This window comes from Streptomyces sp. NPDC002795, from assembly GCF_042888725.1.
GTDB lineage: Bacteria > Actinomycetota > Actinomycetes > Streptomycetales > Streptomycetaceae > Streptomyces.
The window spans coordinates 115344-230686 of sequence record NZ_JBIAQB010000004.1; the positions used below are offsets into that span (position 1 = coordinate 115344).

At 70.2% G+C, this 115343-nt stretch carries 91 protein-coding genes and 1 pseudogene (2 of these 92 cut by a window edge); 63 read left to right on the forward strand and 29 right to left on the reverse strand.

Annotated features, from left to right (window positions below; all coding sequences use genetic code 11):
* Positions 1 to 683, forward strand: partial view of a GntR family transcriptional regulator gene (locus ACFYWS_RS13720; protein ID WP_389274405.1) — the 3' portion only. The gene continues 4 nt to the left of window position 1, outside the view; the window shows 683 of its 687 coding nt (coding positions 5-687); its start codon lies off the left edge, out of view; its stop codon occupies positions 681 to 683.
* A gap of 207 nt (positions 684 to 890) precedes the next feature.
* Here the strand turns inward: ACFYWS_RS13720 and ACFYWS_RS13725 are convergent, their stop codons facing one another.
* Positions 891 to 1172, reverse strand: coding sequence for an HPr family phosphocarrier protein (locus tag ACFYWS_RS13725; protein WP_389274407.1), 282 nt, complete (start codon positions 1170 to 1172; stop codon positions 891 to 893).
* A gap of 188 nt (positions 1173 to 1360) precedes the next feature.
* On the opposite strand from ACFYWS_RS13725, the gene ACFYWS_RS13730 reads away from it, so the two are divergent.
* The 4 genes from ACFYWS_RS13730 (at position 1361) to ACFYWS_RS13745 (ending at position 6773) form a co-directional block, all read left to right on the forward strand.
* Positions 1361 to 4192, forward strand: coding sequence for a GNAT family N-acetyltransferase (locus tag ACFYWS_RS13730; RefSeq protein ID WP_389274410.1), 2832 nt, complete (start codon positions 1361 to 1363; stop codon positions 4190 to 4192).
* Positions 4193 to 4271: 79 nt separating this feature from the next.
* Positions 4272 to 4862 carry a DUF5998 family protein gene (locus ACFYWS_RS13735; protein ID WP_389274413.1) on the forward strand — a complete coding sequence of 197 codons (591 nt, stop codon included), beginning with the start codon at positions 4272 to 4274 and terminating at the stop codon, positions 4860 to 4862.
* Positions 4859 to 6046 (forward strand): alkaline phosphatase family protein, encoded by a 1188-nt coding sequence (locus ACFYWS_RS13740; protein ID WP_389274416.1) that lies wholly within the window; start codon positions 4859 to 4861, stop codon positions 6044 to 6046. Before ACFYWS_RS13735 ends, ACFYWS_RS13740 begins: the two co-directional genes overlap by 4 nt.
* Positions 6047 to 6122: 76 nt before the next feature.
* Positions 6123 to 6773 carry a thymidine kinase gene (locus ACFYWS_RS13745; protein WP_389274419.1) on the forward strand — a complete coding sequence of 217 codons (651 nt, stop codon included), beginning with the start codon at positions 6123 to 6125 and terminating at the stop codon, positions 6771 to 6773.
* Positions 6774 to 6802: 29 nt separating this feature from the next.
* Here the strand turns inward: ACFYWS_RS13745 and ACFYWS_RS13750 are convergent, their stop codons facing one another.
* Positions 6803 to 7579 (reverse strand): VOC family protein, encoded by a 777-nt coding sequence (locus ACFYWS_RS13750; RefSeq protein WP_389274422.1) that lies wholly within the window; start codon positions 7577 to 7579, stop codon positions 6803 to 6805.
* 272 nt (positions 7580 to 7851) lie between these two features.
* Here ACFYWS_RS13750 and ACFYWS_RS13755 point away from each other — a divergent pair, with 272 nt between their 5' ends.
* Complete coding sequence (locus tag ACFYWS_RS13755; RefSeq protein ID WP_389274424.1) at positions 7852 to 8709, forward strand: sulfurtransferase; 858 nt, start codon at positions 7852 to 7854, stop codon at positions 8707 to 8709.
* Positions 8710 to 8776: 67 nt separating this feature from the next.
* On the opposite strand, the gene sepH is transcribed toward ACFYWS_RS13755, so the two are convergent.
* Entirely contained in the window at positions 8777 to 9859 is a 1083-nt protein-coding gene (sepH, locus tag ACFYWS_RS13760) for a septation protein SepH (RefSeq protein WP_389274427.1), read from the reverse strand.
* 520 nt (positions 9860 to 10379) lie between these two features.
* On the opposite strand from sepH, the gene ACFYWS_RS13765 reads away from it, so the two are divergent.
* The gene (locus tag ACFYWS_RS13765) at positions 10380 to 11687 is read left to right on the forward strand and encodes a hypothetical protein (RefSeq protein WP_389274429.1); all 1308 of its coding nucleotides are present in this window, start codon (positions 10380 to 10382) and stop codon (positions 11685 to 11687) included.
* Positions 11688 to 11718: 31 nt separating this feature from the next.
* Here ACFYWS_RS13765 and ACFYWS_RS13770 read toward each other — a convergent pair whose 3' ends face one another.
* Positions 11719 to 13086, reverse strand: coding sequence for a D-arabinono-1,4-lactone oxidase (locus ACFYWS_RS13770; RefSeq protein WP_389274432.1), 1368 nt, complete (start codon positions 13084 to 13086; stop codon positions 11719 to 11721).
* Positions 13007 to 14290, reverse strand: a complete 1284-nt coding sequence (locus ACFYWS_RS13775) for an MFS transporter (protein WP_389274434.1) — start codon at positions 14288 to 14290, stop codon at positions 13007 to 13009. The genes ACFYWS_RS13770 and ACFYWS_RS13775 overlap by 80 nt, the downstream gene beginning before the upstream one ends.
* 105 nt (positions 14291 to 14395) lie before the next feature.
* Here ACFYWS_RS13775 and ACFYWS_RS13780 point away from each other — a divergent pair, with 105 nt between their 5' ends.
* The gene (locus tag ACFYWS_RS13780) at positions 14396 to 15535 is read left to right on the forward strand and encodes a ferrochelatase (RefSeq protein WP_389274437.1); all 1140 of its coding nucleotides are present in this window, start codon (positions 14396 to 14398) and stop codon (positions 15533 to 15535) included.
* A 43-nt stretch (positions 15536 to 15578) separates the two neighbouring features.
* A complete protein-coding gene (locus tag ACFYWS_RS13785; protein WP_389275660.1) occupies positions 15579 to 16388 on the forward strand; it encodes an inositol monophosphatase family protein in 810 nt (269 codons plus the stop codon).
* 101 nt (positions 16389 to 16489) lie between these two features.
* On the opposite strand, the gene ACFYWS_RS13790 is transcribed toward ACFYWS_RS13785, so the two are convergent.
* Entirely contained in the window at positions 16490 to 16663 is a 174-nt protein-coding gene (locus ACFYWS_RS13790; RefSeq protein WP_385765791.1) for a hypothetical protein, read from the reverse strand.
* A 339-nt stretch (positions 16664 to 17002) separates the two neighbouring features.
* Here ACFYWS_RS13790 and ACFYWS_RS13795 point away from each other — a divergent pair, with 339 nt between their 5' ends.
* From ACFYWS_RS13795 to ACFYWS_RS13810, 4 genes are all read left to right on the forward strand, one after another.
* Positions 17003 to 17656 carry a response regulator transcription factor gene (locus tag ACFYWS_RS13795; RefSeq protein WP_266714992.1) on the forward strand — a complete coding sequence of 218 codons (654 nt, stop codon included), beginning with the start codon at positions 17003 to 17005 and terminating at the stop codon, positions 17654 to 17656.
* Positions 17657 to 17663: 7 nt separating this feature from the next.
* The gene (locus ACFYWS_RS13800) at positions 17664 to 18905 is read left to right on the forward strand and encodes a sensor histidine kinase (protein ID WP_389274442.1); all 1242 of its coding nucleotides are present in this window, start codon (positions 17664 to 17666) and stop codon (positions 18903 to 18905) included.
* Between the two features lie 427 nt (positions 18906 to 19332).
* Positions 19333 to 19629, forward strand: coding sequence for a DUF4193 domain-containing protein (locus ACFYWS_RS13805; protein WP_018535993.1), 297 nt, complete (start codon positions 19333 to 19335; stop codon positions 19627 to 19629).
* Between the two features lie 13 nt (positions 19630 to 19642).
* Positions 19643 to 20578: a hypothetical protein gene (locus tag ACFYWS_RS13810; RefSeq protein ID WP_389274447.1), complete on the forward strand. Its 936-nt coding sequence runs from the start codon at positions 19643 to 19645 to the stop codon at positions 20576 to 20578.
* A gap of 12 nt (positions 20579 to 20590) precedes the next feature.
* Here the strand turns inward: ACFYWS_RS13810 and ACFYWS_RS13815 are convergent, their stop codons facing one another.
* Positions 20591 to 21040 (reverse strand): DUF3093 domain-containing protein, encoded by a 450-nt coding sequence (locus ACFYWS_RS13815; protein WP_389274450.1) that lies wholly within the window; start codon positions 21038 to 21040, stop codon positions 20591 to 20593.
* A gap of 58 nt (positions 21041 to 21098) precedes the next feature.
* Here ACFYWS_RS13815 and ACFYWS_RS13820 point away from each other — a divergent pair, with 58 nt between their 5' ends.
* The 7 genes from ACFYWS_RS13820 to ACFYWS_RS13850 all read left to right on the forward strand — a co-directional run bounded on the left by ACFYWS_RS13820 (position 21099) and on the right by ACFYWS_RS13850 (position 27694).
* On the forward strand, positions 21099 to 21683 hold the full coding sequence (locus tag ACFYWS_RS13820) for a PaaI family thioesterase (RefSeq protein ID WP_389274453.1): 585 nt from the start codon (positions 21099 to 21101) through the stop codon (positions 21681 to 21683).
* A 5-nt stretch (positions 21684 to 21688) separates the two neighbouring features.
* Entirely contained in the window at positions 21689 to 22234 is a 546-nt protein-coding gene (gene dut, locus ACFYWS_RS13825; protein ID WP_389275663.1) for a dUTP diphosphatase, read from the forward strand.
* Between the two features lies 1 nt (position 22235).
* Positions 22236 to 22988: a DUF3710 domain-containing protein gene (locus ACFYWS_RS13830; RefSeq protein ID WP_389274456.1), complete on the forward strand. Its 753-nt coding sequence runs from the start codon at positions 22236 to 22238 to the stop codon at positions 22986 to 22988.
* 178 nt (positions 22989 to 23166) lie between these two features.
* Complete coding sequence (locus tag ACFYWS_RS13835) at positions 23167 to 25761, forward strand: ATP-binding protein (protein ID WP_389274459.1); 2595 nt, start codon at positions 23167 to 23169, stop codon at positions 25759 to 25761.
* Positions 25758 to 26441, forward strand: a complete 684-nt coding sequence (locus tag ACFYWS_RS13840) for a response regulator (RefSeq protein ID WP_389274462.1) — start codon at positions 25758 to 25760, stop codon at positions 26439 to 26441. Before ACFYWS_RS13835 ends, ACFYWS_RS13840 begins: the two co-directional genes overlap by 4 nt.
* A 65-nt stretch (positions 26442 to 26506) precedes the next feature.
* Positions 26507 to 26917: an OB-fold nucleic acid binding domain-containing protein gene (locus tag ACFYWS_RS13845; protein ID WP_389274465.1), complete on the forward strand. Its 411-nt coding sequence runs from the start codon at positions 26507 to 26509 to the stop codon at positions 26915 to 26917.
* Between the two features lie 3 nt (positions 26918 to 26920).
* The gene (locus ACFYWS_RS13850) at positions 26921 to 27694 is read left to right on the forward strand and encodes a DUF3159 domain-containing protein (RefSeq protein ID WP_389274468.1); all 774 of its coding nucleotides are present in this window, start codon (positions 26921 to 26923) and stop codon (positions 27692 to 27694) included.
* Between the two features lie 91 nt (positions 27695 to 27785).
* Here ACFYWS_RS13850 and ACFYWS_RS13855 read toward each other — a convergent pair whose 3' ends face one another.
* Both ACFYWS_RS13855 and ACFYWS_RS13860 read right to left on the reverse strand, forming a co-directional pair.
* A complete protein-coding gene (locus tag ACFYWS_RS13855; RefSeq protein WP_389274471.1) occupies positions 27786 to 28457 on the reverse strand; it encodes a potassium channel family protein in 672 nt (223 codons plus the stop codon).
* On the reverse strand, positions 28457 to 29125 hold the full coding sequence (locus ACFYWS_RS13860) for a potassium channel family protein (RefSeq protein WP_389274474.1): 669 nt from the start codon (positions 29123 to 29125) through the stop codon (positions 28457 to 28459). The genes ACFYWS_RS13855 and ACFYWS_RS13860 overlap by 1 nt, the downstream gene beginning before the upstream one ends.
* A gap of 270 nt (positions 29126 to 29395) precedes the next feature.
* Here ACFYWS_RS13860 and ACFYWS_RS13865 point away from each other — a divergent pair, with 270 nt between their 5' ends.
* A complete protein-coding gene (locus tag ACFYWS_RS13865) occupies positions 29396 to 31441 on the forward strand; it encodes an APC family permease (protein ID WP_389274477.1) in 2046 nt (681 codons plus the stop codon).
* A gap of 121 nt (positions 31442 to 31562) precedes the next feature.
* The gene (locus ACFYWS_RS13870; RefSeq protein WP_389274480.1) at positions 31563 to 32891 is read left to right on the forward strand and encodes a class I SAM-dependent RNA methyltransferase; all 1329 of its coding nucleotides are present in this window, start codon (positions 31563 to 31565) and stop codon (positions 32889 to 32891) included.
* Here the strand turns inward: ACFYWS_RS13870 and ACFYWS_RS13875 are convergent.
* Together ACFYWS_RS13875 and ACFYWS_RS13880 are read right to left on the reverse strand one after the other, a co-directional pair.
* On the reverse strand, positions 32782 to 33318 hold the full coding sequence (locus tag ACFYWS_RS13875) for an STAS domain-containing protein (protein WP_389274483.1): 537 nt from the start codon (positions 33316 to 33318) through the stop codon (positions 32782 to 32784). The genes ACFYWS_RS13870 and ACFYWS_RS13875 overlap by 110 nt on opposite strands.
* A 22-nt stretch (positions 33319 to 33340) precedes the next feature.
* Complete coding sequence (locus ACFYWS_RS13880) at positions 33341 to 33895, reverse strand: ATP-binding protein (protein ID WP_389274486.1); 555 nt, start codon at positions 33893 to 33895, stop codon at positions 33341 to 33343.
* A 331-nt stretch (positions 33896 to 34226) separates the two neighbouring features.
* Here ACFYWS_RS13880 and ACFYWS_RS13885 point away from each other — a divergent pair, with 331 nt between their 5' ends.
* The 3 genes from ACFYWS_RS13885 (at position 34227) to ACFYWS_RS13895 (ending at position 40512) form a co-directional block, all read left to right on the forward strand.
* Positions 34227 to 35357, forward strand: coding sequence for an acetyl-CoA carboxylase biotin carboxylase subunit family protein (locus tag ACFYWS_RS13885; RefSeq protein ID WP_389274489.1), 1131 nt, complete (start codon positions 34227 to 34229; stop codon positions 35355 to 35357).
* A 40-nt stretch (positions 35358 to 35397) separates the two neighbouring features.
* Positions 35398 to 37440, forward strand: coding sequence for a hypothetical protein (locus ACFYWS_RS13890; RefSeq protein WP_389274492.1), 2043 nt, complete (start codon positions 35398 to 35400; stop codon positions 37438 to 37440).
* 291 nt (positions 37441 to 37731) lie between these two features.
* A complete protein-coding gene (locus tag ACFYWS_RS13895; protein ID WP_389274495.1) occupies positions 37732 to 40512 on the forward strand; it encodes a hypothetical protein in 2781 nt (926 codons plus the stop codon).
* 82 nt (positions 40513 to 40594) lie between these two features.
* Here ACFYWS_RS13895 and ACFYWS_RS13900 read toward each other — a convergent pair whose 3' ends face one another.
* Genes ACFYWS_RS13900 through ACFYWS_RS13915 form a run of 4 tightly spaced genes read right to left on the reverse strand, consistent with a single transcriptional unit; the run spans position 40595 to position 44644 of the window.
* On the reverse strand, positions 40595 to 42154 hold the full coding sequence (locus tag ACFYWS_RS13900; RefSeq protein WP_389274498.1) for an AbgT family transporter: 1560 nt from the start codon (positions 42152 to 42154) through the stop codon (positions 40595 to 40597).
* A 14-nt stretch (positions 42155 to 42168) separates the two neighbouring features.
* Positions 42169 to 43119 (reverse strand): alpha/beta hydrolase family esterase, encoded by a 951-nt coding sequence (locus ACFYWS_RS13905; protein WP_389274501.1) that lies wholly within the window; start codon positions 43117 to 43119, stop codon positions 42169 to 42171.
* Between the two features lie 56 nt (positions 43120 to 43175).
* A complete protein-coding gene (locus ACFYWS_RS13910; protein WP_389274504.1) occupies positions 43176 to 43949 on the reverse strand; it encodes a creatininase family protein in 774 nt (257 codons plus the stop codon).
* Positions 43946 to 44644 carry a FadR/GntR family transcriptional regulator gene (locus tag ACFYWS_RS13915; RefSeq protein ID WP_389274507.1) on the reverse strand — a complete coding sequence of 233 codons (699 nt, stop codon included), beginning with the start codon at positions 44642 to 44644 and terminating at the stop codon, positions 43946 to 43948. Before ACFYWS_RS13915 ends, ACFYWS_RS13910 begins: the two co-directional genes overlap by 4 nt.
* A gap of 199 nt (positions 44645 to 44843) precedes the next feature.
* On the opposite strand from ACFYWS_RS13915, the gene ACFYWS_RS13920 reads away from it, so the two are divergent.
* From ACFYWS_RS13920 to ACFYWS_RS13940, 5 genes are all read left to right on the forward strand, one after another.
* Positions 44844 to 45602: an ABC transporter ATP-binding protein gene (locus tag ACFYWS_RS13920; RefSeq protein WP_389275666.1), complete on the forward strand. Its 759-nt coding sequence runs from the start codon at positions 44844 to 44846 to the stop codon at positions 45600 to 45602.
* Between the two features lie 120 nt (positions 45603 to 45722).
* On the forward strand, positions 45723 to 46103 hold the full coding sequence (locus tag ACFYWS_RS13925) for a cell division protein SepF (protein WP_389274510.1): 381 nt from the start codon (positions 45723 to 45725) through the stop codon (positions 46101 to 46103).
* A 115-nt stretch (positions 46104 to 46218) separates the two neighbouring features.
* A complete protein-coding gene (locus ACFYWS_RS13930) occupies positions 46219 to 47385 on the forward strand; it encodes an ATP-binding protein (RefSeq protein ID WP_389274513.1) in 1167 nt (388 codons plus the stop codon).
* 116 nt (positions 47386 to 47501) lie between these two features.
* Complete coding sequence (locus ACFYWS_RS13935; protein ID WP_389274516.1) at positions 47502 to 47825, forward strand: nucleotide pyrophosphohydrolase; 324 nt, start codon at positions 47502 to 47504, stop codon at positions 47823 to 47825.
* Positions 47826 to 48008: 183 nt separating this feature from the next.
* Entirely contained in the window at positions 48009 to 48512 is a 504-nt protein-coding gene (locus tag ACFYWS_RS13940; RefSeq protein ID WP_389274519.1) for a DUF6099 family protein, read from the forward strand.
* 84 nt (positions 48513 to 48596) lie between these two features.
* Here ACFYWS_RS13940 and ACFYWS_RS13945 read toward each other — a convergent pair whose 3' ends face one another.
* Positions 48597 to 48830, reverse strand: coding sequence for a hypothetical protein (locus tag ACFYWS_RS13945; RefSeq protein ID WP_389274522.1), 234 nt, complete (start codon positions 48828 to 48830; stop codon positions 48597 to 48599).
* Between the two features lie 201 nt (positions 48831 to 49031).
* The gene (locus ACFYWS_RS13950) at positions 49032 to 49955 is read right to left on the reverse strand and encodes an LLM class F420-dependent oxidoreductase (RefSeq protein ID WP_389274526.1); all 924 of its coding nucleotides are present in this window, start codon (positions 49953 to 49955) and stop codon (positions 49032 to 49034) included.
* A gap of 105 nt (positions 49956 to 50060) precedes the next feature.
* On the opposite strand from ACFYWS_RS13950, the gene ACFYWS_RS13955 reads away from it, so the two are divergent.
* The 5 genes from ACFYWS_RS13955 to ACFYWS_RS13975 all read left to right on the forward strand — a co-directional run bounded on the left by ACFYWS_RS13955 (position 50061) and on the right by ACFYWS_RS13975 (position 58113).
* Positions 50061 to 51554, forward strand: a complete 1494-nt coding sequence (locus ACFYWS_RS13955; protein ID WP_389274529.1) for a 3' terminal RNA ribose 2'-O-methyltransferase Hen1 — start codon at positions 50061 to 50063, stop codon at positions 51552 to 51554.
* A complete protein-coding gene (locus ACFYWS_RS13960) occupies positions 51551 to 54118 on the forward strand; it encodes a polynucleotide kinase-phosphatase (protein WP_389274532.1) in 2568 nt (855 codons plus the stop codon). The genes ACFYWS_RS13955 and ACFYWS_RS13960 overlap by 4 nt, the downstream gene beginning before the upstream one ends.
* A gap of 141 nt (positions 54119 to 54259) precedes the next feature.
* Positions 54260 to 55507 carry an arginine deiminase gene (locus tag ACFYWS_RS13965; RefSeq protein ID WP_389274535.1) on the forward strand — a complete coding sequence of 416 codons (1248 nt, stop codon included), beginning with the start codon at positions 54260 to 54262 and terminating at the stop codon, positions 55505 to 55507.
* A gap of 73 nt (positions 55508 to 55580) precedes the next feature.
* Positions 55581 to 56576 carry an ornithine carbamoyltransferase gene (argF, locus tag ACFYWS_RS13970; RefSeq protein WP_389274538.1) on the forward strand — a complete coding sequence of 332 codons (996 nt, stop codon included), beginning with the start codon at positions 55581 to 55583 and terminating at the stop codon, positions 56574 to 56576.
* Positions 56577 to 56697: 121 nt separating this feature from the next.
* Positions 56698 to 58113 (forward strand): amino acid permease, encoded by a 1416-nt coding sequence (locus ACFYWS_RS13975; RefSeq protein ID WP_389274541.1) that lies wholly within the window; start codon positions 56698 to 56700, stop codon positions 58111 to 58113.
* An 11-nt stretch (positions 58114 to 58124) separates the two neighbouring features.
* On the opposite strand, the gene ACFYWS_RS13980 is transcribed toward ACFYWS_RS13975, so the two are convergent.
* Positions 58125 to 58583, reverse strand: coding sequence for an ATP-binding protein (locus tag ACFYWS_RS13980; RefSeq protein ID WP_389274544.1), 459 nt, complete (start codon positions 58581 to 58583; stop codon positions 58125 to 58127).
* A 263-nt stretch (positions 58584 to 58846) separates the two neighbouring features.
* Between ACFYWS_RS13980 and ACFYWS_RS13985 the strand changes: the two genes are divergently transcribed.
* Entirely contained in the window at positions 58847 to 59677 is an 831-nt protein-coding gene (locus tag ACFYWS_RS13985) for an enoyl-CoA hydratase family protein (RefSeq protein ID WP_389274547.1), read from the forward strand.
* Between the two features lie 7 nt (positions 59678 to 59684).
* Positions 59685 to 61973, forward strand: coding sequence for a bifunctional salicylyl-CoA 5-hydroxylase/oxidoreductase (locus ACFYWS_RS13990; protein ID WP_389274550.1), 2289 nt, complete (start codon positions 59685 to 59687; stop codon positions 61971 to 61973).
* 36 nt (positions 61974 to 62009) lie between these two features.
* On the opposite strand, the gene ACFYWS_RS13995 is transcribed toward ACFYWS_RS13990, so the two are convergent.
* The gene (locus tag ACFYWS_RS13995) at positions 62010 to 62837 is read right to left on the reverse strand and encodes a PaaX family transcriptional regulator C-terminal domain-containing protein (RefSeq protein WP_389274553.1); all 828 of its coding nucleotides are present in this window, start codon (positions 62835 to 62837) and stop codon (positions 62010 to 62012) included.
* A 4-nt stretch (positions 62838 to 62841) separates the two neighbouring features.
* Complete coding sequence (locus tag ACFYWS_RS14000; protein ID WP_389274556.1) at positions 62842 to 64473, reverse strand: AMP-binding protein; 1632 nt, start codon at positions 64471 to 64473, stop codon at positions 62842 to 62844.
* A gap of 150 nt (positions 64474 to 64623) precedes the next feature.
* Between ACFYWS_RS14000 and ACFYWS_RS14005 the strand changes: the two genes are divergently transcribed.
* Genes ACFYWS_RS14005 through ACFYWS_RS14015 form a run of 3 tightly spaced genes read left to right on the forward strand, consistent with a single transcriptional unit; the run spans position 64624 to position 67079 of the window.
* The gene (locus ACFYWS_RS14005) at positions 64624 to 65772 is read left to right on the forward strand and encodes an acyl-CoA dehydrogenase family protein (protein ID WP_389274559.1); all 1149 of its coding nucleotides are present in this window, start codon (positions 64624 to 64626) and stop codon (positions 65770 to 65772) included.
* Positions 65769 to 66188 carry a RidA family protein gene (locus ACFYWS_RS14010; protein ID WP_389274562.1) on the forward strand — a complete coding sequence of 140 codons (420 nt, stop codon included), beginning with the start codon at positions 65769 to 65771 and terminating at the stop codon, positions 66186 to 66188. Before ACFYWS_RS14005 ends, ACFYWS_RS14010 begins: the two co-directional genes overlap by 4 nt.
* Before the next feature lie 27 nt (positions 66189 to 66215).
* Positions 66216 to 67079 (forward strand): alpha/beta fold hydrolase, encoded by an 864-nt coding sequence (locus ACFYWS_RS14015; protein ID WP_389274565.1) that lies wholly within the window; start codon positions 66216 to 66218, stop codon positions 67077 to 67079.
* Here ACFYWS_RS14015 and ACFYWS_RS14020 read toward each other — a convergent pair.
* The 3 genes from ACFYWS_RS14020 to ACFYWS_RS14030 form a co-directional block, all read right to left on the reverse strand.
* The gene (locus ACFYWS_RS14020; RefSeq protein ID WP_389274568.1) at positions 67076 to 68530 is read right to left on the reverse strand and encodes an FG-GAP repeat domain-containing protein; all 1455 of its coding nucleotides are present in this window, start codon (positions 68528 to 68530) and stop codon (positions 67076 to 67078) included. The genes ACFYWS_RS14015 and ACFYWS_RS14020 overlap by 4 nt on opposite strands.
* A 68-nt stretch (positions 68531 to 68598) precedes the next feature.
* Positions 68599 to 70128 (reverse strand): UDP-N-acetylglucosamine 1-carboxyvinyltransferase, encoded by a 1530-nt coding sequence (locus ACFYWS_RS14025; protein ID WP_389274571.1) that lies wholly within the window; start codon positions 70126 to 70128, stop codon positions 68599 to 68601.
* Between the two features lie 72 nt (positions 70129 to 70200).
* Entirely contained in the window at positions 70201 to 70398 is a 198-nt protein-coding gene (locus tag ACFYWS_RS14030; protein WP_389274574.1) for a DUF4236 domain-containing protein, read from the reverse strand.
* A 329-nt stretch (positions 70399 to 70727) separates the two neighbouring features.
* On the opposite strand from ACFYWS_RS14030, the gene acnA reads away from it, so the two are divergent.
* Positions 70728 to 73457, forward strand: coding sequence for an aconitate hydratase AcnA (gene acnA / locus ACFYWS_RS14035; protein WP_389274577.1), 2730 nt, complete (start codon positions 70728 to 70730; stop codon positions 73455 to 73457).
* Positions 73458 to 73521: 64 nt separating this feature from the next.
* Here acnA and ACFYWS_RS14040 read toward each other — a convergent pair whose 3' ends face one another.
* From ACFYWS_RS14040 to ACFYWS_RS14050, 3 genes are read right to left on the reverse strand one after another with little or no spacing between them, the layout of a single operon-like run.
* A complete protein-coding gene (locus ACFYWS_RS14040; RefSeq protein ID WP_389274580.1) occupies positions 73522 to 74553 on the reverse strand; it encodes a phosphotransferase in 1032 nt (343 codons plus the stop codon).
* Positions 74520 to 74762 (reverse strand): DUF397 domain-containing protein, encoded by a 243-nt coding sequence (locus ACFYWS_RS14045; protein WP_389274583.1) that lies wholly within the window; start codon positions 74760 to 74762, stop codon positions 74520 to 74522. Before ACFYWS_RS14045 ends, ACFYWS_RS14040 begins: the two co-directional genes overlap by 34 nt.
* Complete coding sequence (locus ACFYWS_RS14050) at positions 74759 to 75583, reverse strand: Scr1 family TA system antitoxin-like transcriptional regulator (RefSeq protein WP_389274586.1); 825 nt, start codon at positions 75581 to 75583, stop codon at positions 74759 to 74761. Before ACFYWS_RS14050 ends, ACFYWS_RS14045 begins: the two co-directional genes overlap by 4 nt.
* Positions 75584 to 75695: 112 nt before the next feature.
* On the opposite strand from ACFYWS_RS14050, the pseudogene ACFYWS_RS14055 reads away from it, so the two are divergent.
* The 4 genes and pseudogenes from ACFYWS_RS14055 to ACFYWS_RS14070 form a co-directional block, all read left to right on the forward strand.
* Positions 75696 to 76067, forward strand: a pseudogene (locus ACFYWS_RS14055) (ATP-binding protein); the annotation flags it as partial.
* A gap of 61 nt (positions 76068 to 76128) precedes the next feature.
* Positions 76129 to 79332 (forward strand): NACHT domain-containing protein, encoded by a 3204-nt coding sequence (locus ACFYWS_RS14060; protein ID WP_389274589.1) that lies wholly within the window; start codon positions 76129 to 76131, stop codon positions 79330 to 79332.
* Positions 79333 to 79438: 106 nt separating this feature from the next.
* Entirely contained in the window at positions 79439 to 81598 is a 2160-nt protein-coding gene (locus ACFYWS_RS14065; RefSeq protein WP_389274592.1) for an ATP-binding protein, read from the forward strand.
* Complete coding sequence (locus tag ACFYWS_RS14070; protein WP_389274595.1) at positions 81598 to 83118, forward strand: ABC transporter substrate-binding protein; 1521 nt, start codon at positions 81598 to 81600, stop codon at positions 83116 to 83118. Before ACFYWS_RS14065 ends, ACFYWS_RS14070 begins: the two co-directional genes overlap by 1 nt.
* A gap of 33 nt (positions 83119 to 83151) precedes the next feature.
* Here the strand turns inward: ACFYWS_RS14070 and ACFYWS_RS14075 are convergent, their stop codons facing one another.
* Positions 83152 to 87021 carry a GH92 family glycosyl hydrolase gene (locus tag ACFYWS_RS14075; protein WP_389274598.1) on the reverse strand — a complete coding sequence of 1290 codons (3870 nt, stop codon included), beginning with the start codon at positions 87019 to 87021 and terminating at the stop codon, positions 83152 to 83154.
* A 258-nt stretch (positions 87022 to 87279) separates the two neighbouring features.
* Here ACFYWS_RS14075 and ACFYWS_RS14080 point away from each other — a divergent pair, with 258 nt between their 5' ends.
* The gene (locus ACFYWS_RS14080) at positions 87280 to 88344 is read left to right on the forward strand and encodes a PP2C family protein-serine/threonine phosphatase (protein WP_389274601.1); all 1065 of its coding nucleotides are present in this window, start codon (positions 87280 to 87282) and stop codon (positions 88342 to 88344) included.
* A gap of 37 nt (positions 88345 to 88381) precedes the next feature.
* Here ACFYWS_RS14080 and ACFYWS_RS14085 read toward each other — a convergent pair whose 3' ends face one another.
* Positions 88382 to 89233, reverse strand: coding sequence for an SDR family oxidoreductase (locus tag ACFYWS_RS14085; protein WP_389274604.1), 852 nt, complete (start codon positions 89231 to 89233; stop codon positions 88382 to 88384).
* Positions 89234 to 89325: 92 nt separating this feature from the next.
* Here ACFYWS_RS14085 and ACFYWS_RS14090 point away from each other — a divergent pair, with 92 nt between their 5' ends.
* The 11 genes from ACFYWS_RS14090 to ACFYWS_RS14140 all read left to right on the forward strand — a co-directional run bounded on the left by ACFYWS_RS14090 (position 89326) and on the right by ACFYWS_RS14140 (position 103923).
* Positions 89326 to 89697 (forward strand): winged helix-turn-helix transcriptional regulator, encoded by a 372-nt coding sequence (locus tag ACFYWS_RS14090; protein WP_389274607.1) that lies wholly within the window; start codon positions 89326 to 89328, stop codon positions 89695 to 89697.
* 459 nt (positions 89698 to 90156) lie between these two features.
* Positions 90157 to 91566: an N-acetylglucosamine/diacetylchitobiose ABC transporter substrate-binding protein gene (gene ngcE / locus ACFYWS_RS14095; protein ID WP_389274610.1), complete on the forward strand. Its 1410-nt coding sequence runs from the start codon at positions 90157 to 90159 to the stop codon at positions 91564 to 91566.
* A 7-nt stretch (positions 91567 to 91573) separates the two neighbouring features.
* Positions 91574 to 92635 (forward strand): carbohydrate ABC transporter permease, encoded by a 1062-nt coding sequence (locus ACFYWS_RS14100; RefSeq protein WP_389274613.1) that lies wholly within the window; start codon positions 91574 to 91576, stop codon positions 92633 to 92635.
* On the forward strand, positions 92632 to 93522 hold the full coding sequence (locus ACFYWS_RS14105; RefSeq protein WP_389274616.1) for a carbohydrate ABC transporter permease: 891 nt from the start codon (positions 92632 to 92634) through the stop codon (positions 93520 to 93522). Before ACFYWS_RS14100 ends, ACFYWS_RS14105 begins: the two co-directional genes overlap by 4 nt.
* 199 nt (positions 93523 to 93721) lie before the next feature.
* A complete protein-coding gene (locus ACFYWS_RS14110; RefSeq protein WP_389274619.1) occupies positions 93722 to 94933 on the forward strand; it encodes an ROK family protein in 1212 nt (403 codons plus the stop codon).
* A 121-nt stretch (positions 94934 to 95054) separates the two neighbouring features.
* Positions 95055 to 96173 carry a sugar ABC transporter substrate-binding protein gene (locus ACFYWS_RS14115; protein WP_389274622.1) on the forward strand — a complete coding sequence of 373 codons (1119 nt, stop codon included), beginning with the start codon at positions 95055 to 95057 and terminating at the stop codon, positions 96171 to 96173.
* Between the two features lie 183 nt (positions 96174 to 96356).
* Positions 96357 to 97148, forward strand: a complete 792-nt coding sequence (locus ACFYWS_RS14120; RefSeq protein ID WP_389274625.1) for an ATP-binding cassette domain-containing protein — start codon at positions 96357 to 96359, stop codon at positions 97146 to 97148.
* Positions 97145 to 98425 carry a sugar ABC transporter permease gene (locus tag ACFYWS_RS14125; protein ID WP_389274628.1) on the forward strand — a complete coding sequence of 427 codons (1281 nt, stop codon included), beginning with the start codon at positions 97145 to 97147 and terminating at the stop codon, positions 98423 to 98425. Before ACFYWS_RS14120 ends, ACFYWS_RS14125 begins: the two co-directional genes overlap by 4 nt.
* A gap of 237 nt (positions 98426 to 98662) precedes the next feature.
* On the forward strand, positions 98663 to 100585 hold the full coding sequence (gene dxs, locus ACFYWS_RS14130) for a 1-deoxy-D-xylulose-5-phosphate synthase (RefSeq protein WP_389274631.1): 1923 nt from the start codon (positions 98663 to 98665) through the stop codon (positions 100583 to 100585).
* Between the two features lie 242 nt (positions 100586 to 100827).
* Entirely contained in the window at positions 100828 to 102345 is a 1518-nt protein-coding gene (locus ACFYWS_RS14135) for an amino acid permease (RefSeq protein WP_389274634.1), read from the forward strand.
* 84 nt (positions 102346 to 102429) lie between these two features.
* The gene (locus ACFYWS_RS14140) at positions 102430 to 103923 is read left to right on the forward strand and encodes an ArnT family glycosyltransferase (RefSeq protein WP_389274637.1); all 1494 of its coding nucleotides are present in this window, start codon (positions 102430 to 102432) and stop codon (positions 103921 to 103923) included.
* Here ACFYWS_RS14140 and ACFYWS_RS14145 read toward each other — a convergent pair whose 3' ends face one another.
* Positions 103924 to 105018 carry an LCP family protein gene (locus tag ACFYWS_RS14145; RefSeq protein ID WP_389274640.1) on the reverse strand — a complete coding sequence of 365 codons (1095 nt, stop codon included), beginning with the start codon at positions 105016 to 105018 and terminating at the stop codon, positions 103924 to 103926.
* Between the two features lie 192 nt (positions 105019 to 105210).
* Between ACFYWS_RS14145 and galE the strand changes: the two genes are divergently transcribed.
* From galE to ACFYWS_RS14175, 6 genes are all read left to right on the forward strand, one after another.
* Positions 105211 to 106197, forward strand: a complete 987-nt coding sequence (gene galE / locus ACFYWS_RS14150) for a UDP-glucose 4-epimerase GalE (RefSeq protein WP_389274643.1) — start codon at positions 105211 to 105213, stop codon at positions 106195 to 106197.
* Positions 106194 to 107318 carry a hypothetical protein gene (locus ACFYWS_RS14155; RefSeq protein WP_389274646.1) on the forward strand — a complete coding sequence of 375 codons (1125 nt, stop codon included), beginning with the start codon at positions 106194 to 106196 and terminating at the stop codon, positions 107316 to 107318. The genes galE and ACFYWS_RS14155 overlap by 4 nt, the downstream gene beginning before the upstream one ends.
* Before the next feature lie 40 nt (positions 107319 to 107358).
* Complete coding sequence (locus tag ACFYWS_RS14160; RefSeq protein ID WP_389274649.1) at positions 107359 to 108960, forward strand: hypothetical protein; 1602 nt, start codon at positions 107359 to 107361, stop codon at positions 108958 to 108960.
* Positions 108961 to 109142: 182 nt separating this feature from the next.
* Positions 109143 to 110324 (forward strand): CDP-alcohol phosphatidyltransferase family protein, encoded by a 1182-nt coding sequence (locus ACFYWS_RS14165; RefSeq protein ID WP_389274652.1) that lies wholly within the window; start codon positions 109143 to 109145, stop codon positions 110322 to 110324.
* The gene (locus ACFYWS_RS14170; protein WP_389274655.1) at positions 110321 to 114832 is read left to right on the forward strand and encodes a glycosyltransferase; all 4512 of its coding nucleotides are present in this window, start codon (positions 110321 to 110323) and stop codon (positions 114830 to 114832) included. Before ACFYWS_RS14165 ends, ACFYWS_RS14170 begins: the two co-directional genes overlap by 4 nt.
* A protein-coding gene (locus tag ACFYWS_RS14175; protein WP_389274658.1) for a rhamnogalacturonan acetylesterase crosses the window boundary here: on the forward strand, positions 114822 to 115343 show its 5' portion. Its footprint extends 285 nt past the window's final position; the window shows 522 of its 807 coding nt (coding positions 1-522); the start codon lies at positions 114822 to 114824; its stop codon lies off the right edge, out of view. The genes ACFYWS_RS14170 and ACFYWS_RS14175 overlap by 11 nt, the downstream gene beginning before the upstream one ends.

Sequence of the window (115343 nt, forward strand, 5' to 3'; positions counted from 1 at the left end):
GCATTCCCGCGCAGTCGGTATGCACAGCGATCCGCGACGACATCGTCGCCGGGGTCTACGAGCGCGGCGGCAGGCTCACCGAGGAACTGCTCGCGCGTCGCTACGGGGTCTCGCGCGTGCCCGTTCGCGAGGCGCTGCGCACCCTGGAGGCGGAGGGGTTCGTCGTCACGCGCAGGCACGCGGGCGCGTGCGTGGCCGAACCCACCGAGCGGGAGGCGGCCGACCTCCTGGAGATCCGCATGCTGCTCGAACCCATGGGCGCCGCCCGCGCCGCGCAGCGCCGCACCGAGGCCCACCTCAAGGTGCTGCGCGGCCTGGTCAGGCTGGGACAGGAGCGCTGTCGGCGGGGTCAGAGCGAGGATCTGCGCTCCCTCGGCAGCTGGTTCCACGAGACGCTCGCCCAGGCCTCAGGCAGTCCCGGCCTGATCACCCTGCTCACCCAACTCCGCCACAAGATCGCCTGGATGTACGCCGTGGAGAGCCCCGCCCGGCCGGCCGAGTCCTGGGCCGAACACGGCGCCATCGTCGACGCGGTGGCGCGGGGCGACGCGGAGCGGGCCCGCGCGCTGGCCACCCTGCACGCGGAGCGCGCGACGGCCGCCCACAGACTGCGCGTCCCCCGCGCGGGCGGGCGTGTGAGGACTTCGCAACATGCAGTCAACACGGTGGGGCGCCAGGTTTAACAACGGCGCCGTATACAAAGAGGTGCACTATTCGGCGAATGGGTTGAACGCGGGCGCGGATGAATTTCTGCTGCCTATTTCCTGTCGCCCAATTTGCTCCGCGGTGGTTCTGTAATGGGTTCCGCAATGGTTCCGCGATGGTGAACGAAAAAGCCGCGCGACCCGTCAGGGAACGCGCGGCTCAGCCGTACTGCTTTTGTCTTTATGTCAGACGGTCTCGGGAAGCTCCTCGAGCCCCTCGGCGACCAGCCTCGCCAGACGGTCCAGCGCGGCGTCCGCGCCCTCTCCGTCGGAGGCCAGCACGATCTCCTCGCCGCCCTGCGCGCCCAGGCCGAGCACGGCCAGCATGGAGGCGGCGTTGACGGGGTTGCCGTCAGCCTTGGCGATCGTCACGGGAACGCCGGCCGCCGTGGCAGCGCGGACGAAGATGGAAGCGGGGCGGGCGTGGAGGCCCTCGGCCCAGCCGACGTTGACGCGGCGCTCAGCCATGTGATGCTGCCCTTCAGGTGTCTCACGGTTGTCTAGACCAGTGTTCCATATCGGGAGGCGGGCGTGGCGCGGACCCAGGTCCTCACCGGCACGGCCCTTCGGTCCTCCATAGGGTGCCTTCCGTACGCACGGGCCGCGACCCGTACGACCGACGGTCTTCTGTCAGTGCCCGGCCCTACTCTTGCGACATGGAGACCCCGTCGGACCGGCATGCGTACCCCGCCCACTGGGAGGCCGACGTGGTGCTGCGCGACGGCGGCACCGCGCGGATCAGGCCCATCACCACCGCGGACGCCGAGCATCTGACCAGCTTCTACGAGCAGGTCTCGGACGAGTCGAAGTACTACCGCTTCTTCGCGCCCTACCCCCGCCTGTCGGCCAAGGACGTGCACCGTTTCACCCATCACGACTACGTGGACCGGGTCGGTCTCGCGGTCACGGTGGGCGGCGAGTTCATCGCCACCGTGCGCTACGACCGGATCAACGCGCAGGGCAGGCCGGCGACCTCGCCCGCCGATGAGGCGGAGGTCGCCTTCCTCGTGCAGGACGCCCACCAGGGCCGAGGCGTCGCCTCCGCCCTCCTGGAGCACATCGCGGCCGTCGCCCGTGAGCGTGGCATCCGCCGGTTCGCCGCCGAGGTGCTGCCCGCCAACAGCAAGATGATCAAGGTGTTCCGGGACGCCGGATACACACAGAAGCGCAGCTTCGAGGACGGCGTCGTCCGCCTGGAGTTCGACATCGAGCCCACGGAGGCGTCGCTCGCGGTGCAGCACGCGCGCGAGCAGCGCGCCGAGGCCCGCTCGGTGCAGCGCGTGCTCGCGCCCGGCTCCGTCGCCGTGATCGGAGTGGGACGCGCGCCCGGAGGAGTGGGCCGCAGCGTTCTCGACAACCTGAAGGACGCGGGTTTCACCGGGCGCCTGTACGCGGTGAACCAGGCGTTCGACGGCGACGTCACCGAGATCGACGGTGTGCCCGCCCACCGCTCCGTACGCGACATCGACGCCGCCGACCCGGTCGACCTGGCCGTCGTCGCCGTGCCCGCCCCTGACGTCCCCGAGGTCGTCGCCGAGTGCGGCGAGCGCGGCGTGCAGGGCCTCGTCGTGGTCTCCGCCGGCTACGCGGAGAGCGGGGAGGCGGGCCGCGAGCGCCAGCGCGCCTTGGTCCGCCAGGCCCGGAGCTACGGGATGCGCATCGTCGGGCCGAACGCCTTCGGGGTCGTCAACACGTCACCGGAGGTACGGCTCAACGCCTCGCTCGCCCCCGAGATGCCGCGCCCCGGACGCATCGGCCTGTTCGCCCAGTCCGGCGCCATCGGCATCGCGCTCCTGTCCCGCCTGCACCGCAGGGGCGGCGGAGTCACCGGGGCCAGCGGTGTCTCCACGTTCGTCTCCGCGGGCAACCGCGCGGACGTCTCCGGGAACGACGTCCTTCAGTACTGGTACGACGACGCGGACACCGACGTCGCCCTCATGTACCTCGAATCGATCGGCAACCCCCGCAAGTTCACCCGCCTCGCCCGCCGCACCGCCGCCGCCAAGCCCTTGGTGGTCGTGCAGGGCGCCCGGCACAGCGGCATCGCGCCCACGGGGCACGCGGTGCGGGCCACCCGCCTTCCGTACGCCACCGTTTCCGCGCTGCTGCGCCAGGCGGGGGTCATCCGGGTCGACACGATCACCGAACTCGTGGACACCGGCCTCCTGTTGGCCCGCCAGCCGCTGCCCGAGGGGCCGCGCGTCGCCATCCTGGGCAACTCGGAATCGCTCGGCCTCCTTACGTACGACGTGTGCCTCTCCGAAGGGCTGCGTCCCAAGCCGCCGCTGGACCTGACGACAGCCGCGTCCGCCGCCGACTTCCGGACTGCGCTGGAGCAGGCACTGGCCGACGAGAAGACGGACGCCGTCGTGGTCACCGCGATCCCCGCCGTGGGGGAGGGGCCATCGGAGGACACGGAACTCGCGGCCGCCCTGAGCGCGGCAGCCGCCACCGGCCCCACGAAGCCGGTGCTCGTCGTCCATGTCGAACTCGGAGGCCTCGCGGAAGCACTCTCGGCCGCGGCCAGCACGGGGCCCAACGCGCCCGACACCCCGCCCCGGCGCCCCACCGCAGGGCCCCCCGAAGACCCCCCGCCCCCCGTGGACCCCACCCCGCGCCTCATCCCCGCCTACCCGGCCGCCGAGCGCGCCGTCCGCGCGCTCTCCCAGGCGGCCAGGTACGCCCAGTGGCGACGCGACGCCGCCGCGCCCGGCAAGGTGCCCGAGTACGACGCCGTCGACGAGCAGGGGGCCGCCGAGCTGATCACGGAACTGCTCGCCAAGGAGGGCGACCCGCGAGGCGCCGACCTCGCCCCGGAGGACGCCCGCGCCCTGCTGTCCCGCTACGGCATCGAGGTGCGCAGCACACTGCCCGCTCCCGGCCCGGACGAGGCCGCGGCGGCGGCGCACACACTCGGCTACCCGGTGGCCCTGAAGACGACCGCCCCGCATCTGCGGCACCGCCCCGACCTCGGCGGCGTACGCCTGGACCTGTCCAGTGAGGGAGAGCTGCGGCGCGCCTACGAAGACCTGACCCAGCGGCTCGGCAAGCCCACCGAACTGCGGCCGGTCGTGCAGGCGATGGCGCCGCGCGGAGTCGACACCGTCGTACGCGCCGTCATAGATCCGGCCGCGGGCGCCGTGCTCTCCTTCGGGCTCGCCGGAGCCGCTTCCGAACTGCTCGGTGACACCGCGCACCGGCTGATCCCGGTGACCGACAAGGACGCGCAGGCGACCGTGCGGTCCATCAAGACGTCCCCGATCCTGTTCGGCTGGCGCGGCGCGGCCCCCGTGGACACCCCCGCGCTCGAAGAGCTGCTGCAGCGCGTGTCGCGCCTGGTCGACGACCACCCCGAGGTCGTCGGCGTCGCCCTCGAACCGGTCGTCGTGGCGGAACGCGGGCTGACCGTCCTCGGCGCCTCCGTCCGGCTCGCGCCGCCGCCCGCCCGCGACGATCTCGGCCCGCGCACCCTGCCCGCCGCGTACTGAACCACCTCCTACGAGCCCCTCACGGAGAGTTATCCACAGGGGCACCGGCAGTCTCTTTGCGGGCCTTAGGATGGACCCCATGGCCAAGACCAGTACGACGACCCAAGGGCTGCGAGCGGCGATCGAGCGCAGCGGCTACTACCCGGCTCTCGTGGCCGAAGCGGTGGAGGCCGCGGTCGGCGGAGAGCCGATCTCGTCGTATCTGGTGCACCAGGAGACCACGTTCGATGCGAACGAGGTCCGTCGTCATGTCACCGTCCTGGTGCTGACCGACAGCCGCTTCATCGTCAGCCACACCGACGAGCAGGCGGCCGACAGCACGTCCCCGACGTCGTACGCGACGACGTCGACGGAGTCCGTGCAGATCGGCCGGATTTCGTCGGTGGTGCTCAGCCGCGTCGTCGCCAATCCGGAGAAGTACGTCCCGGGGTCGCTGCCCCGCGAGGTCGTCCTCACCATCGGCTGGGGCGCCGTGTCCCGCATCGACCTGGAGCCCGCGACCTGCGGCGACCCCAACTGCGAGGCGGACCACGGATACACGGGCAGCACGACAGCGGACGACCTGAGCCTGCGCGTCAGCGAGGCCGGGGACGGCCCGGAGACCGTGCGCCAGGCCCTCACCTTCGCCCAGTCCCTCTCCGAGGCCATCGCGGACGCGGGCCGCCGATGACGCAGGCCGCCTGGGACGACGTAGAGCCGCTGCCCGTCCACTCCGCTCCCGTCCCGGCGTACGGCACCGGATCCCTCGCCGATCTGCTGCCCACCATCGGCGCCCACCTGGGCGTGCCCGGCTGTACCGCCGCCATCTCAGAGCTGCAGCCGGTCGACCGTGCCTGCGTGTTCCTGATCGACGGTCTGGGCTGGGAGCAGCTCAGGGCGCACCCGGACGAGGCGCCGTTCCTCAGCTCGCTCATATCGTCCTCGCGCGGCGGCACCGGCCGCCCGATCACCGCGGGCTACCCGGCGACCACCGCGACCTCCCTCGCCTCCGTGGGCACCGGCCTGCCCCCTGGCGCGCACGGCCTGCCCGGCTACACCGTGCGCAACCCGGCGACCGGCGAGCTGATGAACCAGCTCCGCTGGAACCCGTGGACGAAGCCGCGGACCTGGCAGCCGTACCCCACGATCTTCCAGCGCGCGCACGAGGCGGGCGTTCGCACGGCACAGGTCTCCGCGCCGCACTTCGAGACGACGCCGCTCACCAAGATCGCCCTCAGCGGCGGCTCGTTCTACGGTCGCCTCTCCGGCGAGGACCGCATGGACCTGGCCGCCGAGCAGCTGGCCGCGGGGGACCGCTCGCTGGTCTACACGTACTACAGCGAGGTCGACGGCAAGGGGCACCGCTTCGGTGTCGACTCCGATGCCTGGCGCGGCCAGCTCATGTACGTCGACCGCCTCGCGCAGCGCCTCGCCGAGCAACTGCCGCCGCGCAGCGCCCTGTACGTCACCGCCGACCACGGCATGGTCGACATCGCCTTCGACGAGCAGTCCCGCATCGACTTCGACGACGACTGGGAACTGGGCGCGGGCGTCGCCCTGTTGGGCGGCGAGGGGCGCGCCCGTCATGTGTACGCGGTGCCGGGCGCCGCGGGCGACGTGCTCACGGTGTGGCGCGAGGTCCTCGGCGAGCAGTTCTGGATCGCCTCGCGCGACGAGGCGATCGCGGCCGGCTGGTTCGGTCCACAGGTTGATCAACGTGTGTACGACCGGCTCGGCGACGTCATCGCCGCGGCCCGTGACGACGTGGTCCTCATCGCCTCGCGCAACGAGCCGAAGGAATCCCTGATGGTCGGCAACCACGGCTCGATGACCCCGGCGGAGCAGCTCGTACCGCTGCTGGAAGTGCGCTCCTGACCTCTCCGGTTCCCCCGGTCACGCCGGCCCCACGTCGGCACCCCCCTCACGCAACGCGAAAGGCGCTCAACTTCCCATGCCCGAGCTGGTGTTCTTCTCCGGAACGATGGACTGTGGGAAGTCGACCCTCGCTCTCCAGATCGAGCACAACCGCTCGGCGCGCGGCCTCCAGGGCCTCATCTTCACCCGCGACGACCGGGCGGGGGAGGGCAAGCTCTCCTCCCGCCTCGGCCTGGTCACGGACGCCGTGGAGGTCGCGGACGACCTGGATGTCTACGCGTACGTGGTCGAGCATCTCTCGCAGGGCGGCAGGGTGGACTACCTGATCGCGGACGAGGCGCAGTTCCTCGCGCCCGACAAGATCGACCAGCTCGCCCGCGTCGTCGACGAGCTCGAACTCGACGTCTTCGCCTTCGGTATCACGACCGACTTCCGCTCCAAGCTGTTCCCCGGCTCGCAGCGCCTGGTCGAACTCGCCGACCGCGTAGAGGTGCTGCAGGTGGAGGCGCTGTGCTGGTGCGGCGCCCGCGCCACGCACAACGCCCGCACGGTCAACGGCGCGATGGTCGTCGAAGGCGCCCAGGTCGTCGTCGGCGACGTGGACCAGTTGGCGGACGAGATCGGCTACGAGGTGCTGTGCCGACGGCACCATCGGCGGCGTATGACGAGCGCCACGGCACACGCGGCGGCGCTCTCCCCGGACGTACTGCCGGTCGGGTCGGCCTGAGCGAAACGCAGGCCCCGGGAAACTCCCGCCTACACGACCGGAGACGCCACGACCGAGAACTCGGCCCCCTCCGGATCCGCCACCGTGGCCACCCGCCCGTGTGCGCCCTCGCGGGCGGCGGACACCACGTGGCCGCCCAGTTCGGCGACTCGTTCCACGGCCTCGTCCACGTCCTCGACCTTGAAGTACGTCATCCAGCGCGGGCCCTGGTCGCGGGGCAGGGCGTGGCCGACGCCGTGCACGGAGGCCACGGGACGGCCCGCCAGGTGCAGGGTCAGGAAGTCGAAGTCGGCGGAGACAACGGCCTCTTCGGTGTATCCGAAGACCCCTTGGTAGAACTTCGCGACGCTCGCGGTCTCCCGCGTCACCAGCTCGTTCCACACCATCGCGCCCGGCACCCCGGTCACCGCGGAGCCCGCGTGCTCGGCGGCCTGCCAGATCCCGAACACCGCGCCCGCGGGGTCGGAGCCGATCGCCAGCCGGCCGGCTTCCCCGGCGTCCAGCGGGCCCACGCCCACCGTGCCGCCGGAGTGCCGCACCGTCTCGGCCGTCGCATCCACGTCGTCCGAGGCCAGGTAGGGGGTCCAGGCGATCGGCAGCCGGCGGCCGGGTGGCAGCTGGCCGATCCCGGCGACCTCCTTGCCGTCGAGGAGAGCCCGCACGTACGGGCCGAGTTGTTGTGGGCCGGGCCTGAACTCCCAGCCGAACAGCGCCCCGTAGAACTCCTGGGTCGCGGCCATGCCGTGCACCATCAGGCTCACCCAGCACGGGGTGCCCGGTGCGCGCCGGGCTGCTGCCTCGGTCATCGTCTCTCTCCTCGGAACGGAACCCTCGGGGCCCGCGGCTCGGGATCCCGCATGTCAGGTGGCGCCGGTGCCGATGTTGGCACTCGGTGCCGCGCGACGCTCTTCGGCCGCGCCGAAACCATCGGACTCCCGCTGAGGATGCCCGAAACGGTGTTTCGCATACGTTTCGGCGCTGCGACCCTGCCATGTCCGGTCAATAAACGCTCGGTAGTCGATCGAGCACGCTATACGACCAGGAGCGCGCGGGCCAGAGCATGAGCAAGGATGGGCCCATGAATGCCATCATCTCCGCATCCGAACTCGCGAGCGAGTTGGCGGGCGAGCGGCCCCCCGTGCTGCTCGACGTCCGCTGGCAGCTCAGCCTCGCCAAGGCCGCGGGGGCGCCCGCGTTCGACGGCCGTGCCGAGTATGCGGCGGGCCATGTGCCGGGCGCGGTCTACGTCGATCTCGACACGGAACTCGCCGGCCACGCGGGCCCGGGTGACGGTCGGCACCCCTTGCCTGAGCTGTCCGGATTCGGCGCGGCGATGCGCGCCGCCGGCGTCTCGGCGGACCGCGACGTCGTTGTATACGACGGCGGTCAGGGCTGGGCCGCGGCGCGGGCCTGGTGGCTGCTGGGCTGGACGGGTCACCCGTCCGTGCGGGTTCTCGACGGCGGACTCGCCGCCTGGGACGGCCCCCTGGAGACCACGACCCCGGCGCCGCAGCCGGGCACCTTCGAGCCTGCACCCGGTGCCACAGGACTGCTCGATGCGGACGCCGCCGCGGCCCTGGCCCGCTCCGGTCTGCTCCTGGACGCCCGCGCCGCCGAGCGCTACCGCGGTGACGTGGAGCCCATCGACCGCGTCGGCGGGCACATCCCCGGTGCGGTGTCCGCCCCGACCACGGAGAACGTCGGCGACGACGGCCGTTTCCGCCCCGCCGCCGAGCTCGCCCAGCGCTTCAAGTCCCTTGGCGTGAACGGCGATCCGGGCCAGGTCGGCGTCTACTGCGGCTCAGGAGTCTCGGCCGCGCACGAGATCCTGGCGCTCGCCGTGGCGGGCATCGACGCCCAGCTGTATGTCGGTTCCTGGTCCCAGTGGTCCGGCGACGAGGCCCGCCCGGTGGCTACGGGGCCGGACCCGCAGTAGCCGCCCTGCGCAGAGGGGGCCCGCGTCGACTGAACGGCGCGGGCCCCCTCTGCGTACAAGAGGTGGGCTACTCCTGCTTCTTGCGGCGCGTACCGAAGACGATCTCGTCCCAGCTCGGCACGGCGGCGCGGCGGCCTGGGCGTACGCCGTCGGCCTCCGCCTGGCGGTCGGTCGTGCCGGTGAGGCGGTCACGGTGGCCGGCGACGGCGCGCGGCATCAGGATGTCCGCGTACGCCGATCCGGCCCCGGCCGAGGCCGCGGGCGCCGCGGGCTCCTCCACCTCGGCAGCCGCGGGCGGCTCGGGCTCCTCCTGCGGCGGCTCGGGGGCCACGGCGGGGCGCTCGGGCACCGCGAGGTCGCCGCGGTAGCTGGGCACGGCCTCCAGGAGGCTGGTCAGAGAGTCGCGCTCCGGCGGGGCGGACGAGGCGATCGCCGGCAGCTCGGTCTCCTCGGGCTCCGGCTCCGCGGGCGGCATCGGCCGCTCGAGCTGCCGGTCCAGGGCGCGGTCGAGGGGGCGGTCCCTGGGCAGCCGGGCGATGCGCGGCACGAACGGGAACGTGGGTTCGGGCGTGCCGATGTCGTCGGACTCGCCGATCAGCGAGCGCGCCTCGTCGTCGACGGCCTGGACCAGCCTGCGGGGCGGGTCGTACGTCCAGCTCGCCGAGTGCGGTTCGCCCGCGACACGGTAGACGAGCAGGACTTCCCAGGTGCCGTCGTCCCGGCGCCAGGAGTCCCACTGGACGGAGTCCTTGTCGGCGCCGCGCAGTACGAGACGCTCCTGTACGGCCTCGCCCAGCTGGGGCCCGGCGTTCTCGCCGGGGCGGCGCACGGGGGTCTTCCTGGCGCGCTCGGCCATGAACGCGCGCTCCGCGAGCACGGGGCCCTCGAAGCGGCGCACCCGGTCGACCGGGATGCCGGCGAACTGCGCGACCTCCTCGGCGGTCGCGCCTGCCCGTATGCGCGCCTGAATGTCGCGTGGGCGGAGGTGGCTCTCCACCTCGATCTCGATCTGGCCGAGGCGCGGACGGTCGCCACGTACGGCGGCCCGGAGGCGCTCGTCGATCGGCAGCGTGTACTCCGTGCTGTCCGCAGCCTTCAGCACCAGCCGTGTGCCGTCGTTAGAGACGGCCACGACACGCAGTTCGGGCATGGGGACCTCCCGGGTGGTGCCTGCCGACGTCACGTGCGTCGCTGCTTCCGCTAGTCGAGTGTGGCCTGCCCGGGTGCAGCCTGCCACAACCTTGCCGAGTTGCCCGGCGTGTCGGGCATGGGCCCGGGGTCGCCGTTATGGCACGGTTACCTATTCGCAACGCTAAGTGACGGAACTCCGTCACCCTGTGCAGCGAACCCCCTCCCCACGGTCCTGGCAGGACCCGAGCACCCTGGCGGGAGACCGGACCCAGGGCTCGCAACAGTACTCCATTCGGGCCACTTGCGTGGATCGGCACGCCGCCGAAGTTCTCTCGGGGGGCGGGAGTTGGGGCCGCGATCCCTGGATTCTGGCGGGTGATGTGTGGGGCCCGCGTGTCCTGCTTCACGAAATCTCCGGAACCGGAACTGATTCCTCCTCCGATACGTCCTTTCTCTTGTGTCCTAGGGAGTTCGCTTACTCTTGGGAGCTTCGCTTGGGCATGGGTGGTTTTGTCGAGAAAGGCAGGCAAGTTCCAACAATGGGCAAGAAGCCGGAGATCTCCGAGGACATATCCGAGGACATGGAGGAAGAGCCCAAGGGGAAGCGGCTGGATCTGAGCGTCCCGCAGGTGGCGGGCAGTGCGGTCGCCGCCGTCGTGGCCGCGAAGCTCGCCTCCGGCCTCGGTGTCTACGGGACGATCCTCGGCGCCGGTGTGGTCAGCGCCCTCGCCACCTGTGGAGGCACGCTCTTCCAGCACTTCTTCAGGCGTACCGGTGAGCAGATACGCGACGTCAAAGTGGTGAAGCCGAAGACCCGGAAGGTGCCGGTCACGGAGGGGGGCGCCCCCGTGCCCCGTACGTTCCGCTCGGACTCCTCCATGGACGCCACCAGTTCCATGGTCACGGGAGCCGAGCCGCCCCCGGCGCGGCCGGCCGTGACGGCGCTGCCGACCACCACGACCTGGGGGACACGGAGGACGCCGACTGTGGACGCCGAAGAGATGTCGGCGCTCCCGCAGGTCTCCCCGCTCGAGCAGGCCACCGCCATGGAGCGGATCCCCGCCTCGGCCACCGAGGGGACTCAGCTGCTCGACACGGGCGCCGTGGCCGACCTGCTGCCCGACGAGGACACCGACAAGACGCAACTGCTGGGCGCTGTGGGTACGACCGCCGCGAGCGACCCCGAGAAGACCCAGCTGCTCAGGCCCGAGACGATCGACCAGGCGACGCGGATGCTGCGCGTCCCGGACGATGAGTCGACCGACGACGGCGCGGACCTCGACGACGAGTTCACCGAGGGCACCGTGCACCGCTCGCGCATCAAGAGCTGGAAGCGGCCGCTGATCGCCGCGGCCCTCGTGTTCGGCGTCACCATGGGCGGCATCACCACGTACGAACTGGTGTCGGGCCACACCTTCGGTGGTGGTGGCGGCGGCACCACCATCGGCGACGCCTTCAAGGGGCGGAACTCCTCGTCCGGCGGCGACACCACTCCGGACCCCACCCAGACGCCGTCCGACGGCAGCAGCACCGGCTCGGACACCGGTACGCAGCAGAACGACGACTCCGGCACCACCGCCCCGGACCCGAGTGCCACGCCGACGACGGGCGACACCAGCGGCTCCGACAGTGGCTCGGACTCCGGTTCGGACAGCGGGTCCTCCGACTCGGGTTCGGACTCGGGCTCCGATTCGGGTTCGGACTCCGGTTCGGACAGCGGGTCCTCCGACTCCGGTTCGGACTCGGGTTCCGACAGTGGCTCGGACTCCGGTTCGGACAGCGGCAGCACCACCAACCCGACCACCGCTCCCACGCGGGGCCCGGACGTCCAGCAGCAGTCGGAGTGACCCGGTGCATGCCCCTCAGAGGGCTGCCGGGTCAGTCGCCGAGGATCCGCCGCAGGTAGGCGTTGCCGAACACGCGGTCCGGGTCCAGGCGGTCGCGCAGCGCCGTGAACTCGCCGAAGCGCGGGTACACGCGCGCGAAGTACTCCGCGTCGCGCGTGTGCATCTTGCCCCAGTGCGGGCGCCCCTCGTGGGCGGTGAGGATCTGCTCGGCCGCCGTGAAGTACCGGTGGTACGGCGTCCCCTTGTACATGTGCACGGCTACGTAGGCGGTGTCGCGGTCGGACGCAGTGGACAGCGCGATGTCGTCGGCCGGGGCGGTGCGGACCTCCACGGGGAAGCTGATCCGCAGGCGTGAGCGGTCGACCATGGACTTCAACTCGCGCAAGGTGTCCACGAGGGCCGCGCGCGGGACCGCGTACTCCATCTCCACGAAGCGCACGCGGCGCGGCGATGTGAAGACCTTGTAGGGAATGTCCGTGTACGTCCGGGAGGACAGTGCCCGGCTGGAGACCTTGGCGATCGCCGGGATGGTGCCGGGCACGGCGCGGCCGATCGAATTGGCCACCTGGAACAGACCGTTGGAGAGCAGCTCGTCCTCGACGAAGCCGCTGAGCTTCGGGACGGGCGCCTCCGGGCCCGCGCTGCGGTTGTTGCGCTTGGTGTTGCAGCTGTCCGTGTGCGGGAACCAGTAGAACTCGAAGTGCTCGTTCTCGGCGTGCAGCTCCTCGAAGTCCGTGAGCACCCGGTCGAGGGGCATCGGCTCCTCTCGCGCGGAGAGCAGGAAGATCGGCTCCACGGCGAAGGTGATCGCCGTGACGATGCCGAGGGCGCCGAGACCGATGCGGGCGGCCGCGAAGAGCGCGCGTTCGTCGTCGGTGCCCTTCTCCGAGCAGGTGAGGAGTTCCCCACTCGCGGTGACCAGCTCAAGTCCCTTGATCTGCGCGGCGATCGACGCGGAGTCGCGACCCGTGCCGTGCGTGCCGGTGCTGGTGGCGCCGGAGACCGTCTGCTCCATGATGTCGCCCATGTTCGTGAGCGACAGGCCCTCGCGCGCCAGGGCCATGTTGAGTCGCTTGAGCGGGGTACCCGCCTCGACCGTGACGGTCCCGTTCGTCCGGTCAATGCTGCGGATTCCGGTCAACAGTTGAGGGCGTATCAATACTCCGTCGGTCGCGGCCGCCGCCGTGAAGGAGTGGCCCGAGCCGACGGCCTTCACCTTCAGGCCGTCCTCCGCGGCACTGCGCACCGCCGCTGTCAGCTCCTCGACGGACGCGGGCGTCACCTCGCGCACGGGGCGTGCGGTGACGTTCCCCGCCCAGTTACGCCAGGCTTCGGTGCTCTTCCGGCTGCCCGTCTGCGCGCCCCTCGTGCCCCGCGTGCTCCTCGGTGGCCTGCTCATCGGTGCTTCCTCCCCGCTGCGGAACCGGCCGCTTCAGCCGGCGGTAGCCCAGGAGCCCGACGAGGACCGCGACGGCACCGGATACCCCCGGCACCGCGTACCCGGCACCCGCCCCGGCCGCGTCGATCACCCAGCCGGCCACGGAGGAGCCGAGCGCGACGCCGACCATGAGTCCGGTACTCACCCAGGTCATGCCCTCGGTCAGCTTCGCGCGTGGTACGTGCTGCTCGACGAGGGCCATCGTCGTGATCATCGTCGGTGCGACGGACAGGCCCGCGACGAAGAGCGCCACGGCCAGGATTGGCAGGTTCCCGACCAGTTGGAGGGGGATCATACTCACGGCCATCGTGAGGACACCCACCAGCCACCTGGGAGCGGGCGCTCCCTTGAAGTGCAGCAGGCCGAACAGCGCGCCCGCGAGGCAGGAGCCGGTCGCGTAAATGGCGAGCACCACGCTGGCCATCGACTTGTGGCCGAGGTCCTCGGCGTAGGCCACCGTGACGACGTCGATCGAACCGAAGATCGCCCCCGTCGCGACGAAGGTCGCCACCAGAACCTGCAAGCCACGCGCGCGGAGCGCCGATCCGCGGCTGTGCTGTTCACGCGGGTGCGGGATCGGTTCGGTGGCCCGCTGCGATGTCAGCCAGAAGACACCGACCGCGAGGAAACAGCCCGCCAGAAGCGGCCCCGCCTCCGGGAACCACACCGTGGACAGACCGATCGAGATGATCGGCCCGAACACGAAGCACACCTCGTCAAGCACCGACTCGAAGGAGTACGCGGTGTGCAGCTGACGCGGGACGTCTCCGTAGAGGGCCGCCCACCGTGACCGGATCATGGAGCCGACGCTCGGGACGCAGCCGACGAGCGCCGCGAAGGCGAAGAGGGTCCAGTCCGGCGCCGTGTACTTCGCGCACAGCAGGAGACCGGTGACGGCGACGAGCGAGACCAGCGTGGCCGGCCGAAGCACTCGACGCTGTCCGTGCCGGTCGACGAGCCGGGAGATCTGTGGCCCGATCAGCGCGGCGGACAGCGCCACCGTCGCGGACAGGGCCCCCGCGAGCCCGTAGCGCCCGGTCAGCTGGGAGACCATCGTGACGATGCCGATGCCCATCATGGACAGGGGCATTCGGCCCAGGAGCCCGGCCGCGGAGAAGCTCTTGGTTCCGGGCGGGGCGAATATGGCGCGGTAGGGGCTGGGCAACGTGACTCCGGTAAGGCGTAAAAGCAGTGGATACAGCTTACGCGTGCCACGGCCGGGGTACACGCGGTTTTCCGCCTGTCAGTGCCGGGTGGCAGGATCGAAGACATGCCAGACGCGCACGCTGCCAGCCTCGATGCCCGCCCCTACGACGCCCTGCTGTTGCTCTCGTTCGGCGGCCCTGAGGGCCCCGACGACGTCGTCCCGTTCCTGGAGAACGTGACGCGCGGCCGAGGCATCCCCAAGGAGCGGCTCAAAGAGGTCGGGCAGCACTACTTCCTGTTCGGCGGGGTCAGCCCGATCAACGACCAGAACAGGGCCCTGCTCGACGCCCTGCGCAAGGACTTCGCCGACCACGGCCTGGACCTGCCGGTCTACTGGGGCAACCGGAACTGGGCGCCGTACCTGACGGACACGCTGCGCGAGATGGTCACCGACGGCCACCGCCGCATCCTCGTCCTCGCCACCAGCGCCTACGCCTCGTACTCGGGCTGCCGCCAGTACCGCGAGAACCTCGCGGAGGCGCTCGCCGCCCTTGGGGCCGAGGGGCTGGAGCTGCCGAAGATCGACAAGCTGCGGCACTACTTCAACCACCCCGGCTTTGTGCGCCCCATGGTCGAGGGCGTCCTGAAGTCCCTCGCCGACCTCCCCGAGGACGTCCGCGCGGGCGCCCACATCGCCTTCACCACGCACTCCATCCCGACCGCGGCGGCCGACACCTCAGGGCGGGCGGAGGAGCACGGCGACGGGGGCGCGTACGTGAAGCAGCACCTGGACGTCGCGCAGCTCATCGCCGACGCGGTGCGCGAGGAGACCGGCATCGCCCACCCCTGGAAGCTCGTCTACCAGTCGCGTTCCGGCGCCCCACACATCCCGTGGCTGGAACCCGACATCTGCGACCACCTGGAGGAGCGCCACGCGGCGGGCGTCCCGGCCGTCGTCATGGCGCCCATCGGCTTCGTCTCCGACCACATGGAGGTCCTCTACGACCTCGACACAGAGGCCGAGGCGAAGGCCGCGGAGCTCGGTCTTCCGGTGCGCCGCTCCGCCACCGTGGGAGCCGACCCGCGCTTCGCCGCCGCCGTACGGGAGTTGACCCTGGAGCGGGCCGCCACCGAGCGGGACGAGGTCGTCACACCCTGCGCCCTGGGCGCGCTCGGCGCGAGCCACGACCTGTGTCCCGTGGGCTGCTGCCCCGCCCGCGCCCCCAAGCCGGCCGCCGCCGGCGCCGACAGCCCGTACGCGTAAGGACAGTGACGTGACCGACCCCAAGGCCGCCGAGGCCGCCCACATCGCCGACGACCTCACGTCCCTCAAGGCGGAGCTGCTCGAGATCGCCCTGGAGGCGGCGGCCCGGGCCGGTGCGTTCCTGCGCGACGGCAGGCCCGAGGACCTCGGCGTCGCCGCGACCAAGACAAGCGCCGTCGACGTCGTCACCGAGATGGACATCGCCTCCGAGAAGCTGATCACGGACTACCTGGCCGAGCGTCGCCCCGACGACGGGGTGCTCGGCGAGGAAGGCTCCTCCACGGAGGGCACCAGCGGCATCCTGTGGGTGATCGACCCCATCGACGGAACCGTCAACTACCTTTACGGGCGCCCCGATTGGTCCGTCTCCATCGCGGCACGCAAGGACGGCGAGACGCTCGTCGGCGTCGTCGCCGCCCCGATGCGCGCCGAGACCTACCGCGCCGTCCTCGGCGGGGGCGCCTTCGTGAACGACCGCCCCGCGCACACGCGCGTGGCGCCGCCCCTCGCACAGGCCCTGGTCGGTACCGGCTTCGGCTACCTGGAGTCGCGCCGTGCCCGCCAGGCCGAGGTGCTGGGGCACCTCGTGCCGCGTGTGCGCGACATCCGGCGCGGCGGCTCGGCCGCCATCGACCTGTGCGACGTGGCGCTCGGCCGCATGGACGCGTACTACGAACGCGGCCTGAACCCCTGGGACTTCGCGGCCGGCGACCTCATCGCGCGCGAGGCGGGTGCCCTCACCGGCGGCCGCCCCGGGGAGCCGCTCTCCCCGGAGCTGACCGTCGCGGCGCCCCCCGGCGTCTTCGAGCCGCTTCAGAAATGGCTGGAAGAACTCGGCGCCTGGCACGACTGAGCGTCCGGCTCTCGGACTCGCGCCACGCACGACTGAACGGCACACGAAAGGGCCCCGGCGCCCGCCTGGATCAACCAGGCGCCGGGGCCCTCGTACGTGCGTCAGACGCTCGAGGCGTGAACCTCCACACCGTGCTCGGCGGCGAGGCGGCGGAGGTCGTCCAGCTCGCCCTGCTCGACCTCGGCGAGGAAGTCGTCACCGGTCTCGCGCGCCCGCGACAGGTCGGTCTCGGCCGCCCTAATGCGCTGCAGAAGTCCTGCGGTGAATGCGTCCATGGTTGCGCCCCCTCGTCCTGGGTCGTGGGTCGATGGCACGGGGGTGTGCCCTTGGGAGGGGCGATCACGTCCCGAGCTGCCCCTGGCGGAGAGCGGTCTCGACAGCGGCTCGTGGCATGCCACATACAAAGCGTGATCGCGGATGTACAGCCGTCCTCCCCAAGGTCCCTTCCGGAGAAACCTCGACCCACGCAGAAAATCCCGCATTCGCCGGGGCGCCCGTCCGTCTTACAGCCGGTTTATGGCCGAAAGGGGCAGGATGGTGGCCACAGCCCCACACCTGACCTGCCGGCGTGCCCGAGAAACCGCCGGTGGGCGACCAGAGGAAGGACAAGCGACGTGCGCGTACTCGTCGTCGAGGACGAGCAACTGCTCGCCGATGCGGTGGCCACCGGACTCCGCCGGGAGGCCATGGCCGTCGACGTCGTGTACGACGGTGCGGCCGCCCTGGAACGCATCGGCGTGAACGACTACGACGTGGTCGTCCTCGACCGGGACCTCCCGCTCGTGCACGGCGACGACGTCGCCCGCAAGCTCGTCGAGCTGGGCATGCCCACCCGCATCCTCATGCTGACCGCCTCCGGCGACGTCAGCGATCGCGTGGAGGGCCTGGAGATCGGGGCGGACGACTACCTCCCCAAGCCCTTCGCGTTCAGCGAGCTGACGGCCCGTGTACGGGCCCTCGGGCGGCGGACGAGCATGCCGCTGCCGCCCGTTCTTGAGCGCGCGGGGATCAAGCTCGACCCGAACCGCCGTGAGGTGTTCCGGGACGGCAAGGAGATCCAGCTCGCTCCCAAGGAGTTCGCCGTCCTCGAGGTGCTGCTGCGCAGCGAGGGCGCCGTCGTCTCGGCCGAGCAGCTCCTGGAGAAGGCCTGGGACGAGAACACGGACCCGTTCACGAACGTCGTGCGGGTCACCGTGATGACCCTGCGCCGCAAGCTGGGCGAGCCCGCCGTCATCGTCACCGTGCCCGGCTCGGGCTACCGGATCTGATCCCTAGATGGCCGCCGCACCCGCGCCACCCTCCCAGGCGCCACCGAAACCGACATGGAAGCCCGGGACGAAGGCGGAGCCGCCCTTCCCGTGGCTCCGCCCGACCATCCGCATACGGCTCACGCTGCTCTACGGCGGCATGTTCCTCATCGCGGGCATCCTGCTGCTCTCGATCATCTACCTCCTGGCCGCGCAGGCCCTCGACGTGGGCGGCGATCTGCCGTTCAAGGTCACCGACGGGCATGTCATCAGCACCAGTTGCAACTTCCCGCCGGGGAACATCTCGGCGAGCGAGCTGAACGATCTGATGAACGACTGCGTCAACAAGCAGCGTCAGCACGCTCTCGACGTGCTCCTCAGCCGCTCCCTGATGGCCCTGATGGGGCTCGCCGTCATCGCCTTCGCCTTCGGCTACGCCATGGCGGGCCGCGTCCTGTCCCCGCTCGGCCGGATCACGCGCACCGCGCGCCGGGTCGCCGGCACGGACCTGACGCGCCGCATCGAGCTGGACGGCCCGGACGACGAGCTGAAGGAGCTTTCGGACACCTTCGACGAGATGCTGGACCGCCTGGAGCGCGCGTTCACCGCGCAGCAGCGCTTCGTCGGTAACGCCTCCCACGAGCTGCGTACACCGCTCGCGATCAACCGCACCCTCCTGGAGGTGCACCTCTCCGATCCGGGCGCCCCAGTGGAGCTCCAGCAGCTCGGCAAGACGCTGCTCGCCACGAACGAGCGCAGTGAGCAACTCGTGGAGGGCCTGCTGCTGCTCGCCCGCAGCGACAACCAGATCGTCGAGCGCAAGCCCGTGGACCTGGCGGAGGTCGCCTCGCGGGCGATCGACCAGGCCAGGGCCGAGGCCGACGAGAAGAGCGTGGAGATCCGCGGAGAGTGCAAGGAAGCGGTGATCCAGGGCAACGGCGTGCTCCTGGAGCGCATCGCCCTGAACCTCGTGCAGAACGCCGTCCGCTACAACATCCCCGAAGGGGGATGGGTGGAGGTGGACACGGAGGCCCAGCACGGCCAGGCGGTCCTGGTGGTGGCGAACACGGGTCCGGTGGTCCCCGCGTACGAGATCGACAACCTCTTCGAACCGTTCAGGCGGCTGCGTACCGAGCGCACCGGCAGTGACAAGGGTGTGGGCCTCGGGCTCTCCATCGCCCGGTCCGTCGCGCGCGCCCATGGCGGCCGCATCACCGCCGAGCCGCGTGAGGGGGGTGGGCTCGTGATGCGGGTCACCCTGCCGATCTAGGTCGGTTCGACGTGCGTGCGGCGCATGGATCTGACATGCTTCCGCCGACGCGCTGGGGACGTTCGCTTTTGGCTGAATTTTCCGGACCTGCGCCGGAGATCGGCCTGTGTGATCGATCACATGGACATTTTTTCGGCCGTCCACTCTCCGTGATCGCAAAAGCCGCGTGAAAGCCGGGAAAGTCCGGGTTTTCGGGCGCCTTGATCACGGGAAGTACACGGGGTGGCGCCTGTGCAGTGCGGCAATCGGACCGTGTACGGTCCCGTTCGCCACCCAAGACGATCACTCGTGAGGGGTCCAGTTGGGTGTCGATTGAGTAACAGACCTTGATGTGAGGCAAAATCTCCGCCTCAGGTCGGGCACAAGTCCGGCCTCTCATGCGTTACGGCGCATGAGACACCGCAGACACCCAGAGGGGGAGAGCGACATGGCAACGGATTACGACACCCCACGTAAGACCGATGACGACCTCAACGAAGACAGCATTGAGGAACTGAAGTCTCGGCGGAACGACAAGTCGGCTTCGAACGTCGACGTGGACGAGTTCGAGGCGGCGGAGGGCCTGGAACTTCCGGGCGCCGACCTTTCGAACGAGGAGCTGGCCGTCCGTGTCCTGCCCAAGCAGCAGGACGAGTTCACCTGCATGAGCTGCTTCCTGGTGCACCACCGCAGCCAGCTCGCGCGGGAGAAGAACGGGCAGCCCATCTGCCGCGACTGCGACTGAGAGGGGGTCGGGCATGACCAGCTCGACCCCGCCCTGGAAGCGCCGATCCCGCAACAAGAAGGCGCGCGGGACGGCTCAAGGCCCGTCAGAGGCCGTGCGTGACGACGAGCGAGGCTCTTTCCCAGGAGCACCTGGTGCAGCACCTGGTGCCCCCGGAGAAGAAGCCTCGCTCGAATCGGCGGACGGCCACGAGTCGACGGGCGACCTGCCGGTGGCCCCGGTGGCCGGCAGTGACGGTGCGCGCAAGCGTGGCGCCGTCGCGCGAGGCGCCAGAACAGCCAGAACGGGGCTGGCCAAGGGCGGCGCTGCCGCCAAGGCCTCGATCGGCTATCTCGCCGATCGCATCATCGAGAGCGCGCCGCGGGTTCCCGTGCGGGACCTGGCGACCCTCCGCAAGCAGTTCCCCGGTCTCGACCCCGAGCAGCTCGCGGACAAGCTGGTCACGGGCGCGGCCGCCGCCACATCCACCGTGGGCGCGGGCGTCGGCGCCGCCGCCATGCTGCCCGTTCCGCCCGCGATGCCGACCGAACTGGCCGCGGAGGTGACCGGCGTGGCCGCGATCGAGCTCAAGCTGATCGCCGAGCTGCACGAGGTCTACGGACTGCGGCCGCCAGGGTCTCTGAAGGCCCGCAGCAGCGCCTATCTGACCGCGTGGACGGAAGAGCGCGGCATCGACGTGGCGAAGCCGACGACGATCAACGCGGCGCTCGGCGGACAGATGAAGCGCGAGCTGCGACAGCAGATCATGAAGCGGATGGTGCGGAACCTTCCGAGCCTGACCCCGTTCATGATCGGCGCGGCCGTGGGCGCGTTCATGAACCGGCGCGACACCAGGAAGCTGGCCGACCGGGTACGACAGGACCTGCGGCGGCTCCAGGTGCCCTGGGAGACGCTGAACGACCTGCCGCCCCTGGAGGAGCCGCCCGACGCGCTGGAGATCGGGGCCTGACCCCGCCCTCGTTCAGGCGCGGCGCAGAGCCTTTGCCAAAGCTTCAGGTTCGCGCGTCGACACGTAGACGTACGGCGTCGGGTCCGACGGATCGGTGATCTCGGCCCGCACCGCGGTCGTGACGTAGCTGCGCAGCAGCATGAAGGCGCGCGGGTCGGACTTGTAGGTGCGCCACGCGCGGGCCTCCTCCGCGTCCAGGACGTGCACCTCGCCGAGGGCGGACAGCGGGATCTTCGCGTCGCCCGCGACCAGCGAGTCGGCCACGACACGGACCCGCGCCGAGCCGTACGCGCTGGTGATCACGGCCGCGATGAGCAGGCCGCCGACGAAGCCGCCGAGCAGCGGCAACGGGCCGAAGGGCAGCAGGATGATGGCCCCGACGACCCCCACCATGAACGTGATCAGCCACCACGAACGAGGCGCGTTGAGTCGTTCGTCGTAAGGCGTCGTCGAGAGCTCCATGGGGTCAAGCTTGGCACGATGCGTGCACTGATAGGACGCGCGGGTAAGGTCTGCGGCTGTGAGTGGTACTTCTGCAGCTCTGACGCCCCCCGCCGACGCCATAGCCCCGGTGCGGCACCCCGACGCGCCCGCCCCCGGCGAGCTCCTCGGCGCGCACTACAGCAACTGTTTCGGCTGTGGCGGCGAGCAGCCGCACGGGCTGCACCTGGAGGCGCGGGCCGGTGAAGGCGCCACCGTCACCGCCGAGTTCACCGTGCGCCCCGCGCATCAGGGCGCGCCGGGTCTCGCACACGGCGGGGTCCTCGCGACCGCGCTCGACGAGACGCTCGGCTCCCTGAACTGGCTGCTTCAGGCCATCGCCGTGACCGGCCGCCTGGAGACCGACTTCGTGCGGCCCGTTCCCGTGGACACGGTGCTGTATCTGTCCGCCGAGGTGACAGCCGTCGCCGGTCGCAAGATCTACTCGACCGCGACCGGCCGGATCGGCGCCCCCGACGGGCCAGTGGCCGTGCGCGCCGACGCCCTCTTCATCGAGGTCAAGGTCGACCACTTCATCGAGAACGGCCGCGAGGAAGAGATCCGGGCGGCCATGAGCGACCCCGACCAGGTCAGGCGCACCCGCGCCTTCGAGGTGAACCCGTGAGCCCTGTGAACGGCAACGAACTCGGCGTGCTCGTGCGGCGCGTCGACCCCGACGTGCCGCTGCCCTCGTACGCGCACCCCGGTGACGCCGGAGCCGATCTGCGGACCACCGAGGCGTGCGAGCTCGCGCCCGGTGAGCGGGTCGTCCTGCCCACCGGTGTGTCGGTCGCCCTGCCCGAGGGGTACGCGGCCTTTGTGCACCCCAGATCCGGCCTCGCAGCGCGCTGTGGCGTGGCTCTGGTGAATGCCCCAGGGACGGTGGATGCCGGGTACCGTGGGGAGATCAAGGTGATCGTGGTGAATCTCGACCCGCGCGAGAGCGTGCGGTTCGAGCGCTTCGACCGGATTGCCCAACTGGTGGTCCAGCAGGTCGAGAGGGTCCGCTTCCAGGAGGTCGCGGAGCTTCCCGATTCGGTGCGGGCCCAAGGGGGCTTCGGGTCCACCGGCGGGCACGCTGCCGTGGGTGGCCCGACCGTTGCCGGCAGTGGCGCGGACGGTCAAAAGGGTGGGAATCGATACGCTTCGGTCGTATCCGACCGGGAAGGACAGTGACGTGTTCGGACGTCGTAACAAGAACGGCGCCGCCGAGGATGCGGCCGACGAGGCCGAGCAGGTCGTCGACGGTGCCGACACGGACGAGGAGGCGGAGCGCGTGCGGCTCGAGCCCGAGCCCCGTCCCGACGGTCCCTGGGACGCCTCCGAGGTCCGCGAGCCCGGCGAGGGCCGGGTGGACCTGGGCGGGGTCTTCGTCCCCGGCGTAGAGGGCATGGAGCTGCGTGTGGAGGTCGCGGGCGACGCGATCGTCGCGGCGACCGTGGTCCTCCAGGACAGCGCGATCCAGCTGCAGGCCTTCGCCGCCCCCAAGAAGGAGGGCATCTGGGGCGAGGTCCGCGAGGAGATCGCCTCGGGCATCACCCAGCAGGGCGGTGTGATCGACGAGATCGAGGGTTCGCTCGGCTGGGAGCTGCGGGCGCAGGTGCCGGTGCAGCTGCCGGACGGCACGGGCGGTTTCCAGGTCGTGCGGTTCATCGGCGTGGACGGTCCGCGCTGGTTCCTGCGCGGCGTGATCTCGGGCCAGGGCGCCGTGCAGCCGCAGGCGGCCGGCCTCCTGGAGCAGATCTTCCGCGACACCGTCGTGGTGCGCGGCGAGGGCCCGATGGCCCCGCGCGACCCGATCGTCCTGAAGCTCCCCGACGACGCGCAGATGGTCGCCGAGAGCTCCCAGAGCGACAGCCAGGAGGCCTCGCGCTTCTCCGGCGGTATGGGCCAGCTGGCCCGCGGCCCGGAGATCACCGAGGTCCGCTGAGGCGCTCACCAACGTCGTACGAGGCCGGGGCCGCGCATCCTTAAGGGTGCGCGGCCCCGGTTTCGCGCATCAGGGTTGCGTCAAGGCCACTCTCCCGGCCGTCATCCGCCCCATTTGCGCAGATCGCAGGCCGTAGGCTCGACGCTGCGTGGGGCAGTCACGGGAAGACAATGAGGCCATGGGACGCGGGACGCGCGGCAAACTACGTATCTACCTCGGTTCGGCGCCGGGCGTCGGCAAGACGTACGCGATGCTGTCGGAGGCACACCGCCGGGTGGAGCGGGGCACGGACTGTGTAGTGGCGTTCGTCGAACACCACGACCGGCCGCGTACCGAGGTGATGCTGCACGGCCTGGAGCAGATCCCGCGCCGGGAGCTCGCCTACCGGGGGACGGTCTTCCACGAGATGGACGTGGACGCCGTACTGCGGCGCGCCCCCGCCGTCGCCCTTGTCGACGAACTGGCCCACACGAACGTGCCGGGCTCGCGCAACGCCAAGCGCTGGCAGGACGTCGAGGAACTGCTTGGTGCGGGCATCGACGTCATATCGACCGTCAACATCCAGCATCTTGAGTCGCTGGGCGATGTGGTTGATTCGATCACTGGTGTACGTCAACGGGAGACGGTCCCCGACGAGGTCGTCCGCCGTGCCGACCAGATCGAGCTCGTCGACATGTCGCCCCAGTCGCTGCGCCGCCGCATGGCCCACGGCAACATCTACAAGCCCGACAAGGTCGACGCGGCGCTCTCCAACTACTTCCGCCCCGGAAACCTCACCGCACTGCGGGAACTGGCGCTCCTGTGGGTCGCCGACCGGGCCGACGAGTACCTCCAGGAGTACCGGGGCGAGCACAACATCCGCTCCACATGGCAGGCCCGCGAGCGCATCGTCGTCGGCCTGACCGGAGGACCCGAGGGCCGTACGTTGATCAGGCGCGCGGCGCGGCTCGCGGAGAAGGGCGCGGGCGGCGAGGTGCTCGCGGTCTACATCGCCCGCAGCGACGGCCTCACCGCCGCATCGCCCAAGGAGCTCGCCGTCCAGCGCACCCTGGTCGAAGACCTGGGCGGCACGTTCCACCACGTCATCGGCGACGACATCCCCGCCGCCCTTCTGGAGTTCGCCCGCGGCGTCAACGCCACCCAGATCGTCCTCGGCTCCTCGCGGCGCAAGACCTGGCAGTACATGTTCGGACCCGGCGTCGGCGCGACCGTCGCCCGCGAGTCAGGGACCGACCTCGACGTGCACATCGTCACGCACGACGAGGTCGCCAAGGGACGCGGCCTTCCCGTCGCCCGTGGCGCCCGGCTCGGCCGGTCCCGGATCGTGTGGGGCTGGCTCACCGGCGTCGGCGGCCCCGCGCTGCTCGCGCTGGCCCTCACGCACACCAACAGCGACCTCGGCCTCGCCAACGACATGCTGCTGTTCCTGTCGCTGACGGTCGCCGCCGCCCTGGTCGGCGGACTGCTACCGGCGCTGGCCTCGGCGGCCTTCGGCTCACTGCTGCTCAACTACTTCTTCACGCCGCCTCTGCACCTGTGGACCGTCGCCGACCCCCGCAACATCGTCGCCATCGTGATCTTCGTAGGCGTCGCCGTGTCCGTGGCCTCGGTCGTGGACACCGCGGCGCGGCGCACCCACCAGGCGGCCCGGTTGCGCGCCGAGTCCGAGATCCTCTCCTTCCTGGCGGGCAGCGTGCTGCGCGGCGACACCAGCCTGGAGGCGCTTCTCGAACGCGTACGGGAGACCTTCGCGATGGAGTCCGTGGCGCTCCTGGAGCGGGAGGGCGACACCGCGCCGTGGACCTGCGCCGCGAGCGTCGGAGCGCAGTCCCTCGTCCGGCCCGAGGACGCCGACGTCGACATGCCGGTCGGGGACCACCTGGCGCTCGCCCTGACCGGGCGCGTGCTGCCCGCGGAGGACCGGCGCGTGCTCGCCGCCTTCGCCGCGCAGGCCGCCGTCGTGCTCGACCGCCAGCGCCTGCAGTCCGAGGCCGACCAGGCGCGCACGCTCGCCGAGGGCAACCGCATCCGTACGGCACTGCTGGCCGCCGTCTCGCACGATCTGCGTACGCCGCTGGCGGGCATCAAGGCGTCGGTGTCGTCGCTGCGCTCCGAGGACGTCGACTGGTCGCCCGAGGACCAGGCGGAACTGCTCGCCGGGATCGAGGAGGGCGCCGACCGGCTCGACCACCTCGTCGGGAACCTGCTCGACATGTCGCGCCTCCAGACCGGCACCGTCACCCCGCTCATCCGCGAGATCGACCTCGACGAGGTCGTGCCGATGGCGCTGGTCGGCGTGCCGGACCCGGATCTCAACGTCGACCTGGACGTCCCCGAGACGCTGCCCATGGTCAGCGTCGACAAAGGGCTCCTGGAGCGGGCCGTCGCCAACGTCGTCGAGAACGCGGTCAAGTACAGCCCGCCCGACAAACCCGTCCTCGTCTCCGCGAGCACGCTCGGCGACCGCGTCGAGCTGCGCGTCGTGGACCGCGGGCCCGGGGTGCCGGACGAGGCCAAGGACCGGATTTTCGCGCCCTTCCAGCGCTACGGTGACGCTCCGCGCGGCGCCGGTGTGGGCCTGGGGCTCGCCGTGGCGCGCGGCTTCACGGAGGCCATGGGAGGCACGCTCGGCGCGGAGGACACGCCAGGAGGCGGGCTCACCATGGTCCTGACCCTGCGGGCCGCGACCCGCACCATCACCCCGGACGCGGCCCCGGAGGCCGTACAGACAACCGCGCAAGCAGCTGGACCCCAGAGAGGCAGGCACGCATGACCCGGGTGCTCGTGGTCGACGACGAGCCGCAGATCGTGCGCGCCCTCGTCATCAACCTGAAGGCGCGCAAGTACGAGGTGGACGCCGCCGCGGACGGGGCGCAGGCACTTCAGCTCGCCGCCGCCCGCCACCCCGACGTGATCGTCCTCGACCTGGGCCTGCCCGACATGGACGGCGTCGAGGTGATCAAGGGACTGCGCGGCTGGACCCGCGTACCGATCCTCGTGCTGTCCGCGCGGCACTCGTCCGACGAGAAGGTGGAGGCGCTCGACGCGGGCGCGGACGACTACGTAACGAAGCCCTTCGGCATGGACGAGCTCCTCGCCCGGCTGCGGGCGGCCGTGCGGCGGGCCGAACCCACGGGTGGCTCCGAGGACGAGGGGATCGTCGAGACCGCGGACTTCACGGTCGACATGGCCGCGAAAAAGGTCAACCGGGGCGGGCACGACGTACGGCTGACCCCCACCGAATGGCACCTCCTGGAGGTCCTGGTGCGCAATACGGGCCGCCTGGTCAGCCAGAAGCAGCTGTTGCAGGAGGTGTGGGGGCCCTCGTACGGGACGGAGACCAACTATCTGCGGGTCTACATGGCGCAGTTGCGGCGCAAGTTGGAGACCGATCCCTCACATCCGCGGCACTTCGTCACGGAACCGGGGATGGGGTACCGGTTCGAGCGGTGAGGCCAGGGAAAGCCGGGTACACCAGCGGGTACGGCCCTGTCACAGGGCCCAGGTACGCTTCGAGTATGAGTGCTGTTCCGCGTTCCGACAGGGCGACCGAGAAGCCGGCGGGCCGGTTCCGGCGCATGCTCGACCGGCTGTCCAGTTCCCAGGAGGACCTGGAGTCGGAGGAGCTGCGCGAGGACTCGGAGACGACGGGCTGCACGCGCATCGGCGATTGTGCGGACCGACAGATGGTCACCGTTACTGGTACGTTGCGCACGGTAACCCTGCGGCCACGCGCCGGAGTTCCCGCGCTGGAGGCGGAGTTGTTCGACGGCTCGGCCGCCGTGGACGTGGTGTGGCTAGGCAGGCGCTCGATCGTCGGGATCGAGCCGGGGCGCAAACTCATAGCTTCGGGACGGATCTCGATGAGTCGGGGCCGTAGGGTGCTGTTCAATCCGAAGTACGAACTCAGACCGCTCGGACGGGAGTAGCCGGTGACGTCCCTCGACAAGCCGACCGACCGCGAACCCACAGGCCAGGATGGTCAGGACGTCACGGACAAGTCCGTGACCGAGGCCGCCCTTTTCGAGGCCTTCGGCGGCGTGCGGGGCATGGTGGAGACGGTCCTGCCCGGCCTCCTCTTCGTGAGCATCTTCACGGTCAACAAGGACCTGCACATGTCGGCCATCGCGGCCCTCGCGGTGTCCCTGGTCCTCGTCGCCGTGCGCCTCGTCATGAAGGGCACCATCAAGCACGCCTTCAGCGGCGTCTTCGGCGTCGCCTTCGGTGTTGTCTTCGCGATGATGACGGGCAACGCCAAGGACTTCTATCTGCCGGGCATGCTCTACACGTTGGGGCTCGCGCTCGCGTACATCGTCACGACGCTGTGCGGGGTGCCCTTGATCGGCCTGATCCTCGGGCCCGTGTTCAAGGAGAACCTCTCCTGGCGCACCCGCAACCCCGGCCGCAAGAAGGCGTACGGGAAGGCGAGTTGGGCCTGGGGGCTCATTCTCCTGGCCAAGTGCGCGATCCTGTTCCCGCTGTACTGGTGGGGGGACACGACGCAATTCGGCTGGGTGCTCGTCGCGTTGAAGATCCCGCCGTTCCTGCTGGCCGTGTGGCTCACATGGGTGTTCCTGGCGAAGGCGCCCGCACCCATCGACGTGTTCGCGGAGATGGAAGAGGCCGAGCGCCAGAAGGAGGCCGACCGCGAGCAGGCGGAGGCCGCGCGGGCCGAAGGTGGTGCGCGGCACCGCCGCGAGGCCTGAGCCCCGTCCGGCCGAGGACGACACAAGGAGGCGGCCCCGAGCCAAGAGCTCGGGGCCGCCTCCTTGTGTCGCTCGCCTGGCGCGGCGGCGCCTACGCGTCCTCGCGTCGCACCGACAGCAGGTCCTCCAGCTGTTCCTCCCGCGCCTGCGCCGCGACGAACAGCAGCTCGTCGCCCGCCTCGATGGAGTCCTCGGGGCTGGGGGCCAGCACGCGCGTGCCGCGGATGATCGTCACCAGGGACGTGTCCTGCGGCCACTGGACGTCGCCGACCCGCGTGCCGGCCAGGGCCGACTCCTCCGGGAGCGTCAGCTCGACCAGGTTCGCGTCGCCGTGGCTGAAGCGGAGCAGACGGACGAGATCGCCCACGCTGACCGCCTCTTCGACGAGCGCCGACATGAGACGCGGCGTCGAGACGGCCACGTCCACGCCCCACGACTCGTTGAACAGCCACTCGTTCTTCGGGTTGTTGACGCGGGCGACGACCCGCGGGACCCCGTACTCGGTCTTCGCGAGCAGCGAGACGACCAGGTTGACCTTGTCGTCGCCGGTGGCCGCGATGACCACGTTGCAGCGCTGCAGCGCCGCCTCGTCCAGGGACGTGATCTCGCAGGCGTCGGCGAGCAGCCACTCCGCCTGCGGCACGCGCTCGACCGAGATGGCCGTCGGCGCCTTGTCGACGAGGAGCACCTCGTGACCGTTCTCAAGGAGCTCGCCCGCGATCGAACGACCGACCGCCCCGGCTCCGGCAATGGCGACCCTCATCAGTGACCGCCTTCCTCAGGGCCCTCGGCGAACGCCGCCTCGACCTTTTCGACGTCGTCCGTGCGCATCATCACGTGCACGAGGTCGCCCTCCTGCAGCACCGTCTGCGACGTCGGCAGGATCGCCTCGCCGAGCCGGGTCAGGAACGCGACGCGCACGCCCGTCTCCTCCTGGAGGCGGCTGATCTTCTGGCCGATCCAGGACTCCGACGTGTGCACCTCGGCGAGCTGGACGCCCCCGGTGGGATCGCGCCACAGCGGCTCGGCGCCGGACGGCAGGAGGCGCCGCAGCATCTGGTCGGCGGTCCAGCGGACCGTCGCGACCGTCGGGATGCCGAGGCGCTGGTAGACCTCCGCACGGCGGGGGTCGTAGATGCGCGCCGCCACGTTCTCGATGTCGAACATCTCGCGCGCGACGCGCGCGGCGATGATGTTCGAGTTGTCACCACTGGAGACGGCGGCGAAGGCGCCGGCCTCCTCGATGCCCGCTTCGCGCAGGGTGTCCTGGTCGAAACCGACTCCGGTGACACGACGGCCGCCGAAACCCGAACCCAGGCGACGGAACGCCGTCGGGTCCTGATCGACCACGGCCACCGTGTGCCCCTGCTGTTCCAGGGTCTGGGCGAGTTGGGACCCTACTCGGCCACAGCCCATGATCACGATATGCACGGCCCTACCCCGCACTCCTCATAGCCATTTTGACCTGCGTAAACGTCCTGCTCATGGCTCTCTCTCGCGGCATGGTCCAGCCGGTGCGGCTCGATCTCGGGCACGATGCGGGCTGCTGTGCGGCTCGCGCTCTGGACCACCGTATCGGCTCTGTAAGCGAACTCGTCCTCCGCGTCGGCGGCGAGATCGCCGAAGGCGTGGCGCAGAGCACGAAGCTGAATGGGGGTGGTGGGTGGGCGGGCCCCCTTTCGAACGCTTACGATCCTCTCCGTGTCCAAACTGACCGACGTGCCCAAACGGATCTTGATCGGGCGCGCACTGCGCAGTGACCGGCTTGGGGAAACGCTCCTGCCGAAGCGCATCGCACTCCCCGTTTTCGCCTCCGACCCGCTGTCCTCCGTGGCCTACGCGCCCGGCGAGGTCCTGCTGGTCCTCTCCATCGCGGGCGTGTCGGCGTACCACTTCAGCCCCTGGATCGCGGTCGCGGTCGTCGTGCTGATGTTCACGGTCGTCGCCTCCTACCGCCAGAACGTCCACGCCTATCCGAGCGGCGGCGGCGACTACGAGGTGGCGAACACCAACCTCGGGCCGAAGGCCGGGCTCACCGTCGCGAGCGCGCTGCTCGTCGACTACGTCCTGACGGTGGCCGTGTCGATCTCGTCCGGCATCGAGAACCTCGGCTCCGCGATCCCGTTCGTGGTCGAGCACAAGGTGCTGTGCGCGGTCGTCGTGATCGTGCTGCTCACCCTGATGAATCTGCGCGGCGTGAAGGAGTCGGGGAAGCTTTTCGCGATTCCCACGTACGTCTTCGTGGCCGGCGTCTTCATCATGATCGTCTGGGGTGCGTTCCGCGGGCTCGTCCTCGGCGACGCCATGCACGCGCCCACCGCCGACTTCCACATCAAGGCGGAGCACCAGGGCCTCGCGGGCTTCGCGCTCGTCTTCCTGCTGCTGCGCGCCTTCTCCTCCGGGTGTGCGGCGCTCACCGGCGTCGAGGCGATCTCCAACGGCGTGCCGGCGTTCCGCAAGCCCAAGTCGAAGAACGCGGCGAGCACCCTCGCGCTGATGGGCGGCCTCGCCGTCACCATGTTCTGCGGCATCATCGTGCTCGCCCTCGCCACCGACGTACGGATGGCCGAGAACCCGGCCAAGGACCTGATCCACAACGGTGCCGCGGTCGGCGCGGGCTTCGTCCAGGACCCCGTGATCTCCCAGGTCGCCGAGGCCGTCTTCGGCGGCGGCAGCTTCATGTTCCTGGTCCTCGCGGCCGCCACCGCCCTCGTCCTCTTCCTCGCCGCCAACACCGCGTACAACGGCTTCCCGCTGCTCGGCTCGATCCTCGCCCAGGACCGCTACCTGCCGCGCCAGCTGCACACCCGCGGCGACCGCCTCGCCTTCTCCAACGGCATCGTGCTGCTCGCGGGCGCGGCGGCCCTGCTGGTCGTCATCTACGGGGCCGACTCGACCCGGCTGATCCAGCTGTACATCGTGGGCGTCTTCGTGTCGTTCACGCTCAGCCAGATCGGCATGGTCCGGCACTGGAACCGGCACCTGGCCGCCGAGCACGACCAGGCCAAGCGCCGCCGCATGATGCGCTCCCGCGCGATCAACACGTTCGGCGCGTTCTTCACCGGCCTCGTCCTCGTGGTCGTCCTCCTGACGAAGTTCACGCACGGCGCCTGGGTCGCGCTGCTCGGCATGGTCATCTTCTTCGTGACGATGTCCGCGATCCGCAAGCACTACGACCGGGTCGCCGAGGAGATCGCCGCTCCGGAGACCCCGACCGACGACAGCGTGCGCCCCTCGCGGGTCCATTCGCTCGTCCTCGTGTCGAAGATCCACCGGCCGACGCTGCGCGCGATCGCGTACGCGAAGTTGATGCGTTCGGACACCCTTGAGGCACTGAGCGTCAATGTTGATCCGGCGGAGACGAAGGCATTGAGGGACGAGTGGGAGCGTCGAGGTATTGACGTGCCGCTCAAGGTTCTTGACTCGCCGTACCGGGAAATCACCCGGCCGATCATCGAGTACGTCAAGAACCTCCGTAAGGAGTCCCCGCGCGACGCGGTCAGTGTGATCATCCCCGAGTACGTGGTCGGCCACTGGTACGAGCACCTGCTGCACAACCAGAGCGCGCTGCGCCTGAAGGGCCGGCTGCTCTTCACGCCCGGCATCATGGTGACGTCCGTCCCGTACCAGCTGGAGTCCTCCGAGGCCGCGAAGAAGCGGGCCCGCAGGCGGTCCGAGTGGAACGCGCCGGGCGCCGTGCGACGCGGTCCGGTCGAGAAGCGCCCGAAGGAGCCCAGCTCGAAGTAGCCCGGTGGCCTGCCTTGGTAAGCGGCCGGACGACAGCCACGTAAACTGGTGGGCTGCTGTCCGGCCGCTTTTCCGTGGCCGCGACGCCGAAGAACTTCCCCTTACGTACTGGAGCCCCGCCATGCAGGCAGAACCGACGAAGTCACTGGTGGGGGAGGAGTACGAGGTCGAGGTCGGCCCCGTCGCGCACGGCGGTCACTGCATCGCGCGCACGGCCGAGGGCCAGGTCCTGTTCGTCCGGCACACGCTGCCCGGCGAGCGGGTCGTGGCGCGGGTGACCGAGGGCGAGGAAGGCGCGCGCTTCCTGCGGGCCGACGCCGTCCAGGTCATCGAGGCGTCCAAGGACCGCGTCGAGGCGCCCTGCCCGTACTCGGGCCCCGGCCGCTGCGGCGGCTGCGACTGGCAGCACGCCAAGCCCGGCGCGCAGCGCCGCCTCAAGGGCGAGGTCGTCGCCGAGCAGCTGCTGCGCCTCGCGGGCCTCACGCCCGAGCAGGCCGGCTGGGACGGCACGGTCATGCCGGCCGAGGGCGACAAGCTCCCGTCGGGCGAGGTCCCGCAGTGGCGCACCCGCGTCCAGTACGCGGTCGACGCCGACGGCAACGCGGGCCTGCGCCGCCACCGCTCGCACGAGGTCGAGCCGGTCGAGCACTGCATGATCGCCGCCGCGGGCGTGTCCGAGCTGGGCATCGAGAAGCACGACTGGTCCGGCATGGAGTCCGTCGAGGCGATCGCGGCGAGCGGGTCGCAGGACCGCATGGTGATCCTGGAGCCCAAGCCCGGCGCCCGGCTGCCCCTCGTCGAACTCGACAAGCCGGCCTCCGTCATGCGTGTCGAGGAGAAGGACGGCGGGATCCACCGCGTCCACGGCCGCGCCTTCGTGCGCGAGCGCGCCGACGGCCGTACCTACCGCGTCGGCAGCGGCGGATTCTGGCAGGTGCACCCGCAGGCCGCCGAGACGCTGATGCGTGCCGTCATGCAGGGCCTGCTGCCCCGCAAGGGCGAGATGGCGCTCGACCTGTACTGCGGCGTCGGCCTGTTCGCGGGCGCGCTCGCGGACCGGATCGGCGACAAGGGTGCGGTGCTCGGCATCGAGTCCGGCAAGCGCGCGGTCGAGGACGCCCGGCACAACCTCGCCTCCTTCGACCGGGTCCGTATCGAACAGGGCAAGGTCGAGGCGGTCCTGCCGCGCACCGGCATCTCCGAGGTCGACCTCATCGTCCTGGACCCGCCGCGCGCGGGCGCGGGCAAGAAGACGGTCGCCCACCTCACGACGCTGGGCGCGCGCCGCATCGCGTACGTCGCCTGTGACCCGGCGGCGCTGGCCCGGGACCTGGCGTACTTCAAGGAAGGCGGGTACAAGGTGCGGATGCTTCGGGCGTTCGATCTGTTCCCGATGACGCACCACGTGGAGTGCGTGGCGATCCTTGAGCCGGTGAAGAAGGAAGCCTGACCTGCGGGGTTGTGTGTGCGCAGCCCACAGACGACAGCCCTCCGGGGGGCCACGCGGGGCGATGTTCCTGGGGGAGGGCCTTCAGCGACTGGCTCACGGTGGGGTGGGAGGGCAGGAGTTCGCTGCTGCCGGTCTGCTTGAGCAGATCGATCAGGCGGTGCCCGGGGCCGGCCAGTAGGAGCAGGCCTTCGCGGCGCTGCAACAGCCAGCGGGCGGCCAGCAGGCAGTTGAGGCCGCGCGAGTCGCAGAACGTGAGCGCCGTGACGTCCAGCACCAGGTGCCGGTGCCCGGCCAGGACGCTCGTCCCGATCGTCCGGAGGAAGAACTGCTCGCAGTCCTGGTCGAGTTCACCGCTCACGCGCAGCACCGCGCAGTGCTCACAGCGCGTCAGCTCGGTGATGGACAGGCGGCTGGTCTGCGGGGACATCTCGGCTCCCTCGGCCGGTTGATCACGATGTGTGCGGTGAGGCCGGCGCGGCCTCACCGAACGCTGCCCCCTTCCGGTTGCCCCGACGGTTTCCTCGTACGCGCCGGATTTCGCCAACAGGCCCCATGTGCGGTCCAGTTGGGTGAAGAGGGCCACCCTCGCCGCCGCGGGGCAAGGTCGCGCGGATCGTCTTGCCGCCGGGGTCGGTGGTCACCGCGACCGACCGGGCGAGGTGGCGGATCATCGGCCAGCCGAAGCCACCGGTGGCGTTCATGACGTCGGGGGCCCGTTCGCGGGGAGGCCGGCGGTCGGCGTCGGCCACCGTGACCACGATGCTGTCCGGCCGGGCCTGCAGTCGCAGGGAGCAACGGCTGCCGCGTGCGTGGCGGACGGTGTTGGTGACGAGTTCGGAGACGACGAGTTCGACACTGGCGGCGTCCTGTTCGGGCACGGCCGGCCGCTGTCGGTTCAGGAAGCGGCGTGCCATCAGTCGAGCGTCGGCGGCGGCCTCCGGCCGCTTGCGCAGCGCCGTCCGTTCATCAGTGCCGGTGTCCGTGTGTGTCTGCTGCGTGTGCACTCTTGGACCCTCCTTGTGTGTGGGGGACGAGGCTCAGGAGATGAGGGCGGCCTGCCGTCCGCCTACCACCCGCACACCGGTCTCACGCGTCCAACAATGCGGCTCGCACCGTCGTCGGGGGGCGGGTCGCGTTCAGCGTTTGTGCATCGGATCGTCGGGAAGGGGTGTCAGCCAGCCACACCGTCGATGGGCGCACGCGCGCCGAAGGAGAAACCGGTCTATGACACAGGGCGAAACAGCCACCAGGAACCCGGACAAGGGCTACGTAGCACTTCTTGGCTGGAGTCTCAATGCAGTGGAAGCCCTGGACCGATTCGATCGGAGATATGTCGTGGTGGCCCCGGAGTGGGCCGAGGAGTATTGCGTCGAGCACGATATTCCCTACGTACCGTGGAATTTCGAGCGGCTCAACGACCGCTCCATGGAGATCGCCGAGACTCTTCAGAGTGAGGGCGTCGACGTCGCGATCCCGTTGTACGAGGAAACGGTCGAATGGGCGGGGGCGATCAACTCCGTCCTCCTCGGCAACCCGCGTCTGTACGGCCAGGCCATGCTGCTGCGCGACAAGGCGCTGATGAAGCGCCGCGCGCAGCTCGGCGGCATCCGGGTCGGAATCTTCGAGGAGGCCCACGACCGGGACGACGTGACCCGCTTCCTCAAGCGCGTCAATCAGACCCTGCTCAAGCTGGACGGGGACCCGAACGACCCGATCCACCTCAAGGCGTTCGACAAGGCGGGATGCCTCGGGCACCGCGTCATCCGCACTCCGGACGAAGTCGACACGATTCCGGACGAGGAGTTCCCGGTCCTCATGGAATCCCACCTCGACGGCTGGGAGTTCGCGGTCGAGGCATGGGTGCACAACGGGAAGATCAAGTTCCTCAACATCTCCGAATACGTCACGCTGGGATATTCGGTGTTCGTCCCCGCGACTCCGGAACTGGAGCGGTACCGCCCGCAGATCACGGCGCAGATCGAGAAACTCATCAAGACGTTCGACATCGAGTTCGGCTTCGTGCACCCGGAGTATTTCGTCACCAGTGACGGCGAGATGTACTTCGGTGAAGTCGCCTACCGGCCGCCGGGCTTCAAGGTGTTCGAACTGCTGGAACGGGCATACGGGTTCAACGCCTACCATGCGCTGGTTCTGGCTTTCGACCCGAAGACGACCGAGGAGGAGATCGACGCCTTCTTCCCGCGCGAGGTCGTCGACGCGTCCGGGGTCGCCGGCTGCTTCGGTGTCTACCCGCGCCGCCGCGTCGTCAGCGAACTGGAGATCCCGGAGGAGACCGAGGACGACGACTACTACGAGTCGCACGACCTCTCGACACCACTTGAGGAGACCGTCACCAAGAGGACCGCGTTCGGCACCCATTGGGGTCTGGTGTACTTCTTCGGTGATGACCCCTACCGCATGCGCGACCTGTTGAAGAAGCAGGAAGAGCTCGACTTCTACGTCTGACGACCGCGTGGACGCAGGAGGCCAACCCGAGGGAAACCCTTTGAAACCGACCGTCGACGTCAGCGGTGAGGCCACGACGCTGGACAAGCGTGCGGCCTCACTCGACGATGCCATCCAGGCCATGGCCGAAACCCGCGAGTTCGGCAAGCACACCAAGCTGCGGCGGGTCCTGGAAGCCTTGCGGCGGGTGCTCATGCAGCCGGGCGGCGCCGCGGCGGTCCAGGCCAGGGCCCAGGCGCTGGAAGAAGCCGGCGTCTTCCAGGGAACGGACTGGGCGTCACCGGAGATCCTCGTCCCGGCGCTGGTCGGTCCGGGCCTGCACAGCGGAGACGCGGACACCGTCGTCATGGAGGCGACCAGCGAGCTGCGGATGCTCGCCGTCGCCCGCGGCGACTTCGTGCACCCGACGCTGCCCGCCGAGGACGCCCGCCAGTTCCTCTCCCAGGTGCTGGCGGCCAACCTGGAGCTGTTGTTCAGCGCGCCCAGCGAGGCGGAGCGGGTCCAGCAGGGCCGGACCGCGCAGCTCGTCCGGGACCTGTTCCGCCACCTCGCCGACGAGGTCGGTTACGACAGCGTCCTGGACAACCTGGTCGACGAGATCTGGCGGATCCTGCGCCAGCGTCCGATCCAGGTCGAGGCGGTGCAGGCCCTGATCACCCGGATCTCCGTCTACCGCAACGACCCGGACGTCGCTCTCGGCGTCTCGTCGGGGCAGGGCATCGACCGGCTCATCACGAGCCTGTTCGGGACCACCGAGGCGTGCCGGGACGACCCGGGCGTCGACGTCTTCCGTTCCCGTCTCGAAGCGTTGGACGCCGGCGGCCTGCAGTACGAGGCGACGGGGTTCGCGCGGGCGATGCACGACACCGGCCTGGTGTCGCCGTACCACGCGGAACTGCTCCGCTTCCTGCTGCACGAGAGCGAGCACCTCTACCTCGTCGGTGAGGCGCTCGGCCTCTCCGACACCGGCCGGAACTGCCTGCTGCGCTACAGCCAGTTGGTGCACCGGCTGATCGAGGTGGCCGTGCACCCGCAGACCGCGCAATGCATCTACGGTCTCGCGCTGCTGCTCGACCGCGGCATCCTCTACGAGCCGCCGGTGGTGCCCGCGCTGTGGCGCCAACTGGCGCTCGAACTCTCCCCGGTCGCGAGCGAGCGGCTGACGGCGGCTTTCGGCGAGACGCCGGGGCCGCGGGCACGGCTCGTCGCGGGGGTGCTCTCGATGCTGGGACTGCCGCTCGGCGTCGGTCAGGGCGACAACCCCACCTGCCAGTCGGCCCGAGCGCTGTCGATGTGGGCCTACAACGACCCGGACTACCTGCTGCAAGTGCTGGTCTGGGCCGCCCGCGACGACGAGATCCTCATGCACTTCGAGGGTCAGCCGATCTCGTCGAAGGACAGCGGGACAGGAGTGGCGAGCACGCTGCCGACGGACCTGGACCCCGTATCGCTGCTCGTGGTGCCCCACTTGGACCGGATCTACGCCGAGATGGGGCGGCGCTGCGTCGGGCGGCCGGGGGACCCGCACCGGTGGGTCAACCCCGAGTTCCACGGCTGGTGGACGGCCCGCGGGTTCCACATCAACGTCGATGTCGCGACCGGGAACCTGGTCGAACTCGACGAGTTCCTGCGGCAGTTCCACGCGAGCTACCACCCGACGTACAACGGCGAGCAGCCGCTGATCCATCCGCAGCCGGCCGGCGTCGCCGTCACCGACAGCGCGGCCCGCTACATCGGCTGGCACGCGATCACGATCCTGCGGGTCGCGCCGGACCCGCACGACGTCATGCGCGTGTACTTCTTCAACCCGAACAACGACAGCGGCCAGGACTGGGGCGACGGCGTCGTCGTCTCCACGGCGGGCAACGGCGAGCGGTTCGGCGAGGCGTCACTGCCGTTCGACCAGTTCGCCTCGCGGCTCTACATCTTCCACGCCGACCCGCTCGAACACGGCGAACCGGAGCGGGTGCCCGCCGAGGACGTCGCGGGGATCATCGGCTACATCGAGCGCAGCTGGGGCAACGACCGGCTGCCCGGGGGGACGCTGCAGGCCCTCGAAGGACCGACGGGGCTGGGGACGTAGCGTTCGTCGAGTTCGGTCGGAAATTTGTCCGGTCTCCGGACGTCGGGTGCCGGAGGCCGTGCGTCCAGGGACAGGTTCGGTCGGCTTCGGTCACAGGTGGGTGGGGGCGGGTGCCGACGAGAAGTGTGGGTCGGGTCCGGGCCCGTGGTGTCGCGTCGGGTGTCCGCTGAACGGCGCCCGGGGCGGGGCGGGTTGGCCGGTAGCGGGTCTGGGGGAATGGGTGCCTCGGTGCTGAGGTGAGGGCCCGGCGTCGCGTGTGTGAAGCCGCGACCTTCCAGAGAGGGGATGCCCATGGCATTCCTCAGGCCCAAGTCCACGGGATTCCGCTGCGCGGTGGCGTGCCCGACCGAGCAGGGGTGGTCTGCGATGTTCCTGCGGCCCAACAGGGCCGCGGGCATCAGCGACGCATCGCTGCTCTTCGAGGAGGCCACCCCGGACGCGTACGGGGGACAGTTCGGCGACCTGCGGCAGTACCAGTACCAGGACTTCGCTCTGTTTCCTGACGCGGTGTTACAACTGCCCGCGCACACGGACGGGGCGAAGCAGTACCTGTTCATCACCGGCACGGACAGCCTGACCTACCGCGTGGGTACCGGCGTCGTCCAGCACAACCAGCTGGACATGCTGTTCTGGCTGCCGGCCGAGTGGCGGTCCAACGTGGACGTCCTGCTCCAGGCGCCCGACTCGGCGGCGAACGAGCCGCGCACCTACCTGTTCAAGGGAAATCGCGTCATCACCTACAACGGGACCACCGTCTGGGCGCCCGTCGAGCGGAACGCGCTGATCACCGAAGGGCCCGACGCGGACGCACCGGGCTGGTCCCGGCTCCCGGCCGACTTCCGCTCAGACCTCGACCACATCGTCGCGCTGCCGCCCGCGTCCGGCGACGTCCGCCGCTCCCTGCTGATCAAGGGGGACCAGGGGCTCATCCTCAACTGGCGTACCGGCGTGGAGAAATCGGGCGCGCTCACCTCACTGACCACCGGCCTGGGCAAGCTCCCCGCGTCCTACGCGACGCCGTACCTGCCGGTGTCCGGGACCTACCGGGCCACCAACGCCGACCAGACCGTCGACGTACGGGTCGACGTCGACAGCGTCGGCACGTTGTCCACGATCAGCGGCGACCTCTTCACGGTGGCGGGCGGCACCACGGCCTACGCCAACTCCTTCCGCTCCACCAGCGTGGCGGTGCGGTGGTCCGACACGTACGTGATGGTCACGGGCAAGGACCTCGCGTGGGCCACCCCGTCGCCCGAACTCACCCAGCTCCGGATCCTGCTCCCCCTCACCCCGGTCGGTCAGTCGGCGCCTTCGGCCCATTGGCTGATCGTGGAGAACGCGGACTCCACCCGGTACGCCCTCTGGTACAGCCTGCCCAAGACGTCCGCGTACTTCCGCAGCGTCGACTACGAGGTCGACACCGTCATCGGGCAGACGGAGCTCGCCAGTTACGACACGTCCAAGGGCACCACGCCGCCCGGCTACGCCCACCGCGTCATCACCGTGCCGTCCGCGTTCGCCGAGGCCGGCGTCGAACTGCGCAGCGCCGGGACCCGTAACGTGCTCGACACCAGTGGGGCCGGTACCGGCGTGCTGTGGTCCGACGCCGAGCTGCATGCGGCGATGGTGGCGAACTTCAGCGGGTACCGCGACGTACCGCAGTGGAAGCTGTGGGCCCTGGTCGCGGGCAAGTACGAGGGGAGCGCGGGCACGATCGGGATCATGTTCGACTACGTGTCCGGCCTGCACCGGCAGGGCCTGGCCGTGTTCGAGCAGTCCATCAAGGAGGCCGGCATAGCCGGGGCGGCCTGGGACATGCACACCTACGTCCACGAGATCGGCCACGCCTTCAACCTGCTGCACTCGTGGGAGAAACACCTCGCGAACCCGCCCGCGCCGCTGGGCCCCCGGAGCGGTTACGGCGACGTGTCGTGGATGAACTACCCGCACCTCTACAAGGGGGGCACCGCCGACGGTATCGAGGCGTTCTGGGGCTCCTTCCCGTTCCGGTTCAGCGACAACGAGATCCGGCACCTGCGCCACGGCTTCTACCGGCACGTGATCCCGGGAGGCAGCAACTGGGCCGCCAACGCCGCGATGGACATCTCGGCGGCGGAGATGTTCGCGCTGCCGCTGACCGACGAGTCGGGCCTCGCACTGGAACTGGAGGGCCAGGAGGCGTTCGAGTACGGCGAACCCGTCGTCACCCAGATCAAGTTGAGCCGCACCGGCAGCCGCGGAGACGTCCTCGTCTCACCGGACCTGCAGCCGGCGGCGGGCCACGTGATCGTCGCGATCACCGACCCGTACGGCCGCTCCCGGATGTTCCAGCCCCTCACCCGCATCTGCGGAGGCCACGACGCCACGGCGGACACCGTCACGCTCACGGAGGCGGCGCCCGCCGTCTACACGAGCGCGTACATCGGCTATGGCGCCGAAGGGCTCCTCTTCAGCGAGCCCGGCCTGTACAAGGTGACCGCCACCTACCAGGCCCCGTCCGGAGCCCGGGTGGTCTCCGCCGCGCGCACGGTGCGGGTCCGCCAGCCGCTCGCGCGCGACGAGCAGCGCATCGGCGAACTGATGATGGGCGACGCCCAAGGCCAGCTCCTGACGTTCCTCGGCTCCGACGCACCGCAGCTCCAGACCGGCAACGACGCTCTCCAGGAGGTCATCGAGCGCTACAGCAACCACCCGCTGGCCGCGCACGCGCGACTGGCCCGGGGCGCCAACGCCGGACGTCACTTCCAGCACATCCGCGGCGGCCGCCTCGTCGTCCGCGAACCCGACATCAAGGAGAGCGTCCAGCAGCTCAGCGCCGCCATCAACGCCTCCACCGGAGACGAGGGACTCGACAACATCACCCTCAACAGGGCCATGCGCCGCCTGGCCCGCGTCCACGCCAAGGACGGAAACCTCGTGGAAGCGGACGCCGTACTCGACAAGATGGTCACCACGTTCCGCGGCAAGGGCCTGCCCGCCCCGGTCCAGAAGACCATCAAGGCGCAGGCCGATGAGACCCGCGCGACCATCCACCAGGGCAAGTCCAAGTCGACCCAGCGCAAGAAGAGGTAAGCCCTCCCGGGGCTCTGGCGGGGGCGCTCGGCCGGGGGATTCCCGGCCGAGCGCTTGTCGCCAGGATCGCGCGCATGTCCGTTCAGCGCACCGGAGCCCCCGGCCCCAGCGGAATCCCGAGCGCCCACCACGCGAGGAACAACAGCGTCCACGCCGCCGTCATCGCGATCGCCAGCGGCAGGGTGTACGCGGCGAGCGTGCCGATGCCCGCGTCCTTGCGGTAGCGCTGGAGGAAGCCGAGGGCCATCACGAAGTACGGGCTCATCGGGGTGATCGCGGTCGACCCGGAGTCCGCGATGCGGAACAGGGCCTGGGTCGTCTCGGCCGGCACGTGCGCCAGCATCAGCATCGGTACGAGGACGGGCGCGGCCAGCGCCCACATCGCGGAGCCGCTGGTCACCATGACGTTGACGACGGTCAGCAGAAGCAGGATCAGCAGGAACACCACGACGATCGGCATCCCGCTGTGCTCCAGAAGTTCCGCCGCCCGCACCGCCAGGACGTCGCCGATGTGCGTCCAGTCGAAGTAGGCGAGGAACTGGGCGATCGCGAAGAACAGCACCAGCACCGGAGCCATCTGCTTCACGCCCGCCGCCATCAGCTTCGGTACGTCGCCGGGCTTCGCGATCGACCCGGAGCGCGCCCCGTACACGATGCCGGTGAGGGCGAACAGAACGGCCACGACCGCCGCGATGCCGTCGATGAACGGCGACTGGACGATGCTGCCGCCGTCCCCGCGCAGGGGGGATGACGTGGGGGCGAGCACCGCCACGACCAGCACCAGGCCGCCGCCGAGCGCGAGCAGCGCCCGCCGCAGCGCGGACCGTTCGCGCTCGCTGAGGTCCAGGGTGCCCAGGTCCTCGACGTCGGCGTCGGGATCCGGGTCGAGATCGGGCCGCTTGGCGAGCACCCAGCGCGTGACCAGCGTGATGACCGTGGCCAGCAGGATCGAGGAGGCGATGTTGAAGAACCAGTTGGACAGGGGTGACACATACGCGTCGTCACCGCCCGCGATCTTCGCGGCGGCCGTCGTGATGCCCGCGAAGATCGCGTCGTTCGGCGTGGGCACCGGGCTCGCGTCGTAGCCGGAGGCGATCGACGTGTACGCCACGACGATGCCGAGGATCGGGGAGCGACCCACGGCACGGAAGGCGAGCCCGCCGAGCGGCACCAGGATGATGTACGCGGCGGCGGACGCGACGTGCGCCACCGTCCCGGCGAACGCGACGGCGAACACCACCCACGACGCGGGCACCCGCGCGACCCCGACCTTCATCGCGGCGGACAGGAACCCGCTGCGCTCGGCGACGGCGACGCCCATGATGACGACCACGATCGTCGCCATCGGCGGGAACTCGGCGAAGTTCGACACCATCGTCGACACCGCCATGGCGAGCCCGTCGCCGCTGAGCAGGTTCTGCACGACGACCGTCTTGTGGTCGGCGGGCGACACCACGGACACGTCGAACCCGGCGAGCACGGCACTGACGACGGCGAGCACCGCCGACAGGATCCAGAACAGCCAGAACGGGTGCGGCAGCGCGTTCCCCGCCCGCTCGACGACGCCGAGGGCGCGGATGACGAAGGGCAGCCGTGCTGCCTCGGCCCCCGCGGGCGAGGGCGCCTCTCTCTGTACGGTCATGGCTGCGGCTCCAACTAGCGCTGATGGGTTGGGAGTTGGTGGTTCCGGAAGAACGCCCACATCACCTTGTGGGCCTGGATCGTCTGCGTCGTATAGCCGCCGCCGCTGTAGCCGTCGGCGCCCGGCCAGGTGTGCCCGCCGTCGGCGACCGCGACGTGCGCCACCTCCGCGCCGTCCGCGCAGCCGGTCCACCGCGACGTCGTGATGTCGGGTTCGGTGACCTCGTCGGGCGTACGGGTGCGGCAGCCGTCCCGGTCGGCCCACTCGCGCACCCAGTCCTGGATCGCGGGCAGCCCGCGGTCGGCGTCGCCCGCGTACGGGATGGTGGTGTCGCCGGTGCCGTGGAAGTCGAGGACGGGCACCGGGCGCTCCGGCGCGCAGCCGCCCTCGCGGGTACCGGGGTAGAAGGCGCCGGCGACCGGGGCGACGGCAGCGAAGCGGTCGGACATCCGGCAGGCGAGCAGGCCGGTGAACCCGGCGCCGTTCGACTTTCCGGTGGCGTACACCCGCCGCTCGTTCACGCACAGCGAGCCTTCGAGCGAGTCGAGGAGATCCCCCGTGAACGCGACGTCGTCCACGCCGGCCGCCGCGTACGGAGCGCCCTGCCAGGCCTGCCGCTCCCCGTCGCCGGTGCCGACGACGCCGTTCGGGTAGGCGACGATCGCCGGCAGCGTGGACAGGCGCGAGAACGTCTCCGTCCCGGCGCCGGTGTTGCCGCGCCCGTGGTAGGCGACGATCAGCGGCCAACTGCGGTCCGACGTATAGCCGTTGGGGAGGTGCAGCTGGTACGTGCGCTCGCGGCCGCCGCTGGTCAGGGTGTGCGCGACGCTGGTGCCGGGCCGCTGCGGGGCGGGGGCGCCGCAGCCGGTGGGGTCGTGGGCGGCCGGGGAGGCGTGGGCGGGGGCGAACGGTACGGCGACGAGTGCGGCGGCCAGTACGCAGGCACGCCGAAGTAGACCCTTCATTGCGGCTCCTAAATGAGGGTTGCTCAGGGGGGTCGTGTCAGGGGCGGGGGGGGGGCTTACACGTCGAGCCATTCCTCGATGAACGCGGATACGCGCTCGACGGCGGCGTCCACGATGGCCCGGCCGTCCTCGGCCGTGACCGAAGTGGGGTCGCCGAGTACCCCGTTGGCGCTCAGCTCGTCGTACGGCAGGGTCAGCGTCGGCTGCGAGAAGGAACGGGCCAGGCGGGCCTCGGGCCCCAGCCCGTCGACAGCGACGGACCCCGGCTTCAGGCGGTCGCTGTGCACCAAGTCCGGTGCCAGGTGCAGCATTTGGGCGGTCTCGGCCTCCCCGCTGTGCCCGCTGACCTCGCTCACGCCCATCTCCGCGATCACGCTGGACGCGAGCGAGGTGACCGGCGTCCAGGCGAACCGCACGTCGGGATGGGACACCAGCAGGTCCTGCGCCACCGTGGTGAGCGTCGCGTTGTTGCCGCCGTGTCCGGTGAGGACCAGGAACCGTCGCCAGCCGTGCCGCCGCAGGCTCTCCACGTACTCGCGCACGACGGCGGCGAACGTGGTCGTCGTCAGCGTCACCGTCCCGGCGAACGCCATGTGGTGCGGAGAGACGCCGACCGGGAGCGGCGGGCCGATCACCACGCGTCCGGCGAGCCGGGCCCCGACGAGGTCGGCGATCCGCTCGGCGCGGATGGTGTCCGTGGCGATCGGCATGCCGGGGCCGTGCTGCTCGTAGGCGCCGGCGGGGATGATGACGATGGGGGCGCGGGTGACGGCCTCGGCGGCCTCCTCGGTCGTCAACTCGGCGAGCCGCAGCGGCTGTTGGGTGCTCACGCGAGCTCACCTCCGTCGGGGAACTCGGCGTCGAGCACGGTGTCCCGGATCGCGGTCAGATGCTCGCGGGTGATCCGCTCGGCGGCCGCCGCGTCGCCTTCGCGTACCGCGTCGACGATCTGGAGATGCTCGGCGTGGTCGCGTTCCCGGTCGTTATAGCGGTGCCGGATCTCGACCTGGTCGCGGGCGCGGACCTGGAGCAGCGCCTCGACGGTCTCCTTCAGCAGCGCGTTCCCGCTGGCCGTCGCGAGCGCCACATGGAAGTGCACGGAGCGGCGCAGCGACTCCTCGGGCGGGAACAGGGCGTTGGCGGCCGCGTGCTCCAACTGCTCGACTCCTTGCGGGAGTCGGATGCGGGCCGCCTCGGCCGCCACCGCCGGTTCGACGACGAGGCGCGCCTCGACGAGTTCGAGCACGGACCGCCGGGAGGTGCGCGGCCGGTGCGGATTGGCGAGCAGCCGCCGCTCGATGCCGGGCCCTACATACGTCCCCGACCCGTGCCGGAACTCCACGACCTGCATGGCCTCCAGGCGCCGCAGCGCCTCCCGCACGGTCGGCGTCGTCACCTCGAACCGCTTGGCCAGCTCGCGCGAGGAGGTCAGGGCGTCGCCGGGGGAGAGCCGCTCGGTGCGGATGATCTCGACTATGTCGTCCGCGAGGCGCTCGGACAGCGAGGGTTGATCGACGTAACTCATAAAGTGAATAGATCACTTGCTCCGTGAGGGTGTCAACGGTCGTGACGCGACCGCCCCGTCCACGAAATGGACACCCACCGGGATGAATGCAACATGCAGCTACCCTCCGACGCGTACGCGATGAGGGATGAGGTAGGAGGCAGGAGGCGCCGTGAACGAGAACCAGGGCCGTGCAGTGGCCGCCCTCGACGGCGTGGGCATGCGCCGTCACACCACCGGCCAGGTCATCCTCGACGGCATCGACTGGACCGTACGGTCCGGTGAGCACTGGGCGCTGCTCGGGCCGAACGGCGCGGGCAAGACCAGTATCCTTCGGCTCGTCGGCGCCACGAACCACCCCACCACCGGCACCGTCGAGGTCCTCGGCCACCGGCTCGGCCGGGTCGACGTCCGTGAGCTGCGCGCGCTCATCGGGCACGTCTCCACCTCGCAGCGCGTCCCGCTGGACCTGCCGGGACACACCGTCGTCCTCACCGGCCACAGCGGCACCGTCCAGCCGCTCTGGAAGACGTACGGCGACGAGGTGCGCGAGCGGGCCCACGCGCTGCTTGCCGAACTCCAGATCAAGGAGCTCGCCGACCGCCCCTACGGTGTCTGTTCCGGCGGCCAGCGTGCCCGGCTCCTCATCGCCCGCGCCCTCATGGCGGACCCGGCGTTGCTCCTGCTCGACGAGCCGTTCAACGCGCTCGACCTGCCCTCGCGCGAGGACCTGATCGACACGATGCGTCAACTCGCGCTCGGACGACCCGAGTTGGCGACCGTGACCGTCACGCATCACCTGGAAGAGCTCTCCCCGGCCATCAGCCACGCCCTCCTGCTGCGCGAGGGCCGCGTCCTCGCGCGCGGCACCGTGGACGACGTACTCACCAAGGACCTGATGACGTCCTGCTTCGGCCGCCCCATCGAGGTCACGCGGCACGCGGGGCGGTGGTTGGCCCGCGCGGTCGACCAGGTGTGAGTGACCAGGTGTGACCGGACGCACGGACTCCGGACCGTGTCGGTGTTGGGCCGAACGGGTTACATCGCGTAAGAATTGGGCGGTGCAGACATCAGTGCGAGCCCATACGGGGTGGGGCCAGTGAACAGCCACGACGTCACCGACGAACAGTGGGAGGGGCTCGCCCAGGTCGTGCCGCTGCGCAGCCGCAACGAGTGGCCGTCAGCCGTCGACCACCGGGCGATGCCGGAAGCCGAGACCGAACCGCGACGGCGCTTCGTCGTGCTGCGCGTCAACGTCTTCGGCGACGCGCGCGAGGTCGCCGAAACCGTCATGTCCGGCATCCCGGTGCTGCTCGATCTGACCGGCGCCGAGACCGACGTGGCCAAGCGGGTCCTGGACTTCAGCAGTGGCGTCGTCCTCGGCCTCGGCTGCGGCATGCACCGCGTCGACCGCAACGTCTTCCTGCTGGCCCCTCCCGGTACCGAGGTCCAGGGTTTGGTGCAAGGGGCGGTCTCGTAGCCGCGTTCCAGTCGGTCATCCGTCCGGGCAAGCCCGACAGGCATAGTCCGCTCGATCGTAGGAAGGCCTCCCCGCGCAAACGGTTCTGCGCGCCCGGCCCGCATACGTTCACCCCATGACCGTGCTCCGGCCGGACGCACCCCCGCTCCCCGGCGCTTCCCCCGACCGCCCGCGCGTGACCCGGCTCAGGCTCGCCGCCTTCGCCCGGCACCGCGGCACCATCGTCCCCCTCGGCCCGTTCACCGCCCTCTCGGGCCCCAGCGGCAGCGGCAAGAGCGGCGTGCTGCACGCCTTCGCGGCGCTCGCCGGACTCGGCGGCGGAGCTCACCTGGCGGACGTGTTCCCCGACCCCCGCGCCTACGTTCCCGAACGCGCACGGCCCGACGCGGGGCGGCGCCGCGGGTTCCACATCGGCTGCACCGTCGAGGGCCCGGTGGGACCCGTACGGCTCGACCTGGCCGTCCAGGCCGAACCCGAACTCCGCGTCGTCGGCGAACGGTTGACCGGCCCCGACATCACCTACCTGGAGACCGCCCTGCGCGACCCCGGCCGGCGCGACGTCCAGGCCGCCTGGCACACCGCGGGCTCGGTGCCCGTGACCCGCGGGCCGCTCCCCGACGATCTGCTCGGCACGGCGATGCTTCCGCTGCGCGTCGCCGGCCGCACCGAAGGGCAGCGCAAGGTGCTCGCCGCGGCCGAACAGGTCGTCGTCGGCCTGCGCTCCACCTTCGCCTGCGACCCCGACCCCACGCGGATGCGCACCCCGGCTCCCGCGGCGGCCGACCGGCTGCACGGCGGCTGCGACAACCTCGCCGCGGTACTGCGCCGCACCGGAGCCGAGTGCGGGACCCGGCACGCGCTGCTCGTCGCGGCGGCCCGCGCGGGTCTCGTGGGGCCGGTGGCCGACGTGCGCGCCGAGACCGCGCCCGACGGGTCCGTGCGCGCCGTCGTGGATCGCGGCGACGGGGTGACCAGCCCCGTCGAGCGGCTAGCGGACGGCGAGTTGAGGTACCTCGCCCTCGCGCTCGTCCTGCTCACCGGGCCCCGCGTGCTCGCCGTCGACGCGGCGGCCGAGGTCCCGGAGGCGTACCAGAGCCTGACCGTCCTCGCCGACGGCTTCGACCGGGGCCTCGACCGCGCCCAGTGCGCCGAACTCACCGCGCTGGCCGCCCGTATGTGCGCCCGCGGCCACATCCGGCTCGTCGCCGCGGTGGGCGAGGGCTCAGAGGCGGAGCGGGGAGCGCGGGCGGCGGGAGCCGCGATGGTAGACCTGGGGCGATGACGAACGAGGAACGTGAAGAACCCTGCCGTACGGGAGACCGTGAAGATCCCTGCCGTACGGGAGACCGTGAAGAACCCTGCCGCGCGGCCGATGGTGAAGAGCGCCGTCCGCTCGACGTGGCGGCCTTGCAGGCGCGTCTGGCCCGGTTCGCGGTCGCCCGCGACTGGCAGCCCTTCCACACCCCGAAGAACCTGGCAGCCGCGCTGAGCGTCGAGGCGTCCGAACTGGTCGAGATCTTCCAGTGGTTGACCCCCGAGCAGTCGGCCCGCGTGATGGACAGCCCGGATTCGGCGCACCGTGTCGAGGACGAGGTCGCCGACGTCCTCGCGTATCTGCTGCAACTGTGCGAGGTGCTGGGCATCGACGCGCTGGCCGCGCTGTCGGCGAAGATCGACCGCAACGAGCGGCGGTTCCCGGCGCGGGGCGAGGGCGCCGGGTAGAGCGGACGCCGCGCCTCCGGCAACTGCCCGCCCAGAGACGGATTGTCACTCTCCGGAGTCATCGACTTATCCACATCGAACCTTGTGTCCACAGATTTCGGGCTTCCCCTGGCTTTTCGTCGCTCATGCCTTCACTCTGGGTAGTGGACGAAGGAGTTCGGGCGGGAGACGGACGGGGACGCGATGGATGCGGTGCGGCTCATCGGGGTCGGCCGACGGGCCCTGGCGGAGAGTCAGGATCCGCGGGACATCATGAGGGAGGCGTGGCAGGCACAGGCCTTGGCGCAGGCGATAGGGAGTCGCCTCGTGATGCAGGGGCCGCGGGAGTTACGAGGCGAGGCGCTGGGGCTGAGCGAGGCGGGCGCGCGCGGCAGCGGGGGTTCGGCGACGCCGATCGTGGGGGCCGGCGGAATACGGGCGGCGCAGCTGACCGAACTGGGCGATGTGCACCGGGCGTTGATGGACCTCGGCGTACTGCTCGGTGACGTGGGCATCGCGCTCGTCGGAGTGGCGAGCGAGTCGTTCGAGGAAGGAGCCTATTGGCAGTGCATGGAGGCGATCGACGCGGCCGACGAGTCGCGGGACAGAATCCTCGAGATATTGAGGCGGCTCCCGGAGGACTGCCGCGCGCTGCCCTTCGCCGGCCGGGAGCCCGCGCCGGAGCCGGACTCGGACTCGGCGGCCTGAACCCGGCGGGCGGGCCGGGCGCCTGACGCGGGGCTGTCCCGTTCAGCGGTAGGCGTCCCGTTCGTTCAGTGGGGGGCGTCCCGTTCAGCCGTCTTCGCCGGTCGGTGGCGAAGTCCTGGGCGGCTGTTGGAGGTCGGCGTCGAGCTGCGTCAGGTCGGCGTTGAGCGCGGCCATCAGCTCTTCCATCTGCTGCAGCAGCCCCTTGGGCGCGCCCTCTTGGTCCGGAGCGGACGTGTCGTGCAGGGCCCCATCGTGCAGGGCTCCATCGTGCAGGGCCTCATCGGGCACGGCCTCACCGGGCACGGCTTCCTGGGACATGGCGGCCTCCTCGGCCCTCGCCCTCCCGCGCGGGAAGGCAGTTGACGCAGTCGTGACGCCCGGCAGCGACCGCCGGTGCGGGTGCCGGGCGGTCCGGCTCCGCCCGGGTCAACGAACACGACCGGGGCCGGGTCACTGCGCGCCCCTGCCGCCACGCGCCGGGTTGACGCGATGTCACCCGGCCGTGGCGAGGGGCCCGGTTCAGCTGAGTTGGGGAGCCACCTCGGAGGCGATCAGGTCCAGGTGGTCCAGGTCGTCGAGGTCGAGCATCTGGAGGTACATCCGTTGGGAACCCACGGCTTGGTATGCGGCGAGGCGTTCGACGACCTCGGCGGGGGAGCCGGCGAGACCGTTGGCCTTGAGCTCGTCGACATCGCGGCCGATGGCGTCGGCGCGGCGCTTGACCTCGGCGTCGGTGCGGCCGACGCAGGCGATGAGGGCGTTGGAGTAGGTGAGCGCGTCCTGGGCGCGCCCGTGCTCGCCGGCCGCGGCCTTCACGCGCTTGAACTGCTGCTCCGTGTCGGCGATCGAGGCGAAGGGGATGTTGAACTCGGTGGCGTACTTCGCGGCGAGCGCCGGGGTCTTCTTGGCGCCGTGGCCGCCGATGAGGATCGGGACGCGCGGCTGCGTGGGCTTGGGCAGGGCGGGGGAGTCCTTCAACTGGTAGAAGGTTCCGTCGTAGTTGAAGCGCTGCCCAAGCGGCGTCTCCCACAGGCCCGTCACGATGGCGAGCTGCTCCTCCAGGCGCCCGAACTTCTCCTTCGGGAACGGGATGCCGTACGCGGAGTGCTCCTCCTCGTACCAGCCGGAGCCGAGCCCCAGCTCGACGCGGCCGCCGGACATCTGGTCGACCTGAGCGACCTGGATGGCGAGCACGCCGGGCAGCCGGAAGGTGCCGGCCGTCATCAGCGTGCCGAGCCGGATCCGCCGGGTTTCGCGGGCGAGCCCGGCGAGCGTCGTCCAGGCGTCCGTGGGCCCCGGCAGGCCGTCGACGGGGCCCATGTGGAGGTAGTGGTCGGACCGGAAAAAGGCTCCGTAGTTCAAGTCCTCGGCGGCCTTGGCGACGCGGAGCAGCGTCTCGTAGGTCGCGCCCTGCTGCGGTTCGGTGAATACGCGAAGATCCATGTACCCATCATGCAGGTCAGGGGTGCGCGCTTCGATGATGCGGACACCGTCGAGTGGGCGAAAACCCATGGTGGGGAGCGCGCGGCGGGAGCCATACTCGGCCGTGTGCTTCTGACGATCTCGACCACGGGCAATGCCGCGAATCCGGCCACCGACCTGGGCTTTCTGCTGCACAAGCATCCAGCGAACGCGCAGGCCTTCAGCACGGCGCACGGCACCGCGCACGTCCTCTACCCCGAGGCGGGCGACGAGCGGTGCACGGCCGCGCTGCTGCTGGAGGTGGACCCCGTGGCGCTGGCCCGGCGGGGCCGGGGCAAGGGGCGGGGCGGCGCGCCCGACGCGGCGCTCGCGCAGTACGTCAATGACCGGCCCTACGCCGCGTCGTCGCTGCTCGCCGTCGCGCTGAGCAATGTCTTCTCCAGTGCGCTGCGCGGCGTGTGCAAGGCCCGTCCGGAGCGCGCGGAGCAGGCGCTGCCGCTGCGCATCGAGGTGCCGGCGCTCCCCGCGCGCGGTGGGGCCGACCTCGTACGGAAGCTGTTCGAGCCGCTCGGGTGGGCGGTCGAGGTGACGGCCGTCCCGCTGGACGAGCAGTTCCCCGAGTGGGGCGACTCGCGCTACGTGCGGCTCGTCCTGGAGGGCGAGTTGCGGCTCGCGCACGCGCTGCGGCACCTGTACGTGCTGCTGCCGGTGCTCGACGACGCCAAGCACTACTGGGTCTCGGCCGACGAGGTCGACAAGCTGCTGCGCGCGGGGGACGGCTGGCTGGCCGAGCACCCCGAGCAGAAGCTGATCGTCGGCCGGTATCTGGCGCGGCGCTGGTCACTGACGCGGGAGGCCATGGAGCGCCTTGAACTGGCCCGGCTCGCGGACGCCGACGACACGGACGTCGACGAGATCGACAACGCCGTGGACGAGGAGAGCGACACCGAGGAGCGTCCCGTGCCGCTGGCGGTGCGGCGCAGGGAGGCGGTCCTCGCCGCGCTCCGGGAGTCCGGCGCGGTCCGGGTGCTCGATCTGGGGTGTGGGCAGGGGCAGTTGGTGGGCGAGCTGCTGAAGGACGTGCGGTTCACCGAGATCGTGGGTGTCGATGTGTCCGTGCGGGCGCTCACCGTGGCTTCCCGCCGGCTCAGGCTGGACCGGTTGAGCGAGCGGCAGGCCGCGCGCGTACGGCTCGTGCAGGGCTCGCTCGCGTACACCGACAAGCGGCTCAAGGGGTACGACGCCGCGGTGCTCAGCGAGGTCATCGAGCACCTCGACCTGCCGCGGCTGCCCGCGCTCGAGTACGCGGTGTTCGGTTCGGCGCGGCCCCGGACGGTCGTCGTGACCACGCCGAACGTCGAGTACAACGTCCGCTGGGAGGCCCTGCCCGCCGGGCAGGTGCGGCACGGCGACCACCGGTTCGAGTGGACGCGGGCCGAGTTCCGCGACTGGGCGGAGCGGGTGGCGGTGCGGCACGGGTACGCGGTGCGGTACGTGCCGGTGGGGGACGACGACCCCGAGGTGGGGCCGCCGACACAGATGGCCGTGTTCACGACGACCGGGGCCGCGGACACCACAGCCGGGAATGCCAGGAACGAGAAGGAGGCGAAGGCCGTATGAGCCGTACGAGTACCACCGACACCGCAGGGCGCGTGCTGCCCGTCACCGACCTCGCCCTCGTCGTGCTGGTCGGCGCGTCCGGTTCGGGCAAGTCCACGTTCGCGCGCACCCACTTCAAGCCGACGGAGGTGATCTCCAGCGACTTCTGCCGCGGCCTGGTGGCCGACGACGAGAACGACCAGAGCGCCAGCCGTGACGCCTTCGACGTGCTGCACTACATCGCGGGCAAGCGGCTCGCGGCCGGGCGCCTGACCGTCGTCGACGCGACCAACGTGCAGCAGGAGGCCCGGCGCCAACTCGTGGAGCTGGCACGGAAACACGACGTGCTGCCCATCGCCATCGTGCTCGACGTGCCGGAGGACGTGTGCGCCGCGCGGAACGCCGGGCGGACCGACCGCGCCGACATGCCGCGTCGCGTCATCACCCGGCACACCCGCGAACTGCGCCGCTCCCTCAAGCACTTGGAGCGCGAGGGGTTCCGCAAGGTGCACATCCTGCGCGGTGCCGCGGAGGCCGAGGGCGCGGGCGTCGTACGCGAGAAGCGGTTCAACGACCTGACGCACCTCACCGGACCGTTCGACATCATCGGCGACATCCACGGATGCGCGAGCGAACTCGACACCCTGCTCGGCAAGTTGGGGTACGTGGACGGGGCGCACCCCGAGGGCCGGACCGCCGTCTTCGTCGGCGACCTCGTCGACCGCGGCCCCGACACACCCGGCGTGCTGCGCCGGGTGATGGGCATGGTGGAGGCCGGTACGGCGCTGTGCGTCCCCGGCAACCACGAGAACAAGCTGGGCCGTTGGATGAAGGGGCGCAACGTCCAGCACACGCACGGCCTCGCCGAGACGGTCGAGCAGCTGGGCCAGGAGAGCGAGGAGTTCCGCACACAGGTGCGGACGTTCGTGGACGGCCTGGTCAGCCACTACGTCCTCGACGGCGGGCAGCTCGTCGTGTGTCACGCCGGGCTGCCCGAGAAGTACCACGGCCGCACGTCCGGCCGGGTCCGCTCGCACGCGCTGTACGGGGACACGACCGGCGAGACCGACGAGTTCGGGCTGCCGGTGCGCTACCCGTGGGCGGAGGAGTACCGCGGCAAGGCCGCGGTGGTCTACGGCCACACCCCGGTGCCGACCGCTACGTGGGTCAACAACACCATCTGCCTCGACACCGGCGCCGTGTTCGGCGGGAAGCTCACCGCGCTGCGCTGGCCGGAGCGCGAGCTGGTCGACGTACCGGCCGAGCAGGTCTGGTACGAGCCGGCCAGGCCGCTGGTGACCGAGGCGCCGGGCGGGCACGAGGGGCGTCCGCTGGACCTCGCCGATGTGCAGGGCAGGCGGGTCGTCGAGACCCGGCACAGTGGGCGCGTCACGGTGCGCGAGGAGAACGCGGCGGCGGCTCTGGAGGTCATGAGCCGGTTCGCGGTCGACCCGCGGCTTGTGCCGTATCTGCCGCCGACGATGGCGCCGACCGCGACCTCCGAGGTGGACGGCTACCTGGAACACCCGGCGGAGGCCTTCGCCCAGTACGCGGCGGACGGCGTGGAGCGGGTCGTGTGCGAGGAGAAGCACATGGGCTCGCGGGCCGTGGTGCTGGTGTGCCGGGACGCGGAGGCGGCGCGGGAGCGGTTCGGGGTCGCGGAGGAGGGCGGCAAGCCGGTCACCGGTTCGGTCTACACGCGGACCGGGCGGCCGTTCTTCGACGACACGGGGACCACCGAGACGGTCCTCGGGCGGGTGCGGGACGCTGTCTCCGCCGCGGGCCTGTGGGAGGAGCTCGACACTGACTGGGTGCTGCTGGACGCCGAGTTGATGCCGTGGTCGCTCAAGGCGTCCGGGCTGCTGCGCGCGCAGTACGCGGCGGTGGGCGCGGCGTCCGGTGCGGCGTTCCCGAGCGTGCTCGGGGCGCTGGAGGCGGCGGCCGGGCGGGGCGTCGACGTGGGCGATCTGCTGGAGCGTCAGCGTGGCCGGGCGGCCGATGCGGCGGCGTTCACGGACGCGTACCGCCGCTACTGCTGGAGTACGGACGGCCTCGACGGGGTGCAGCTCGCGCCGTTCCAGATCCTCGCGGTGCAGGGCCGGTCGCTCGCCGCGCTGCCGCACGACGAGCAGCTCGCGCTCATCGACCGGGTCGTCGCGCACGACACGACCGGGCTGCTGCGGACGACGCGGCGGCTGTACGTCGACACGGGTGACGCCGCGTCGGTGCGGGCCGGGGTCGACTGGTGGCTGGAGATGACCGGGCGGGGTGGCGAGGGCATGGTCGTCAAGCCGGTCGGGGCGCTGGTGCGGGACGCGAAGGGGCGGCTCGTGCAGCCGGGGGTGAAGTGCCGTGGGCGGGAGTACCTGCGGATCATCTACGGGCCGGAGTACACGCGGCCGGAGAATCTGGCGAAGCTGCGGCAGCGGTTTCTCGGGCACAAGAGGTCGTTGGCGATCCGTGAGTACGGGTTGGGCCTGGAGGCCCTGGATCGGTTGGGGGAGGGGGAGCCGTTGTGGCGGGTGCATGAGGCGGTGTTCGCGGTCCTGGCGCTGGAGTCGGAGCCGGTCGATCCTCGGCTCTGACGTGATGGTGCGGTCGTCCGGGGTTACGACCTCGGGGCTCCGCCCCGGACCCCGCTCCTCAATCGCCGGAGGGGCTTGAAAAACTCAAGCCCCTGCGGCGATTGAGCAGCGGGGTCTGGGGCGGAGCCCCAGGATGGGCATATGGGATTCCACGTCGACTCCGAGGCCGGTCGCTTGCGCAGAGTGATTCTGCACAGGCCCGATCTCGAGCTGAAGCGGCTCACGCCGAGCAATAAGGACCAGTTGCTCTTCGATGACGTGCTGTGGGTGCGCCGCGCCCGGCAGGAGCACGACGGGTTCGCCGACGTGCTGCGTGACCGGGGCGTCAGCGTGCACCTCTTCGGCGACCTGCTCACCGAGGCACTGGACGTCGACGCCGCCCGCGGCCTCGTCCTGGACCGGGTCTTCGACGAGAAGGAGTACGGCCCGCTGGCCACCGCCCATCTGCGCGAGGCCTTCGAGGCGCTGCCGTCCACGGAGCTGGCCGAGGCGCTCATCGGCGGGATGACGAAGCGCGAGTTCCTTGAGGCGCACGGGGAGCCGACCTCCGTGCGCTTCCACGTCATGGAGCTCGACGACTTCCTGCTCGGCCCGCTGCCCAACCACCTGTTCACGCGCGACACTTCGGCCTGGATCTACGACGGGGTGTCCATCAACGCGATGCGCTGGCCGGCCCGGCAGCGCGAGACCGTCCACTTCGAGGCGATCTATCGGCATCATCCGTTGTTCCGCGACGCCGACGACTTCCCTCTCTGGTCCGAGGGGCAGGCCGACTACCCGTCGACCATCGAGGGCGGCGACGTCCTCGTCATCGGGCAGGGCGCCGTGCTCATCGGGATGAGCGAGCGGACCACGCCGCAGGCCGTCGAGATGCTCGCGCACAAGCTGTTCGCCGCGGGTTCGGCGCACACGATCGTCGCCCTCGACATGCCGAAGCGGAGGGCCTTTATGCACCTCGACACGGTCATGACGATGGTCGACGGCGATACGTTCACGCAGTACGCGGGGCTCGGCATGCTGCGCTCGTACACCATCGAACCGGGCACGTCCGGCGCGGAGTTGAAGGTCACCGACCATCCGCCCGAGCACATGCACCGGGCGATCGCCGCCGCGCTCGGGCTCCCCGGGGTCCGGGTGCTGACCGCGACGCAGGACGTGCACGCCGCCGAGCGCGAGCAGTGGGACGACGGCTGCAACGTGCTCGCCGTCGAACCGGGCGTCGTCGTCGCGTACGAGCGCAACGCCACGACGAACACGTTCCTGCGCAAGCAGGGGATCGAGGTCATCGAGATCCCGGGCAGCGAGCTGGGGCGCGGGCGGGGCGGCCCGCGGTGCATGAGCTGTCCGGTGGAGCGGGACCCCGTCGACTCCTTCCAGAAACAGTCATGAATAGAAATGTGGAACATCGTATAGACTTCCACTGTCCCGACCCCGTCCCCGAGTCACGCGCAGGAGCCCCTGAATGAACCTCACCGGCCGCCACTTCCTCAAGGAGCTGGATTTCACCGCAGAGGAGTTCCGAGGCCTGGTCGACCTGGCCGCGGAGCTGAAGGCGGCCAAGAAGGCGGGCGCCGAGACGCAGCACCTCAAGGGTAAGAACGTCGCGCTGATCTTCGAGAAGGCGTCCACGCGTACGCGCTGCTCCTTCGAGGTCGCGGCCGCGGACCAGGGCGCGTCGACGACGTACATCGACCCGGCCGGCTCGCACATCGGCAAGAAGGAGTCGAGCAAGGACACCGCCCGCGTCCTCGGCCGGATGTTCGACGCCATCGAGTTCCGCGGTGACGAGCAGTCCATCGTCGAGACGCTCGCCGAGTTCGCGGGCGTGCCGGTCTACAACGGCCTGACCGACGACTGGCACCCCACGCAGATGCTCGCCGACGTGCTCACGATGACGGAGCACAGCGCCAAGCCGCTCACCGAGATGTCCTTCGCCTACCTCGGCGACGCCCGGTTCAACATGGGCAACTCGTACCTCGTCACCGGCGCCCTGCTCGGCATGGACGTCCGCATCGTCGCGCCGAAGGCCTACTGGCCGGCCGAGGACGTCGTCGCCAAGGCCCGCGAGCTGGCCTCCGCCAGCGGCGCCCGCATCACGCTCACCGAGGCCGTCGACGAGGGCGTCGCCGGCGCCGACTTCGTGGTCACCGACGTATGGGTGTCGATGGGCGAGCCGGAGGAGATCTGGGACGAGCGGATCAAGTCGCTCGCGCCGTACGCGGTGACGATGGATGTGCTGCGCGCGACGGGGAACGCGGACGTGAAGTTCCTGCACTGCCTCCCCGCCTTCCACGACTTGGGCACCAAGGTCGGCCGCGAGATCCACGCCAAGTACGGCCTGGAGTCCCTTGAGGTCACCGACGAGGTCTTCGAGTCGGCGCACTCCGTCGTCTTCGACGAGGCCGAGAACCGGATGCACACCATCAAGGCCGTCATGGTCGCGACGCTCGGCCGGTAGCCACAAACCACACATTCACTCAGCAACCGTTCAAACTGGTGGGGCCGGAACACCCTCTCCGGCCCCACCGGCATGCGGCCACCCCCACCGCACCGCACCACCAGAAAAGAGCACCACCCCCATGTCGCCGACCCCCTCCGGCCTGCGCGTCAAGTCGCCCGAGTCCCTCATCGCCGAATCGGGCGCCGACCTCGAAGGCCACGGCCTCAGGCGCACCATGGGGCTCTTCCAGCTCGTGTGCTTCGGTGTCGGAGCGATCGTCGGCACCGGCATCTTCGTCGGCCTGTCCGACACGGTCGCCGAGGCCGGACCCGCCGTCATCCTCTCCTTCGTCCTCGCCGCGATCACCTGCATCTTCACGGCGTTCTCCTTCGCCGAGCTGGGCAGCGCGATCCCGGTCTCCGGATCCTCGTACTCCTTCGCCTACGCGACCCTCGGCGAGCGCGTCGCGTTCCTCGTGGGCTGGTGTCTGCTCCTGGAGTACGGCGTCTCGGTGTCGGCCGTCGCGGTCGGCTGGAGCCAGTACCTCAACGAGCTGCTCGACAGCGTCTTCGGATGGCAGCTGCCCGAGGCCCTCTCTGCCGGGCCCGCCGACGGCGGTGTGATCAACCTGCCCGCGGTGCTGGTGATCCTGATGGCCGCCGCCCTGCTGGTGCGGGGTATCCGGGAGAGCGCGGGGGCGACCGCCGCGATGGCCGTGCTCAAGATCGGCATCCTGATCGTGTTCTGCGCGATCGCGTACTCCGCCTTCGAGGCCGGCAATCTGACCCCGTTCCTGAAGGACGGCATGGCCGGTGTCACCTCCGGTGCCTCGCTCGCCTTCTTCTCGTACATCGGCTTCGACGCGATCACCACGGCAGGCGAGGAGGTCAGGAACCCGCGGCGCAACATCCCGCTCGCGATCCTGATCTGCATCGGCATCGTCACGCTGCTCTACGTCGCCGTGGCCGTCGCCGCCATCGGCGCGCTCGGCGCGGACGCCGTCGGGGACAAGCCGGCCGCGCTCTCCCTCGTCGTCGACCAGGTCACCGGGTCGGCCGTCGGCGGCGGCGTCATCGCCTTCGGCGCGGTCGTCGCCATCGCCTCGGTCGTGCTCGCGGTGATGTACGGGCAGACCCGGATCCTGATGTCGATGTCCCGCGACGGGCTCATCCCGCGGGTCTTCGAGCGGGTGTCCCCGAAGACGCACACGCCGGTCGCCAACACGTGGATCGTCGCGACCGTCTTCGCGATCCCGGCGGCGTTCTCCTCGCTCGACGCCATCGTCAACCTGACCACCATCGGCACGCTCGCCACCATGGTCGTCGTGAACATCGCGGTGATCGCGCTGCGCCGCTCGCACTCCGGCCTGAAGCGCTCGTTCCGGGTGCCGCTGTACCCGGTCAGCCCGGTCCTGGGCGTCGGCTTCTGCCTCTACCTGATCTGGGGCACGGGCTGGACGACATGGGTCCAGTTCGCGGTGTTCCTCGTCGTCGGCGCGCTCGTGTACGCGCTGTACGGCCGCCGCAACTCGCGGCTCGGCGCGGGCGAGGGCTGAGCCGACCGGGCCTACGCCTCGGACGCCGGGCGCTGCGCCGGCACCGTGGACGGAAGGGTGAACCACACCGCCTTGCCGGAATCGGTGGGGCGGTGCCCGCACGACGAGCTGAGCGTGCGGATGAGGAGCAGGCCGCGGCCGTGCTCCTGCCAGGGGTCGGGCGGCCCGTCGTCCTCGGGGTTGGTGAGGTCGGTGGGCGGCGCCGGGTCCGTGTCGTGCACCTCGACCTGACAGCCGGAGTCGAGCAGCTCCACGACCAGCTCGATCGGTTGGTCCCCCGTCGTGTGCTCCACCGCGTTCGCCACCAGCTCCGCCGTCAGCAGCTCCGCCGTGTCCGCGTCCGCGGCCGGTGAGTCGATCTCGGACAGCGCGGTCCGCACGAGGGCGCGCGCGACCGGCACGGCCGCGGTCGTGTGCGGCAGGGCTATGCGCCACGACGTGGGCGTATGTGGACCGGAGAAGGGAGTCACGGCGGAATCCTGGGGGCGGAGGGCGCGTATGCGGCTCGGAGGGGCGGGCTCGGAGGAACGGGATCAAGGGGGACTGTCCTGCGTTCAACCTTATGAATGGTACGGCGTGGGGCGAAAGAGTCTCCCGTCGGTGCGGGACGGGACGTCCGGCCCTTTCCGCCTTCCCGCTTATCGCGCACTCGTGACGGCAGTCACGATGCGGTGATACGGTCGACAGGTCTCGCCCCCTCCACGGCACGCCCGCAACCCGCCGGAGGCACCGCATGAGTCCCTTCACCGGATCCACCCCCCGCACCGACTCCTGGCAGCACCTGACGTACGCCGTGGACGAGAGCGGCGTCGCCACCGTCACGCTCGCCCGCCCCGAGAAGCTCAACGCGCTCACCTTCGGCGCCTACGCCGACCTGCGCGACCTCCTCGCCGAACTGTCCAGGACGAAGTCCGTGCGCGCCCTCGTCCTCACCGGCGAGGGCCGCGGCTTCTGCTCCGGCGGCGACGTCGACGAGATCATCGGCGCCACGCTCTCCATGGACACCGCGCAGATCCTCGACTTCAACCGCATGACCGGGCAGGTCGTCCGGGCCGTGCGCGAGGCCCCGTTCCCGGTGATCGCCGCCGTGCACGGGGTCGCGGCCGGGGCGGGCGCGGTCCTGGCGCTCGCCGCGGACTTCCGCGTCGCCGACCCGAGCGCCCGCTTCGCGTTCCTGTTCACGAAGGTCGGCCTGTCCGGCGGCGACATGGGCGCGGCCTATCTGCTGCCCCGCGTCGTCGGCCTCGGCCACGCCACCCGCCTCCTGATGCTCGGCGACGCCGTCCGCGCGCCCGAGGCCGAGCGCATCGGCCTGATCAGCGAGCTGACCGACGAGGGCAGGGCCGACGAGGCCGCGCTCGCCCTCGGCCGCCGCCTCGCCGAGGGCCCCGCCCTCGCCTACGCGCAGACGAAGGCGCTCCTCACGGCGGAACTCGACATGCCCCTCGCCGGGGCCATCGAGATGGACGCCGCCACGCAGGCGCTCCTCATGCACGGTGAGGACTACGCCGAGTTCCACGCGTCGTTCACCGCCAAGCGCCCGCCGAAGTGGCAGGGGCGGTGACCGGCCGATGACCGTACGCGCCCGGCGCATCGCCGTCATCGGGGGCGGCCCCGGCGGTCTGTACGCCGCCGCCCTCCTCAAGCGCCTCGACCAGGACCGGGAGATCACGGTCTGGGAGCGGAACGCCCCGTACGACACGTTCGGCTTCGGCGTCGTCCTGTCCGACGAGACCCTCGGCGGCATCGAGCACGCCGACCCGGTGGTCTACCGGGCGCTCCAGGACGAGTTCGTGCGCTGGGACGACATCGACATCGTGCACCGGGGCCGCCGCCACACGTCGACGGGCCACGGATTCGCGGCGCTCGGCCGCCGCCGCCTCCTGGAGATCCTGCACAGCCGCTGCCGCGAACTCGGTGTGGACCTGCGCTTCCAGGAGGAGGCGCCGCCGATCGCCGAGCTCCGCGAGGCGTACGACCTGGTCATCGCCGCCGACGGCGTGCACAGCAAGACCCGCGAGACGTACGCCGACGCGTTCGGGCCGCACATCGAGGAGCACCGCAACCGCTACATCTGGCTCGCCGCCGACTTCGCCTTCGACGCCTTCCGCTTCGACATCGCCGAGACCGAGCACGGCGTGATGCAGCTGCACGGATACCCGTTCAGCGAGGGCGGTTCCACGGTCATCGTCGAGATGCGCGAAGAGGTGTGGCGGGCGGCCGGCTTCGACGGCATGGACGTACGGGATTCGATCGAGGCCTGCGCCAAGACCTTCACGGACGCCCTCGGCGGCCGCACCCTGAAGACCAACAACTCCTCGTGGCTCACGTTCCGCACAGTCGTCAACGACCGCTGGTCGCACGGCAATTGCGTGCTCATCGGTGACGCCGCGCACACCGCGCACTTCTCCATCGGCTCCGGTACGAAGCTCGCCGTCGAGGACGCGCTCGCGCTCGCCGCGTGCCTGACCGAGCAGCCCACGACGGACGCGGCGCTGGCCGCGTACGAGGAGGAGCGCAGGCCCGTCGTGGCGTCGACGCAGCGGGCGGCGCGGGCCAGCCTCCAGTGGTTCGAGGAGCTGGGCCGCTATCTCGACCAGCCGCCGCGCCAGTTCGCGTTCAACCTGCTCACGCGCTCGCGCCGGGTGACGCACGAGAACCTGCGGCTTCGGGACGCCCACTTCACGGAGTCGGTGGAGCGGGAGTTCGGCTGCCCCGAGGGCACACCGCCGATGTTCACGCCGCTGCGTCTCGGCGGCCTGGAGCTGCGGAACCGGGTCGTCGTCTCACCGATGGACATGTACTCGGCGGTGGACGGGGTGCCGGGCGACTTCCACCTCGTGCACCTGGGGGCGCGGGCCCTCGGCGGCGCCGGCCTCGTCATGACGGAAATGGTGTGCGTGAGCCCCGAGGGCCGCATCACGCCCGGCTGCGCGGGCCTCTACGCACAGGAGCAGGAGGCGTCCTGGCGCAGGATCGTGGACTTCGTCCACACGCGGGCGCCCGGCACGGCGATCGGCGTGCAGCTCGGCCACTCCGGCCGCAAGGGTTCCACGCGCCTGATGTGGGAGGGCATGGACGAGCCGCTCCCGGACCCCCAGGACAACTGGCCACTGGTCGCGGCGTCCGCGCTCCGCTACCGCCCCGACAGCCAGCTCCCGCGCGAACTCACGACGGCCGAACTCGCCGACGTACGCGAGCAGTTCACATCAGCGGCACGGAACGCGGCGCACGCGGGCTTCGATCTCCTCGAACTCCACTGCGCACACGGCTACTTGCTGTCCGGCTTCCTCTCCCCGCTGACGAACCGGCGCACGGACGCCTACGGCGGCTCGCTGGAGGGCCGCCTCACGTTCCCCCTCGAAGTCTTCGACGCCGTACGCGAGGTGTGGCCGGACGACCGGCCGATGACGGTGCGGATCTCCGCCACGGACTGGGCGGAGGGCGGCACCAGCGAGGAGGACGCCGTGGCGATCGCCCGCGCCTTCGCCGCGCACGGCGCCGACGCGATCGACGTGTCCACGGGGCAGGTGGTCTCGGACGAGCGGCCCGCGTTCGGCCGCTCCTACCAGGTGCCGTACGCGGACCGGATCCGCGCGGAGGCCGGAATCCCGGTCGTCGCGGTCGGCGCGATCTCATCCTGGGACGACGTCAACTCCCTTGTCCTGGCGGGCCGTACGGACCTCTGCGCCCTGGCCCGCCCCCACCTCTACGACCCGAACTGGACGCTCCACGCGGCGGCGGAACAGGGGTACGCGGGACCGGGCGTGGCGTGGCCCCAGCAGTACGGCGCGGGGAGCCGGCGCCCACAGACGGGGCGCCTGGACGCACCTAAGCCGAGGCTGGTGCTGCCAGGGTGAGCATGTTAAGCCCCTGCGGCGATTGAGCAGCGGGACTCACCCGTCGGCACACGTCTCCGGAGCGCCCGCGAATCGCGCCCCCGGCTTTCGGAGCCGCAGATCCAGCGCCCCGAACACCTCCGCCGCCCGCACCCCCGGCCACCCCTCCGGCAGGAGTTCCGGTGGCAGGCCCGGGTCCGCGTACGGGAGGTGGCGCCAGGAGTCGAGGGCCAGGAGGTAGTCGCGGTAGGCCTCGCGTGGTGGGGTGCTCTCCCGGGCCTCCCACGCCCGCAGCACCGGCTCGTGTTCGTCGAGGAACGCCTCGTGGAGCTTGGCGAGGGCGGAGAGGTCCCACCACCGCGCCACCGCGGCGGCCGTCGCCGCGAAGCCCAGGTGTTCGCCGCGGAACAGTTCCACGTACCCGGAGCAGCCGATGCGTTCCAGCGTGTGCCGGGTCTCCTCGTAGACGCCGAGGGGCGCGAGCCATACGCCGGGCGCCGCCGTGCCGAAGCCGAGGCCGGTGAGCGTGGAGCGCAGCACGTGCCGCTTGGCGCGCTCGGACTCCGGCACGGAGAACACGGCGAGCACCCAGCCGTCGGCGGACGAACCGCTTCCGTAGATGCGGCGGTCACCGTCGTCGAGGAGCTGGCGGGCGTCGTCGGACAGCGCGTAGGCCGCGGCTTTGGCGGTGGTGCGGGCCGGGAGCAGCAGGCCGCGGCGCTTCAGACGGGACACCGCCGAGCGGACGGACGGCGCGTCGACACCGACCGCTCCGAGCAGCCGGATCAGCTCGGCGACGGGAAGCGGCCCCGGCAGGTCGCGGCCGTAGGCGCCGTACAGGGTGACGATGAGGGAGCGGGGCGTATGCGTGGGCTGCTCGGGCACGTGATCACTCTACGGCTGAGGACTCGCGGAGCCGGAACCGCTGGAGCTTTCCCGTGGCCGTGCGCGGCAGCGCGTCCAGGAACTCGATCGCGCGCGGGCACTTGTACGGGACGAGCTCGGCCTTCACGAACTCGCGCAGCCCCTCCACGTCCTGCCGTGCCCCCGCCCGCAGCACCACGTACGCGACGGCGACCTGGCCGCGCTCCTCGTCGGGCCTTCCGACCACGGCCGCCTCCGCCACGTCCGGGTGGCGCAGGATCGCGTCCTCCACCTCCGGGCCCGCGATGTTGTACCCGGCGGAAATGATCATGTCGTCGGCGCGGGCCACGTACCGGAAGTAGCCGTCGGCCTCGCGGACGTACGTGTCCCCGGTGACGTTCCAGCCGTGTTGTACGTACACGGTCTGCCGCTCGTCGGCGAGGTACCGGCAGCCGACGGGCCCGCGTACGGCCAGCAACCCCGGCTCCCCGTCCGGGAGTTGACGCCCCCCGGGGTCGACGATCCGGGCCTCCCAGCCGGGCACGGGAACGCCCGTCGTGCCGGGCCGGATCGCGTCGTCCGCCGCCGAGATGAAGATGTGCAGGAGTTCCGTCGCGCCGATGCCGTTGATGATGCGCAGGCCCGTCGCCTCCTGCCAGGACTGCCAGGTCGCGGCGGGCAGGTTCTCGCCCGCGGACACGCAGCGCCGCAGCGAGGAGATGTCGTACGAGGCCAGCTCGGGCAGCATCGCCCGGTACGCGGTCGGCGCGGTGAACACGACCGACACCCGGTGCTCGGCGATCGCGGGCAGCAGCTTCTGCGGGCCCGCCTGTTCGAGCAGCAGCGCCGAAGCCCCCGCCCGCAGCGGGAAGATCACAAGGCCGCCGAGCCCGAACGTGAAGCCCAGCGGCGGGCTCCCCGCGAACACGTCGTCGGGGCCGGCCTTCAGCACGTGCTCCGAGAAGGTGTCCGCGACCGCGAGCACGTCCCGGTGGAAGTGCATGCACCCCTTGGGGCGCCCGGTGGTACCCGAGGTGAAGGCGATCAGCGCGACGTCGTCGGCAGCCGTCGGGACGGCCTCGTACGCCGCCGGTTTCCCGGCCGCGCGATGCAGCAGGTCGTCGGGCCCGTCGCCACCGAACGTCGCGATGCGAAGCCCCGGCACCTCGGCCTTCGCCAGGTCGTCGACCGAGCGGATGTCGCACAGGGCGTGCCCCACCCGCGCGATCTCGCACACGGTGGCCAGCTCGCTCGTCCGCGCCTGCGCGAGGACGGTCACGGCGACGGCCCCCGCCTTCATCACGGCGAGCCAGCAGGCCGCGAGGTGCCGGGTGGTGGGGCCGCGCAGCAGCACCCGGTTGCCGGGCACGACGCCCAGCTCGTCGGTGAGCACGTGCGCGATCCGGTCGACCGTCTCCTTCAACTCTCCGTACGTCCAGGGTGTCCGGCCGGGGGAGTGGAAGGCCGGGCGGTCCGCGCCGTGCCGTTCCACGGTGGTGTCGAGGAGTTCGGCCCCGCAGTTGAGCCGCTGCGGGTAGCGCAGCTCGGGCAGGTCGAAGGTGAGTCCCGGCCACAGCTCCGCGGGCGGCAGATGGTCGCGCGCGAAGGTGTCGGCGTGGGCCGAAGGAGACAGTGGGCTGGGCGGATGGTGGGTCATGGCCTGGCGCCCCCTCGTGGTGAGTGGCTCGCATGCCGTCGCCGGATGAGGCGGCGCGCATCGAGCGTATCGTGATGGTGACGACAGTCAACGGGGCGCGATACGGTTCCTTCGTGTGGCCGGTAGGCAGTCGTGAGAGGAGCACCACATATGGGGACATTCTCGCTCGAACCGGAGCAGCTCGCGTGGTGTGGCGAGCTACGGGCCCTCGCGGCCGACCGCCTCGCCCCACTCGCCGAGAAGGGCGAACCGGGCCGCGTCAACCGTCCCCTCGTCGCCGAACTCGGCCAACTCGGCCTCCTTGAGCGCCTGTTCACCGCCGGCGCGCTCGATCTCTGTCTCCTGCGCGAGTCCCTGGCCCGCGTCAGCACGGAGGCCGAGACGGCGCTCGCGCTCCAGGGGCTCGGGGCGCATCCGATCCACGCGTACGGCGGCGCGGCGGTGCGCCGGCGGTGGGTGCCGGAGGTGGGCGCGGGCCGGGCCGTGGCGGCGTTCGCGCTGAGCGAGCCGGGGGCGGGCTCGGACGCGGCGGCGCTGTCCCTCCGTGCGGACCGGGACGGCGAAGGCGACGGCTGGCGGCTCACCGGCGAGAAATGCTGGATCTCGAACGCCCCCGAGGCCGATGTCTACACCGTCTTCGCCCGCACCACCCCCGACGCGGGCGCGCGCGGCGTCACGGCCTTCGCGGTCCCCGCCGACCGCGCGGGCCTGACCGGCGAACACCTCGACATGATCTCCCCGCACCCCATCGGAACGCTCGCCTTCGACGGCGTCCCGGTCACCCGCGACGACCTGCTCGGCGAGGTCGACGCCGGGTTCCGCGTCGCGATGGGCACGCTGAACCTGTTCCGGCCCAGCGTCGGCGCGTTCGCCGTCGGCATGGCGCAGGCGGCCCTCGACGCGACGCTCACGCACACCTCCGAGCGGGAGGCGTTCGGCGCCCCGCTGAAGGAACTCCAGACCGTCGCCCACCAGGTCGCCGACATGTCGGTACGGGTCGAGTCCGCGCGCCTCATGGTCTACGCGGCGGCGTCCGCGTACGACGAGGGCGACCCGGACGTGCCGCGCCGCGCGGCCGTCGCGAAGCTCATCGCCACGGAGGCGGCCCAGCAAGTCGTCGACTCCGCAGTGCAGTTGCACGGAGCGCGGGCGCTGCGCCGCGGCCATGTCCTGGAGCACCTGTACCGCGAGGTCCGGGCGCCGCGCATCTACGAGGGCGCGTCCGAGGTCCAACGGGCCATCATCGCCCGCGAGTTGTACAAGGAACACGACAAGGGGCACAAGAAGGAGTCCTCGTGAGCAGCGGCAGCAACAGTGGCGATCTGACGCGCGTCAACCCGCCCGAACTCTCCCCGCCCACCGGCTTCTCCCACGCCGTCGTCGCGACGGGCGGCCGCCTGGTGATGCTCGCCGGCCAGACCTCGTTGGACGCCGACGGCAAGGTCACCGGCACCACCCTCCCCGCACAGTTCACCCGCGCCCTGACAAACCTGCTCACCGCCCTGCGCGCGTCCGGCGGCACACCGCAGCACCTGGCGCGCGTCACGGTCTACGCCACGGACGTGTCGGACTACCGGGAGAACGCGCGCGAACTCGGCCGTATCTGGCGCGAGTTGGCGGGCCGCGACTACCCGGCGATGGCCGTGATCGGAGTCAGTCGCCTGTGGGACGAACAAGCCATGGTGGAACTCGACGGAATCGCCGTCCTACCCTGAGCGCGTACGGCGCCTAGGCTCGGCCGCATGACCCAGCAGACGGAACTCTCGGTGGACCTCTCCGTGGGCCCGATCGCGTACGAGGACACGGGAGGCGACGGCACGACCGTCGTCCTCCTCCACGGGCTCGCCCAGAACGGCACGGTGTGGCGGCACGTCGTCGACGAACTCGGCACGTCCGTACGGTGCATCGTGCCCACCCTCCCGTACGGGAGCAACCACGTGCCCGTGCGGCCCGGCGCCCGGATCACCCCGCACTCCGTGGCCCTGCTCATCGGCGAGTTCGCCGACGCGCTCAAGCTGGGCGACGACACGGTGTTCGTGGAGAACGACGCGGGGCGCCTCCAGCAGCTCGCCGCGGAACGCCCCGACCGGGTGGGACGCATGGTCATCGCGGGCTGCGAGGCCTTCGACAACTATCCGCCGGGCCCGGCGGGCAAGCTCCTGGAGGTCATGTCCCGCGTCCCCGGCGGCATCTCGCTCCTCGTCCGCACCCTGTCCGTACGCCCCCTGCGCCGCATGCCCGGCACCGGGTACGCGGTGATGTCGCAGCGCCCGGTCCCGCACGACCTGATCGACCACTGGATCGAGCCGCTGCGCAAGGACCCGGCGGCGCGGAAGCTGCTGCTGCACTACCTCCGCTCCGGGGTGAAGACGGAGATGATGGAGGCGGCGGACGCGTTGCGCGCCTATGACCGGCCCGCGCTGGTGGTGTGGGGCAAGCAGGACCGCATGATGCCTCTGGCCCACGGGCGCCGCCTGGCGGAACTGCTGCCGCAGGGGCGGTTGGTGGAGCTGGATGATTGCGGCACGTTGATTCCGTTGGACCAGCCGCGGGCCTTGGCGGAGGCGATCCGGGAGTTCGTTGCGGGGCGGAACCCCGCGACCTAGGAGACGAACCCGGTGGTCGCGAAGGAGGTCGCGTTCCGGCCGGACGTTCCGGCCGTGATCCACCAATGCGTCGGGTGCTCCCCGTACAAGGTGAAGAGGTCGTCCGCCGCCCACGCCAGGATCAGTTCGTCCCTGCCGTCCGCGTCGAAGTCGGCCGCGCCGGCCGGTCGTGCCCGGCGCGCGTTGTCCGAGCGCTTCTTGTGGTCGATCTCAGCGGGCCCCTGCCGCAGCACGGGGGTCCGCTTCTCCCCGTCGATGAGGGTCGCTCCGGCGTACGTGGCGACGAGGATGCCGTCCCGCCCGTCCCCGTCCGGATCGGCGGCGACGTACCCGCCGGGGCCGTAGTCGCTCTGCCGCCCCTTGCCGGGTGCGGGCAGCTTGTACGGCACCGGGGGCCCGCCCCCGCCGGGGTACACCGTCAACGACCCGTCCACGTCGGCCGCTTCCGTCTCGGAGCCGGGTTCGTCGTTGCGGCTGCCGTTGTCGCCCACGGCCACGTCGCGGCGCCCGTCCCCGTCGAAGTCGCCGAAGGCGTGCGCGTTGCCGGCGCGCAGCTCGCGCCCCTGGCCCGTGCGCGGGTCGGCGTAGAGCGTGCTGGGTGCCTGCTCCCCGTCGTTCACCGAGGGGGCCAGGAGTCCGGTGACGCGTGGTGTGCCCGTCGGGTCGATGGCGTCCGCCGACAGGCCGCCGTCGTTCCCCCGGAGTGAACCGGTACGGGCCGGTGCGCCCGAGCGGCCGAAGGGGCCGTACAGGATGTGCGCCTTCGTGCCGTTGTCGCCGAGGCCCGCCAGGTCGTGGTGGCCGTCCCCGTCGAAGTCGCCGCGCGTGATGTCGTACAGGCCCGACTGGTCGGCGGTGGAGTGGGGTTGGAGGCGGGTCGCCTGACGTCCCCGCGTGTCGGGGCCGGTCGGCGTGCCCCACACCACGTACAGGGTGTTGCGCTGCTTTCCGCTGCCGTCGCCGGTGTCCTCGGTGACCGTCGTGACGAGGTCGGGGAACCCGTCCCCGTCGAGGTCGGCCGTGGTCACGCTCTCCGCGGCGAGGCTGTCCTCGGAGCCCTGGTTCTCGAGCTTCGACAGAGGGATCCCGAGGTCCGACCGCCCGTACACGGCGCGCGTGGCCGGGTCGAGCCCGCGGGCGGAGCCGAAGACGACGCCGACCCGCTCGTCGCGCTCGTTCGTGTCCGGGTCCACATGCGCCGCGACGGGCACGAGGAGGTCCCGGTGCCCGTCCCCGTTGAGGTCGTCGGGGTCCTTCGACCCCTTACCGGCGGCGGGGGCCCGACTGGCCGAAGGCTCCTGCGGCACCCCGCCGCCGCCCCCGCCGGACGCGGACGGCCTGGAGTCCGGCGCGCCGTGCCCGCTCCCGCACCCGGTGAGCAGAACGAAGGCGATGCAGGCGGCGAGAGCGGCGGAGGAGGGGGTGAAGGAGGCGGTGAAGGAGCGCTTCATGCGCTCACCTTCACATCCCGCCCGCCCACTGGGCAGGCGGGATGTGAAGGTGAGGGATCAGATTCCCGTCAGATGTCCCGGAACGTCTCGATCTGCGCGCCGACGGAGTTGAGCCGCTCCGCCAGATCCTCGTAGCCGCGGTTGATCACGTACACGTTGCGCAGCACCGACGTGCCCTCGGCCGCCATCATCGCCAGCAGCACGACCACGGCGGGCCGCAGCGCGGGCGGGCACATCATCTCGGCGGCGCGCCAGCGGGTCGGTCCCTCGACCAACACCCGGTGCGGGTCGAGGAGTTGAAGTCGCCCGCCGAGCCGGTTGAGGTCGGTCAGGTAGATCGCCCGGTTGTCGTAGACCCAGTCGTGGATGAGGGTCTTGCCCTGGGCGGAGGCCGCGATCGCCGCGAAGAACGGCACGTTGTCGATGTTCAGGCCGGGGAACGGCATGGGGTGGATCTTGTCGATGGGGGCTTCGAGCTTCGAGGGCCGGACGGTGAGGTCGATCAGCCGCGTGCGCCCGTTGTCGGCGGGGTACTCCGCGGAGCGGTCGTGGTCGAGGCCCATCTCCTCCAGGACCGCCAGCTCGATCTCCAGGAACTCGACCGGCACACGCTTGACCGTGAGTTCGGACTGCGTGACGACGGCCGCGGTCAGCAGGCTCATCGCCTCGACCGGGTCCTCGGACGGCGAGTAGTCCACGTCGACGTCGATGTGCGGCACGCCGTGCACGGTGAGCGTCGTCGTGCCGACGCCCTCGACCTCGACGCCCAGCGCCTCCAGGAAGAAGCACAGGTCCTGGACCATGTAGTTGGAGGAGGCGTTGCGGATGACCGTCGTGCCGTCGGCGCGGGCGGCGGCCAGCAGAGCGTTCTCCGTCACGGTGTCGCCGCGCTCGGTCAGCACGATGGGGCGGTCCGGAGCGGCGGTCGGATGCACCTCCGCGTGGTAGAGGCCCTCGGTCGCCGTGATGTCGAGGCCGAAGCGGCGCAGCGCGATCATGTGCGGCTGGATGGTGCGGGTGCCGAGGTCGCAGCCGCCCGCGTAGGGCAGCTTGAAGTGGTCCATGCGGTGCAGCAGCGGGCCGAGGAACATGATGATCGACCGGGTGCGGCGCGCGGCGTCCGCGTCGATGGCGTTCATGTCGAGCGCGGCGGGCGGCACGATCTCCAGGTCCGCGCCGTCGTTGATCCAGCGGGTGCGCACGCCGATCGAGCCGAGTACCTCCAGAAGGCGGTAGACCTCCTCGATACGGGCGACCCGGCGCAGCACGGTGCGGCCCTTGTTGAGCAGCGAGGCGCACAGCAGCGCCACGCACGCGTTCTTGCTCGTCTTCACTTCGATCGAACCCGACAGCCGGCGTCCGCCGACCACGCGCAGGTGCATCGGTCCCGCGTACCCGAGGGAGACGATTTCACTGTCCAGCGCTTCGCCAATTCGAGCGATCATCTCAAGGCTGATGTTCTGGTTACCGCGCTCGATGCGGTTCACGGCGCTCTGGCTGGTGTTGAGCGCCTCCGCAAGCTGCGACTGCGTCCAGCCCCTGTGCTGGCGGGCGTCGCGGATGAGCTTGCCGATGCGTTCGAGGTAGTCGTCTGCCATGGCGGCAGGTTATCTCAGATATGAGATGTTGTGCGCGAGGGGGCCCGTCGGCGTGGCGGGCCCGAAGCGGAGTCAGTGGCGCCTGTTCGTGCGCGTGCGGCGCCAGCCGAAGGGGCCGGGCAGATCCACCGACGTCGTGCGGCGGCCGGTGCTGCTGTGGGTGCGGCGCGGCCCGTGTCGGCCGCCCGTCGTGAGGGACCAGGACCGGCGATTGATGTTGAGCCGGACGCCGGGCAGGATCTGGAAACTCTTACGGAATGTAAGCGGCATGGCGATTCGCGTACCCGCCGCTGCGGCGATCAGGCACCCGGCGGCAGCGCTGGTGCATCCCGCGACCCCGTACGACGATGAGGGGGACGGGCGCGGGTACGCGCACAGGAGTGAGCTCGGCGACACCGCTTGATGTCGCCGACAGGCGATGTATTAGAGTTATCTCGACATCGAGATATCTACCGAGGCGCACCACGGCCGCACGGAACCGAGGGTCGGACGGTAAGGCGTACCTAACTTAGCCTTACCTTAGCGGATCGTCGAGTCGGCCTGGCGGCACCACGCGCCGGTAGGCGCACATGGACGCGGCCGGTGGAACGCGCACATATATGAAGGAGACTGTCGTGTCGGCGAACAGCTTCGACGCCCGCAGCACGCTGCGCGTGGGCGACGAGTCGTACGAGATCTTCAAGCTGGACAAGGTTGAGGGCTCGGCCCGCCTTCCGTACAGCCTGAAGGTCCTTCTGGAGAACCTGCTCCGCACCGAGGACGGCGCGAACATCACCGCCGACCACATCCGTGCGATCGGCAACTGGGACTCCCAGGCTCAGCCCGCGCAGGAGATCCAGTTCACGCCGGCCCGCGTGATCATGCAGGACTTCACCGGCGTGCCCTGCGTCGTGGACCTCGCCACGATGCGTGAGGCCGTGAAGGCCCTCGGCGGTGACCCGGCGAAGATCAACCCGCTGTCCCCGGCCGAGATGGTCATCGACCACTCCGTCATCGCCGACAAGTTCGGCACCGCGGACTCGTTCAAGCAGAACGTGGACCTGGAGTACGGCCGCAACAAGGAGCGCTACCAGTTCCTGCGCTGGGGCCAGACCGCGTTCGACGACTTCAAGGTCGTCCCGCCCGGCACCGGCATCGTCCACCAGGTCAACATCGAGAAGCTGGCCCGCACGGTCATGACCCGCAACGGTCAGGCCTACCCCGACACCCTGGTCGGCACGGACTCGCACACCACGATGGTCAACGGCCTGGGCGTCCTGGGCTGGGGCGTCGGCGGCATCGAGGCCGAGGCCGCGATGCTCGGCCAGCCGGTCTCGATGCTCATCCCGCGCGTCGTCGGCTTCAAGCTCACCGGCGAGCTCCCCGCCGGCACGACCGCCACCGACCTCGTGCTCACGATCACCGAGATGCTGCGCAAGCACGGCGTCGTCGGCAAGTTCGTCGAGTTCTACGGTGAGGGCGTCGCCGCCACCTCCCTCGCGAACCGCGCCACCATCGGCAACATGTCGCCGGAGTTCGGCTCCACCGCCGCGATCTTCCCGATCGACGACGAGACGCTGAACTACCTGCGTCTGACCGGCCGCGACAAGCAGCAGGTCGCGCTCGTCGAGGCGTACGCCAAGGAGCAGGGCCTCTGGCTGGACCCGGCCGCCGAGCCCGACTTCTCCGAGAAGCTGGAGCTCGACCTCTCCACGGTCGTCCCCTCCATCGCAGGACCGAAGCGCCCGCAGGACCGCATCGTCCTCGCGAACGCCGCGCAGCAGTTCGCCGTCGACGTGCGCAACTACGTCGACGACGACGAGGAGGCCGGCAAGGAGTCCTTCCCGGCGTCCGACTCCCCGGCCGCCTCGAACGGCATCCCGTCGAACCCGGTCACCGTGACCGCCCCCGACGGCTCGACGTACGAGCTGGACCACGGCGCCGTCACCGTCGCCGCGATCACCTCCTGCACCAACACCTCGAACCCGTACGTGATGGTGGCCGCCGCCCTCGTCGCGAAGAAGGCCGTCGAGAAGGGCCTGACCCGCAAGCCGTGGGTCAAGACCACGCTCGCCCCGGGCTCGAAGGTCGTCACCGACTACTTCGACAAGTCGGGTCTCACCCCGTACCTCGACAAGGTCGGCTTCAACCTCGTCGGCTACGGCTGCACGACCTGCATCGGCAACTCGGGCCCGCTGCCCGACGAGGTCTCGAAGGCCGTCAACGACCACGACCTGGCCGTGACGTCCGTCCTCTCCGGCAACCGGAACTTCGAGGGCCGCATCAACCCCGACGTCAAGATGAACTACCTGGCGTCCCCGCCGCTGGTCGTCGCGTACGCCCTCGCCGGTTCGATGAAGGTGAACATCACCACCGACGCCCTCGGCGTCGACCAGGAGGGCAAGCCGGTCTTCCTCAAGGACATCTGGCCGTCGGAGGCCGAGGTCAACGACGTCGTCGCCAACTCCATCGGCGAGGACATGTTCTCCAAGTCCTACGAGGACGTCTTCGCGGGTGACGCCCAGTGGCAGGCCCTCTCGGTCCCCACCGGCAACACCTTCGAGTGGGACAGCGAGTCGACCTACGTCCGCAAGCCCCCGTACTTCGAGGGCATGGAGATGGAGCCGGCCCCGGTCCAGGACATCGCGAACGCCCGCGTCCTGGCCAAGCTCGGCGACTCGGTCACCACCGACCACATCTCCCCGGCCGGTGCGATCAAGGCCGACACCCCCGCCGGCAAGTACCTGTCGGAGCACGGCGTCGAGCGCCGCGACTTCAACTCGTACGGCTCGCGTCGCGGCAACCACGAGATCATGATCCGTGGCACGTTCGCCAACATCCGCCTGCGCAACCAGATCGCGCCGGGCACCGAGGGCGGCTACACCCGCGACTTCACGCAGGCCGACGCGCCGGTCTCGTTCATCTACGACGCCTCGCAGAACTACCAGGCGCAGGGCACCCCGCTGGTCATCCTGGGCGGCAAGGAGTACGGCTCCGGTTCGTCCCGTGACTGGGCCGCCAAGGGCACCGCGCTCCTCGGCGTCAAGGCCGTCATCACCGAGTCGTACGAGCGCATCCACCGCTCGAACCTCATCGGCATGGGCGTCCTGCCGCTGCAGTTCCCGGCGGGCCAGACGGCCGACTCGCTCGGCCTGACCGGCGAGGAGTCCTTCTCGATCTCCGGCGTGACCGAGCTGAACAACGGCACGACCCCGGCCACGGTGAAGGTCGTCACCGACACCGGCGTCGAGTTCGACGCGGTCGTCCGCATCGACACCCCCGGTGAGGCGGACTACTACCGCAACGGCGGCATCCTTCAGTACGTGCTGCGCAGCCTGATCAGCGCGTAAGCGATCCGGTAAGGCGGTTGGGCCGCGACCCCCGGTGGGGTCGCGGCCCTTCGCCGTTCCGGCTTCAGGACCCGGGTGGTCGTTCCGCGGGCATCGGGGTGAGTTTCGGCCAGTGGGTGAGCATGGCCGTGCGCAGGTCCGCGGCGAGTTGTGTGAGTGCCGGTGGCCCGCCGCTCTGGTCGGCGACGACGCCCAGTCGGTGCGTGAGGCGTTGGCGGGCCGTGGCGGTGCCCCACTCCCAGTCGGCGTCCGGGACGCGGGCCAGGTGGTCGACGGTGCCGCGCTCCGCCCGAGGCACCAGCGCGTCGCCGCGCAGCAGCCACCCGGCGCAGGCGTCCGTGACGTCGCCCCGCACCTCGGTCCCCGTGGCCTCGCGCCACGCCGCCCGGTACGCGGCCTCCGCCTCGGCCAGTTGTTCCGGGGCCGGGGACGTGGAGCACCAGCAGGTCGGGAAGCCGGTCCGGAGGTAGGCGAGTTCGACGAGGCCGTCGCCGATGGAGGCCTGCTCGAAGTCGATGAACCGTACGCCGTCCGCGGTGTGCAGATCGTTGCCGGGGCAGGGGTCGCCGTGCAGCAGCGCCGTGTTGGTGGTCCGCGCGAGGCGGGTCACCAGGGCCTCCAACTCCCGTCGTACGCCGGGTGGTTCGCGTACGCCGAGCGTGGCGGCGAGCCGGAGGAACGCGTCGATGTCGTCCCCGGTCGGCCCCGACCAGGCCGGGAGGGCGGGGGTGCCGGTGGCGATGTGCCCCGCCGCGTGCAGCCGCGCGAGCGCTGCCGCGTAGGCGACTCGCCAGTCCGGTCCTGGGTGCCGATGTTCCACGTACTCCAGGACCAGTACGCGTTCGTCGGGGTCGGTGTCGAGGAGGCGGGGCACCACGGGTGGGTTCACGGTGGCGGCGAGCCGCAGTGCCGCCACCTCGCGGGCGTACCGGTCGGCGGCCTCCGGAGCGTCGACCAGTTGCTTGACCATGACCGGGGTGCCGTGGCGCTCGGCGCGCCACAGCCGCGACCGGGGGCCCTCCAGCTCCGGGACCCGCCGGACCGAGTCGAGCCCGAACGGCTTCAGCCCCGGCCTCCGCCGAGGAACGCGGTCCACGCCTCGGGCGTGACGGTGAAGTGCGGGCCGCGGTCGGCGTTCTTGGAGTCGCGGATGTGGATGGCGGAGGGGTGCGTCGCGACCTCGACGCACGCGCCACCTTCGCTGCCGCTGTAGCTCGACTTCCGCCAGTCGTAGGCGACTTCGAGGCACTGGCCGCCTTCACTGCCGCTGTAGCTCGACTTGAACCAGTTCAGTGCGGTGGTCATAGCTCTCCTAGCAGGCGCTCCAGCAGGCCCATGGACTGCTCGGGCGTGAGGGCCTGTGATCGCAGCATCGCATATTTGCGTGCCAGGGAAGACACCTGGTCTGAGTCGGAAACCCACTGGCTGCCGCGCTGGGATTCGGTGTACGCGAGGTGCTGATGTGCGGGGGTCTCCAGGAGGGTAAAGGAGCCATCGAGGCCCGCGTGAGTAGGCGCGTCCAGCGGCAGGAACTGGAGCGCCAGCCCCGGAAGTTCCGCACACGCCCGCAAGTGCCGGAGCTGCTCGGCCCGTGCCAGCGGGTCGAGGTACGCCAGCTTCAGCGCTGCCTCCCAGACGACGAAGCTCAGCGTCGGCGGGCACTTCCGGTGCAGCACCTCCTGCCGCTGCACGCGCGCGGCCGTCTTCGTCTCGATCTCGTCCTCGTCGTACGCCGGGACGCGGTTGCGCAGCACCGTGCGGGCGCAGTCCTCGGTCTGGAGGATGCCGGGCACGGTCAGGACGTCGTACCAGGACAGCGCGATGGCCTCGCGCTCGTGCGCCATGTACGACTCCGCCCACAACGGAAACTGGTCCACCTCCGGCATCGCCGCCACCGCCGTGACCAACGCCCCCTTCGTCTCCAGGAGTTGGTCCATCGAAGCCGCCAGCTTCGGCACCAGCGGGCGCCGCGCCTGCTCGATCGCCGCGATCGTCGACTCGGCCACTATCAGCCGATCCGCGAGCGCCGCCTGTGTGTAACCGGCGGCTTTCCGGAAGAGGGCGACGAGGTCGGCGACCAGCCTCATCGCCGAGGGATTCTTCGGCGGATGTTGCGCAGGGCTCATGACGGGCATCTCCCCGCCCCCGTTCCTTCTTGACCCCACTCGAACCCCGACAAAAAATCTGTCGGGGTCGAATAACTGTCGCCAGTCAATCACTCTCCGCGACATTCCACTCGTGAACCTGGAACCCCGCGAGCGTTTCTACCGCCGCGAACGCCAATCCGTCCCCGCCGCCCGCGAGTTCACCCGCGCCGCGCTCGCCGACTGGGCCGTACCGGAGGACAGAGCACACGACATCACGCTCTGCGTCAGCGAACTCGCCACCAACGCCCTCCTCCACGGCGTCCCGCCCGGTCGCGGCTACCTCCTGTGTCTCCTGCCCCACGAGAACGGCCTCCGCGTGGAGGTCCACGACAGCGGCAGCGACCTGCCGCGCCACGTCCGGCCGGACGAAGGTGGCCGCGGGTTGCTCCTCGTCGCCGCGCTCGCGGACGAATGGGGCGTGGGGGAGCGGGACCCCGGCAAGGTGGTGTGGTGTGAGTTCGGGGATCTGGTGCCCCAGCCTCGTACACGTAAAATGGGAGACACGTGGGCGACGGGGGTGAGCGGTGGAACTGGGCGCAATGGGGCTGAAGCTCGCGTCCTCGGTGGTGGTGCCGTTGCTGAAGCGGTTCGTGCTGCCTCCGGAGAAGGTGGCGGGCGCCGAGTTCCCCGGTGAGAAGCCCATCCGCGTACGGGCGTTGCTGTCGTTCGTCGGCGATCATCCCGCGCTCAGTCGTGACGACATGCATCGGCTGTCGAGGGAGCTGGTGCGACGCGCGGTGCGGGCCGCGCCGCGGCACGAGGCCAGGCTGCCCGACGACGAGCACGACGCGGTGGGGCAGGCGCTGACCCGTACGCTCTTCGCGCTCGGTCAGCTGGACATGAACGATGTCGATCTGGTGGTGCTCGGGCCCGAGGAGCTGGCCGCCACGCTGTCCAGCGCGGCGGAGCGGGACATCAAGGGGCTGCTCACCGCGGACGCGGCCCGCTTCCACGACGCGCTGCTCGTCACCGCCTGCATGCACCTCGTGCGGTTCTTCACCGAGCGGCCCGGCTTCGAGGCCCGCGCCCAGCTGTCGAACTTCCGCCAACTCCGCGAACAGAAGGAGCTGTTGGAACGCGTGCTGCGGACCGTCTCCGGTGAGGACCACCAGGCCGCCGACCTCCGCTTCGAGGAGGCGTACGCCGACTACGTCATCGGGCGGCACGGCCGGCTCACCATCCACGGCGTCGACCTCCGCGACCCCGCCGGGCCCGAATGGCCCCTGGACGAGGCGTACTTGAGCCCCACCGCCGTACCGATCGCGGCCGCGGAGGACGAGGACGGCGACTACGAGACCGTGCCCGAGGAAAGCGTCGAGACCGCGCTCGCCGGGCGCGGCAAGGTCCTGCTGCACGGGCTCGCCGGCACCGGGAAGACGACGCTCGTGCAGTGGCTCGCCCTGACCACCGCACGCCAGGAGTCCGTGCCCGTCGCGCTGCCGCAGCTGATAGGGCGGGTCCCGTTCGTGCTGCCGCTGCGCACCCTCGCCCGCCAAGGGGCCGAACTCCCGCTGCCCGAGGAGTTCCTGGAGTGGATGCGCTGCGGTCTCAGCGGCAGCGAACCCGACGGCTGGGTCGTCCGCGTCCTGCGCAACGGCCGCGCGGTGCTGCTCGTCGACGGCCTCGACGAGATCCCCAAGGCCGACCGGCGCCGCGCCCGCCAATGGCTGCGCGACCTCGTGCAGCAGTTCCCCGGCAACCTCTGGCTGTGCACCACCCGGCCCTCCGCCCTCGAACCGGGCTGGCTGCGCGGCGAGGGCTTCCACGAACTGAGCCTCAACCCGCTCAGCCTCGTCGACCTGCGACTCTTCATCGCGCGCTGGCACATCGCGGCAGGCGCGCGCGAAGGGCTCGCCGAGGAACTCGTCGAATCCCTGCGCTCCAACCCCGAGCTGAGCCGCCTCGCCACCAACCCCCTGATGTGCAGCCTGATCTGCGCCCTGCACCGCGAACGCCGCGGATTTCTGCCGAACGGGCGGGCCTCCCTCTACCGGGCCGCCCTGTCCATGCTCCTTGAGCGGCGCGACGTGGAGCGGGACCTGTACGGGCGGGGCGACGACCGGCCCCGGCTCGACGAGGAGTCCGCGACCGAGCCGCTCAAACGGCTCGCGTACCGGCTGATCCGCAACGACGACACCCAGATGGAACGCGACGACGCCATCCATGAGCTGAGCAGGCTCCAGCCGCAGGTGCCGAGCCTGGAGCGGCTGGGCGGGCCCGAACACGCGCTGGAATACCTGCTGGAACGCTCGGGGCTGCTCCGCGAGCCCGCGCCCGGCGCCGTGGACTTCATTCATCGCACGTTTCAGGACTACCTGGGTGCCAAGGCTGTTCTTGAGGACCGTGACTTCGGCATGCTGGTGAAACACGCTCACATGGACCAGTGGGAGGACGTGGTGCAGATGGCCGTCGCGCAAGCCGATCACAATGGGCGGGCCGACCTTCTGATGCGCCTCAGCGACCGCGGAAAGCGCGAGAAGGACGTGACCGTCCAGGCCAGGATCCGCCTCCTGGCCCTCGCCTCCCTCGAACAGGCGACGCGGCTCGAACCCGCCGTGCGCCAGACCATCGAGGCCGAGGCCGCGAGCATGCTCCCGCCGCGCAGCCTGCGCCAGGCCCGCGTACTCGCGCGTACCGGACCGCTGCTGCTCGGCCTGCTGCCCAGGGCCGACGAGCTCGACGGGGACGCCGAGCTGGCGACCGCGCACGCCATCTGCCAGATCGGCGGCGACGCGGCCATCCCGCGGCTGCGCGAGTTCCTCACCACCTCGCAGTCCACCGTGCGCGCCCAGCTCCTCGGCCACTGGGACCGCTTCGACACCGAGACGTACGCCCGCGAGATCATCGCCCCGCTCCTCGAAGCGGCGCCCGGCGAGCCCGTCACCGTCCGCTCACAGGCCGAACTCGACGCCCTGTCCCGGCTGCCCGGCTGCGAGCGCGTCGGCATCCACGGCGACTTCGACCCCGGCGCCGTACGCGCCGCCCTGTCCCCTGAGCACCTGCGCGAGCTGCGGCTGCGCGGCGCGCTGCGCATCGACGACCTCTCCCTCCTCCACGACTTCCAGCACCTGGAGAGCCTCACCCTCCAGGGCTGCCGCAACGTCAAGGACCCGCGGCCGCTCACCGGCCTCCCCCAACTGCGCAGCCTCGTCCTGGAGAACGTGCCGCAGTTCGAACCGCTGGAGCAGCTCGACCAGTGCGCGCGGCTCGAAGCGCTGCACATCGGCGCGGGCGTCCCCTGGCGCGGCGTGTCCGAACTGCCCAGGCCCGGCCGGCTCAAGACGCTGTCGCTGCCGCCGGGAACCTCCGAACTCGCCGACATCACCCGCTTCGTCGCGCTCCAGGAGCTGCACCTCCAGGACGCGAGCAGCCGACTGCTCCCCGACGGCTGGGGCGGACTCCTCGGCCAGCTGCCCGAGCTGCGCACCCTCTGCCTCTCTGCCGAACAGCTCAGCACCCTCCTCTTCAACCCGTCCAGCCAGATCCCGCACCTGACCAAGCTGTTCGTCTACGCCCAACAGGGCACGCCGCTGCAACTGCGGCGCATGTCCCGCCGCCTCCAAGGACTTGAGGAGCTTCATGTGACGCAGGGCGGCGACATCGACCTCTCCCCGCTCAAGGGAATCGCGTCGCTGCGCCGGGTCCGGATCGCCTACCCGGGCGGTGTCATCCAGGGCGTCGAGGAGCTGCCCGACGGCGCGGAGCTGGAGATTTATCCGCAACCGTGACGGGGTCGGCAGCCTTGCGGTCCATCTGGCAAGAGATCGGCACCACGGGTAAGTTCTGGGGTTCACGCAATAGTTGACGATCCCTAGGGAAGCAGGACAGCCGAAGATGGCCAGGCCCAAAGCGCCCTTCCTTTACGGGCGTGAACCCCTGGTGCGATCGCTCGTCCCCTCGCTCACCGGGCTGGCGTTCCACGAACGCGCCCGCGCGAAGCGGGAGTTCGCGTCCGACGTACCCGTCGTGCTGCTCACCGGCGAGCACGGCACCGGACGCAGCGCCCTCCTCGACACCCTCGCCCGCGGCTACCGGGGCCGTCTCCCGCTCGCCCACGTGCGCGCCGTCGTACCGGGCTCTCCCGTCGCCTCCGGCATCGCCGAGGAGGTCCCCGAGGGCAGCGTTCCGCCCCAGCCCGCCGCGTCGCCCGCCGAGGTCCTGGAGCGCCTCGTGTGCGCGCTCACGCCCACGTACGGCATCTTCCGGACGCTGATGCCCGCCCTGTTCGCCGTGTCCGGCTGGCACGTGGGGCAGACGGACGAGCGCGACGAGGTCTGCCGCAGGCACGCCCGGATGCTCATGGTGAGCGGCCTGGCCCGCGGCACCGAGCGCGAGGTCGCCCGCGACTGGGCCACCCAGGTCGAGACGTCGCTCAGCGCGGCCGCCGCCCGCAACAGCGACCCCGACGACCCGGACGGGACCCAGCCCGTCACCGCCGCCGTGCTGCGCCAGCTCGCCACCAGGATGCCCCTCGACCCCGCCCGCACCTGGTTCCGCAAGCGGCACACCACGCCCGACGGCACCATCGCCGAAGAGGACCCGCTGTGGCTGCTGTCCCGCCGCTTCCACCGCGGCGGCGACTACCTCCACGCCGCGGAACAGGCCCTGACCGCCGCCTTCCTTGAGGAGACGGCCCACGCGCACGGCCTGGTGCGCCGGCTCAACCGCGAACCCTGGCCGCTGATCCTGCTCGACGAGGCGCACACCCCCGCCGGCTCCCGATTCCTCGAACTCCTCCTGGAACAGCGGGCCCTGGGGGCGCGCAGGTACGACGACCGGATCGTCGTCATCGCCACCCGGCTCGGCGACCTGCCGCGGGAGGACGCCCCGCACGCCGTACGCCGCGAGCTCGTCGACCTGCTGCCGCCCGGCGGCGTCAGACGACCCGGACACGCCGCCACCCTCTGGAAGCGGACAGGGCACGAGCCGTCCGAAGGCCTCCTCGTCCTCCCGCTCACCCCGTTGACCAGGGACGACATCCTGTCCATGCTCGACCGGGCGTCCTCGCGCCTGCTCCACCCGCACCTCGCCTCCGCGCTGCACGCGCTCACCGGCGGCCACCCCTCGGCCAGCACCGTCCTCGCCGACGCCGCCGTCGAGACCGCCAAGCAGAACCGCACCGTCGTCCCGCGCGACCTCCTCGACCTGCGCGTCGAGGGCGGCCGCGCCGTCACCGAGGTGCTGCTGCGCGACCTGCTGCCCGACCGCAGACAGCGCGACCGCCTCGTCAAGCTCTGCCTCGCCAGGGACTCCAAGGCGGCCGAGGCGCTCGCCCAGGACCTCGGCCTGGTCGGCCCCGAGCAACTGCCCGCCACGGCCGCCGCCCAGTACCTCGTCGAGCGGAAGTGGCAGGAACTCCCGGACGCCGACGGGCCGCTGGTCACCATCGGCCTGCTGCGCACGCTCCTGGTCCACGAGGCGCGGCGCACCCTGCCGCCGGGCGACGAACCGCACAGCTGGCGCTCCGTGCACGCCTTCCTCCACCTCCACCACGTCCAGCGCGCCGAGACCGAGGAGGCCGACGCCCTGCGCCACAACCTCGCCGCCGGGAACCCGGGACAGGTCGTCGCGATGCTCGCCGACGAGTTCGACGCGGAGGAGGCCGAACAGAGCGTCGAGCACTGGCTGCTGTGCCTCCAGCGCTGCGCGAGCGCGCCCGTGCCGCCCGCCGACGACACCTGGAGCGACCAGCGCGTCGAGATCGCCGACGGCGAGCACGCGGCCCGCTACGCCCGCCTCGACCCCTCGGGACGCAGCATCAACCGCCTGCTGCACGCCCTGTGGTACCTCTCCGAGCCGTACGCCGACGCCGCCCTCGACCCGGACGCCGACCGGATGTGCAAGGCCGTGGGGGAGGAGCTGGGCTTCCTCGCGCGCCGCCACCCCACCTGGTACGCGGCCCTCGGCCAGGCGGCCCGCGACTGGCCGACGGCCGCCCGCAAAAGGCAGGAACTGCCCGTACCCGCAAGCACCAACTCCGTGGAGGGAGGCTGATGTTCGGCAGCAGGATCAGGGAGTGGGGGCCGCTGGACTGGTGCGTCGCCGCGGTCGTCGTACTCGCGCTCGTGGCCGGCGGGATCTACGGCGGCTCGAAACTGCTGCGCACGTGCGACAACGGGCTCAGCGAGATCGACGGCGAGTGCATCGGTGTGACCGCTCAGGCCTTCGAGGCGGACGACGCCATCACCTCGCTCCTCGACTCCATCGCCGAAGAGAACGACCAGGTCGCCTCGGAGAGCGGCACCCCCTACGTCCGGGTCGCCCTGATGATGTCCTTCACCTCGGGCGACACGAGCGCGATGACCGGCGACATGATCCGCCGGGCGCTCGCGGGCTCCCTCGCCGCGCTCAAGGAGGCGAACGCCGGGGCGGGCGGCCCGCAGGTCCAGCTGATGCTCGCGCCGGTCGGCAGGCAGCTCGATCAGTGGGACCCGGTGGTGAAGAAGCTGGACCAGCTGGCCGACGACACCGACCATCCGCTCGTCGGCGTCACGGGCATCCCCAGCAGCCAGACGAGCACCCGGCAGGCCCTCGACGAACTGAGCACACGCAAGATCCCCACGGTGGGCCCGGTGATCAACGCCTCGTCGATGAACTTCCCGTACTTCTTCAAGACCTCGCCGGACGACAAGGAGTTCGCGAAGGCCCTTCAGCACTACCTCGACACCTACCCGCAGGGCAGGAAGAAGGGGCTGCTGCTGCTCGACCGGCACACCGGCGACGTGTACTCGAAGGATCTGACGGACACCCTCAAGAACCGCTTCGGCGAGGACTACGGACTCACCACCCACTCGTCCCTCTTCACCGGTTCCTCCGGCAGCGACGAGGGCGAGCCGGGCATCTTCGTCGACGCGGTCAACAAGATCTGCAACGAGAGCACCGACACGGTCTTCTACGCGGGCCGCGACCAGGACCTCCCGGGCTTCATCGACGCCCTCTCCGACGCGGGCAGCTGCAACCAGGGCAGCCGGCTGCGCATCCTGAAGACCGGCATCGGCCTCGAACCGACCCTCACCGAGGAGAAGGTCGAGCGCGATCTGAAGAAGGCGAAGGCCACGATCGTCGACGTGTCCTCCTTCGACCCGCGCTGGGAGAAGGCGGGCTCCGCGGACCGCCCCGCCGGCATCGACGACTTCCTCGACCACTTCGACGAGATCGAGTCCGCGCACACGCTCGGCGACAAGCCCCTGGACGACGGCTACGCGGCTTCGTACTACGACGGCCTCCGGCTGCTCACCGAGGCCATGAAGCGCACCTTCGCCGACATGAACAAGGGCAAGAACACCGAGCAACTGCCCACGAGGCAGGAGCTGTACACGACGCTGTCGCAGCCCACCGTCAACAGCGCGGGCATGCTCCAGGGGGCGACCGGAACGTACGGCTTCGCGGGCCAGGACACGAACCGCAGATGGTCGACGTGCAAGCCGGTCCCGGTCGTGGAGTTCCCCGAGCCACGGCACGACCGGAAACTCTCCCTGTACCGGACCTACGACAAGGGCGACTGCCCCGGGTGACGCGCCGCGCACGGCACGCCACCCGGGAACGGGTCAGGACAGCAGCTCCACCTCCGCCACCGTCGCCGCCCCGCCGGTGAACACCAGCCGGTAGTGCTTGTGCGCCGCCGGGGACGGTACGGAGAACACGCGGGTCTGCTTGTCCCAGGCGAAGGACTCGCCGGAGCGCGTGTCGACGGCCTTCCAGTCCTCCGCGTCGTCCGAGGCCTCAAGACGCCAGCCCGTCGGGGCCTTCGCCTTGTCCTGCGACGTCAGCGTGTACTGGACCGCCTTCGCTCCGTCCGCACCGACCGGCAGCTCCACCGCGCCCGATGAACTCGCCGATGTATCCGAGGAGTTGTCGAAGAGCGGACCCGGACCCGTGATCGCGTCCGAGCGCGGCGAGGGCACCTTGTCGTCATTCGTGATCGACGTCGGCGCCGCGTCCGCACCCGTGCCCCACTTCGACGGCTTGTCACCCATCGCGAACTCGATGACGCCGCCCTTGGCGATCGCCGAATGCGGCAGCGACGTCTTGTTCCACGCCTTGCCGTTGACCTTCATGCCCTGCACGTAGATGTTCTTCGCGCTGTTCTTCGGCGCCTTGACGACGAGGTCCTTGCCGTTCTCCAGGTGCAGCGTCATCTTCGTGAACTGCGGGGAACCGATGGCGTATTCACCGCTGCCCATGACCAGCGGGTAGAAGCCCAGCGAGGAGAACAGGTACCAGGCCGACTGCTCGCCGTTGTCCTCGTCGCCGTGGTAGCCCTGCCCGATCTCGCTGCCGGTGTAGAGCCGCGACAGCACCTCGCGGACCTTCTCCTGCGTCTTGTACGGCTGACCCGCCGCGTCGTACATGTACGTGACGTGGTGCGCGACCTGGTTCGAGTGGCCGTACATGCCCATGCGCACGTCGCGCGCCTCGGTCATCTCGTGGATCACGCCGCCGTACGAGCCGGCGACGTCCTTGGAGCCCGTCTCCGGGGTGTCGAAGTACGTGTCGAGCTTCTTGGCGAGACCGCCCCGGCCGCCGTACAGATTGGCGAGACCGCGGCTGTCCTGGACGGCGGTGAAGGCATAACCCCAGGCGTTGGTCTCCGTGTAGTCGTAGCCCCAGATCGCCGGGTCGAAGTCCTCGGACTTCACACGCCAGTCGCCGTTCTTGCCCTTGCCCTGGAAGAAGCCGGGGCTCGAACTCCCGCCGGCTGCCTTGTCGTCGAACATGTTGACGTAGTCACGGGCGCGGTTGAGGAAGTACTCCGACTCCTCCTTGTAATGCTTCTCGCCGGTCTTCTTGTAGAGCTTGCGGCCCATTTCCGCGATGCCGTAGTCGTTGAGATAGCCCTCAAGCGCCCACGACATGCCCTCGTGCGTCTCCGACGGCGTGTAGCCGAGGAAGGGTGACGTCTCCATGCCCTTGCGGCCCACGCCCGCCGACGGCGCGACGACGGTCGCGTTCTTCACTGCCGCCTTGTACGCCGACTCGACGTCGAAGTCGTCGACGCCCTTCACATACGCGTCGGCGAACGCCACGTCGGACGAGGTGCCGGTCATCAGGTCCGCGTAGCCCGGCGATGACCAGCGGGAGGTCCAGCCGCCGTCCCGGTACTGCTGCACGAACCCGTCGACCAGCTCACCCGCCTTCTTCGGCGTCAGCAGCGAGTAGGCGGGCCACGTCGTGCGATACGTGTCCCAGAAGCCGTTGTTGACGTACGGCTTGCCCTCGACGATCTTCGCGCCGGTGTGGGTGGGGGTGTCAGGACCCGGCATCGGCGAGAAGGGAGACGCGTACTTGTACGTCGCCTTGCCCTTGCCGCCCTGCGAACGCACCTTCTCGAAACCGGAGTTGGGGTACAGGTACAGCCGGTACAGCGACGAGTAGAGCGCCGTGCGCTGATCGTCCGTCGCGCCCTCGACCTCCACCTTCTTCATCAGCGTGTCCCACTGGGCGCGCGCCGCGTTCCGTACGTCCGTGAAGGACCGCTTCCGCGGCAGCTCCTGCGCCAGGTTGTCCTTCGCCTGGTCCATGCCGATGAGGGACGTGGCGAGGCGCAGCGTGACCGTACGGTCCTTGCCCGCGTCGAACGTGAAGTGCCCCTTCACGCCCGCCGAATCGGCGTCCTTCACCGGCTTGTCGAAGACCCCGTAGACGAACATCCGCGTCGCGCCCGCCGACAGGCCGGACTTCACGTCCGAGTAGCCCGTGACGACCCCGTTCTCCTTGTCGAGCGTGAGACCGCCCTGGTCGGAGACGTTGTCGAAGACCACGCTCGCGTCGTCGTCGGGGTAGCTGAAGCGGAGCGCCGCCGCGTGATCGGTCAGCGCCATCTCCGCCTTCACGCCGTTCTGGAACTTCACGCCGTAGTACGAGGGCGTCGCCGTCTCGTTGTCGTGCTTGAACGGCAGCGCGCGCCCGGAGCGTGAGGTGTCGACCTTGGACGCGGCCGACGGCATCACCTGGAACGTCTGCCGGTCGCCCATCCACGGGCTCGGCTCATGGCTCGCCGCGAACGCCTCCATCGTGGGCAGGTTGTCCGCGTTGTTGTCGCGCGCGTAGTCGTACAGCCAGCTCAGCGAGCCCGCGTTGGTGACCGGAGTCCAGAAGTTGAAGCCGTGCGGGACGGCCGTCGCCGGGAAGGTGTTGCCGCGCGAGAAGTTGCCGGTGGAGTTCGTGCCGCGGGTCGTCGACGCGTAGTCGCTCAGGTGCGCCTTCGGCTTGGCCGGCCGCGCCTTCGCGATGCTGATGTCGTCGAGCCACCCGCGGAACTTCGTCTTCCCCTGGGGGGAGTCGTACGCGACGAGGACCCGGTCGACCGTCTTTCCGGCAGCCACGGACCCGATCCCGGACTTCACCGCGTTCCACTGGTTCACGTACAGCCGCTTGGCCGCGCCCTGGCCCTGCGGGGTCAGCGCCCCGCCGTAGGAGTCGACGGCCTTGAGGTCGCTCAGGTGCGTGCCGTCGGTGAAGGCGAGGTCGACGGAGACGTTCGTGGCGTCGTAGTCGCGGTCGCCGTCCGCCATCGACGGGAAGATCTTGTACGCGAGCTCGGTGTCCTTGGCCACCGCCACATCGACGTCGAAGACCTTGTTGTACGAGTAGGCGCGTCCTTCACCCTTGTGCGTGCCCGCGTAGCGCAGCGCGCGCGTGCCGGTGAAGCCGACGCCCGCCTTGGCGGTCGGCGAGGCGGTGGGGCCGCGGTCCACGAGCGAGAGCATGTCCTCGGGGGCCGGGGTGGAGTCCTCGCCGGTCGACAGCTGGAAGTCGGCGAGCTGCGTCGCGTCGGCCGCGCCGTTGTTCTTCGTGAATTCGATACGGAAGTGGGAGTACTCCGCCGGACTCTGGATGTCGTACGACTTCAGCTCCTGGCGCTTGTCGAACGTCTCGCCGGAGCGGGAGTCGAGCGTCGTCCACTGCTTGCCGTCCGTCGAACCCTTCAGGGTCCAGTCCTTCGGGTCCCGCTCGTCGTGGTCGTTGGCGGAGGTGAGCGCGTACGTGGAGATCTTGACCGGCTCGTCGAGGTCGTACTCGACCCAGGCGGTCGGCGTGAACGCCAGCCACTTGGTCGTCGGCTCACCGTCGACGAGGTTCTCCTTGGTCTCACCGCCCCCCGCGTTCTCGTCACTGGCCCGGATATCGGTGACATGGCCGTTCACATTGCCCGGCATGCCACTGCTGTACGCGCCGTCCACGCCGCTCGCCCGCTTCTTTCCGTCGGCGTCGGTGTCGACGGTGTTCAGCCAGTCGGGGGCGGGCTGACCGGCCTCGAAGGAGGAGCGGAACTCCGGCTTCCCTTCGGCGGCGTGGGCGGCGGAGTCGGGGCCGAGGCCCTGACCTGCGGCCGAGAGCACGAGTGCGGCCGCGCCGAGCGCGGCCACGGTCCCGAGTCTGTGTCTGGATCTGAGCAGTCTGGATCTGCCTCGCATAGGGGGGCTCACCCTCCGGCTACTGGACAACGTTGTCAGTTGCTGAGCAAGGTCCAGTAGGGGCTCAAGTCCCCAGTGGTGTCAAGGGTGTTGAATCCTTTGGGCGGTTCGGGCGGGAAGGGAGGGTCCGACACGCCGTGTGTGCCCCTCTCGACGGGCTGTGAGCGCCCGGTCGGTTGGTCGAATCGCCGATGTACAGTGGCAAATCTTGGCAAAAACTCCCATTTCAACCCTTTTGCTACGTCCCCAGGAGGCGTCATGCGCGCTCCCGCGCTCCCCGCGTGGCCCGCCGCGCTCTGCCCCGGCCTCGTGGCCGCGGCCGTGGTCACGGTCCTCGACGTGGTCCTGGGGGAGGAGGTCGGCCTGCTGCCCCTGTTCGCGGTCGGGCCCGCGCTCACGGCCTGCTGTGCGGCGGCCCGCAAGGTCGTCACCTGCGGACTCGTCTCCCTGGTGCTGTGCGCCGCGGTGGCGGTCTACGACGACCTGCTCTTCACCCGGCGCGGTGTGGTGGCGCTCGTCAGCGTGGCCCTGGTGACCGTGGCCTCCGCCGTCGCGGCACACATGCGCGTGCAGCACGAACAGCGGGCCGCCAGGCAGCGCCGGATCTCCGAGTTCGTGCAGAGCGTCATCCTCGCCCCGGTTCCGCAGGAGACCGCGCCCGCGCGCATCTCCGCCTCGTATCTCTCGGCCACCGAGGACGCCCGGATCGGCGGCGACTTCTACGAGGCGGTCCCGGCGCGCGACGGCGGTGTGCGCGTCGTCATCGGCGACGTACAGGGCAAGGGACTCGGCGCCGTGCGCACGGCCACCGTCATGCTCAGCGCCTTCCGGATGAGCGCACACGAAGCCGCCGACCTCGACGAGGTCGCCGCCAAGATGTCCGGGGCGCTGAGCCGCAGGGGCGTCGACGAGCAGTTCGTCACCGCGGTCCTCGCCGAACTCGCCCCGTCGGGACGGCTCGCGCTGCTCTCCTTCGGGCACCCGCCGCCGCTCGTCGTACGGGCCGACGGCAGCCATGAGCTCGCGCACCCGCCGAGCCCCGCCCTGCCGTTCGGCCTGGAATGGCTGGAGCAGGACCCGCCCCGGCCGAGCCGCGTCGAGCTGACGGACGGCGACCGCGTGCTGCTCTACACCGACGGGCTCGCCGAGGCGCGGAACGCGGAGGACGCCTTCTATCCGCTCGTCCAGCGCGTCTCGCTGTTGCGCGGCGAGTCCCTCGACGACTGCCTGGTGCGGTTGCGCGGCGATGTGCACGCGCACACGGACTCGGGTGTGGAGGACGATTCCGCGTTGCTGCTCATGGAGTACCGCGCACCGGTGTAGACAGCCCGGCCCCGGCCCCGGCCCCGGCGCCCGTGCCTCAGCCGAAGGCGGCGAGGTTGCGGGCGACCCAGTCGCCGAAGGGGCGCGGGGCGTGGCCGGTGACCCGTTCCACGTCCGGGCTGATCCGCAGCTCGGCGGGGTTCGGGGCGCCGATGATGTCCAGCGTGTCGTCGGCGAGCTCCGCCGGTACGAACCGGGTCATCGCGGCCCTGGCCTCGTCGCGGGTGAGCTCCTGGAACCGCACCGGTGAGCCGAGCGCGGCCGCGATGACCGCCGCCTGCCCGCGCGGCGTGATCACCTCGGGACCGGTCAGTTCGTAGACCCCGCCGGAGTGCCGGTCGTCCATCAGGCAGGCGGCCGCGACCTCGGCGATGTCCGCCGGGTCGACGACCGGAACTCCGACATCCCCGAAGGGGGCGGCGACCGTCCCTCCCGTACGGACGGACTCCGCCCAGGCCAGCGCGTTGGAGGCGAAACCGCCCGGTCGCAGGACCGCCCAGTCCACGCCCGACTCCCGCAGGGAGTCCTCCAGCGCGCGCATCGCGATCCGCGTCGCGCCGAGCGGCCTGGTCGACACGCCCTGCGAGGACAGGAGGACGACCCGGCGAACCCCGCCGGCCACGGCCAGGTCGATGATGTCGGCCGGCCGGGCCCCGGGTGCGTGCAGGTCGCCGGACAACAAGAGGAACAGGGCCTTCGCTCCGTCCAGCACGGGTGCGAGGCCCGCCGGTTCGGCCAGGTCGGCCGCCACGTGCCGAACCCCGTCCGGCGTCGGCATCGACGTCTGCGGCGCGTGCCGCGACACGGCCGTCACCTGCTCGCCCGCCTCGGCCAGGGCCTGTGTCAAAGGCCGGCCCACATTTCCGGTGGCTCCGGTTACCACGATCATTTGCAGCTCCAAGTCCGTTGTTCGCTCGGGCAATTGACGCTAGAGGCCGGACTTGTTCTCCGTAAGAACATACCCGGAGGTAAGCTCCGGACATGGGGGAAGGTGCGCAGTTGACGCAGGGTGGGACGAACGCTCGGTATGAGGTGTTTCACACCGACTGCCCGGCGCGCGACATGGTCGACCACGTGACCAGCCGTTGGGGCATCTGGGTCCTGATCTCCTTGCGGAGCAGCGACCTTCGGTTCTTCGAGCTGCGCGACAGCATCCAGGGCGTCAGCGAGAAGATGCTCGCCCAGACCCTGCGCGCGCTGGTCAAGGACGGCCTGGTCTGGCGGAAGGTCGAGCCGACGACGCCGCCGCAAGTCACGTACGGGCTGACCGGGTTCGGCCGGGATGTCAGCGAGCCGCTGACGGACCTGTTCGACCGGATCACGCGACGTCTTCCGCCGCGCGAGGAGCGATAGCCGAAAAGCTGCATTCCACAAGCGGCGCGGCGGATTCCGTTACACCCTTTGTATGCAAGGAAGTTGGAAAGATCGGTTCGTCGCTCGTGCGACGTATTTCCGGGAGGTCTCAACTCGGAAAAGACCGATGCCCAAACCTGCATTCGATCTTGCCCCCCTCGCGGGGAGTGGACTATACCTGTCGCCACCGCCCCGGCCGTGCGTCCTACCGGGCGGGTACCACCCAGCTCCACCTGCGTTACGCAGCACATCACCGCGGTGCCGGGGAGGAACCGGTCCACCGCCTGAGTCCTGGAGAAGGCGAGGACTTGAGCATGGGTTCCACCCTCGGTACAGGCCTTTTCCGACATCGCTCAGCTGATCACCATCGGTGCCGCTGAGCGGCACCGGCACCAGGACGCGCTCACAAAGAAGTGCAGCAAACCGTTAAAGATCCAATCGATCAGTGAGGATGCAGAGATGACCATTCGTGCCGGCTCTCTTGACAGGCGAACGCTCCTGCGCGGGGCGATCGCGACTGCGGCCATGGGTTCGTTCGCCGTTGCGTGTGGCTCCCCCTCCAACGACGAAGGTGACAGCGGCGGGACGAAGAACAAGACGAGCAACAAGAACCCGTTCGGCGTCGACAAGAACTCGAAGGTCGAGGCGGCCATCTTCGACGGCGGCTACGGCACCGACTACGTCGAGTTCGTCAACAAGGTCATCGGCGCCCAGATCGCCGGCACCAAGGTCCAGGTCAAGCCGGTCGTCGACATCGCCCCCGAGCTCCAGCCCCGGTTCGTCGGCGGCAACCCGCCGGACCTCATCGACAACTCCGGCGAGGACCAGATCGGGTTCCTCGGCATCCTCGACCAGCTGGAGGAGCTCGACGACGTCGTCGAGGCCAATAACTACGAGGGCAAGAAGATCGCGGACACCCTGTACCCCGGCGTCAAGAAGCCCGGTACGTACAACGGCAAGTTCGTCGCGCTCCGCTACGTGATGACGGTGTACGGCGTCTGGTACTCGAAGACGCTGTTCGAGGAGAACAGCTGGACCCCGCCCAAGACGTGGGACGAGGCCCTCGACCTCGGCCAGAAGGCGAAGAAGAAGGGCAAGTACCTCTTCGTCCACGGCAAGGAAGCGGCGACGTACTACCAGACGATGCTGTTCGCCTCGGCGATCAAGGAGGGCGGCGACGAGGTCCGCGTCGCCCTGGAGAAGCTGGAGAAGGACTCCTGGTCGCACCCGGCCATCCAGGGCGTCCTCAAGGTCATGGAGACCATGGTCAAGGAGAAGATGTTCGTCCCCGGAGGCTCCGGCACCCAGTTCCAGAAGGCGCAGGCGATCTGGAGCAACGACCAGAAGGCGCTGCTCTACCCGTCCGGTGGCTGGATCGAGAACGAGATGAAGGACGCCACCAAGAAGGACTTCCAGATCACCGGCTTCCCGGAGATGACGCTCACCGACAGCCCGAAGCTTCCCTACGAGTCGCTGCACGCGGCCGCGGGCGAGCCGTTCATCGTCCCCAAGCAGGGCAAGAACCCGGCCGGCGGCAAAGAGGTGCTGCGGGCGATGCTGTCCGAGAAGGCGGCCGCCAACTTCTCCAAGACGAAGCTGGCCCCGACGGTCGTCAAGGACACCGTGCCCAGCGACGGCTACGGATCATCGGCGCTGGTCTCCCAGACGAAGATGCTGGAGGCCGCGGGCGACAACATCTACGACATGCGCAGGTTCGTCGAGGCCTACGGCATGAACACCGACCAGCTGGTCCCCTGGAACTCGTTCCTCTCCGGTGACCTCGACCGCAAGGGCCTCACCTCGGCGCTTCAGAAGATCTCCGACAAGGTCAGGGAAGACGACTCCGTCGACAAGATCGAGGTCAACTAGTACCGCCATGAAAGACACGATCACCACTTCCGGAGCCGCGAGCGACCGGCCGACGCCGGCCGCTCGCGGCGGGCGTCCCCGGCGTCGCAAGCTCACTTTCGACCGGGTGACGTTCTTCCTCGCGTTCCTCGGCATCCCGCTGACCGTCTTCGTGCTCTTCGTCCTGTACCCGTTCGCCCAGGCGATCTTCTGGGGGATGACCGACTGGCGCGGCTTCAGCCCGGACTACAACTTCGTCGGGATCGACAACTTCACCAAGATGTTCCAGGACGACGTCTTCCTGAAGGCGTTGACCAACGTCACGCTGCTGGCGGCCTTCGTACCGTTGGTGACGCTGACGCTCGCCCTCGGGGTCGCGGTGGCCGTGACCCTGGGCGGGCCCAGCATCGGCCCCGTCCGGGGGATCGGCGGCGCCTCCTTCTACCGGATCATCTCGTTCTTCCCCTACGTCGTGCCGGCGATCATCGTCGGCCTGATCTGGGCGCAGATGCTCGACCCGAACGCCGGCCTGGTCAACGGTGTCCTCACCTCGCTCGGTCTCGACGGCTTCAAGACGTTCGCCTGGCTGGGCGAGACATCGACCGCGATGCCGGCCCTGATGTTCGTCTTCGTCTGGGGACTCGTCGGGTTCTACGCGGTGCTCTTCATCGCCGCGATCAAGGGAGTCCCCGCCGAGCTGTACGAGGCGGCCAGGATCGACGGGGCCGGCCGGTTCCGGATGACGATCTCGGTCACCCTGCCGGCGATCAGGGACAGCGTGCAGACGGCGTACATCTACCTGGGCATCGCCGCGCTCGACGCGTTCGTCTACGTACAGGCGCTGTTGCCGAACGGCGGTCCGGCCAACTCGACACTGACGATCAGTCAGCAGTTGTTCAACACCGCTTTCCGGAAAGGGCAGTTCGGCTATGCCACCGCGATGGGCGTCGTCCTCGCCGTCGTCACCCTGGTGTTCGCGGCGCTCGTGTTCACCGTCAACCGTCTGACCGGCGGTGGCGAGAGCGAGGGCAAACAGAAAGCGCGTGGGTTGAAGGCTCGGCGTGCCGGAGCCAAGGGAGGTGCCCGGTGAGCTCCATGGCCGCCGACCGCAAGGTGACGAGCGACCGGAAGCTGACGCGGTCGGCCGCGAGCAGCGACCGCAGGTTCGCGGTGCTCTCGCACGCCTTGCTGATCCTCTGGTCCGTGATCGTGATCGTGCCCATGCTGTGGGTGCTGATGTCGTCGTTCAAGTCGACCGGCGAGATTCTGTCGTCACCGTTCGAGCTGCCGGGCCGCTGGCGGTTCGAGAACTACGTGAACGCGTGGACCGACGCGAACATCGGGAAGTTCTTCCTGAACTCGGTGATCGTCGTTGTCTCCGCACTGTTCCTGGTGATGCTGCTGGGCGCGATGTGCGCCTACATCCTGGCCCGGTTCGAGTTCCCCGGACGCCGGCTGATCTATTACGTGATGCTGGCCGGACTGACCTTCCCGGTCTTTCTGGCGATCGTGCCGCTCTTCTTCCAGCTGCAGAACTTCGGGCTGCTGAACACCCGGCCGGGACTGATCCTCACCTACGTCGCGTTCGCGCTGCCGTTCACGATGTTCTTCCTCTACGCGTTCTTCCGGTCGCTGCCGCACGACGTGTACGAGGCCGCGCAGATCGACGGCGCCGGGGAATGGCGGGCGTTCTTCCAGGTGATGCTGCCGATGGCCAGTCCGGGCATGGCCGCGGTGGCGATCTTCAACTTCCTGGGGCTGTGGAATCAGTTCCTGCTGCCGGTGGCGCTCAACACCGACCAGGACAAGTGGGTGCTGACCCAGGGGATGGCCGCCTACGCGTCCTCGCAGGTCTATGACATCGACTACGGTGCGCTGTTCGCGGCGATCGTGGTCACGGTGGTGCCCGTTCTGGTCGTGTACGTCATCTTCCAGCGCCGGATCGCGGGTTCGGTGTCGCAGGGCACCTTCCGCTGACGCCCATCCGTCGCGCGCAGCAGGGGTCGGGCCCCGGAGAGACACCTCTCCGGGGCCCGACCCCTGCGTACGTCGAAAGAACCGATTTCCGTCAAGGGGTTGACGCCGGAGACACCTTCAGCGGATTTTGGGGTTCATAACTTGTACAAGGTCTGGTCACACTGGGTGACGTGGATCAAGGGATGAGGGTGGAGAGTCAATGGAGACTCCGGGGTCGCAGTCTTCGCTGCACCGGGCCAATCTCGAGCGGGTCGTACGAGCCGTACGCCTTGCCGGTTCGCTCACGCAGGCGGAGATCGCGAGGGCGACGGGCCTGTCGGCCGCGACGGTCTCCAACATCGTCCGCGAGCTCAAGGACGGCGGAACCGTCGAGGTCACGCCCACATCGGCCGGCGGCCGCAGGGCCCGCAGCGTCTCGCTGAGCGGCGACGCGGGCATCGTGATCGGCGTCGACTTCGGCCACACCCACCTGCGCGTGGCCGTCGGCAACCTCGCCCACCAGGTGCTCGCCGAGGAGTCCGAGCCGCTCGACGTGGACGCCTCCGCCGCGCAGGGCTTCGACCGGGCCGAAGAGCTGGTCGAGCGCCTCATCGTGGCCACCGGCGTGGACCGGGCGAAGGTCGCGGGCGTGGGGCTCGGTGTGCCGGGCCCGATCGACGTGGAGAGCGGCACGCTCGGCTCCACCTCGATCCTGCCGGGCTGGTCCGGCACCAAGCCGGCCGACGAGCTGGCCCGGCGCCTCGGCGTGCCGGTGCACGTCGACAACGACGCGAACCTCGGCGCCCTCGGTGAGCTGGTGTGGGGCAGCGGCCGGGGCGTGAAGGACCTCGCGTACATCAAGGTGGCCAGCGGTGTCGGCGCGGGCCTCGTGATCAGCGGGAAGATCTACCGCGGCCCGGGCGGCACGGCGGGGGAGATCGGGCACATCACGCTCGACGAGTCGGGGCCCGTGTGCCGCTGCGGCAACCGCGGCTGCCTGGAGACCTTCACCGCCGCCCGGTACGTGCTGCCGCTGCTCCAGTCCAGCCACGGCACCGACCTCACGATGGAGGGCGTCGTGCGGCTCGCGCGCGACGGGGACCCGGGCTGCCGCCGCGTCGTCGCGGACGTGGGCCGGCACATCGGCTCCGGCGTCGCGAATCTCTGCAACCTGCTCAACCCCAGCCGGGTCGTCCTCGGCGGCGATCTGGCGGAGGCCGGTGAGCTGGTCCTGGGGCCCATCAGGGAGTCCGTGGGGCGCTATGCGATCCCCAGCGCCGGGCGCCAACTCTCGGTCCTTCCAGGGGCGTTGGGCGGCCGCGCCGAGGTGCTCGGAGCCCTTGCCCTCGCCCTGAGCGAGATGGGCGATTCGATGCTTTTGGACGGGTCCGGTGCAGGCGCTGTGCCCGCAGCCACACCTGCCTTCACTTAGAGAACGCATGACACCGTTGCCAACCCGTTAAGGATTTACTCCTTGACGCCGTTGTTGCGGCCGAGTTGACTTCCAGCCACCTCGGCCGCAACGACGCGGCCTCGTCAGGGAGGTTTCTGAAGTGAACACGCGTATGCGTCGTGCCGCCGTTGCATTCTGTGCCACCGCCATGGCCGTGTCTCTCGCCGCCTGTGGCAGCGCCAAGGAGTCGAAGGACGAGGGCGACAAGACCGCCGGCAAGAAGACCGACGCGCTGAAGATAGGTCTGCTCCTTCCGGAGAACCAGACGGCGCGTTACGAGAAGTTCGACAAGCCCATCATCGAGCAGCAGGTCAAGAAGCTGACGGATGGCAAGGGCACGGTCCAGTACCTCAACGCCAAGCAGGACCCGTCCGTCCAGTCGCAGCAGATCGACACGATGATCACCAACAAGGTGGACGTGCTGATCCTCGACGCGGTCGACTCCAAGGCCGTCGCCGGCGGTGTGAAGAAGGCCAAGGACGCGGACATCCCCGTCGTCGCCTACGACCGCCTGGCCGAGGGCCCGATCTCCGCCTACACCTCGTTCGACAACGAGGAGGTCGGCAAGGAGCAGGGCAAGGCCCTCCTGAAGGCCCTGGGCGACAAGGCCAAGCCGAGCAGCGAGATCGTCATGATGAACGGGGCCGCCACGGACCCGAACGCCGGTGACTTCAAGAAGGGCGCCCACTCCGTCCTCGACGGCAAGGTGAAGATCGGCAAGGAGTACGACACCAAGGAGTGGAAGCCGGAGAACGCCAACACCAACATGGAGGGCGCCATCTCCGCCCTCGGCAAGGACAAGATCGTCGGCGTCTACTCCGCCAACGACGGCCTCGCCGGCGGCATCATCACCGCACTCAAGGGCGCGGGCGTCTCCAAGCTTCCCCCGGTCACCGGCCAGGACGCCGAACTCGCGGGCGTGCAGCGCATCGTGACGGGCGACCAGTACATGTCGGTCTTCAAGTCCTACCCGCAGGAGGCCGAGACCGTCGCCAAGATGGCCGTCTCGATCGCCAAGACGGGCAAGCTCGACAGCTCGCTGCAGACCACCAAGGTCGACAGCGGCACCGCGAAGAGCATCCCCTCCGTGATCGTCCCGATCGCCTCCCTGACGCAGGACAACATCAAGGACACGGTCATCAAGGAGGGTTACTACACGGTCGACGAGATCTGCACGGCCAAGTACAAGAAGGCCTGCGACAAGATCGGCCTGAAGTAACCCGGTACGCCCGGGAGCCCGAAGCGGCTCCCGCCTCGGCCCTCACGGGCCCCTGATGCACGTCCGGCGCCACGCCGCCAACAGCCCCGCAGCTCAACGGCGGGGCGCCGGACGGAACACCAACACCCCCCTCATTCTTCTGAGTTCAACCTCCCGCCGGGTCAGGCCTTGGCGGTGAAGGAGATGGTTCACGTGTCCGCTACGCCCGTGCTGGCGTTGCGCGGGGTCTCCAAGCGATTCGGTGCCGTGCAGGCGCTCACCGACGTAGAGCTTGAAGTCCACGCCGGTGAGGTCGTCGCCCTGGTCGGCGACAACGGTGCCGGAAAGTCCACCCTGGTCAAGACGATCGCCGGCGTGCACCCCATCGATGACGGCGTCATCGAGTGGGGCGGCAAGGCCGTCGCGGTCAACCGGCCGCACGACGCCCAGGACCTGGGCATCGCGACGGTCTACCAGGACCTCTCGCTGTGCGACAACATCGATGTCGTCGGCAACCTGTTCCTGGGCCGCGAGATCAAGAAGCGCGGCATTCTCGACGAGGTCGAGATGGAGCGCCGCTCCCGCGAGCTCCTGGAGACCCTGTCGATCCGGATACCCAGCGTGCGGATCCCGATCGCCTCGCTCTCCGGCGGTCAGCGCCAGGTCGTCGCCATCGCCCGCTCCATGCTCGGCGAGCCCAAGCTGGTGATCCTCGACGAGCCGACCGCCGCACTCGGCGTCGAGCAGACCGCCCAGGTCCTCGACCTCGTCGAGCGGCTGCGCGAGCGCGGTCACGCGGTCATCCTCATCAGCCACAACATGGCCGATGTGAAGGCCGTCGCGGACAAGGTCGCGGTCCTGCGACTCGGCCGCAACAACGGCGTGTTCGAGGTCAAGAGCACGTCCCAGGAAGAGATCATCTCCGCCATCACCGGCGCCACGGACAACGCCGTGACCCGACGTGCGGCGCGCGCGAACGGGGAGGCTCAGAAGTGAGCATCGACAAGACCAAGTCCCCCGTGGACGAACCCGGCGTGGCCGCCGGTGCCGCCGTGGCAGCCGTCGACCCCCGCCTCCTCGTGCGCGAGCAGGGCTTCGCGGGTTACATCGGCGAGTTCAAGCGCAAGATCAAGGGCGGCGACCTCGGCGCCATCCCGGTCGTCATCGGCCTGATCGTCATCGGCGCGATCTTCCAGAGCCTCAACTCGGCGTTCCTGGGCGCGGAGAACCTCAACAACATCTTCGTGGCGATGGTCGCCACCGGCATGATGTCCGTCGGCATCATCTTCGTGCTGATGCTCGGCGAGATCGACCTGTCGGTCGGCTCCGTATCCGGTGTCTCCTCGGCGATCACCGCGGTGCTGAGCGTCACGCACGGGATGAACGAGTGGCTCGCCGTCCTCGTCTCGCTCGCCGCGGGCGCGGTCATCGGCGCCCTGCACGGCTTCTTCTTCGCCCGGCTCGGCGCCCCCGCGTTCGCCGTCACGCTGGCGGGCCTGCTGTTCTGGAACGGCTTCATGCTCCAGATCCTGGGCTCCAACGGCACCATCAACATCGACGGCGACGGCGTGGTAGGCAAGCTCACCACGTACTACTTCTCGGACGTCGCCGCCTCCTACGGCCTCGCCGTCATCGCGGTCCTCGGTTACTTCGTGCCGACCTTCCTCGGCAACCGGCGCCGCGAGGCCGCGGGCATCCCGTCCCGGCCGCTCAGCGACATCGTGCTGCGCACGGTGCTGCTCGCGATCGCCGTCTTCGGCGTGGCGATCATCTTCAACCAGTACAAGGGCCTGCCGCTCGCGGTGCTGCTGTTCGGCATCGTCCTCGTCGGCACCGACTTCCTGCTGCGCCGCACCTCGTACGGCCGCAAGGTCAACGCGCTCGGCGGCAGCGTCGAGGCCTCCCGGCGTGCGGGTATCAACGTCACCGCGATCCGGATCTCGGTCTTCTCCCTCGCGGGCCTGTTCGCGGCGGTCGGCGGCCTCTTCTGGGCCTCCAAGATCGCGGCGGCCAACCAGAGCGCCGGCGCCGGTGACCTCCTGATGAACGTCATCGCCGCGGCCGTCATCGGCGGCACCAGCCTCTTCGGCGGCCGGGGCCGCACCTGGAACGCGCTGCTCGGTGTGCTGGTGATCACGTCGATCCAGTACGGCCTCGCCCTGGAGGGCATCGCCACCCCGATCCAGTACATGATCACCGGCGGCGTGCTCCTCGCCACGGTCGTCATCGACTCGATCACCCGTAAGACCCAGAAGACGGCGGGCCGCGCCTGACGGTGCCCTGGGGCTTCTGGCCTTGACCGACCGTGCCCGGCGTCAATGGTGACGCCGGGCACAGTCACGCGTACGGCCTGCGAGCGCGGCGTGCGGCTGGTTCTGTTTCGTGACGAGGGCGTGACGAGGAACGCACGGCCCGCACGCCGACTCGACCGGTGGAACATTAGAATCGACAGGCCCGACAAGCTCGACAGCCCAACCAGCTACTCACAGCTCTATCGCAAGGAGGCACGGGTGCCGTTGCTGACCCGCATCACGGGACCGCGCGATCTGGACCGGCTCAGCCTTGAGCAGCTGGACCAGTTGGCAGGCGAGATCCGGACCTTCCTCGTCGACGCGGTTTCCAAGACAGGCGGCCACCTCGGCCCGAACCTGGGCGTCGTCGAACTGACGCTCGCCCTGCACCGCGTCTTCGAGTCCCCCCAGGACAAGGTCCTGTGGGACACCGGCCACCAGTCCTACGTGCACAAGCTGCTCACGGGCCGCAAGGACTTCTCCAAGCTGAAGATGAAGGGCGGCCTCTCCGGCTACCCCTCGCAGGCCGAGTCCGAGCACGACGTCATCGAGAACAGCCACGCCTCCACCGTCCTCGGCTGGGCCGACGGCCTGGCGAAGGCGAACGAGATCCAGGACCGCGGCGACCACGTCGTCGCGGTCATCGGCGACGGCGCCCTCACCGGCGGCATGGCCTGGGAGGCGCTGAACAACATCGCCGCCGCCAAGGACCGCCCCCTCGTCATCGTGGTGAACGACAACGAGCGCTCCTACGCCCCGACCATCGGCGGCCTCGCCAACCACCTCGCGACCCTGCGCACCACGGACGGCTACGAGCGCTTCCTGGCCCGCGGCAAGGACCTCCTGGAGCGCACCCCGGTCGTCGGCAAGCCGCTCTACGAGACGCTGCACGGCGCCAAGAAGGGCCTCAAGGACTTCATCGCCCCGCAGGGCATGTTCGAGGACCTGGGCCTGAAGTACGTCGGCCCGATCGACGGCCACGACATCGAGGCCCTGGAGTCCGCCCTCAACCGCGCCAAGCGCTTCGGCGGCCCGGTCATCGTGCACTGCCTCACCGAGAAGGGCCGCGGCTACAAGCCCGCCCTCCAGGACGAGGCCGACCGCTTCCACGGCATCGGCCCCATCCACCCCGACACCGGCCTCCCGATCAAGGCCTCCGGCGCCGACTGGACCTCCGTCTTCGGCGACGAGATGGTCGAGCTCGGCCGCGAGCGCGAGGACATCGTGGCGATCACCGCCGCGATGCTCCAGCCGGTCGGCCTGAAGAAGTTCGCCGAGGAGTTCCCCGAGCGGGTCTACGACGTCGGCATCGCCGAGCAGCACGCGGCGACCAGCGCAGCCGGCCTCGCGACGGGCGGCCTGCACCCGGTCTTCGCCGTCTACGCGACGTTCCTCAACCGCGCCTTCGACCAGCTCCTGATGGACGTCGCCCTGCACAAGTGCGGGGTCACCTTCGTCCTCGACCGGGCCGGCATCACCGGCACCGACGGCGCCTCGCACAACGGCATGTGGGACATGTCCCTCCTCCAGGTCGTCCCCGGCGTCCGCATCGCCGCGCCGCGCGACGCCGACCAGGTCCGCGCGCAGCTGCGCGAGGCCGTCCAGGTCGACGACGCCCCCACGGTCGTCCGCTACTCCAAGGGCGCGGTCGGCCCGGCCGTCGAGGCGGTCGGCAAGGTCGGCGGCATGGACGTACTGCGCGAGCCGCAGTCCGACAAGCCGGATGTGCTCCTGGTCTCCGTCGGCGCCCTCGCCCCCATGTGCCTGGAGATCGCCGACCTCCTCGACAAGCAGGGCATCACGACGACCGTCGTCGACCCCCGCTGGGTCAAGCCGGTCGACGAGGCGATGGCCCCGCTGGCCGAGCGCCACCGCGTGGTCGTCACGGTCGAGGACAACTCCCGCGTGGGCGGCGTCGGTTCGTCGATCGCGCAGGCGCTGCGCGACGCGGGCGTCGACGTCCCGCTCCGCGACTTCGGCATCCCGCCGCGCTTCCTGGAGCACGCCTCCCGCAAGGAGATCATGGCCGAGATCGGCCTCACGGCTCCGGACATCGCGCGCCAGGTGACGGGTCTGGTGTCGAAGCTGGACGGCCGCCGGGAGGCTGCCGCCGTGCAGGAGATGGAGCCCGCGCGCGACTGAGCCGATCAAGCCCGTCCGGCGATTGAGGACATCTTTCGAGTCGGTCGGCCGGGGCGCGGCCACGGGGCTCTGCCCCGGACCCCGCTGCTCAATCGCCGCAGGGGCTTGATTCGGGGCCGGCCAGTCCCCCATAAGGGGGCCGGACCGGCCCCATTCGCATGAATACGGGTGACTCACCCGCGCGCCGAAGGCTACTCGTCTCGATCATGTCCGGGACGACGAAGCCTACGGAGGTACACCCGGTGAGCACCCAGCCAGACACAGGCGCGGAGCGGAAACGCCGCGACGGACTGTTCAGGACCAAGTCCATCGAGCAGTCCATCCAGGACACCGAGGAGCCCGAGCACAAGCTCAAGAAGACCCTCTCCGCCCTCGACCTCACCGTCTTCGGCGTCGGAGTCGTCATCGGCTCCGGCATCTTCGTCATCACCGGCACGGCCGCCACCGACTACGCCGGCCCCGCCGTGACCATCTCCTTCGTCGTCGCCGCCGTGGTCTGCGCCCTCGCCGCCCTCTGCTACGCCGAGTTCGCCTCCACGGTCCCGGTCGCCGGATCCGCGTACACCTTCGCCTTCGCCTCGCTCGGCGAGTTCCCGGCGTGGATCATCGGCTGGGACCTGATCCTCGAACTCGCCCTGGGCTGCGCGACGGTCGCGGTCGGCTGGTCCGGCTACGTACAGTCCCTCCTCGACAGTTGGGGCATCCCGCTGCCTGCGGGCCTCCAGGGCCCGGGTTCGGGGGACGGCTTCAGTTTCAACATCGCCGCGTTCCTGCTGGTCCTGGCCGTCATGACGGTCGTCGTCATCGGGATGAAGCTGTCGGCCTGGGTGACGTCGGTGGTCGTGGCCATCAAGGTGACGGTCGTCCTGATCGTGATCGCGGTGGGCGCCTTCTTCATCAACTCCGACAACTACAGCCCGTACATCCCGCCCGCCAAGGAGACCGAAGGCGGTTCGGGGCTGACCGCCACACTCCTCGAAGCCGTCGCCGGCTTCACCCCGCAGAGCTTCGGCGTGATGGGCATCTTCACCGCCGCGGCCGTCGTCTTCTTCGCGTTCATCGGCTTCGACGTCGTCGCGACGGCGGCCGAGGAGACCCGCCACCCGCAGAAGGACGTCCCGCGCGGCATCCTCGGCTCCCTCGCCATCTGCACGGTCCTGTACGTGGGCGTGGCCGCGGTCGTGACCGGCATGCAGAACTACCAGGAGCTGGACCCGGGCGCACCGCTCGCGGAGGCGTTCAAGTCGGTCGGCCACCCGTTCTGGGCGGGCCTGATCTCCTTCGGCGCGGTCATCGGTCTGACGACCGTGTGCATGATCCTGCTCCTCGGCCAGAGCCGCGTCTTCTTCGCGATGAGCCGGGACGGCCTGCTGCCGCCGGTCTTCAGCGCGGTCCACCCCAAGTTCCGTACGCCGTACCGCTCGACGATCATCCTGGGTGTCCTGACGGCCCTGGTGGCGGGCTTCATCTCCCTCGAAGAGCTCTCCAAGCTGGTCAACATCGGCACCCTGTTCGCCTTCGTCGTCGTCGCCCTCGGCGTCCTCATCCTGCGCCGCACCCGCCCCGACCTCCCGCGCGGCTTCAGGGCCCCGTGGGTGCCGGTCCTGCCCATCGCCTCCGTGGCGTGCTCGGTGTGGCTGATGCTCAACCTGTCCGTCGAGACGTGGCTGCGGTTCGCGGTGTGGATGGTGGTGGGCGTGGTGATCTACTTCGTGTACGGCCGCGGCCACAGCCGCGCGGCGCGAGGCGCCAAGCAGTAACCGCCACCGGATCCACCGCCCGGATCCACCGCCCCCGTATGTCCCTACTAAGTGGGACATACGGGGGCGGATAGTTTGGCCCCCATGCTCACCGAGGCGCCCCGGTCACGACCGAACGCATCCAAAGACCCCGACGCCTCCTCGATACGCAGCCGCAGCCACTCCGCTCACTACTGGCTCCGCCTGGCCCCCGCCCTGACGGCCCTCGCCCTCGTCACCCGCGTCCCGTCCTTCACCCGCCCGCTCTGGAATCCGGACGAGGGCTATCTCGCCGTCCAGGCACGGATGTTGGCGCACGGCGGCACGCTCTACGAAACCGTCGTCGACCGCAAACCCCCGCTGGTTCCCTGGCTGTACGAGGCGGTGTTCGCGCTCTTCGGCTCGGACTCGCTCACGCCGGTGCGGGTGTGGGCGGTGGCGGCGCACGTGGTGACGGCGGTGTTCCTGGCGGCACTGGCGCGCGGCCGCTGGGGCGACACGGCGGGCCGCACGGCAGGAGTCCTCTACCTCCTCCTCTCCATCGGCCTGAACCCGCAGGACACCCAGGCGGCGACCTTCGAGGTGTTCATGCTGCCGTGGACCGCGGCGGCGCTGTGGTGCGCGGACCGCCGCCGGTGGGCCTTGTGCGGGACGGCGATCGCGGCGGCGTTCCTGGCGAAGCAGACCGGGGGAGCGGTGCTGGTGCCGGTGGTGTGGATGCTGTGGCGGGCGCGGTGCCCACGAAGCGGCTGGCTACGGTGCGGCATTGGGGCGCTCGCCCCGATCGCGGCCGCCGCGCTGGCCACGAACCCCGCGGGCTTCGCCTTCTGGACGGTGACGGGTTCGAGCGCGTACGCCTCGATCACCGGCTCCGAACTCCACGTCCTGCTCCGGGGGTTGACGAACGCGGCGATCCTCGCGGTGGCCTGCGTGGGTGTGCTGCCGCCGATCGTCCGGGTGCTGAGGATCGCGCGGACGGGGTGCGGTGAACTGTGGCTGTGGCTCGCGTCATCGGCCGCGGCGGTCGCCTTCGGCTTCCACTTCTTCGGCCACTACTACCTCCAACTGGTCCCGCCTCTGGCTCTGTTGGGAACACTGGCACTCCACATCCTCCCCCGCGAACACCTCAGACGTTCCCTGCTCGCCTCGGCGTGCTGCGGCGCCCTGTTCCTGTCCTGGGGCCTGCTCGCCCCGCGCACCGAACTCACCCACACGGAGCGGGTGGCCACGGCTCTGCGTGAGCGCACCACACCGGACGACCGGGTCCTGATCTGGGGCATGCACCCGGAAACGTACTGGCTGGCGGACCGCACCCCGGCAAGCCGCTTCCTCACGGCGGGGCTGCTGACGAATTTCAGTGGGGGGCGGGACGGGGGTGGGGTGGGCGAGCGCTTCGGGGTGCCGGGCAGCTGGGCCACCCTCCGCTCGGAGGTCCGCCACCGGCCGCCGACGGTGATCGTCGACGACTCGCGGGGTGAGGCGTACGGGCCGGGGAGGGTGGGCGCGGTGCGGCGTCTCCTGGCGGGGTACCGAGAAGTGGCCCGGGTGGACGGGGCGGTGGTGTACGAGCGTGCCGGGTCGTACACCGGCCCGCCCTGATCAGCTGCCCTGCGCGGGGGACTTCTTCGCCGACTCGGGGATCTCGCGGTCGCTGCGGACGGCCTTCCACAGAGTGTCGGCCTGCGGCTGCGCGGCCACGACCCGGTTGGGGTCGGCCTTGTCGTACGCGACCGGAAGCATGATCGTCTCCATGCTCGCCGGGTCGACGCCCCGCATGCTCCGCCCGAAGGTGGCGAGCTTGGTGAGCGAGGCGAGCCCGTCGTCGGTCGTGAGCGACTCGGTGAGGCTGTTCGCGATCTTGTACGTCTTGGTGGGGCTGCCCAACAGGTCCTGCTGCTTGATCTCGCTCAACAGCGCGATCATGAACTGCTGCTGCAAGCCGATGCGGCCGAGGTCGGAGCCGTCGCCGACGCCGTGCCGGGTCCGTACGAAGGCCAACGACTCGGTGCCGTCCAGCTTGTGCGTGCCCGCGGTGAGGTCGAGCCCGCTGGACTTGTCGTGAATGGCCTTGTCGACGGTGACGCTCACCCCGCCGATCGCGTCGACGAGCCCCTTGAACCCGGCGAAGTCGATCTCCACGAAGTGGTCCATGCGCACCCCCGACATCGCCTCGACGGTCTTCACGACGCAGGCCGGACCGGCGAGCGAATACACGGAGTTGAACATCACGCGATCCGCCGAAGGCGTCTTCGTGCCGTCCGCCTTGGTGCACCCGGGCCGGGTCACGAGCGTGTCGCGCGGAATGCTGACGGCGGTCGCCCGGGACCGGCCCTCGGGTATGTGCAGCACCATCGCGGTGTCGGACCGGGCTCCGGAGACCTTGCCGGTCCCGAGCGAGGCGTTGGCGCCGGACCGCGAGTCGGACCCGAGCACGAGGATGTTCTGCCCCGACGTCGGAAGCTTCTCGGGGCGGTCGGCGCCGATGGCCTTGTCGAGGTCGACGCCGTCGATGTTGCTGTTCAGGTTGCTGTAGAGCCAGTAGCCGGTGCCGCCTGCGGCGAGGACGAGGACCAGCAGGGTCCACAGGATGATCCGCCGCACTCGCCTGCCGCGGGTCTTCGCCTTCTTCGGCTTGCGACGCCCGCGCGGTGCGGGAGTCGCGCTGCGACGCGGGGTCGTGGAGGCATGGCTCATCGTGCCGGAGTCCTTGTAAGTCGTGCCCGTGGGGCGGGCGTTCGGTTGAGGACTCGGGTGGGGGGAGAGCCGGTCCGCGATGTGGCTGGGGGCTGCCGCAGCACTATAGACGTGAATTCGCCCGATAGTGCGAGGCATGTGACCGAATCGTGGCCTCGTTCGGAAGTTTGAGTGAAGGAATAGTATGCACGCATGACATGGTTGATCACTGGTGGTGCGGGGTTCATCGGGGCGCACGTGGTCCGTGCCATGGCGGGGGCCGGTGAGCGGGTCGTTGTCTACGACGACCTGTCGACGGGGGACGTTTCGCGCGTCCCCGACGACGTGCCCTTCGTCAAGGCGTCCACCCTGGACAGGGGTTCGCTGCGCACGGCTCTCGACGAGCATCGGGTGACCGGCGTGGTCCACCTCGCCGCGAAGAAGCAGGTCGCCGAGTCCGTCGCGCGCCCCCTGCACTACTACGAGGAGAACGTGCACGGCCTGCAGAACCTTCTGGGGGCCGCCGTTGACCACGGCGTACGGGACTTCCTCTTCTCATCGTCCGCGGCCGTCTACGGCATGCCCGACGTGACGCTCGTCACGGAGGACACACCCTGCGCACCCATCAACCCGTACGGCGAGACCAAGTTGGCCGGCGAGTGGATGGTGCGGGCCGCGGGCCACGCCCACGGGATGGCCACGGCCTCGCTGCGCTACTTCAATGTCGCGGGCGCCGCCGACGTACAGCTCGCCGACACCGGCGTGTTCAACCTGATCCCGATGGTCTTCGAGAAGCTCACCGAGGGCGAGGCACCGGTGATCTTCGGCGACGACTACGCCACGGAGGACGGCACCTGCGTACGGGACTTCATCCACGTCGTCGACATCGCCTCGGCCCACCTGGCGGCCGCCCGCACTCTGGCCACCCGCGCCCCGGGCACGGACCTGACGGTCAACATCGGCCGCGGCGAGGGCGTTTCCGTACGCCAGATGATCGACCTGATCGGCGATGTCACCGGCTACGGCCCCGCCGCCACACCCACGACCGCCCCCCGCCGCCCCGGCGACCCGGCCCGCGTGGTGGCCTCGGCCGACCGCATCCGCACCGAGCTGGACTGGAGCGCGCGGCACGACGTGCGCTCGATGGTCGAGTCGGCGTGGGAGGGCTGGTGCGGTCGACATCCGGGGGCGCGGAGGTGACGCGGCTTGTAAGCGGCGCCCCGGTACGCGAGCCGGGGACCCGGGAGGCCATCGGCGTCGCGGTGGCCTCTCCGGATCGGCAGTACGACTTCCGATCCGGACCGTGGCTGCTGACCGGCAACGATGGGCGCCTCCTCGTGTTCGGCCACGTCGAGGGCGCCGTGCTGCGCTGGACCGAGCGCCGCCCCGGCGGGCCGGAGTGGATCGGGCCGGACGTGCTGCCGATGAAGGGCCTGACCCACCTGGCGGTCTTCCAGGGGCGCAACCGGTACGCCCAGCTCGTCGGCCGCCGCGTGCGCGCGTCCGGACAGGTGCCGGTGGTGGACCTCGTCTACGCGATCCAGTACCAGGCGGGCCGTCCGCTCAGCGAGTGGCGCTCCCTCGGCAATCCGCACGCGAAGCGGGAACGTACCGCTCAGCTCGGTGAGCCCACAGGAGTCGTCGACGCTTCCGGCACACTGCACGTCCTGGCGCCGACGGCCGAGGGGCGACTCGCGCTGCGCCGTGAGGACCGGCAGGGCCGCTGGGAGCCGTGGCACGACGTGGGCGTGGCGACCTGCACGGGGGTGCCGGCCGCGGCGGCCACGTCGAACGGGTTCGTCGAGATCCTCGCGCCGGGCCGCGGCGGCGCCCTGATGTGGGGTCAGCAGGAGCCGGGCGGCGCGTTCCACCGGTCGGTGGACCTGCCGGTGGTACCGCTGCCCGGATCTGCCACCGCGCTGGAGACCTCGCCCGGCCGCACGACCTACTACCTGACCGATGCGCGCACCGGCGCTGTCATGGCCGTCCGCGCGGGCGAGTGGCCGATCCAGCTCGACGGGGTGCTGCCGGGGGACGGCAGGCACGCCGCCGTCGCCGCCACGGTCGACGGCTACGCCTGCACGGTGCTCGCGCATCGCGGTGTGCACGGCCGGGTCGTGCTGGGCGTGTGCGTGGCCGAGCAGGAGCGCTCAGGGGTCTGGTGGACGGACACCGGCATGGCAACGCTCGGTGACCCGGCCCTCGCCCTCGACGGGCACGGACGGGTCATGGTGCTGGCCGTCGCCCCGGACGGAGCGCCGAGCGTCGCCCGCCAGGAGGACGGGCCGGGGCTCAACCTCGGCGCATGGAAACGGATATGACCACGGCGGGCCTGGCCCCCGAGAGAAGGAACGGCGCAGCATGACGCGAAGGTCGGAGCGCGGAGCCGGAAAGGGCGCCCGGCCCGGGCAGGCGCCGTCCCTCCGAGCCCATGGTGTGGCCCTCGTGGCCGCGGAGCCCGTGGACGCGGTGCCGCTTGTGGCACTCCAGGAACCCGGTTCGGGGTTCGCTGTCGTCTGCCTGCGCGCGGGGTCCCGCGAGGGCCGCACGGCGCTCGACCGCGCACTCGCCGACGCGGCGGGGCGGGGGAGTGCCGATGTGCGGGGCGGGGCCCGGATTCTGGGTTCTGAGGGGGACGCGGCGATATCCGTACTGGCCGATGTCCTGGGGGAATGGGGCATCGGCCGGGTGCACACGCTCGACCCCGACCCGGTGCACGTCGCGTTCGACGAGTCCAGTGGAAAGCCTGTGCACGACGAGCCGCCCCGGCAGGCGGAGGCCGCCGCGGTGGCGCTCGCCGCTGCCCGCATGCTGCAGGAGCGGACCGGCGTCCCCGTGCTGGTCGACTGCCTTCGCGCGGGGGCCGACACGACGCCCGGCGCTGCCGCGTGCCGCAGGTACCCCGAGCCGGTCAACTGGCTGACCGCGGGGATCGACGGCCGGCTCACCGCCTTCGCCGTGACCGCGGCCGGTGTCGCGCGCTGGTACCAGGAACTGCCCGACGCGGGTACGTGGCGAGGGCCCGAACTGCTGGAAGGAACCTCTCTCGTCCCCGGTCTGAGGGTCGTACTCGACCCTTACGGCTTTCCGCACCTGTTCGGGCTGCGACGCACCATGAGGGACGACGGCGGCGTCGATGTCGAGGTCGTGCACTGCGTGCAGCACCGCACCGGCCGCCCGCCGGCGCCGTGGCAGTCGTTGGGCGGACCCAACGCCGGCGCCCCCGCCAAGGGACGCGAAGTCGGCTTCCCCGCAGCGGTGTTCGACGCCGCGGGTGATCTCTACGTCTTCGTTCGCAACTTCGGGCACAGCATCAGCTACCGGAGGCAGGGCGCGGACGGCATCTGGTCCGCGTGGCAACACCTGGGCGGAACGCGCATCGCCGACGACCTCGCCGCCGTGCCGTCTCCGCACGGCGGCGTCGAGGTCTTCGCGCGGGCCAGGGACACGGCCGCCGTCGTTCGCTGGTACCAGGGGCAGGCGGGCGCTTTCGCGGAGGACCGCGCCGTGCCGTTCGCCGCGGTGCCCGGCACGCTGACACCGGCCGCCGAACCGGGCGGGGTGCTCTTCCGTGAGCTCCGGACCAACGTGGTGTCGGTGTGGCGGGCGGGTGCGCAGGCGCCGTGCCCGCTCGGCGCCGCCGACGGTTCCGGGCCGCCGGCCACGGTGGCCGAGGTGCCGCTCGACGGCTGGCGGTACACGTTGCTCGCCTGTGCCGGGGAGCGCGGCGGAAGCGCGGTGGGTGTTCATCCCGAGGGCCGGGCGGGCGCCGGGGTGTGGTGGCAGGAGTTGGGGGCGCCGAGTGGTGCGGTGCCTGCTGCGGCCGTGGACAGGGCGGGGCAGCTGACCCTCGCGGCCCGCACCGCGGACGGTGCGCTGCTGGTGGCGCGGCGCACACCGCGGCACGAAGGCCTCGCCTTCGACTCCTGGAAGTCGGCGATGGTTGTACAGAAAACTGTGTGAAGAACATCGCTAAAAAGTGGAGAAAAAGTGATGTTCCAGTGAAGGTCAGTCTTGTTAATGTTCTGGCCGCTCAGTTAAGAATTCTGTCAGTTTTAGAACCACATGAGCCCTCCCCTGGGTCGCGACGCTGCCGCCGCAGGGCACACCACTGCACGTTGGTTGCACCAGACGACTGAGGGGTTATGGCCAAGCTGTCCTTGAAGGCCGTCCAGAAGCTCACCTGCAAGAAGCGGGACGCCTGGTGGACGGTCCTTCTCGTCGACCCCGTCGCTACCAGAACCCTGATCGTCCTGGCGCGCTTCCGGTTCGTCACACCCAATGGAGTCACGTGGTCGGCGCTGCTTGTAGGGCTCGGCGCGGCCTACTTCTTCCTCAGGGGCGACCCGCGGTCGCTCCTCATCGGTGCCGGCCTCTACCACGTGAGTTTCATCCTCGACTGCGTCGACGGGAAGCTGGCGAGACTCAAGGGCAACGGCACGGTCTTCGGCGGCTGGCTCGACTACGTTTTCGACCGCATCCGAGTGCTGTTCTGCGCCCTGGCCCTGATGGGCGGTCAGTTCCTCAAGGGGCATGACGAGCGCTATCTGCTCGCCGCCCTGGCCATCGTCTTCCTCGACATGCTCCGCTACGTCGACGCGCTGCAGATCTACAAGATGCGCATGTCCATGCGCACGAAGATCGAGAAGATCACCCAGGAGCGGGCCGAGACGCCCGCCCTGGCCGCGCCCGCCGACGGCGGGGCGCAGGTCGTCTTCATGGAGGACCTGCTGCGCGACAACCCCGGAGCCGAGGCCGAGCGGCTGCGCCAGGAGGCCGGCGCCGACAACGTCGTCGACCTGCACGAGCAGTTCCGCGGCCAGTTCCCGTGGTACATACGCGTGCGCAGGGCCATGCTGCGAACCCGTATCCGCCCGCACCTGTTCAGCGGCATCGAGTTCCAGATGTTCGTCTTCATCGTCGGCCCGCTGATCGGCCGGATCCTCTGGACGACCGCGGCCTCCGCGATCATGCTCGGCCTGTTCGAGCTCATCATCATGTACAAGTTCTGGCTCTCCACCCGGGACTTCACCCGCATCATGGACGAGCTCAGCCCGCCTGCCGACACGGTCGGCACCATCGCCCCTCATCTGCACCGCGGCCGTCACCGGCGGGCCGCGGTGGAGGCCACGGACGCGCTCCTCACCGACGACAGGTTCCGGGCGCCGGGGCCCGACGACGACCCCGGGTTCCAGCCCTACCCGCACCCCTACCCGGAGACCGCCGCCGTGGTCGACACGCAGCCACTGCGGCAACTCGGGCACGCCCCCGACCAGCAGTACCAGCACTCCGACAGCTCGCAGAGGTCGTGGAGGGGCACCCGATGACGTACGCGACCGAACCCGACAACTACTGGGTGACCGTGGTCATCCCCGTCTACAACGCGGCGACCACCATCGGCAAGGCCCTGCAGTCCGCCGTGAACCAGACCTATGAGCTGGTCGAGGTCCTCGTCGTGGACGACGCGTCGACCGACTCCACCCTGGAGATCGTCACCAACTTCGCGGGCAACAACCCGCGGGTACGCGTCCTGCGTTCCCCGCACAACAGCGGCGGCGTCGGCGCGCCCCGCAACCGGGGCATCGCGCAGGCCGCGGGGCGCTGGGTCATGTTCCTCGACGCCGACGACGAACTGCCCTCGCGTGCCTGCGAGATGCTGGTCGGCGCCGCACTGGAGAGCGGCTCCGACATCGTCGCGGGCAAGGCTCTGCGCATCAACAAGGAGACCAACGAGTCGGAGCCGTGGGCGCCCGAGGTGTACGCGATGGGCCGCACCGTCGCCGACCTGGAGGAGTTCCCCCTCCTGTTGTCCGACCCGATCGCCGCCGCGAAGCTCTACAACGTCGACTTCCTGCGCTCACGCGGTGTGTGGTTCCCTACCGGCGTCTTCTACGAGGACACGCTCTTCTCCACTGTCGCCGGCTGCCTGGCCAACGGCATCACGATCATCACCGACCCCGTCTACCGCTGGATGTGGGAGACGGACGGCGCCTCCATCACCGGTCGCACCGGGGAACTGCGCAGCATCCGCGACCGGATCGCCGTGCACCGCGCCACCGACCAATTCCTTCTGGACCGCGGCCTGTGGGCCTTGAAGGTCCGCAAGGACTCCAAGTTCCTCGCCCACGACCTGCGCCTGTACATGCGGGCCCTCGCCGAGGGCGACGACGCCTTCCAGCAGGCGTTCGCCGAGACCGTCAGCGCCTATCTGTTCTCCATCGGGGAAGATGCGTTCACCCTGTGCGGCCCGGTGGACCGGGTCCGCGCCTACTTCCTGATGTACCAGGACGTCGAGGCCGCGCTGACGACGCTCGACTACACCCAGCGCAAGAGTGTCTTCTCCTCGCATCTCGTGGAGGAGGACGGCCGCGTGTACTGGTCCGCCGACCATCTGCACCTGCCGGACGCCCACCGCATGCTCGACGTCACCGAACTCGGTCTCGCCGCGGCCCCCGTCTCTCAGGTGCCGCTGTTCGCCCAGCTCAACGGGTGGAGCGTCGAGCACGACAAGCTGTCCTTCGACGGCGAACTGGTCAACCGCTTCGGACGCGTCGCCGCCGACGACGCGGTCCGCATCTCGCTCGCGGTGCGCAACCGGCAGGGCAAGCGCGACGTCCTCGTGCCGGTCCCGTATGTGTCGGTGGACGAGCGGCTGATCACCTTCGAGGGCACCGCCGATCTGCCCGCGCTCCTCGGTGCCGACCACGACGACACCACCGTCTGGAACGTCTCGTTGGTCGTCGAGTGGAACCGCAGCCGCTCGCGCTCGGCCCTCAACGTCCGCGACATCACCCTGGAAGACTTCGTCTTCACCGCGGACGGCGAAGAGTACGAGGGCTACCGCACCGTCAGCGGCAACCTCGCCCTGCGTTCCTCCGTCGCAGGCAGGCGCACCTTCGAGTCGGATCAGAACGACCCCGACGCCCCGTGGATGTGGTGGCTGGGCCGCCTGCACCCGCCGATCCGGCAGGTCCAACACCGCTTCGAACTCGCCGTCGTCGTGCCCTGCTACAACGTGGCCCAGTACCTCGACGCCTGCCTGGGATCGATCGCTGCCCAGCGCGGCTTCGCGGCCACCCAGGTGATCCTTGTCGACGACGGCGCCACCGACGAGACCCCGCACATCCTGGACCGCTTCGCGCAGTACTACGCCAACGTCACCGTGGTCCACCAGCACAACGGCGGCCTCGGCAACGCCCGCAACAACGGCCTCGACCAAGTGGTGGCCCCCTACGTCACCTTCCTCGACTCCGACGACATCCTCGGCCCGGACGCGCTCGCCCTGATGCTCCAGGCGGCCCGACGCGACAACACCGAGGTCGTCATCGGTGATCTGATCAACTTCCCCGAGCGTCCCTACGGACCGTGGAAGCAGTACTTCGGGGACGGCGACCAGGTCATCGACGACTTCGCGGAAGCCCCCGACCTGATTTTCAGCGGGTCCGCCTGCAACAAGCTGTTCAGCACGGGCCTGCTGCGCCGCCTGGGTGTCCGGTTCGGTGAAGGTGTCCACTTCGAGGACGCCTGGGTCACGCTGCCTTCGATGCTGAGAGCCAAGGGCATCAGCATCGTCGACGCTCCCGTCTACTACTACCGGGGACGTCCGGACGGCTCGTCCATCATGGACTCGCTCTGGAGCAAGCCGGCCAACTACCGCGACCACCTGCGGCTCAATCACTTCCTGCTCAACTGCGTGGCGTCCGAGCGCGACGAGATCCGGCACATGTTCCACCGGTACGCCGCCCGTACGTACAAGGGATTCCTGGGCAACGCCCGCAACGTGATGACCCGCACCCAGTTGGTGGAGATGTTCCCCGACATCCACCGGCACTACGTACAGATCCCTGACGAGATCCTCAACGAATTCGCGACCAACCCGGCCCAGCAACTCGACCACTACGCCGCCAAGAGCGCCAATTTCGAGCTGTTCTGCGACCCCAAGCCCGCTCTCGAGCAGGCCCCGCTGCTGTTGGAAATCGACGACGAGGGTTTCTACCGCACCTTCCCCGGGGGCCGGGTGGAGACGGCGACCGCCCGCGTCGCCGACCCGAACATCGTCGTCGAGTCGGTGCGCAGCCGCGGTCCCGTCCTCGTCGTCGAGGGGTGCATGGCATTCCCCGGCATGGACATCAGCGGCCCGATGCTCAACCGGCTTGAGTTCGTCTACCAGACGCCACAGCGGAAAATCGTCGTCCCGGTCAGCCAGACGTACCGCCGCGATCTGTGGAACGCCCGCAACAATAAGGACCTGTACGCCGGATTCCACGCGGAGATTCCCGCGGCGAGGCTTGCCGAGGGCGGATTCGTGCCGGGTGACTTCCGATTGCGCGTGCACCGTGCCGACGGCAGCCGCGCACGCAATGTCGTCATGAAGGCGCGGCTTCCGCTGCACCGGCTCAAGGGGCACAACCACCTGGGCGCGTACCGCTACATGCTCACCATCGGGGTCGGCGACGCCCTGCACCTGCGGATGGTGGACCGTGGTGTCACCACGCGCTTCAAGCACACCCTGTGGCGCGCCGCCCGTGAGCTGCGCATCCTCAAGACGCGCAACCCCGGCTGGCGGATGCGGCTCGCCTACTGGCTCACCTTCCCGTTCCTGAACGGCCGGGAAATGTGGCTGATCGGCGAGCGCTCCGACACCGCACAGGACAACTCGTACCACTTCTTCAAGTGGGTGCGCACCCATCGCAAGCGTCGGCGGATCTACTACGTCATCGAAGGGAACTCGCCCGACTACGCCAAGGTCGCCGAGTTCGGCCGCGTGCTCAAGCTCGGCTCGTTCCGGCACCGGATGTACCTGCTGCACGCGACCAAGCTGATCGGAAGCTACGACTCGGAGTCCTACCTCGTGCCCGACGGGTACCGCAAGGTGCTCTTCCTGCACCGCTTCGGCGAACTGCTCAAGTACCAGCGGGTGTTCCTCGCCCACGGCATCACGTACAACGACGTCACGACCGGCATCGACCAGCGGGTCACCAGCTACGACCTGATCGTCTCGGGCGGTCGGCAGGAGCGGGACTTCCTGGGGCTCGAGGCGGGGTACGGCAACCGGGCGGTCCTCGCCGGCTTCCCGCGCTTCGACGCGCTGCGGCGCGAGCGGCTCGCCAGGCCACGCATCCTGCTGATGCCGACCTGGCGGCAGTGGATCGTGACCGCCTCCTACAAGAAGCAGGCGGGCCCCGCGAAAACGGCGTTCACCCAGTCCGAGTACTTCCGCTTCTACCGCGCACTGCTCGCCGACCCGCGTCTCGCGGCAGCGCTGGAACGCGCGGGCGTGGACCTGGAGTTCCTGCCGCACTACGAGATCCGCCCGCATCTGCATCACTTCGAGACGGACTCGCCCGCCATCCATGTCGCGGCCCCGACCCGCAACGTCCAACAGGCAATGAAGGAGTGCTCCCTCATGGTCACCGACTACTCATCGGTCTTCTTCGATGTGGCCTACATGGGGATCCCTCTGGTCTACGTCCCCTTCGACGAGGAGGACTTCTACGGGCGCCACTACAAGCGGGGCTATTTCAATCTTGCCGACGACGGCTTCGGCCCGGTGTGCAGGACCGTTGACGCCGCCGTCGACGAGATCATCCGGGCCGTCGACCGCGGCTTCACGGTGGAGAGTCCCTACCGCGAGCGTGTCTCCGGCTTCTTCGGCCACCAGGACAGCGAAAACTGCCTCCGGGTCTACGAGGAAATCGACGCCCTCGGGGACCTGCCCGCCGCGGAACTCGCCCCGATCGCTCCGCCCGAGCCGCTCGAAGCGCATTCCGCCGTGATCGTGCAACAGGGACAGGCCCAGACGCCGCTCCCCGAGAGGTGGGCCGGTGCTGCCTGAGAACCAGGGGCGCCCCGCGCCTCAGCGCATCTTCTTGGCCGGTGGCTCCAACGTGAGCACCCGTGAGGTCAGCCGCATACCGATGACCGGCTGGGGGCAGGTTCTGCCGCTCTTCTTCACCTCTGAGGTGGAGATCATCAACTGCGCCCGTGCCGGAGCGAGTTCGCGTACGTATGTGGAGCGCGGCCGACTGGACTGGATCCTGGACCACCTGAGTCCGGGCGACTACCTCATCACCTCCTTCGGACTCATCGACCACAAGCCGGAGAAGGAGCTGCGCACCGAGCCGTTCCACAGCTTCCAGAGCTACCTGCGGCGGTTCGTGGACGGAGCCCGCGACCGTGGCGCCCACCCCGTCCTGGCCAGCACGCACGAGCGCTGCACCTGGGACGAGCACGGCAACCTGCGCCAAGTGGTACGGCGGTACCCGATGGCGATGCAGGAGCTGGCGATACAGACGTCGACCCCGTACATCGACCTCTACACGCAGAGCCTCGACTGGTGGACCCAG

Bases quoted from the DNA above. Each gene is read 5' to 3' on its own strand.
- ACFYWS_RS14020 (WP_389274568.1), bottom strand. From the start codon at position 68,530: ATGAAGCGCTCCTTCACCGCCTCCTTCACCCCCTCCTCCGCCGCTCTC.
- ACFYWS_RS13845 (WP_389274465.1), top strand. From the start codon at position 26,507: ATGAGTGCTGTTCCGCGTTCCGACAGGGCGACCGAGAAGCCGGCGGGC.
- ACFYWS_RS14030 (WP_389274574.1), bottom strand. From the start codon at position 70,398: ATGCCGCTTACATTCCGTAAGAGTTTCCAGATCCTGCCCGGCGTCCGG.
- ACFYWS_RS14000 (WP_389274556.1), bottom strand. From the start codon at position 64,473: ATGACCCACCATCCGCCCAGCCCACTGTCTCCTTCGGCCCACGCCGAC.
- ACFYWS_RS13940 (WP_389274519.1), top strand. From the start codon at position 48,009: ATGGATGCGGTGCGGCTCATCGGGGTCGGCCGACGGGCCCTGGCGGAG.
- ACFYWS_RS13770 (WP_389274432.1), bottom strand. From the start codon at position 13,086: ATGAGCAGGCCACCGAGGAGCACGCGGGGCACGAGGGGCGCGCAGACG.
- ACFYWS_RS13835 (WP_389274459.1), top strand. From the start codon at position 23,167: ATGGGACGCGGGACGCGCGGCAAACTACGTATCTACCTCGGTTCGGCG.
- ACFYWS_RS14080 (WP_389274601.1), top strand. From the start codon at position 87,280: ATGCGCGCTCCCGCGCTCCCCGCGTGGCCCGCCGCGCTCTGCCCCGGC.
- ACFYWS_RS13905 (WP_389274501.1), bottom strand. From the start codon at position 43,119: ATGAAGGGTCTACTTCGGCGTGCCTGCGTACTGGCCGCCGCACTCGTC.
- ACFYWS_RS13895 (WP_389274495.1), top strand. From the start codon at position 37,732: ATGGCATTCCTCAGGCCCAAGTCCACGGGATTCCGCTGCGCGGTGGCG.
- ACFYWS_RS13800 (WP_389274442.1), top strand. From the start codon at position 17,664: ATGGCCGCCGCACCCGCGCCACCCTCCCAGGCGCCACCGAAACCGACA.
- ACFYWS_RS14140 (WP_389274637.1), top strand. From the start codon at position 102,430: ATGCTCACCGAGGCGCCCCGGTCACGACCGAACGCATCCAAAGACCCC.
- ACFYWS_RS14160 (WP_389274649.1), top strand. From the start codon at position 107,359: ATGACGCGAAGGTCGGAGCGCGGAGCCGGAAAGGGCGCCCGGCCCGGG.
- ACFYWS_RS13920 (WP_389275666.1), top strand. From the start codon at position 44,844: ATGCGCCGTCACACCACCGGCCAGGTCATCCTCGACGGCATCGACTGG.
- ACFYWS_RS14070 (WP_389274595.1), top strand. From the start codon at position 81,598: ATGTTCGGCAGCAGGATCAGGGAGTGGGGGCCGCTGGACTGGTGCGTC.
- ACFYWS_RS13870 (WP_389274480.1), top strand. From the start codon at position 31,563: ATGCAGGCAGAACCGACGAAGTCACTGGTGGGGGAGGAGTACGAGGTC.
- ACFYWS_RS14005 (WP_389274559.1), top strand. From the start codon at position 64,624: ATGGGGACATTCTCGCTCGAACCGGAGCAGCTCGCGTGGTGTGGCGAG.
- ACFYWS_RS13815 (WP_389274450.1), bottom strand. From the start codon at position 21,040: ATGGAGCTCTCGACGACGCCTTACGACGAACGACTCAACGCGCCTCGT.
- ACFYWS_RS14050 (WP_389274586.1), bottom strand. From the start codon at position 75,583: ATGAGCCCTGCGCAACATCCGCCGAAGAATCCCTCGGCGATGAGGCTG.
- ACFYWS_RS14025 (WP_389274571.1), bottom strand. From the start codon at position 70,128: ATGGCAGACGACTACCTCGAACGCATCGGCAAGCTCATCCGCGACGCC.
- ACFYWS_RS13950 (WP_389274526.1), bottom strand. From the start codon at position 49,955: ATGGATCTTCGCGTATTCACCGAACCGCAGCAGGGCGCGACCTACGAG.
- ACFYWS_RS13985 (WP_389274547.1), top strand. From the start codon at position 58,847: ATGAGTCCCTTCACCGGATCCACCCCCCGCACCGACTCCTGGCAGCAC.
- ngcE (WP_389274610.1), top strand. From the start codon at position 90,157: ATGACCATTCGTGCCGGCTCTCTTGACAGGCGAACGCTCCTGCGCGGG.
- argF (WP_389274538.1), top strand. From the start codon at position 55,581: ATGAACCTCACCGGCCGCCACTTCCTCAAGGAGCTGGATTTCACCGCA.
- ACFYWS_RS13750 (WP_389274422.1), bottom strand. From the start codon at position 7,579: ATGACCGAGGCAGCAGCCCGGCGCGCACCGGGCACCCCGTGCTGGGTG.
- ACFYWS_RS13735 (WP_389274413.1), top strand. From the start codon at position 4,272: ATGGCCAAGACCAGTACGACGACCCAAGGGCTGCGAGCGGCGATCGAG.
- ACFYWS_RS13755 (WP_389274424.1), top strand. From the start codon at position 7,852: ATGAATGCCATCATCTCCGCATCCGAACTCGCGAGCGAGTTGGCGGGC.
- ACFYWS_RS13740 (WP_389274416.1), top strand. From the start codon at position 4,859: ATGACGCAGGCCGCCTGGGACGACGTAGAGCCGCTGCCCGTCCACTCC.
- ACFYWS_RS13790 (WP_385765791.1), bottom strand. From the start codon at position 16,663: ATGGACGCATTCACCGCAGGACTTCTGCAGCGCATTAGGGCGGCCGAG.
- ACFYWS_RS14120 (WP_389274625.1), top strand. From the start codon at position 96,357: ATGGTTCACGTGTCCGCTACGCCCGTGCTGGCGTTGCGCGGGGTCTCC.
- ACFYWS_RS13855 (WP_389274471.1), bottom strand. From the start codon at position 28,457: ATGAGGGTCGCCATTGCCGGAGCCGGGGCGGTCGGTCGTTCGATCGCG.
- ACFYWS_RS13945 (WP_389274522.1), bottom strand. From the start codon at position 48,830: ATGTCCCAGGAAGCCGTGCCCGGTGAGGCCGTGCCCGATGAGGCCCTG.
- ACFYWS_RS13725 (WP_389274407.1), bottom strand. From the start codon at position 1,172: ATGGCTGAGCGCCGCGTCAACGTCGGCTGGGCCGAGGGCCTCCACGCC.
- sepH (WP_389274427.1), bottom strand. From the start codon at position 9,859: ATGCCCGAACTGCGTGTCGTGGCCGTCTCTAACGACGGCACACGGCTG.
- ACFYWS_RS13840 (WP_389274462.1), top strand. From the start codon at position 25,758: ATGACCCGGGTGCTCGTGGTCGACGACGAGCCGCAGATCGTGCGCGCC.
- ACFYWS_RS13915 (WP_389274507.1), bottom strand. From the start codon at position 44,644: ATGAGTTACGTCGATCAACCCTCGCTGTCCGAGCGCCTCGCGGACGAC.
- galE (WP_389274643.1), top strand. From the start codon at position 105,211: ATGACATGGTTGATCACTGGTGGTGCGGGGTTCATCGGGGCGCACGTG.
- ACFYWS_RS14100 (WP_389274613.1), top strand. From the start codon at position 91,574: ATGAAAGACACGATCACCACTTCCGGAGCCGCGAGCGACCGGCCGACG.
- ACFYWS_RS14045 (WP_389274583.1), bottom strand. From the start codon at position 74,762: ATGACCACCGCACTGAACTGGTTCAAGTCGAGCTACAGCGGCAGTGAA.
- ACFYWS_RS14170 (WP_389274655.1), top strand. From the start codon at position 110,321: ATGACGTACGCGACCGAACCCGACAACTACTGGGTGACCGTGGTCATC.
- ACFYWS_RS14065 (WP_389274592.1), top strand. From the start codon at position 79,439: ATGGCCAGGCCCAAAGCGCCCTTCCTTTACGGGCGTGAACCCCTGGTG.
- ACFYWS_RS13960 (WP_389274532.1), top strand. From the start codon at position 51,551: ATGAGCCGTACGAGTACCACCGACACCGCAGGGCGCGTGCTGCCCGTC.
- acnA (WP_389274577.1), top strand. From the start codon at position 70,728: ATGAAGGAGACTGTCGTGTCGGCGAACAGCTTCGACGCCCGCAGCACG.
- ACFYWS_RS13745 (WP_389274419.1), top strand. From the start codon at position 6,123: ATGCCCGAGCTGGTGTTCTTCTCCGGAACGATGGACTGTGGGAAGTCG.
- ACFYWS_RS13965 (WP_389274535.1), top strand. From the start codon at position 54,260: ATGGGATTCCACGTCGACTCCGAGGCCGGTCGCTTGCGCAGAGTGATT.
- ACFYWS_RS14090 (WP_389274607.1), top strand. From the start codon at position 89,326: ATGGGGGAAGGTGCGCAGTTGACGCAGGGTGGGACGAACGCTCGGTAT.
- ACFYWS_RS13730 (WP_389274410.1), top strand. From the start codon at position 1,361: ATGGAGACCCCGTCGGACCGGCATGCGTACCCCGCCCACTGGGAGGCC.
- ACFYWS_RS14015 (WP_389274565.1), top strand. From the start codon at position 66,216: ATGACCCAGCAGACGGAACTCTCGGTGGACCTCTCCGTGGGCCCGATC.
- ACFYWS_RS14145 (WP_389274640.1), bottom strand. From the start codon at position 105,018: ATGAGCCATGCCTCCACGACCCCGCGTCGCAGCGCGACTCCCGCACCG.
- ACFYWS_RS13975 (WP_389274541.1), top strand. From the start codon at position 56,698: ATGTCGCCGACCCCCTCCGGCCTGCGCGTCAAGTCGCCCGAGTCCCTC.
- ACFYWS_RS13780 (WP_389274437.1), top strand. From the start codon at position 14,396: ATGCCAGACGCGCACGCTGCCAGCCTCGATGCCCGCCCCTACGACGCC.
- ACFYWS_RS14110 (WP_389274619.1), top strand. From the start codon at position 93,722: ATGGAGACTCCGGGGTCGCAGTCTTCGCTGCACCGGGCCAATCTCGAG.
- ACFYWS_RS14085 (WP_389274604.1), bottom strand. From the start codon at position 89,233: ATGATCGTGGTAACCGGAGCCACCGGAAATGTGGGCCGGCCTTTGACA.
- ACFYWS_RS13930 (WP_389274513.1), top strand. From the start codon at position 46,219: ATGACCGTGCTCCGGCCGGACGCACCCCCGCTCCCCGGCGCTTCCCCC.
- ACFYWS_RS13810 (WP_389274447.1), top strand. From the start codon at position 19,643: ATGACCAGCTCGACCCCGCCCTGGAAGCGCCGATCCCGCAACAAGAAG.
- ACFYWS_RS13875 (WP_389274483.1), bottom strand. From the start codon at position 33,318: ATGTCCCCGCAGACCAGCCGCCTGTCCATCACCGAGCTGACGCGCTGT.
- ACFYWS_RS13805 (WP_018535993.1), top strand. From the start codon at position 19,333: ATGGCAACGGATTACGACACCCCACGTAAGACCGATGACGACCTCAAC.
- ACFYWS_RS13900 (WP_389274498.1), bottom strand. From the start codon at position 42,154: ATGACCGTACAGAGAGAGGCGCCCTCGCCCGCGGGGGCCGAGGCAGCA.
- ACFYWS_RS14075 (WP_389274598.1), bottom strand. From the start codon at position 87,021: ATGCGAGGCAGATCCAGACTGCTCAGATCCAGACACAGACTCGGGACC.
- ACFYWS_RS13765 (WP_389274429.1), top strand. From the start codon at position 10,380: ATGGGCAAGAAGCCGGAGATCTCCGAGGACATATCCGAGGACATGGAG.
- ACFYWS_RS13990 (WP_389274550.1), top strand. From the start codon at position 59,685: ATGACCGTACGCGCCCGGCGCATCGCCGTCATCGGGGGCGGCCCCGGC.
- ACFYWS_RS14165 (WP_389274652.1), top strand. From the start codon at position 109,143: ATGGCCAAGCTGTCCTTGAAGGCCGTCCAGAAGCTCACCTGCAAGAAG.